This window comes from Xanthomonas sp. WCS2018Noco2-27 (assembly GCF_031843525.1).
Classification (GTDB): Bacteria; Pseudomonadota; Gammaproteobacteria; order Xanthomonadales; family Xanthomonadaceae; genus Xanthomonas.
Window position 1 is genome coordinate 115,343 of sequence record NZ_JAVTIK010000008.1, and the last position, 89,812, is coordinate 205,154.

Below are 89,812 nucleotides of genomic sequence, written 5' to 3' on the forward strand. Positions count from 1 at the left end.
TATCGCAGTGACCGGCTTCGACGAAAACGGCTGGCGCGATGCCTCCGAAGGACGTCTGGGCACGGTGTTCGGCAAGCTCGGTCGGCAAGGCGATGACACCGACTGGAGTCTGTCGCTGCTGCACGGGCGCAGCCGCCTGATCGGCAATGGACTGTTGCCCGATACCAGCTACACCGACGAAGGACCCGAGCCAGGCCTGTACCGTGCCGACCGCCGTGCGGTGTATACCTCGCCCGATCTCACCCGCAATCGCAATACGCTGCTGACAGCGCAGTTAGACCACCGGTTCGATGCGGATACCGCGCTGCATGCGCTGGCGTATTCGCGCGTTGGCCGGCGCGACACCGTCAATGGCGATATCGGCGAGGACTACGAAGAATTCGTCGAAGAATGCGCCTCCGGTTACGCCGCCGACGGCAGCGCGCTGGATGCCGATTGCGAGGTGGCGCGCGCCGATGCCGATGCGCTGCATACCGGCGCCCTCAACACCACCCAGATGCGTCAGGAAGCGCAGGGGCTTGCGATCAATCTGAGCAAGCAATGGGGAGCGCATGCGCTCAGTGCCGGTGTCACCTTCGACCGCGGCCATGTGCGTTACCGGCAATTCGCCCGCGATGGTTGGGTGCAGCCGGACCGGTCGGTGCTGGCAGATCCCGATGTCGAGCGTGCATTCTTCTCTGGCGTGCGCGGCAGCACCAAAACGTTGGGCGCCTTTGTCGCAGACACCTGGGAGCTGGACGCGGCCACCCATCTCACCGCCGCAGTGCGCTGGAACCGGGTGGTGGTCGACAATATCCTGTCCACCGCCGAGGACGGCGACCGCCCGCGCGAGCGCTTTGTCTACGCCAAGGCCAACCCATCGCTGGGGCTCACCCATCGGCTCGACTCCGGCCTCACCGTGTACGGCTCGGTGGCGCAGAACACGCGCGCACCGACCGCGATCGAGTTGGGGTGCGCCGACCCCACCCAGCCGTGCCGGCTGCCGACCGGCCTGCAGGCCGATCCGCGCCTGGAGCAGATCGTGTCGCGAACCTATGAGCTGGGCGCACGCTGGTCGCCGTGGGCCGACAGCAACGCCACCGTGTCGGTGTACCGCGCCGACAATCGCGACGACATTTTGTTTTTGCGTGCGCCGGACACGCAGCTGGGCTACTTCGATAATGTGGGACGCACCCGCTATCAAGGCCTCGACGCTGCGCTGCATCTGCGCAGCGGCGATTGGCAATGGTCTGCCGGGTACAGCTATCTGGACGCGACCTATCGCAGCGACGGCGAATTGCTGTCTGGCGAGCGCGTAATCACGTTGCGGCCCGGTTTGCGGATCGCCGCGCTACCCCGGCATAACCTCAAGCTCGGGGTGGAGTGGCAGCGCGATGCGCTGACGTTGGGCGCCGGCGTGCGCGCGGTGTCCGGGCGCGTGGCCAGCGGCAACGAAGATGGCCAGGTCGACAATGCCGAAGCGGGCGAGCCCGCACCGCAGCGCATCGATATCGGCACCGCCGGCTATGCGCTGGTCGACCTGCAGGCACGTTGGGCCATCAGCACGCGCGTGTCAGTCTTTGCGCGTATCGACAACCTGTTCGATCGCCAGTACGCCACCTATGCCGCGGTGGCCGAAGATGTGTTTCCCGACGGCGAACTTGCCCGCCCGCAGGACGCGCCCGTCGAAACAGGTCCGGCACGCTTTCTGGCGCCGGGCGTGACTAGGCAGTATTTGATCGGGCTGCGCTGGGCGTTGTGACTGGGGGGCTGGGAGTTGGGGTTGGTGATTAGGGATTCGTAAGGCGTAAGCCTTAGCCGCTCTTAGCGTCACCTGGATGGTCGCAAGCAGCGCTGGTCGGGGGCGCGGTGCCCTCACCGCTCGCGGGACACGCCGTGAACCCGTCCCTGGGGGCTCGGTGGCGGCATCCATGCCGCCACACGGTCCCGCAAGCGGCGAGGACACCGCACCAGAACGTTGGTCGGTGGTCGCGTGAAAGCTGCTTGTAGCGCGTTGCATATCAAACGTTGCGCCGGCACGTGATGACCAGACAACGCGCATCAAGCACTGCTCCTACCGTGCACACCGACCATCTCCACTGGTCCTTGCCCGCCCACTGTCGCGGGACCTTACGCGGCATGGATGCCGCGTAAGAGCTTACAAGGACGTACTTGCAGCATGTCCCGCGAGGGTCGGCGGGCAAGGACCCTGCAGCCAAGCCACAGATCATCCGCTCCGCAATCGCGGCACGTAGCGTGCCACATGGCGCACCAAGCCACAGCGGTGCCGCCTGATGGCGAAAAAATAATCGTGTTAATCGCTCTAAATAGCAGCGCCAAGCCACCGCTTTGGCTTTGACGTATCCCCAATCCCAAATCCCCGCCCCTCCATCAGCCCGTATCCAACCCATGTTTGCGCAGCTTGCGATACAGCGTATTGCGGCTGATCCCCAGTGCGTCGGCGGTGCGGCTGACATTCCAGCGATGGCGTTCGAGTTGTTGCTGCAATACCAGGCGTTCGGCCTGATCCAGCGCCACCCGGCCAGGCATGTCGTCGGCGGCCACGGCACGGCCATCGACCAGGCATGGCGCGCTGCCGGCATCGACGATTTCCTGCGGCAGGTTCGGCAGGCGGATGACGCCGTCGCTGCATAACACCGCTGCGGTGCGCAGCACATTGCGCAGTTGGCGTAGATTGCCTGGCCAGACGTAGCTGAGCAATTTGTGCATCGCCTCTTCGCTGATGCGTACGCTGCGCTCTGCGTTTTCTTCGCGCAGCAAGGTACGGATCAACTCCGCTTTATCGCTGCGCTCGCGCAGTGGGGGCAGATGCAACACCACGCCGTTTAGTCGGTAATACAAGTCCTCGCGAAACTCGCCTGCGGCCACGCGTTGCGCCAGGTCGCGATGGCTTGCACTGATGACATGCAGTTCCAGCGGCACCGCACGTTCGCTGCCCAGCGGGGTCACGCATTGTTCTTCCAGCACGCGCAGCAGGCGGCTTTGTAATGGCAATGGCATATCGCCGATTTCGTCCAGAAACAGCGTGCCGCCGCTGGCCTGCAGTAATTTGCCGTGCCGTCCTTCGCGCGCCGCGTCGGTGAAGGCACCGCGTGCGTAACCGAACAACTCGCTTTCGATCAGCGCCTCGGGAATGGCGGCGCAATTGATCGCGACAAACGCGCCGCTGGCCCAGGGCGAGCCACGGTGCACCGCCTTGGCGAATTCTTCCTTGCCGGTGCCGGTGTCGCCACGCAACAGGATCGAGACGCGGTGCGCGGCGAGTTTCAACGCATTGGCCAAGTTGTGGCGCATGCGCGGATCCGAACCGACGTGCTCGCTTGGTTGCAATTCGGAATCCGGTGCGGCCTGCGCCGGCCCACCCACCGCCGGTAGCGCCGGGCGGGCGCGTGGCGGGCGCACCAGCGCATAGAAGCGCCGCCCGTGGCAGGCGCAGCGGATCGACCACAGGGTGCCCGCGTCGCTGCCGGCCCGGTGTTCGATGGTGTCGAAGTCCAGCTGCATCACCTGCGAGATATCGCGACCCACCAACTGGCTGCGATCGATCTTGCCCAGTTGCTCCAGCACTGCTTCGTTGACCGCCAGCACGCGGCCATCGGCACCGATGGCGATCAATGCCTCGTGCAACAAGCCGGCAAATTCGGGGCGGCTGTGAAAGCGCAGGATGAACGCATGACCAAACTGATTGAGGAAATGCGAGCGCGAAATCTGTGCGGCCGACATGCTCACCAAGGCCACGGTATGGCGCTGGATCTGCTTGCTGTCCTGCGCATTGGGGGTGGAGGCATCCAGCACCGCCAGTAGCCCGCCGTGCGGGTCCAGGATCGGCGCGCCGCTGCACGACAGCGGTAAATGCCGGGTCAGATAGTGTTCGCCGCGATGCACGCTGACCGCCGTGCGCTCGGCCGCGCAGGTGCCCAGACCGTTGGTGCCCTGATGGCATTCGGCCCAGCTGGCGCCACAGAACAGCCCCGCCTGACGGAACTCGCGCAGCAGGGTGGAGTCGTGCACGCTGTGCAGCACGGTGGCGTCGGCATCGCCAAAGATCACCGCATAGCCGCTGCCGGCGATCTGCTCGTACAGGTTTTCCATTTCCACCTTGGCGATGCGCAGCACCTCGCCAAGCCGCTGCTGGCGCTCACGCACGTGCAGGGCGTCGTGCACCAACGGTTCGGGCGTTGCCTCGGGCAGCAGCGCGTAGTCGTCCAGGCAACGCCGCCACGACCGCGACAGCGGTGGCGCCAGCGGCGCGATATCGCGCAGCCTTCTGATCTGCCGGAGTACATCCGGTTCGATCTCCGGCAGCGTGATGGAAGGAGCGGCGACAACGCTTGGCTCGGACATGGGCCAGCGTTCCTCAGTGGGCGCGAAACGTCAGTAGATGCACAAACCGCTCCTATGCTCAAACCGCATTGCAGCAAACTGCGTCGCGCTGCTCGCAATACGTGCATCTATGAGGGGCCGACGATGCCTGAGTCCGCGACGGCGTCTTGGGCGGTAAGGGTCGAGCTCGGTCGACGCGCAGCTTGCTCGGCGGGTCGAGGGAACGTGCGCGTTTAGCGCTGAGAGCGGCTGACAAAGCGCAGCGAGCGGTCGTCAGGCGGGTGTGGAGGGCGTGCTCAGAACCGGACTCTACCGATGGTATAGCCGCACCGAGCGCTGGCCGCGGCACGCGCGGCGGCAGTCTTTAGGGGCGCCCGCGTCGCAAAGGCAGCCTTGGGGCGGAGTACGGGCCGGGGCGGTGACGCTGTTCGAAGCGAGTGTGTCGTTCGAGCTGCGCGCGGCATCGCGCAGACCGGCATCTGCCGCTGCGAGGTCCCTTCTCCCGAGGAGAGAAGGGGGGGGGCTAGCCGGCGCCAGCGCCGGCATCGCAGATGCGGGCCGGGCGCCGAGCAAGCGCTGGAGTGGGAGCTGACGGTGCGCAGCCGAGGTGTCGCACCGATGCCGCTCCGGGCATTTCTACAGCGCGTAACCGAACTGCTGTTTGAACTGATCGTTGAATTCGGCGAAGTCGAAGCGCTGGTTCTGGGTGCCGGGGTGTTCCACCTTCAATGCGCCCATCAGATTGCCCATGCGCCCGATCGTCAGCCAGTCGTAGTTGTGCTGGATGCCGTAGATCAGGCCAGCGCGGAACGCATCGCCGCAGCCGGTGGGGTCGACCACGCGGCGCTCATGCGCCGGCGGGATGTCGTAGGTCTTCTCGGGCGTGTGCACCAGCGCGCCCTTCGGGCCCTGCGTGGTGATGTAGGCCTGCACGCGCGACACGATGTCCTTCTCGTTCCAGCCGGTGCGTTCCTGCAGCAGGTTGGACTCGTAGTCGTTGACCACCACGTAGTCGGCCTGCTCGATGAATTCACGCAGTTCCGGACCGTTGAACAACGGCATCGCCTGGCCAGGATCGAAGATGAAAGGGATGCTGCCGGCAGCGAACTCTTCCGCGTTCTGGATCATGCCTTCGCGCCCGTCCGGGCCGACCAGGCCCAGGGTCACGCCCGGCACGTCGCGCACATGGTTCTCGTAACTGCGCATCATCGCGCCCGGATGGAAGGCGGTGATCTGGTTGTTGTCGTGATCGGTGGTGATGAAGGCCTGCGGGGTGAACAGGTCATCGATGATCTTCACGCGCGACAGATCGATGCCCAGCGTTTCGAAATGTTCGCGGTACGGGCCGAAATCCTGGCCTACGGTGCCCATCGGAATCGGCGCGCCGCCGAGCAGATGCAGGTTGTAGGCGATGTTGCCGGCGCAGCCGCCGAACTCGCGGCGCATGCGCGGCACCAGGAACGACACATTCAGGATGTGCACCTTGTCCGGCAGGATGTGATTCTTGAACTGGTCCGGGAACACCATGATGGTGTCGTAGGCGAGGGAACCACAGATCAGTGCGGACATCGAGTCAGGCCTTTGCGTAAGGAAATACCCGCCAGTTGCCGGCATGGCGGCGGGACGGCGCCAACGCCGCGGCGCAAAGGGTAACGGCTGCGACCGATCAGAGCCACAACCGCGTGCCATGCCCGGCGTGACCGCCACATGAAAACCGGGCCGGAAACACCGATTTTTCCTTGCCCGCACCGGGGGGGATTGCTAGGCTAGTGGACTTCGTTTTCTGCCCAAAATTTCGCCAGTCTGGCGGCGGGCACGCGACTTACCCAGGAACAACTCCCTCGATGTTCAAGAAACTGCGCGGCATGTTCTCCAACGACCTGTCCATCGATCTGGGCACGGCCAATACGCTGATCTACGTGCGCGGACAGGGCATCGTGCTGAACGAGCCATCGGTGGTTGCGGTGCGTCAGGACCGTGCAATCGGCGGGACGCGCTCGGTGGCTGCCGTCGGCGCGGAGGCCAAGCAGATGCTCGGTCGTACCCCCGGCCACATCACCACCATCCGCCCGATGAAAGACGGCGTCATCGCCGATTTCACCTACACCGAAGCAATGCTGAAGCACTTCATCAAGAAGGTGCACAAATCGCGCTTCCTGCGCCCCAGCCCACGCGTGCTGGTGTGCGTGCCGGCTGGTTCCACCCAGGTGGAGCGCCGCGCGATCAAGGAATCTGCGGAAGAGGCCGGTGCGCGCGATGTCTACCTGATCGAAGAACCCATGGCCGCTGCCATCGGTGCCGGCATGCCGGTGACCGAAGCGCGCGGCTCGATGGTCATCGACATCGGCGGCGGCACCACCGAAGTGGCGGTGATCTCGCTCAACGGCATCGTCTACTCGCAGTCGGTGCGCGTGGGCGGCGACCGCTTCGATGAGTCGATCACCAACTACGTGCGTCGCAACCACGGCATGTTGATCGGTGAAGCCACGGCCGAGCGCATCAAGTTGCAGATCGGCTGCGCTTACCCGCAGGACGAGGTGCAGGAGATGGAAATCTCCGGCCGTAACCTCGCCGAAGGCGTGCCGAAGATGATCAAGATCAACTCCAACGAAGTGCTCGAAGCGCTGCATGAGCCGTTGTCGGGCATCATCTCCGCAGTGAAGCTGGCGCTGGAGCAGACCCCGCCGGAACTGTGCGCCGACGTCGCCGAGCGCGGCATCGTGCTCACTGGTGGCGGCGCGCTGCTGCGCGACCTGGACCGTCTGATCTCCGAAGAAACCGGCCTGCACGTGCAGGTGGCCGATGACCCGCTGACCTGCGTTGCCCGCGGCGGCGGCCGCGCGCTGGAGCTGGTGGACATGCACGGCAACGAGTTCTTCGCGCCGGAATAATGGAGCTGGGAATGGGGAATCGGGAATGGGGAATCGTCGTGCGGCTCCCCGCCTCCGGCCTTGCGTGGTTACTGCGCATTCCCGTCCGCATATCCCTTAGCCCTTCCGTGGGCAGCACATTGCCCACCGATTCCCCATTCCCGATTCCCCATTCCCGGCCCTGAAAGTGCCCTCCTACGCCGGTCCTCCCGTCGCCTCCCGTCCGGGCGAAGTCACCTCCACGCTGCGGCTGCTGGTCTATCTGGTGCTGGCGATCACGTTGATCGCGCTCGATAGCCGCGGCAGCTGGCTGAGCCAGGTGCGAATGCAGGCCAATCTGCTGATCCAGCCGATCTGGGCGGTGGCCGGGTTGCCGGGGCGCATCGGGTCGCAGGTGCGCGACAACGCCGCAACGCACGCGCAACTGGTGGAAGAAACCCGCGACCTGCGCAATCAGCTGCTGGTCGCCAACGCCCGCCTCACCCGGTTGCAGACCGCTGCGCTGGATAACGCCCAGTTGCGCGAGCTGCTCAACGTGGCCGAGCGCCGTGGCCTGGACGTGCAGCTGGCGCCGATCCTGGATATCGACCTGGACCCGACCCGCCAGCGCTTGCTGCTGGACGCCGGCAGTCGCGATGGCGTGCTGATGGGCCAGGCGGTGATCGATGCCGGCGGCCTGATGGGCCAGGTGATCGAAGTGACCCCGCTACATTCGACCGTCTTGCTGCTGACCGACCCCGACCACGCGGTGCCGGTCAGCGTGGCGCGCAACGGCGTGCGCCTGATTGTCTACGGCCGCGGCGACCGGCTCGAATTGCGCGACATCCCGCTGAGCGCCGGCGTGCAGGTGGGCGACGAGATCGTCACCTCCGGCCTGGGCGGCCGCTTCCCGGCCGGCTTCCCGGTGGGCAAGGTCTCCGAGCTGCATCCCGACGACACCCACGCCTTCCTGGTCGGCGAGCTGACCCCGGCCGCCAAACTCGACCGCGGCCGCGACGTGCTGTTGTTGCGTGCCGGCAAGCCGCTGCGGGTGGTGCCGGGAATGGGGAATGGGGAGTCGGGAATGGGGAATGGCAACGTCAATGGCAACGGCGCTGCGGCAGCTGCCGCTGCGGCGCCAGCAAACGCGCCGGTGATCGCAACGCCACGCACGCCAGCGAGCGGAGTGTCCGACGCGGCGATGGATACCGCACGCCCGACGGCGGGCGCAGCATCGGGCACCGGCACCGGCACCGGCACCGGCACCGGCAGCGCTCAGGGCACCCAGTCCGCGCCGACACCTGCCGCGCCCGGCACGCAGCCGTCCAGTGCGCCAGCGTCCGGCCGCCCGGCCAGCACGCCCGCGCGCGCGACGGCGTCGAATGCATCCAACATGCCGATGCCTGATTCGCGTCCTGCTTCGCCGCAGGGCTTGCGGGCAGCCGGAACGAGGAATGGCAACGGCACGCAGTCGCCAGCTGGCCGTGCGAGCGATGCGCCGCCGCAAGGCATCGCTCCTGCCGATTCCCGACTCCCGATTCCCGATTCCCGTGCGGCTCCACCGGAGACGGACCAATGACCCGCATGAGCAACACCTGGATCCTGCCGGTGAGCCTGCTCATTGCGCTGGTGCTGGGTCTGCTGCCGTTGCCGGAGGTGGTGCAGCCGCTGCGCCCGTACTGGGTGGCGCTGGTGCTGGCTTACTGGGTGATCGAGGAGCCGGATCGGGTGGGGCTGGGTGTGGCCTTCGTGGCCGGCGTGCTGGCCGATCTGCTGTACGGCGGGCTGCTGGGCGAGCAGGCGCTGCGGCTGGTGATCATGACCTTCATCCTGCAGCGCTTCCGCGCGCGGATGCGGTTTTTCCCGGTGTCGCAGCAGGCGCTGGCGATCGGCGGGCTGCTGCTCAACGACCGCATCGTGTCTTCGGCCGTGCATCTGGCGATCGGCGAGCCGACCCTGCCTTGGAGTTACTGGTGGGCGCCGCTGCTGGGCATGGCGCTGTGGCCGCCGTTGTTCGTGTTGCTGGATGCGGTGCGCTTGGGCAAGCGGGGCAAGAAGTAGCCCATGCACGGTCGGCGCCAACCCAAGAACCCGCATGCCGAGGCCGAGCAGTTCCGCCGCCGGGCGGTGCTGGGGTTTGTGATGGTGGTGATCTGCCTGGTCGGCCTGGGCGGGTGGTATTTCAAGCTGCAGGTGCTCGACCACGAGGTCTACGCCACCCGCTCGGAAGCCAACCGCATCAAGCCCAAACCGGTGGTGCCCGGGCGCGGCATGATCTACGACCGCACCGGTCGGTTGCTGGCCGAAAACGTGCCGGCGTTCCGTCTGGACGTGACCCCGGACAAGGTCGCCGACATGGGCGCCATGCTGGCCGCGCTGGGCAAGGTAATCCCGATCGCGCCGGAAGATCTGGAGCGCTTCAACCGTGAGCGCAAGGCGCGCCGCAGCTTCCTGCCGGTCACCCTCAAGCTGCGCATGAGCGATGAAGAGATGGCGCGCTTTGCGGTGGAGCGCTGGCGCTTCCCCGGCGTGGAGCTGGAGCCGTATCTGACCCGGCGCTACCCGTACGGGCCGTTGTTCGCGCACATCATCGGCTACGTCGGCCGCATCGACGAAAAAGACCTCGCGGTGCTGGGCGAGGGCAATGCCGCGCTCACCCATATGGGCAAGTCCGGCCTGGAGCGCTATTACGAACAGGACCTGCGCGGGCAGGTCGGTTACGAGCAGGTCGAGACCAACGTGCAGGGGCGGGCGATCCGCACCGTCGGCCGCGTCGCGCCGCAGTCGGGTGCGGATCTGCGGCTGTCGGTGGATGCCGATCTGCAGCGCGCGATGGTGGCGGCGTTCGGCGAACATGAAGGTGCAGCCATTGCGATGGACCCGCGCACCGGCGAGATCCTGGGCATGGTCAGCCTGCCCAGCTACGACCCCAATCTGTTCGTCAACGGCATCTCGCATACCGACTTCAAGATGCTCAACGACAACCCGTCGCGGCCGCAGTTCAACCGGCTGGTGCTCGGTGGCGTGGCGCCGGGCTCCACGCTCAAGCCGCTGATCGCCCTGGCCGGCCTGGATAGCGGCCTGCGCCGGCCGGAAGACCGCGTGTTGTCCACCGGCATGTTCTATCTGCCCGGCGTCAGCCGCGGCTGGGGCGACTCGCACCGTGGCGGCCACGGCTGGACCGATCTGCGCAAATCCATCGCCCAGTCGGTCAATACCTACTACTACCGCCTGGCGGTGGACATGGGGGTCGAGCGCTTCGACCATTACATGGGCGGATACGGCTTCGGCGCGCCCACCGGAGTGGATCTGCTGGGCGAAATCGGCGGCATCCTGCCGTCGCCGGCCTACAAGTACAAGAGCCGCAAGGAGCGTTGGTACCCCGGCGACACCGTCAACATCGCCATTGGCCAGGGCGACTGGAAGGTGACTCCGTTGCAGTTGGTCCGCGGCGTCTCGGCGATCGCCAGCGGCCTGCTGCTGCGCCCGCATCTGGTGCTGGAAGAACGCACCGGCTTCGATCACCCCTGGCAGCCGATGATCCAGCCGCCAGGCAAGCCGGTCAGCCCGAATCCGGCGCATCTGCAGGTGGTGCGCGAGGGCATGATGGACACCATGCGCCCTGGCGGTACCGGCTACGCCATCACGCCCGGCGCGCCCTACCAGATGGCCGGCAAGACCGGCACCGCGCAGGTGGTCAGCCGCAAGGGCGTGGCCGCCGTGGACCCGCGCAGCCTGCCGATGCACCTGCGCCATCGTGGTCTGTTCGTCGGCTTTGCGCCGGCCGACAACCCGGTCATTGCGGTGGCGGTGGCGGTGGAGGGTGGTGGTTTCGGTACCAGCTCGGCAGCGCCGATTGCGCGCAAGATCTTCGACGCCTGGCTGCTGGGCAAGATGCCCGCGGGCATCCTGCCGCTGGACAGCGAACTCGGCATGACCGCCGTGGGCGTCAACCAGTTTGAAGCCGGCGCCACCGATGCACGTGCGGCCGGCGATGCGGCCGCCGCCACGCTGGAAGAATTGCCGGTGGTGATCGGCCAGGCCGCCGTTGCGCTGGATCCCAGCACGCCCGCGCAGCCGGTGATACCGGATGTGCCGGACGCGGTGCAGGAGACCGATCATTGAGTGACATCCTGCGCTGGTTGGCGGACATGGCCGCGCGCTTTACGCGCAGCCTGGACTGGGTGCTGTGCCTGGCGCTGGGCGCGTTGATGGTGATCGGCCTGTCGGTGCTCAAGAGCGCTGGCGGCACGGCCAACGGCGATCATCTGGTGATGGCGCAAGGCATCCGCTTCGTCATCGGCGTGGCCGCGATGTGGGGCATCTCGCGCATGTCGGTGCTGCGCCTGCGCGCCTGGACCCCGTGGGTGTATGGCTTGTCGATGCTGCCGTTGCTGGCGGTGTTCGCGCTAGGGACCGGCAAATACGGCCGGCAATGGCTGGATCTGAAAGTGTTCTATCTGCAGCCGGCCGAGCTGCTCAAGATCAGCCTGCCGATGATGGCGGCCTGGTATCTGCACCGCATGCCGTTGCCGCCGCGCATCTCCACCGTGCTGGTCACCTGCATGATCATCGGCGTGCCCACCGCGTTGATCATGTTGCAGCCGGACTTCGGCACCGGCGTGCTGATCGCCGCCAGCGGCGTGTTCGTGCTGCTGCTGGCTGGTCTGCCGTGGTGGTGGGTGGCCGTGGGTCTGGGCGGCGTGGCGGCGGCGGCGCCGATCGCCTGGTTCTGGCTGCTGCGGCCGTACCAGAAGGACCGCATCATGATGTTCCTCAACCCCGAGAACGACGCGCTCGGCGCCGGCTGGAACATCATCCAGTCCAAGATCGCGATTGGCTCTGGCGGGTTGGATGGCAAGGGCTGGGGGTTGGGCTCGCAATCGCATCTGAACTTCATTCCCGAACAGACCACCGACTTTGCGTTCTCGGTGCTCAGCGAAGAGTTCGGCTGGATCGGCGTGGCCACCGTACTGACGCTGTATCTCATCGTCATCGGCCGCTGCCTGTGGATCGCCTCGCAGGCACGCGACACCTATTCGCGCCTGGTCGCTGGCGCCACCGGTCTGGCGTTCTTCGTCTACGTGCTGGTCAACGGCGGCATGATCTCCGGCCTGCTGCCGGTGGTCGGCGTGCCCATGCCCTTGATGAGTTACGGCGGCACCTCGGCGGTGTCGTTGCTGGCCGGATTGGGCCTGGTGATGGCAGTGAAGGCGCACCGGCCGGTGCATGGGTACTGACGCATAGCGTCATGCCGTTGGCGCGTTGCATCGCGTCAACCCACGCGCAAGCTGCATGCTCCGCATTGCAACGTCGGCTGATGCGACACGCATGTGTCACCGCGCCGGCAATGTAGCGATGGAATCGCGTTTTTGCGCGCTGCGTTGCAATGACGACACCTCGACGTAGGGTGGCTTCGCTCGGGCGGCATCCGGTTCGCTCGCGTTCTGCATGTGCGATGTGTGCTCCGTAGAGTCCGCTATGCCGCTGCAGTGATGGCGGCCGCGTCGCGTTGCCTATGCAGGCGCGCGCCATTTCTCTTTCGGGTGCCTGTTTCCATGAAATTGCTAACCGCCGCCATCGGCGGTGTTTGTCTGATGCTTGCCACGCAGGCCAGCGCTGTCACCTTCGCCACGGGCGATGCCCGCGCTGTCGCGCAACCGGCAATTCCGCCCACGTGTCCGCCCTCCTTGAAGGCCGGCCTGACGCCGAGCGGGCGTCAATTCGATGATGCATTGGAGCGCTCGCCGCCCGACACCAAGACCATCCAGGCCGCGCTCAATGCCTGTAAAAACGGCAGCGTGCTGCTGACCAGCGGCAGCGGCAACGCGTTTCTGACCGGCCCGCTGACCATTCCCAGTGGCGTCACGCTGGTGGTCGACCAGGGCGTCACCTTGTACGGCTCACGCAATCCGGCCGACTACGGCAGCGGCTGCGGCGTGGCCGGTTCCAAGAGCGGCGGCTGTGCGCCGCTGATCAGCGTCAAGGGCGCCAAGTCGGGCGTCATGGGCATCCGCATCGGCGGGCGTCAGGGCACCATCGATGGCCGCGGCGATCTGACCATGCTGGGCAAGAGCACCACCTGGTGGCAATTGGGCGAAGACGCCAAGGCGGCCGGCCTGGTGCAGAACAGCCCGGACCTGATCAAGGTGCAGAATTCAACGGCGTTTACGCTGTACGACATCAACCTGATCAACGCGGCGTACTTCCATTTCTTCGCGCATATCGTCGATGGCCTGACCATCTGGGGCGTGCGGGTGAAGTCGCCGGCCACCAGTCCCAACACTGATGGCCTGGATCTGGACAGCGTGGTCAATGCCACTCTCCACGACAACGATGTGATGGGCGGCGACGATTGCGTGGCGATCAAGACCATCGCCTCCAAGTCGGCCAACATCACCGTGCGCAATACGCGTTGCTACGGCACGCATGGCATCTCCATCGGCAGCGAAGTGATGTCCGGCGTCAGCAATGTGCTGGTCGACAACAACGCGCTGGTGTCCACCGACGATGCAGGCAATCGCAGCACCGACAACAACGGGTTGCGCATCAAGACCAGCATCGTCAAGGGTGGGCCAGTCAGCCTGGTCACGTATCGCAACACCTGCCTCTACGGCGTGACCAGCCCACTGGTGATCAACCCGTTCTATGCCGGCGGGAGCAGCGGCACCAAGCCGACCTTCCACGACATCGTCGTCGACGGGCTGCGCAGTGCGAACGATGCCGGCGGCAAGGGTTGGATTCTGCGCGGCTACGATGCGCAGACGCGGCTTGATCTGGTGCTGGCCAACGTGGCGACCAGCAACACATCGGTCAATGCGAGCAACGCGCAGATCGGGCTGAGCAACAGCGCGCTGACTCCGACCGGGAGCGGTGTCACCACTGCGCCGGTGCAAGTCGGCGGCGGCATACCGACCTGCTCGAGCGCGCCGCGCTTCCCGGCGCTGTGATGCGCCAGGCGCGGCCGATCGTAGCGGCCGCGCCTGATTTTCTGCCAAGGCTACTCAGCCGATGCAGCTGCCTAGCAGTGGGCTTTGATGTCCCATGAGCTGCCAAGCCGGCTAGCTGTCTTCGGTTCTTTCCAAGGGGGCAACGGCCGCCTTCGCGTCACTGACATCAGCGCGGCGATCTCGCCCGCGATCAGCTGATCGCAATCACCGTCGAGCACCCAGTTGTTAGCGCGGCACCCACATGCCAGTGGTGCACATCGGGCTAGCGCGCCGCGTGGCCGGACTCCCGCTCCTGCCAGCCGCCGCTCCCAATCCCAATTCCCCAGCCACCAAACTGCCCCACCTGCTGCGGCAGACCTTGACTTTGGCTAAAGTCTTTTCGTTTCATGGTCTTATTGCCAGAAGTTCATCTGATGTCTGTTACCCTCGGCCGATGATTCGACGCACTCTGACCTGCCTGCTCACCCTCGGCCTTGTCGCCTGCGCGACCCAGCCCAGCCCTCCGTCCCCGCCGCCGGCTGCCAGTGCGCCTCCGGCCAAGCCGCCCGTGGCTCCGGTCGCGCCTGCAAGTGCCGCCGCCGAAGCGCCTGCACTACCGCCGGTCGATCTGACTCCGGTGCCGTTCGAGATCGCACGTGCCAACTTCGTGCGCGACACCGCCGCCAAGTACGGCATCGACGCTGCACAGATCGAAGCGGTGCTGGCGCAGGCGCAATTCAAGGACGCCATCGTCACCGCCATGTCGCGCCCGGCCGAGCGGGTCAAGCCGTGGAACGAATACCGGCCGATGTTCATCACCCAGGCGCGCATCGATGGGGGGCGCAAATTCCTGGCCGAGCACCGCGCCGAGCTGAGCAAGGTTGAAGCCGCCACCGGCGTGCCGGCGCAGGTGATCGTGGCCATCATCGGGGTGGAAACCAGTTACGGCAGCAATGCCGGCAAATACCGCGTGCTGGATGCGCTGTACACGCTGGCGTTCCGCTACCCGCGCAGCGGCGACCCGGCCAAGCTCGAGCGCGAAGTGCGCCGCGAGCTGTTTTTCCGCGATGAACTCGGCCAATTGTTCGCGCTCGGCAAGGAAGAGCAGCTCGACGTCACCAGCCTGATCGGCAGCTACGCCGGCGCGATGGGCATGGGCCAGTTCATGCCTTCCAGCTACCGCCAGTTCGGTGTCGATGGCGATGCGGATGGCAAGCGCAATCTGTTCACCGATTACAACGACGTGTTCGCCTCGATCGCCAATTACTTCGTCAAGAAGGGCGGCTGGGTGCGCGGCGGTGAAGTCGCCGTGCCGGCCACGCTGGCTGCCGGCCACGAAGAATTCAATCCCACCGACTGGTCGCCGGTGTACACGCTGGCCGATCTGTCTGCGCGCGGGTATCACCCTGGTGCGCCGGTGGTGGCGGGCAGCACCGCCACGCCGATCAGCCTGGATGACGCCAATGGCAAGCAGTACTGGCTGGGCTTCCAGAACTTCTACGCGATCACCCGATACAACATTTCCAAGATGTATGCGATGGCCGTGTTCCAGTTGTCCGAGGCCATCGCCGGCAAGGAGTTACCCCCGGCATGAACAGCATGACAGGCCCCAAGTGGCTGATCCCGATGGCGCTGATGCTCGGCCTGGCGGCTTGTAGTAGCGCACCGAAGAAAAGCGTCGCTGCCAAGGGCGGCGGCGCCATCAAGGGCGTCAAGGTCGACGGCAAGGGGCCGGCGTACGTCGCCACCGGATGCCCGTCGACCTCGCCGTATGCGGCCGCCAAAGAAGACCCGTCCACGCGCGGCGACTACACTGCCGGCGGCCTGTACAAACCCGGCGTCAAGGACACCACGCCCGACCACGTGCCCAACGTGGCCTGCATCCCCGAACCGCTGGTCACCGACGAGCCGCGCTCGGCAGTCGGCAATCGCTCGCCCTATGAAGTGTTGGGCAAGCGTTACGTGGTGATGGACGACCCGGGCGACTATGTCGAACGCGGCACCGCCTCGTATTACGGCAGCAAATTCCATGGCCGGCTCACCTCCAATAAGGAGGTCTACGACATGTACGCCTTCACCGCTGCGCACAAGACGCTGCCGCTGCCCAGTTTCGCGCTGGTGACCAATACCGACACCGGCGATTCGGTGGTGGTGCGCGTCAACGACCGCGGCCCGTTTCACGATGGCCGCGTGATCGATCTGAGCTACGCCGCCGCGGTCAAGCTGGGCATCACCGGCAGAGGCACCGGCAATGTCGAAGTGCGCGGGCTGACCGAAGCCGATAACGGCAACCTGCTGGCCAAGCGCAATCGTGGCCAGGTGCCGGTCACGACGGCGGTTGCCACCGCGCGGCCGGCGTCGGGCAGCAGCCAGATCGATGGTCTGGTGCAGCGTCTGCCCACGCGCACGGTTCCGCCGCGCACGCTGACGACAGGCGCGGGCGCAGCGGTTGCCACCTCTGCAGTAGCGATTGCTGCAGCACCGGTCACTGCGGCCGGCGAGCGTTGGCGCTATCGCGTGGCCGATTCGCGCCAGCCCGGCAATGCCGATAACTTCGATGCCTGGATGAAGACGCAGGGCGTGCGTGTGGCCACCGGCAAGCCTGCCGCTGCCGTGCAGCGACCGACAGGCGCGACAACCACAGCTGCCGCCGCACCGGTCGCCGTTGCCGTGGTCAAGGCATCGGAAAGCGTGGCTGCGCGCCCGCTCAAGCCCGATCCGATGCCGGCCAAGGCACCGAGCGTGGCCGAGGCTGCGCTGGGTGACATCCTGTTGCAGGTCGCCAGCTTTGCCAGCCGCGAAAATGCCAACCGCGCGCTGTCGCAGCTGGCCTCGGCCGGTATCGCCGGTGCCAGCGTCAGCGACATCGTCAGCGGTGGCCGCACCCTGTGGCGCTTGCGCGTCAACGCGCGCGACCACGCCAACGCATCGGAGATTTCCCAGCGGATTGCCGGCCTGGGGTTTGGACGTCCGCAGATCGTCGCCAACTGAGCACAGACCGTTACGCCGTGATTAGCCGCCATCGAGCGAGCGCGTCTGATCACGGCGCTTGCGCCCAACCGCGCGACAGCGTGGTTCCGGTAGGCGCGCTGCAGCATCGGTGCGGCGCGCGTCCCGCGCGGTACGCCAGCAGTCACGCTGAACTGTGGAGGCGCGCCGGTCCCTGCGCGCGTCGCCTGAATCTTCATCGCACCTTACAATTTCGTATTACCCAGCCTTCGGGCCCGTCAGGAGTCGTTCTTCAATGAAATTCCGCTTCGCCGCCGCTGCCGTGGCCACGTTCGCCTTCGGCCTGGTCTGCGCCCAGACACCTGCGCCGCAGCCGACTCCCGCTGTGGCTGCCGCGCCGGCTGCACTGCCGGTTCCGCCCGCACCCGCGCCGGCCGTGTCCAAATCCTGGATCCTGATGGACTACGCCACCGGGCAGGTGCTCGCCGGCGACAACATCCATCAGCAGTTGGCACCGGCCAGCATCACCAAGGTGATGACCTCCTACGTGGTGGCCGCGGAAATCAAGAACGGCAAGGTCAAGCGCGACGACCAGGTCATGATGAGCGAGCGCGCCTGGCGCAAGGGCGGCGCCGGCACCGATGGCAGCTATAGCGGCTTCCCGGTCAACCAGACCGCGCGTCTGGAAGACATGGAAAAGGGTATGGCGATCCAGTCCGGCAACGATGCCGCGATTGCGCTGGCCGAGCATGTGGCCGGGAGCGAAGAAGCCTTCGCCTCGCTGATGAACAGCTACGCCGCCAAGATCGGCATGAAGAATTCGTACTTCGTCAACGCGCATGGGTTGAGTGCCGAAGGCCATCATTCCACCGCCTACGACCTGGCGATGCTGGGCCGCGCGATGGTGCGCGATTACCCGGAAACCTACGCCTACAACAAGATCAAGGAATTCCAGGTCGGCACCATCAAGCAGAGCAACCGTAACCGGCTGCTGTGGCGCGACCCCGCGGTGGACGGCATCAAGACCGGCCACACCTCCGAGGCCGGCTACTGCCTGCTGAGTTCGGCCAAACGCGGCGACCAGCGCCTGATCGCGGTGGTCATGGGCGACACCTCTGAAGAGCAACGCGCCACTGACAGCCTGGCTCTGCTCAACTGGGGGTTCCGCTTCTTCGAAACCCACAGCCTGTACGCGCCCGGCAAGGTCGTGATCAAGCAGAAGGTCTGGAAGGGCGAGCAGGACGAAGTGCAGTTGGGCGTGGCGCAGCCATTGCTGGTCAGCCTGCAACGCGGCCGCTACAACGACCTCAAGCCCAGCATGGACGTGGCCAAGAATCTCGAAGCGCCCATCAAGAAGGGCCAGCAGGTCGGCACCGTGAAGGTCAGCCTCGACGGCAAGATCATCGCCCAGGCCCCGCTGGTCGCCATCAACGCGGTGGAGGAGGGCGGCTTCTTCAAGCGCCTCTGGGATTCGTTCTGGATGTGGTGGGAATCGGAATAAGTGCAGCAAAAAGCCGGCGAAAGCCGGCTTTTTGTTTGTGGGATTGGGGATTGGGGATTGGGGATTTGGCATTCGGGATTCGCAACAGCCAGAGCAGATGCAACGCAACCGCAGCCGCTCGGACTAATCCCAATCCCGACTCCCTAATCCCTGACCAGACGCATCTGCTTAAACGAGAAGCTGGCTATGTGGACGCGGCAGCAAGTTCGAATGGTCAAACCAAAAAAAAACCGGCTTTCGCCGGCTTTTTTGGTTGCGGGATTAGAGAGTTGGCATTCGAGACTGGCAACAGCCAGAGCAGGTTCAAATCCCCAGAGGCTCGCTTTAACGAATCCCAACTCCCCAATCCCCGCTCTCGATCAGGCTGCCGACCATCGCAAAGCCCCAGCAGCCCGCTCTAACGAATCCCCAATCCCAACTCCCCAATCCCAGCCCTCAAAGCATCCGACTGATCGTGAAGCTGCCGTACACCGGGGTTTCGCGTTGGGTCTCGAATTCGCGCGTGCGGTGGTAGCGGGCGAGGGCGAACTTCCAGCGGCCGTACATCACGGCCAGGCCGTAGCCGACATCGCCCACGAACGGGCGCTTGTCCACGCTGTGGCTGTTGCGGAAGGTGTTGCCATCCAGGGTGATATCGCGGATCACCCAGCGCGCGTCGGTGGTCACGAACAGATGGCTCGACCAGCCACTGGAACGTCCCAGCCGGCTCGGCGCAGTGTTTTCGCCCGCCGGGCGGGTGGGGGTGCTGCCGAAGTCGTCCGGCAGTTTCCAGCCAAAACGCGCTTCGCCACCGGCGTTCAGATGCGTGGCCATGTTGCCGACCGCCCCGCCCCAGTGCGAGATGAAATCCCAACCGAATCCATCGGCATTGCCGCTGGCATCGGCCGGCCACCGGCGCATACGTTCGTGCACCAGATTGATCAGCGGCTCGTTATGCAGCTGATTGTCCCAACCCTGGAATTTCTCGTCGCCCAGCGCATCGTGGATCGCATCCTGCGCTTCCTCTGCAAAGGCCCACGGGCCGACCACGCCAATCTGCAGCTGCGTGGTCCGCAGGTGCGCATCGTTGCGCGCGTTGTAGCCGAAGCTCGCCAACAGGATGCCCGCATACGGGCGGTCCTCCGGGATCACGTCGCGACGGGTGTAATCGGTCGGCGTAAAGATTGCCTGGCCGATCGAAAACACCATGTTCTGCTGATCGAACTCGCCTGGGTGCAGCCGCTCCAGATAGCTGTTGACCCAGCGCGCGGTGCGCGGCAGGCACGGGTCGCCGGTGTAGTCGACCAGGTTGGGCGAGACCAGCGTCAGCACCGCACCGTTGGAATACCCCTGGTCCTGGTCCTCCCCACCGAACAAATCGTTGTCGACCCGGAAATTGACCGCTGGCGGCGTGCGCCCCAGTCGGCTGGAATCGCACTGATCCGCAGCGATGGCCGGCATCGACAGCCCGGTGAGAGAGAGCAGCAAGGCAGCAGACAACGCGCGCGGTCGGAGCATGGAAGGCCTGGGGGATTAGGAGGGACGGGATGGTGCAAAGGTGCCTGCGCCAGCGGCTGCGCCGCGTGAACGTACCGGTCATGATGCCCCGAGGGCTGCACTTGGGCGACGCTATCCCAGGCAGCGGTCCGTTCTGTCTGACACATGCCGACACTGCGACCTAGTAGCGATGAAAAGCGCGCGCGAATAGCATATGATCCGCCCCCGGGGAAAGAAGCCCCAAGGAACGGCGGCCCTCACAGGCCATTTCATCACCAACGGATCGCGTTCGCCGACGGCAGCGCAGGTGTCAGGGGGAATAAACATGAGCAAGACGATTTCTGTGAGCGCAGCTGTACTGTCCGGCGTGCTGGGCATTGCATTGGCTAGCGTCAGCGCGCCGGCATCGGCCGGCTTCAAGGATGCCTTCAAGGGCAAGGGCACCGCGCAGGACCAACGCAAACAAGGCGTTGCGGAGATCCCGGTGTGCACCAAGCCGCTGGGCAGCCTGTCGGTCATCGAGCCGGAAGACGCAGTCAACTGGTGGACGGGGCAGCAGCTGCCGGCGCCATCCAAGTTGATCAAGGTGTTTGTGAACAAGTCACGCTGCTTCACCCTGGTGGACCGCGGCGCGGGCATGGCTGCATCGCAGCGCGAGCGCGAGATGGCGGCCAGTGGCGATCTGCGTGCGCGTTCCAACATCGGTAAAGGTCAGATCCGCGCGGCCGACTATGTGATGACGCCAGACCTCATTTCGCAGAACAGCAATGCTGGCGGCAGTGCGGTTGCAGGTTTGCTGGGCGGCCTGGTGGGCGGTAATGCAGGCGCTCTGGTGGGAGGGTTGAATTTCACCAAGAAGACTGCTGACGTAGCGCTAACCGTCACTGATGTGCGCTCCTCCGAACAGGTCGCCATGGCCGAAGGTAACGCCAAGAAGACCGACATGGGCTGGGGCGGGGCGGGCGGCCTGTTCACTGGCGGCGGTTTAGGCGCGGCTGGCGTTGGCGGTTATGCCAATACCGAAATTGGCCAGGTCATCACGCTGGCGTATCTGCAGGCCTATACCGACATCGTCACCCAGCTAGGCGGGCTGTCCGGCAATGCGGCGGCGTCCAACACCCAGCAGGCGGTCACCGTGACCCGCGCAGGGCGTTTGCTGGCTAACGCCAAGGGCTCCGGCGCAGCAGTGCGTACGTTGGAGCCGGGCATGATGCTGTACCCCACCGGCACCAAGGAAGGCGTCATGTGGGAAGTCGAAGACGAGATGGGGAACCGTGGCTGGGTGTCGTCGGCCATGCTGGAGCTGTCCAAGTAAGCACAGGCCTCGGCCGGATGTGTTCGGCTGTGTCAGAAAGTCAGGCGAGCGTTAAAAATCCAGGTGCGCCGCGCGCGCATCTGGCCTTCCGGCGCAGTCTGATTTAGCGGATGTATCGCTTCGCTGTCGAACGCCATCGTTGAACAACCCCGCCAGTCGCTCACTGTCTGGCGGGACGAGCGGAGCCCGTGCCATGCACGTGGCTCCGCTTATCGTTTCGGGGAACGCACACTTGGGTTTGCCCTCCACCGGCCCGATAATGGGGCGATGGATATCAGCACCGACAACCCCGATCACGGCTTCCAGTTTCCCGGTACCTTTGAGCTCAGCGCCATGGGCGCAGCCGAGCGCGGTCTGGAAACCGAATTGCCACGTCTGCTCGCTGCCACCGGCGTGGAGCTGCTGCAGGAAAGCATCAGCTGGAAGCACTCTTCCAGCGGCAAATACGTCTCGGTCAAGATCGGCTTCCGTGCCGAGAGCCGGGAGCAGTTCGACGCGGCGCATCAGGCACTGCGCGACCACCCGGAAGTGAAGTGGACGCTGTAGCGGCCGAACCTGCGGTGATCGCTGCTTCGATCCCGCCCGCACCGTTGCGCGACCTCGGGCAGCAGGACTATGCGCCGGTGTGGCGTGCAATGCAGCGTTTCACCGATGCGCGCGACGCGCATACCGCAGACGAGGTGTGGGTGGTCGAACATGCGCCAGTGTTCACGCTGGGCCAGGCCGGCAAGCCGGAGCATGTGCTGGCGCCCGGCGACATTCCAGTGCTGCAGGTGGATCGTGGCGGTCAGGTGACCTATCACGGCCCAGGCCAGCTGGTGGTCTACCCGCTGCTGGATCTGCGCCGGCTCAAGATTGGCGTGCGCGATTACGTGTGCAAGATCGAGCAGGCACTGATCGACACGCTGGACGAGTGGAATATCGTGGCCGAACGCCGCGATGGCGCGCCGGGCGTGTACGTCGGTGGCGCCAAGATTGCCGCGCTTGGTATCCGGGTGCGGCGCGGCTGCACCTTCCATGGGTTGTCGTTCAACGTGGCCATGGACCTGGAGCCGTTCCACCGCATCAACCCGTGCGGGTACGAGGGCCTGCAGGTGACCTCGGTGCTAGACTTGGGCGGCCCCTCCGGGATGAACGCCGTCAAGGCAGTGCTGCTCGATCAGCTGGCCCGCCAGTTCGGCCTGACGCTGCACCCCGCCTCCGCAATGCCCGACCTTTCGCTTCCGGCCTGAGCGCCCGTACCGTCATGACCCAGCCTATCGCCCGTTCCATCCCCTTGCAGGTCGTCTCCGGCGACACCGCCGCGCCTGCGCCGCTGCAGACCGGCGTCAAGCAGATCGGTGGCGACAAGATCAACCGCTCGCCGGTGCAGTTTGTGGATGCGCCGGTACTGCGCAAACCGTCGTGGATCCGCGTGCGGATTCCGTCCGGCAACGCGGTGCAGAACCTCAAGGCCAAGTTGCGCGAAAATCGTCTGGTCACGGTGTGCGAAGAGGCCAGCTGCCCGAACATCCACGAGTGCTTCAGTCATGGCACCGCGACCTTCATGATTCTGGGCGAGGTGTGCACGCGGCGGTGCTCGTTCTGCGACGTGGCGCACGGCCGGCCCAAGCCGCCGGACGCCAGCGAGCCGGCAAGCCTGGCCACCACGGTGGCCGATATGGGCCTGAAGTATGTGGTGGTGACCAGCGTTGACCGCGACGATCTGCGCGACGGCGGTGCCCAGCATTTTGTGGACTGCATCACGGCCATCCGGGCCAGTTCGCCCAAGACCCGTATCGAGATCCTGACCCCGGATTTCCGCGGCAAGGGCCGCATGGACCGTGCGCTGGAAATTCTGGCGCTGAGCCCGCCGGACGTGTTCAACCACAACATCGAAACCGTGCCGGACCTGTATCCGAACGTGCGCCCCGGCGCGGATTACCAGTGGTCGCTGACGCTGCTGCAGCGCTTCAAGGCGCAGCATCCGTCCATCGCCACCAAGTCCGGCATCATGCTCGGCCTGGGCGAAACGATGGAGCAGGTGCAGGCCACCTTGCGCGATCTGCGTGCGCACGATGTGGACATGATCACGATCGGTCAGTATCTACAGCCGACCCCGCACCATCACCCGGTAATGCGCTACTGGACGCCGGAGGAATACAAGGCGCTGGAAGAGTACGGCAACGCACTGGGCTTCAGCCACGTGGCCTCCGGCCCGATGGTGCGCTCGTCGTATCACGCCGATCGGCAGGCTGCCGGCGCCGGCGTCGCTGCCTGAGCGACACCGGGCGCTCGACGCGCGCCCGGACAGCGCAGCAGGTGACCGCAGTAGCACCCGAAGCTGCGAAGTCATCAGGGCGCTCGCTTGCGCGGGTGTTGCCTTAGCGGCCCCAGACAACTATTTCATCGCCGGCCCTGTGCATTGCACGGGGCCGTGTCGTTTCCGACTGCGGGGCTGCCAGCGCAAGGTACGGCCGCGTTCACAATCCGATACAGGCCCGGCGCTAGGCTGATTCAGCCAGCGGATGACAACGCCAGCAACTTTGGGCACTGTCATGCTGTCTGATCCGTTCACCGCCTTTCTTTCGTCGGCCTTGTGCCGAGAGCCATTCGATGACCTACAACGTTTCTGCGTCCATGAAGGCCGGCCTGCTGGCGCTGGTGTTGACCACTCCGATGGCCTTGCTCGCACGCGCCGATACAGCGCTGCCGGCCGCCGCCACGCCCGATCAGGCGACGGCGACCAAACTTGTCTACGGCCTGCTGTCCGACAGTCGCTATGCCTACCGTCCGCGGACGCTGGACGAGGGCATGTCCAAGGACGTCTTCAAGCGCTATCTGGAATCGCTGGATGGCGGCAAACAGTTCTTTACCCAGGCCGACATCGACGGCTTCGCGCCGCTGCAGGCCGGCGTGGGCGACGCGCTACGCGGCGGCAACCTGGAGCCGGCGTTCCAGGTGTTTGCGGTCTACAAAAAGCGCGTCGATCAGCGCGTCAAATACGCGCGCGACCTGCTCAAGCAGGACTTCGATTTCAACGGTAGCGACAAGTTCGAGTACGACCGCAAGGACGTGCCTTGGGCGTCGGACGACAAACAGCTGGATGTGCTGTGGCGGCAGTCGGTGATGAACGACTGGCTGCGCCTGAAGCTGGCCGGCAAGAAGCCTGATGAGATCCGAAAGACCCTGGACAAGCGCTACGCCGCGCTCGCCGACTCGGTGAAGCAGCTGACCGGCGAGAATGTGTTCCAGTCCTTCGTCAACGCATACACCAACGCAGTCGACCCGCACACCGATTACTTCACCCCGCGCACTGCCGAGACGTTTAACCAGCAGATGTCGCTGTCGCTGGAAGGCATCGGCGCGCAACTGCAGAAGCAGGACGACATGGTGGTGATCCGCGAGGTGATCCCGGGTGGTCCGGCGGCGGTGGATGGCACGCTCAAGCCGGGCGATCGCATCGTCGGCGTGGGGCAGGCCAAGTCCGGCGCGATCGAAGATGTGATCGGCTGGCGCATCGACGATGTGGTGGCCAAGATCCGCGGCAGCAAGGATACCCAGGTGCGCCTGGAGTACATTCCGGCCGAGTCGGGCATCGACGGCAAGCACCGCATGGTGACCCTGACCCGTCAGAAGGTGCGTCTGGCCGAACAGGCGGCCAAGGGTGAGACGATCACCCTGCCGGCCAAGGGCAGCGAACCGGAACGCCGCATCGGCATCATCAAGCTGCCGGGCTTCTATCAGGATTTCGAAGGCCGCCGCCGTAACGCGACCGATTACGCGTCCGCAACGCGCGACGTCGCCAAGCTGCTGGCTGGCTTCAAGACCGACAAGGTCGACGGCGTGGTGCTGGACCTGCGCAACAACGGTGGCGGTTCGCTGGACGAAGCGATCGAACTCACTGGCCTGTTCATCGAGCAGGGGCCGGTGGTGCAGGTGCGCGAATCCGGTGGCCGCGTCACCGTCAATGGCGACAGCAATCCCAAGGTCGCCTGGGATGGTCCGCTGGGCGTGTTGATCAACCGTGGCTCGGCCTCGGCATCGGAAATCTTTGCCGGTGCGATTCAGGATTACGGTCGCGGCCTGGTGATCGGTGAAACCAGCTTCGGCAAGGGCACCGTGCAGAACATCGTCGATCTGGACCGTTGGCCGGCTGCCGAAGGGCAGCGCTATGGACAGGTCAAGCTGACGATTGCGCAGTTCTTCCGTGTCAGCGGCTCCAGCACGCAGCACAAGGGCGTGGTGCCGGATATCGCGTTCCCGGCCAGCGTGGATGCCACCGAGTTCGGCGAAAGCACCTACGACAACGCCCTGCCCTGGACACGTATCGCTGCCGCACCGCACACCCAGTACGGCAACTTCGCACCGCTGCTGCCCAAGTTGCAGACGCTGCACACTGCGCGCATCGCTACCGACAAGGAGTTCCAGTGGTGGGAAGAGGACGTCAAGCAGTTCCGCGACGAAAAAGCCAAGAAGTACATCTCGTTGAACGAAGCCGAGCGTGTTGCCGAGCGTCAGAAGCAGGACCAGCAGCGCAAGGATCGCCAGCAGGTGCGCAAGCAGCTGGGCTTGCCGCTCGATCCGCTTGCCGATGACAGCGATGACGGCCTGACCGGCAACGAGCGTGACATCGTCAAGGACACGGCACGCGAGAAGGCGGCGGAAAAGCGTCCCGATCCGCTGCTGCACGAATCTGCAGCGATTCTCGCCGATGCGCTGGGCCTGCTCGTGCAGGATCAGCCGCTGTCGGCGCAGGTGCTGCCGCAGTCGACAGCGCCGGGCCGTTGGGCTGACTGATCGTTCGCTGAGCACCTGGCGACAGCATTGGGTTGAAGTAAAAAACGCCACCGCACTGCGGTGGCGTTTTTGTTGGCCGCCCCTTGCATATCGGGCACGGCACCGCAGGCGGGTTTGACAGCTGATCGATTGGCTGGCTGCCGTGCCGGTGTGTCGTGCAACGCGTCATTGCCTCTGACGTAGCTTTACGCCAATGCCTGCCAAACGCCTTGCAGGCCGAGCACCAGCAACGTGGCGAAAAAAAAGCGCCGAAACGTATCGGTGGAAATGCGATTACGCACCCAGGCGCCCAGCCACATGCCGATGGCGGTGGGCAGCAGCGCCAACACCGATGGACCGATCGCCGTGCCGGGAAGCGCGCCGTGCCAGGCAAGGGCACTGGCCAGCGCCAGCGTCGCCACTCCGAAGCACCAGCCAAGAGACCGGATCAACAGCTCGCGCGGCAGTTGCAGTGCGGTGAGGTAGGGCAGCGATGGCAGCACGAACACCCCGGTGGCGCCACTCAACAAACCGGTGGATAGTCCGGCCAACGGTCCTGCCCAGCGCTCGTGATGCGCCTGCATCGTCCAGTGTCGGCGCGCCAGCCCAAGCAAGGCATACAGTGCCAGCAGCACGCCCAACCCGGCGCGGACTAGAGTGGGATCAGCGCCTGTCAGCACTCCCGCGCTCAGCCAGGTGCCGAGTGTCACGGTTGCCAGCAATGGCCACAGACGTCGCAGCAGGGTTGGCGTGTCTGGCCCCCAGGCTTGCTGCACATTCGTCACAAGCGAAGGCAGTGCGAGTAATGCCGCTGCCTCGGCAGGCGTCAGCCAAAGACCCAGCAGCCCCATTGCAACAGTCGGCAAGCCCATCCCGGCCACGCCCTTGACCCAGCCAGCCAGCAAAAAAATGCCTGCGATCAGATACCAGTGGGTGTGCAAGGTCTGCATGCAGGCAAGGATCCGGGTGTGTTTTGCGCCACGCAATGCGTGATTGTTTGATGCAGGCTTCGGTTGAGACGAAGGCTGAGGCATAAGATGCCCACCGTGGAAGGATCAATGGGCTGACCGGCTTCGTCGGCGGCGAGTGCACTTCGATTGACGTACACGTGCTTGGGGAGCGGTCATGCATCTGGAATTTGTGGATTTACGGTTGTTCATTGCGGTGGTCGAGGCGGGCAGCATCACTGCCGGTGCGCAGCGCGCGGCATTGTCGTTGGCGGCTGCCAGCGCACGGATTCGCGCGCTGGAGGTGCAAGTGGGCGCCGCCCTGCTGGAACGCGGGCGCCGCGGTGTCAGCCTGACCCCGGCCGGTGGCGTGTTGCTGCGGCACGCACGGCAATTGCAGCGCCAGACCGAGGCGTTGCAGCTGGAGCTGGGCGGCTACGGGGGCGGCGGGCAGGTGACGCTGCGGCTGGCGGCCAATACTGCGGCGCTGTCGGCATGGCTGCCCGAACGGCTGGCGGAGTTTCTCATCGCACATCCACAGCTGGATCTGGCGCTGACCGAGCAGGGGAGCGACGAGGCGGCCGATGCGGTGCGCGAGGAGCGCGCCGACATCGCCGTGGTCGCAGGCCATGCCGACGTCAGTGGGCTGCAGGTGCTGCCGTTCCGTGAGGATCGGCTGGTGCTGGTGATGGCTGCCACTCATCCACTGGCCGGCGCCTCGACGTTGCGATTAAGCGAACTCGCGGGAATGGACATGCTGGGGCTGGCTGGCGACAGCGCCTTGCAACGGCATCTGCGCGTGCAAATGAACCGGGCCGGCGCGCAGGTGCGCATGCGTGCAAAGGTACAAGGGATCGACGCGTTGTGCCGCATGCTCGCGCAAGGCATGGGCATGGCAATTCTTCCGAACGCCGCAGTGCAGCGCTCATGCGTGCGCGATCAGCTGGGCACGGTGCCCTTGGATGAAGCGTGGGCACCTCGGCAACTTTCGATCGTACTGCCTCACGCGTCTGCGTCGTCGCCCATCCTGCAAGCGCTGGTCGACTGTCTGCAACGCGACTGACCTGCGTACCGTCAGACAGGCCGGCATCGTGACAGTGTCACTTTGCCGGCGCGATCAACGCGGCCAGGCGAATTCGGCCAACACCGGGTAGTGGTCCGACGGCAGGACACCGCCAGGACGCGCGTCCAGCGTGGTGAAGCGTGTCGGTGTCAGACCGCGAAACAGGATCCAGTCGATGCGCCGGGTCGGGCGGGTGCTGAAGTCCTGGAACGTTTTTTCGGGGCCTTGCGGCGTCGCCACGTTGGCGCGTGCGTCCTTAAGCGTTGCGGTGAGCGTGCGGTAGGTGCCCTGATCGGGATCGCTGTTGAAATCGCCGGTCAGTACCACCGGAACATCTGCCGGCAAGCTTGCGATACGCGACAGGATCATGCGCGCACCTTGTTCGCGCGCTGCCTCATCCTGGTCGCGGTGCGGCAGATGGGTGTTCAACAGATAAAAACGGTGCTTGTCGCTGCGGCGCTCGAACAAGGCCCAGGTGACCATGCGCGGCAGGTCGGTGTTCCAGCTGCTGCTGCCGGGCACGTCGGGGGTGTCGGACAGCCAGAAATCGCCCGATTCCACGACCGACAGCGCATGGCTATCGTAGAACACGCCCATATGCTCATCGCTGCCATCGGCGCGGCGGCCCTTGCCGAACCAGCGGTAAGCAGGCAACTGCGACGCCAGATACTGCGCCTGATCCTGCACCAACTCCTGGGTGCCGAAGACATCGGGATGGGTGTGCTTGATCAGCTCGACCATGGCCGTGCGTCGCACCGACCAGCGCTTGTCGCCGTCGGTGTCTACCGGCACACGCACGTTGAACGACATCACCCGCAATGGCGCAGGTGCAGGTGCAGCCCATGCAGATAGCGTCATGCACAGCACGGCGATGACAGCGAGCAATGGCCGAGAGACAGCGCGAAGGGACTGCTGTGGCATGCGATGGATTCCGGAATGGCCAGCAGCCAAGTCTAGTCCGCGTGCATGACATAGTGTGTCGGCGCGCGATTGAACAAACACGCTTGACGTGGCCACCTATCGGCGTAGCATTTGCAGCAAGCCAGCGGAGAGACCGCTGACTGACCACTCAACCGTGAGGGATTCTCATGGCAGCACAGTACGACTATCTTGTGTTTATCGGGCGTTTCGAGCCCTTTCATAACGGCCACGCTGCCGTCGCCCGCCACGCGCTGGGCAAAGCGAACAAGCTCATTGTGTTGATCGGCTCGGCCGACACACCACGCACCATCCGCAACCCCTGGACCGTTGCCGAACGCGCAGTGATGATCGAGTCCGCATTGCCGGGCGAGAGCGAGCGTTTGATCCTGCGTCCGTTGCGCGACCATCTGTACAACGAAAGCCTGTGGATTGCAGAAGTGCAGCGCCAGGTTGCCGAAGTGGTGAAAGCCGATGGTGGCACGCTCGATGCGCGCATCGGCCTGATCGGCATGGACAAGGACGCCAGCAGTTATTACCTGCGCGAGTTTCCGCAGTGGCCGCTGGAAGACGTGCAACATACCGCCACGTTGTCGGCAACCGAGTTACGCCGTTATCTGTTCGAGGCTGGCGACATCGGTTTTCATGGCGGGTTGCTGATGCTGCGCGGCAATGTGCCGGCGCCGGTGTACGAGATGCTGGAAGCGTTCCGGCGCAATTCGCCCAGCTACGCGCAACTGGTGGCGGAATACCGCTTCATCGAGCAGTACCGCGCGGCCTGGAAGGATGCGCCGTATGCACCGACTTTCGTAACCACCGATGCGGTGGTGGTGCATTCCGGGCACGTGCTGCTGGTGCGGCGGCGCGCCGAGCCGGGCAAGGGGTTGTGGGCACTGCCGGGCGGTTTCGTTGCCCAGGAAGAGGGGCTGCTGGACAGCTGCTTGCGCGAGCTGCGCGAGGAAACACGGCTCAAGGTCCCGGTGCCGGTGCTCAAGGGTTCGTTGCGCGGACGCCAGGTCTTCGATCATCCCGAGCGCAGCCTGCGCGGTCGCACCATCACCCATGCATTCCATTTCGAATTTCCGGCCGGTGAGCTGCCCGCGGTGCGCGGTGGCGACGATGCCGACAAGGCGCGCTGGATTCCGATTGCCGAAGTCATGGCGATGGGCCCGCGGCTGTACGAAGACCACCTGCATATTCTTGAATTCTTCCTGGGTCGTGGCTGAGCGCGACGTCATCGCCTGCGTGCCGCTGCCGACCGGCGTCGGTCACGTCGATGCGTCTTGCTTGAATCACGACCTCCCACCGGCGGACAGACCGCTGGTTTTCCCGACGCGAAGGAGCTTCCGTCATGCATTACCTCGATAACCTGCTACTCAATACCGACAGCTACAAGGCTAGCCACTGGCTGCAGTATCCGCCCGGTACCGATGCCTCGTTTTTCTATGTCGAATCGCGCGGCGGCGTGTACGACCAGACCGTGTTCTTCGGTCTGCAGTCGATACTGAAAGAAGCCATCAACCGTCCGGTGACCCACGCCGACATCGACGATGCCAAGGCCTTGCTGGCCGCGCATGGCGAGCCGTTCAACGAAGCGGGCTGGCGCGATATCGTCGACCGCCTTGGCGGGCAGTTGCCGATCCGTATCCGTGCGGTGCCCGAAGGTGCGGTGGTGCCCACGCACAACGTGTTGATGACGATCGAATCCACCGACGCCAAGGCGTTCTGGGTGCCGTCGTATCTGGAAACCTTGTTGCTGCGCGTGTGGTACCCGGTGACGGTGGCCACGGTGAGCTGGCAGGTGAAGCAGATCGTGCGCGATTACCTGGAGCGCACCAGCGACGATCCGGAAGGCCAGTTGCCCTTCAAGCTGCACGACTTTGGCGCGCGCGGTGTGTCCAGTCTTGGCTCGGCAGCCCTCGGTGGCGCCGCGCATCTGGTGAACTTCCTCGGCACCGATACGTTGTCGGCCTTGCTGCTGGCACGCGCGCATTACCACACGCCGGTGGCGGGGTTTTCGATTCCCGCCGCCGAGCACAGCACCATCACCAGTTGGGGCCGCGAGCGCGAGGTGGATGCGTACCGCAACATGCTCAAGCAATTCGCGCACCCGGGTTCCATCGTGGCCGTGGTGTCCGATAGCTACGACATCTATCGCGCCATTCGCGAGCATTGGGGCACCACTTTGCGCGAGGAGATCGTTGCCTCCGGCGCGACGGTGGTGATCCGCCCCGATTCCGGCGACCCGGTGGATGTGGTCGAACAGTGCCTGCTATTGCTGGACGAGGCCTTCGGGCATCAGGTCAATAGCAAGGGCTACAAGGTGCTCAACCATGTGCGCGTGATTCAGGGCGACGGCATCAATCCGCAGTCGTTGCGCGCCATTCTGGAGCGCATCACTGCAGCCGGTTATGCCGCCGACAACGTCGCCTTCGGTATGGGTGGTGCATTGCTGCAGAAGGTGGACCGCGACACGCAGAAGTTTGCGTTGAAGTGCTCGGCAGTGCGTGTAGATGGTCAGTGGATCGACGTCTATAAGGACCCGATCACCGACCAGGGCAAGCAGAGCAAGCGCGGCCGGCTGACTCTGCTGCGCGACCGTCGCGATGGCAGTTACCGCAGTGCGTTGCTCGACGAGGTAGCCGCCAGCACCGACAGCGACGATGCGTTGGTGACGGTGTGGGAAAACGGCGCGATGCAGCAGGAATGGACGTTGCAGCAGGTACGCGAGCGTGCCGATGCCGCCCGGCGCTGACGGGTTGCACGCAGGCATGCCCATGCCCGCTTCCATCGACGCTGTGCCGCTGTTGCCTGCCTCACCACTGTTGGCGCAGTTGCGCGCCACGGCACCCAACCTGCAGCGGCGCGTGCCGCTGCAGGACGACAGCAATCGATGGCATGCGTTGCAGATCGGCGCACGCCGCTATCGGGTTGCATTGCCGATTACGTTGACGCCGTACGCCTCGGTGCGGCCCTGTTCGGCGCGTTGCGGGTTTTGTTCGGAGAATCTGCGGCAGCACGCGGGCGGTCTGGCGGGGTCGATGCTGCGTCCGGGCCCGGACTATTTCGCACAGTTGCGCAGCGCACTGCAGTTGCTGCATGCGGTGCCGTTGTCGTATTCGCTGTCGGGCCTGGAAATGACCGACGACGCGCAGTGGCTGCTGACCTTGCTGCACACCTTGTCGACCACGCCCAATGGCCCGCGCGTCGAGCAGCGCGTGCTGTATAGCAATGGTGCAGGCCTGGCGCGTGCGCACGCTGAGCGTCTGCTCGATGCGCTGGTCGATTTCGGCGTGTCCTGGATCGAGCTGTCGCGTCACCACCCGTTGCAGGCGCATAACAACGCGATCATGCGCTTCCGCGCGGACGAGCCCATCGCCGATGCCACGACGTTCGTGCAGACCGCACGTCGCATTGCTGCACGTCTGCCGGTGCGGCTGGTGTGCATCGTGCAACGGGGCGGGGTGTGTAGCGCCGAGGAGATCGCGCGGTATATCGCGTGGGCGCGCAGCTGCGGCGCAGGTCAGGTGATCTTCCGCGAGTTGTCGCGGTTGGATGATGCGTATCGCAACAACGGCACACTGCGTTACATCGAGCAGCACCGCATTGGTGTGGAGCACCTGCTGGCCGAGTGCATGCAGCAGCCGTGGTGGTCGCGTTGGCAGTTGGACGGCATGACGGAAGGGTATTACTTCTGGAATGTGCGGATGCGCAGCGACGATGGCATGCAAGTGGTGTTCGAAAGCGCCGATTACGCGGCGATGCACGCGCGCCATGCCACCGGCGATGTGTACAAACTGGTGTTCTTCGCCAACGGCCGGCTGTGTGCGGGATGGGACCCGGACGCCGATGTGCTGTGGGACGCAGCAGATGGATGAGTTCGATCAGCGCAGCTGGTGGACGCCGGCACCCGATGATGCGGCCTGGGCATTGCCCGACGATCTGCGTGCGCGCGACCCGCTCAACGGGCGCGACTGTGGTTGGGTCAATCAGATGCGGCCGTTCGTGCGCCACTTCAGCCAGCCGGGCGAGCAGGTGTTCGACCCGTTCTGCGGGTTCGGCAGTACGTTGCTGGCTGCGGCCCTCGAAGGCCGCAACGCACACGGCATGGAGATCGACGATGCGCGTGCGCAGCTGGCACGCACGCGGCTGCAACGGCACGGCGTGGATGCGCCGATCGTGGTCGGCAGCCTGGTGCAGACCGCGCCGGCTGCGCCGATCGATCTGTGCCTGACCAACGTGCCGTATTTCGGTTGCCAGTGGCGCGGTGCGAGGGTGGCTGGGCAGCTATATGCCAGCGCCGACTACGCGGGGTATCTCGCCGGCATGCGCGCGGTGTTTCACGCGTTGCGGCGGCAGTTGCGTCCGGGCGCATTTGGCGTGGCCATGGTCGAGAATGTGCGTGTGGGCGGGCACATGATCCCGCAGGCCTGGGAGTTGGGCCGGATCCTCGGCAGCCTGTTCACCCTGCATGACGAGCGGGTGCTGTGTTACCCGCGTGCTGCCGCTGGATTGGAACATGCAGGCACCGCCAGCAATCGTAGCCACGAATATGCGCTGATCTTTCAGCACTGCCGCGCCCGCTTGGATGTACAGCAGGCGGCGCAGCTGCTGCAGGCCGTGCAGGCGCTTGGCGTGCCGGTGGTGGTGCACGGCAGTTATGCGCGTTGGCTGCAATCGCCTGCGCTGGTGCCGCAAGGCCCGGCGGATCTGGACTTGATGCTGCGCGCCGAGCAGCCGCTGTGGGACCGTCTGACCAGCTGGCTGCAGGTGCAGGGCTTCAGCCTGAGCCTGTGGGGCGAACCCTGTCGCGCGCCAGTGGCGCTGGCGACGGTACGTGCGCATCACTACCTGCGCGCCGAGCGGATCGGTGCCGATGGCAGCCGCCTGCAGGTCGACCTGCAACTGCCAGCGGATGAACCGCCGATGCCCTGAGCCGGCAACACGACGCCGCGCGCACATCGGTTGCAGCTATGCTTTGCCCGGTTTTGGATGCCGGAGTCTTCCCATGTCGTGTACTTCCCTGATCGCGCGCGGCGCGTTGCTTGGCGCGTTGGCAACCTTGGTGGGCTGCGGCGGCAGCAAGGGCGACACCATGCTGATGCGCGAGTCGTTCAATTCCGACGATACGTATTCGCGCAGCGTGGCGGCCAGCTCGCCACAGGCCTGCGAAGCCGCACGGCGCGTGCTGTTGAGTCAGGGCTACGCCGTGACGCGTGCCGATGCCGCGGCGGTGGAAGGCAGTAAGAACTTCCAGCTGAAGGAAGCCGACCAGAGCGAGCAGCTCAATCTACGGATTTCCTGCGCCACGCAGGACGGTGGCAAGGCGCAGATCTTCGTCAGCGCGCTGCAGGATCGATACGCATTGAAGAAGAGCTCCACCTCGGCCAGCGTGGGTGTTGGCGTGCTCGGCTCGTTGTCGTTGCCGGTGGGCAGCAGCGGCGACTCGCTGGTGCGCGTGTCCAGCACCACGGTGCAGGACGCGGCCTTCTACAAGCGCTTTTTCGAACGACTGAACTCCTATCTGCCCAAGGTGACCGAAGCGGCGCCTGCCGCCGCCGCCGCGATGCCTGCGCCGGTACCGGCAGCCCCGCACCCGCCGGCGGCACCAGCCACACTGCCCGCCGCGGCGCCGACACCGGCGGTCAGCGCGCCTGGTGCGCCAACCGCTGCAGCACCGAGCCCAACCACGGTCGAGCAGCCGCCCGTCGCACCGTTGCCGGTCGAAGCGCAGGACCCGCCACCAGCGCCGGCCAACGTGCCGCAGAGTGGACCCGCCACTCAACCGTGACGCGCGATTCACGCACCGCTCCAAAGCCTGAATAGAGGGTTTTGCGCTTCACGTTGTGTTCTCGACCCAGTGGCCAGAGTGCAGCCATGGCTCGCCGAATGGGCGAGAACGATGGAGACGTACGATGAAAATGCGCAATTCCCTGATGGGTATGTCCCTGATCGCTCTGATGGCGACGAGCACCTTCGCGCAAGCGCAGAACTACTCGCAGCACCGTTACACCACGGCAGACGAAGGCCGCAGGTTCAATGACGGTACGCGCGTGCGCTGCAAGAACGTCGAGGTGCAGAAGAATTCCACCGACCCGAATCGCATCGGCGGCACGCTTGCCGGCGCAGCCATCGGCGGTCTGCTTGGTAACCAGGTTGGCGGCGGTAACGGCAAGAAGCTCGCCACCGTGGCAGGCGCGGTTGCCGGTGGCGCGGCAGGCCGCACCATCCAGGGCAACCGCCAGCAAGCTAACGGCAATCGCCAGGTCGAGCGCGTCTGCGAACGTCGCTGAGCGTGATGCAGTGAATGTCATGAGCCCCGGTCCTGCCGGGGCTTTGTTTTGGTCCAGGAGCAGCGCTGTGCTGCCAATCCACTTCTCCGCTCGATGAGTGCATTCCAGGTGCAGAGCAGACGCTGGGCGGTGCGATCCACGCCTGCAGCGCACACACGCGTGCGGCACGTCGCGTGGCGCCGCGTGGCTACGCTGTTCTGTGCAGTGGCGCTGTGCGGTCTGCAGCTGCTGCACGTGGCCGCTGCTGCACCAAGTCAAACGGCCAGCACGGCCGCACCCGATTGCGTGGAAGCGTTATTACGGCGATTGGGTTGGAGCATCAACAGTGCGTCGATCAGTGCGCCAATCATCCAGCGCGGCGCGCCCTGTACGCGGGCCTCGCTTGCGCAGGCGCGCGCAGCGGGCGATCTGCAGATCACATTGCCGGCGGGCTGGGACGCGCAGCAACGCGGCGTAGCGCTGACAGCACTGTTGGACGATTCCGCTACCCAATGCGCCTACGGATTCGACATTGGCGCCGCCACACGGCGCGCCGTCACCCAACTGCAAGACAATCCGCATTACCGGTTTTCTGCGTTGCAACTGGGCTGGATCGGCTTCGGCTGGCGTGGCGCCGCTGCGCAGGGCTGGAGTGGATTCAAGAGCTTTGGCCGCGGCTATCAGCCACGCGGCAGCAATGCGCAGGCGCTGGACGCGTTCTATCGCGGACAGGTGCGTTCCGAATGCGGCGTTGGGCGGCAGGTGGCCCAGCTCGCCACGCAGCGCGAACTGTATGGCGATGCCGGATTCGATCAGGTATTTACGCCGGGCGAACTGTCGATCGGTACATTTTTGACCTTGCACGACACCGACAGCATTCTGCTTGGCGCACACGCCGGCGAATTTTTTGCCGACGGTAAAGCGGTGAAGACCGCGCAACTGGGGCGCCAGGCGTTTGTCGGTGCGCCAGGCTTCATCGCGCATGTGTTCGACAAGGCGTATCTGGACGATATCCATAACCAGGCCGAAAACTTCGTGGTGGTGGATGTCAGCGATGCGGCGGCGCAGGCGTTGGCGCGGCACGGCGGCTTTGCGCATTACGACACGATCAACCGGCAGATTTGGGAACTCTCCAGGCAGCTGCATGGGCCCGGCAAGCGACGGTTCGAGCGGTTGCTGTACGAGCGCGACGCGGCGTTGCGGGCAACGCTTGATCCGCAGCAGCAGGCGCGGCTGCAGGAACTGCAGACGTTGCTGGACGATCCGTTCTACCAAGGCTTTCTGGTGTATGTGCATCCCAAAGGCACCAAGCCGATCGGCTATCACGTCGCGCGCCTGCTCGATCGCAACCCGCGCACCCCATATGCGATCGACCTGACCTTGCACAATCTGCGCACCACCTTGTACTGGCGATGGATCGATTGGCAGCTGCAACAGTGCGGCGCCAGCACCGTCACGGAACAATCCATTGAAAATTCCGCCACGCCGGCGTACGCCCGGCGTGGCACCCTGCACTGATCAGATCATTGAGGAGTGGTTATGGAACTGGGTATGGTGGGTTTGGGCCGCATGGGCGCCAACATGGCCGAGCGTCTGGTGCACGGCGGGCATCGTGTGCACGGCTACGATCCCGGCGATAGCGCGCGTAGCAGCGCACAGGCCAAGGGCATTGTCACTGCCGATGCGTTGGCAGCGCTGGTGTCTGCGCTGCCGAGCCCGCGCGTGGTGTGGCTGATGGTGCCGGCAGGCAAGATCGTCGACGACACGCTGGCACAACTGCTGCCGTTGTTGCAGGCCGGCGACATCGTCATTGATGGCGGCAATTCGTATTACAAGGATTCGCAGCGTCGCGCGGCGCAACTGCAGGAAAGCGGTATTGCATTCGTCGACTGCGGCACCAGCGGTGGCGTCTGGGGCCTGAAAGAAGGCTATAGCCTGATGGTTGGCGGCGAAGAGTCTGCAGTGACCACGCTGCATCCGATCCTGGCCACGCTGGCGCCTGCGGCGGACAAGGGCTGGGGGCGGGTGGGCCCGAGCGGTGCCGGCCACTTCACCAAGATGGTCCACAACGGCATCGAGTACGGAATGATGCAGGCCTACGCCGAAGGCTTCGCCCTGATGCAGCACAAGACCGATTTTGCGCTGGATTTGCACCAGGTCTCGGAGATCTGGCGCGACGGGAGCGTGGTGCGTTCGTGGTTGCTGGACCTGACTGCCGATGCGCTGCAACACAATCCGACCATGTCCGGTATCGCGCCGTTCGTAGCCGACTCGGGCGAAGGCCGCTGGACGGTGGCCGAGGCAATCGACCTGGAAGTGTCTGCACCCATCATCACGTTGTCGCTGATGGAGCGGTTGCGTTCGCGCGACAAGGATTCGTTCACCGACAAATTACTGGCGGCAATGCGCAACCAGTTCGGTGGGCATGCAGTGAAAACCACCGCCGCTGCAGCCCCGGCGATCGGCAGCAAGGACGCGTAAGCGCGTCGCTGACACGGCCGCGGTTGCCGAACGGCGTCGCGGTCGTTGCTCGATTGGAATGCGCTCGATCCGCCTGCGCGTTCTACGCGTGGGCGATGCTGCTCACGATGTGTGTCGCTCGACTCTCAGCGGCCACGGTTTTATTTCGGTCTGCGTGCCTGATGTAGCGCGTGTTCGGCAGCTAAAAGCCATGGCGCGGTGCGCCAACGCGATGCAGCGACGCTGCGCATGCATGCATCATGCGCATGGCACGCCTTTAAGTCGGCAGCGCAAGATGACCAAACGTTGTCATGCATCGGCTGCACGCCTTACGTGCGCAAGCAGCCGATGCCTGCGTCATCAAAGCGTGCGCTTACCATCCAGCCATTGCACCTGTCCGGTTGCAGCGCTGTGCTGTGCCAGTTCCAGCAAGCGCATGAGTTGCACCGCGTCTTCGCCATCGACCGGTGCCGGGCCGGTGCCTGCCAACGCATCGCGGAAGGCGGCATAGCACTGCCGATAATCGCCGGGCAGGTTGTCGGGTTGATGGGTGTGTACGCGGCCCTCTTCGTCCACGCGGGTGAGCGTGCCAGGTAATGGGTCCACGCCCCAGCCAACCGTGCCAGGACGACGCCCGGCCCGCAGCTGGTCTTCCTGCGTGTCCAGGCCGTGCTTGAGATAACTGCCGCGCGTGCCGTGCACGGCAAACCTCAGGCGGTTGTCAGCGACCAACGAGCCAGCATGCAGGATCACGCGCAGCCGCGGGTAATGCAGGGTGACGTGAAAATAATCGTCGCTGCGCGCCTGGCTGCGCTGGCGCTGCAAATCCGCAGCGATCGCCTGCGGTGCGCCGAACAGTTGCAATGCCTGGTCGAGCAGGTGCGGGCCGAGGTCGTACCACAGGCCTGCGCCCGCGATATCGCTTTCGCGCCAGCGGTCGCGGACCTGCGGCCGATAACGGTCGAAGTGCGAATGAAACTCCACCACCTCGCCCAGTTGGCCTTCGTCGATCAGGCGGCGCACGGTCAGAAAGTCTGCGTCCCATCGTCGATTCTGGAACACGCTGATGACGCGGCCGGCTGCCGCGGCAGCGTCGACCATGGCACGCGCCTGCGCGGCATCCAGCGCAAAGGGTTTATCGACCAATACGTGCTTGCCCGCAGCCAGTGCCTGCAATGCGAATGGCGCGTGGGTCTGATTGGGTGTGGCAAGCACGACGGCGTCGAGTGCCGGGTCGGCCAGGGCGCTGTCGAGGTCGGCAACGACGCTGATCTCCGGGAAATCGGCTTGCGCCTGTTGCGGCTTGGACGACACCACGCTGTGCAAGCGCAGGCCCGGCGTGCTGGCGATCAGCGGCGCATGGAAGGTGTGGCCGACATAGCCGTAGCCGACGACGGCCAGATTGAACGGTTTAGCCATTGAAAACGGTTCATCGCAACGAACGAGGGAATCTGCATGGTATTGCACTCACCCGTGTGCGCGGGGTTCACAACCTCTGCATGCAACGGTCACGTGTACGCGACGACTGCCGCCGCAAGCTGCAGCCACATTCAACGGGAGTGATTCGAATGAAGAACATGATGCATGCACGCAAGCTGTTGGCGCTGTCGTTGTCGCTCGGTCTGACCCTGGGTGCTTCGCAGGCATTCGCTGCGCCGCAGGACATGGGCGCGCACAAGGACCACGCCGCCGGCATGAATGAATCCAAGAAGCCGGTCACCGATACCTGGATCACCACCAAGGTCAAGGCCGATCTGCTCGCCACCGATAACGTGTCTGGCACCGACGTCAAGGTCGAGACCAAGAACGGTATCGTGATGTTGACCGGTTCGGTTGCAACCCAGGCCGAGCACGACAAGGCCGTGGCTGTTGCCAAGGGCATCGAAGGCGTCAAGAGCGTCAAGTCGACCGGCCTGAAGGTCGTCGCTGCGAAGATGTAATTGCAGCGGTAGCGAATGCTGGGCCAGCTGCGGCGAGGCAGTTGAACCGAGCACGAGGCGCACTCTACGGAGTGCGCTTTTTTTTGTGCGTGGTTAGGGAGGCCACTTATCGGCGTGCTCGCGTGATCAGTGCTGGAACGGTGGCTTGCTGTGCGGTGCTGGCAGGCGCTGATTCGCTTTACTGCCCAGCATCTGCTCGCTACGTTTTGTTGGCTACTTTGTTGGCGTAGCTTGTCGTCGTTAGATGCTCTGTGTGCCGGTGACGGACATCGACGCTTCGGTCACTGTCAACGGCGACGCATTGATTGGTATCCGATCATGCCGTCGACTTGGGATCATTGCAGCGGACCTTGCCGTCTTCTGATGTGGATGGCGATGCCTTCGGTACTGGCGGGGATCCGTACCTATCGACGCGCGATCGCATCAGGTGAGCGTCTATGCGTGGCAGCGCGCAGGATCGAACGTAGGCATGCAGCTGCTCAGTAGTGGTGTGGTGCGCCCCGTTGGGCTCGCCCAGGGCTCATCGGTCACCACGGCGCCGACAAACGGCGGCCTTCTCGCGCCATTTTCACCTTTGCTGCACTTATGATATGCCCATTCAGCTATGTCACGATGGCGGTGTCATGGGCTGAATCATTCATCTCGCTTGGGGTGTGATCGGAGACAATACCGACGCGTCTTTAGGCACGTGCAGCGAACGGATACAGACCTAGCAATGCAGACAACGGTCCAAGCAGACAGATGGGATCGCTGGCGCCTGCCCTTATTGGCGGTTGCCGTGTGCCTCATTGTGGTGGTGCCGTCGTTGCTGCTGCAGCAGATGGCGCGCAACGCCAATCAGGCGGCGGTGTGGGTGTCGCATAGCCAGGAAGTGCAGGAAACCGCGCAGCGGTTGGAAGCGGCAATGCGCGATACCGAATCGGCCGCGCTGATGCGCTCGCACGGCGTGGAGCGCCCGGCGTTGCTGGAACGCATGCGGCGTGGCCGGCGCGAGTCGCTGGCTGCGGTCGAGCGATTGATCGAACTGACCAAAGACAACCCGGCGCAGCAGGTGCGCATGGGGCGTATCCAGAGCACCATCGAGCGTCGGCTGTTGCTGGCCGAGCGGATTGCGGTGACCACCGGGCAGGCACAGATTCGCGCGCTGATCGACGATATGACCTTGAACAACCCGATCCGCGTGTTGATCGATGAGTTGCAGGGTGCCGAGGGCCGGTTGCTGACCCTGCGCAACGCGCGCGCGGACACCGAGCGCCTGCACTACGCGGTGCTGAGCTGGGCCGCGCTTGCCGTGCAGCTGCTCTTGCTGGCGACAGTGATTTGGCTGCTGCAGCGGCAGATCCGCCGCCGTCTCGCCGCCGAGCAGGAATATCTGCGCGCCAGCGGCCGTGCCAGCTCGGTGCTGCAGACTGTGCGCGAGCCGATCGTGTTGCTGGATACCAATCAACGCATCGTGCTGCACAACCCCGCCTTCGCCGAGTTGTACGGCCTGGAGGAGCGCGGCAACGAATTGATGGCGCTGGAAGATGTGGGCGAGGGGGTCTGGCGCGATCCGCTGTTCCATCAGCGCCTGGCAGACGTGTTGCTGCGCGGCCGCGAGCTGTGGGACTTCGAGCATGAGCAGCGCGCCGCCGATGGCGTGTTGCGCACCATGCTGATCAACGCCCGCCGCATGCCGCTGCCGGACACCGTCGACGAAGACGTGGTACTGATGACGGTCAGCGACATCAGCCTGCAAAAGGCCTCGCAACTGCGCATCCAGGAGCTCAACCGGCAGATGGAGGGCAAGGTGGAGCAGGTGTCGGAGGTCAACCGCGAACTGGAAGCCTTCAGCTATTCGGTATCGCACGACCTGCGCGCGCCGTTGCGGCATGTGGCCGGTTTTTCGGACAAGCTGGCGCGCCATCTTGGCGATGCGGCGGACGAAAAATCGCGTCACTACATGGAAGTGATCAGCTCCTCGGCGCGGCGCATGGCGTCGCTGATCGACGACCTGCTGGTGTATTCGCGCCTGGGTCGCAGCGCGTTGCGGCTGCAGGCGGTGGATATGCAATCGCTGGTGGCCGAGACGCGTGCGATCCTGGATTCCAACGTGCAGAGCGAAAATACCGGCCACCGTGTGGACTGGCATGTCGCGCCGTTGCCGGTGCTGGTGGCCGACGAAAACATGATGCGCCAGCTGTGGATGAATCTGCTGGGCAACGCGGTCAAGTACAGCGCCAAGCGCGAGGTGGCCAGGATCGAGGTCAGCTACACGCCGATGGCCGACGGCGGCCATCAGTTCAGCGTGCGCGACAATGGCGCGGGCTTCGACATGGAGTACAGCGGCAAGTTGTTCGGCGTGTTCCAGCGCTTGCACAAGGCGAGCGAATACGCTGGTACCGGCATCGGTCTGGCCAGCGTGCGGCGCGTGTTGACGCGTCACGGTGGCCGCATTTGGGCTGAAGGCGTCGTCGATGAAGGCGCCACGTTTTATTTCGAGCTTCCTCCCGCGCTTGAAGCGCCCAATCAAGAGTTCAGTGTATGACCGCCATCCGTACCATTCTTCTGGCAGAAGACAGCCCGGCCGATGCCGAGATGGCAGTCGACGCTCTGCGCGACGCCCGTCTTGCCAACCCCATCGTGCACGTCGAAGACGGCGTGGAAGCCATGGATTACCTGCTGCGCCGCGGCGCCTATGCCAACCGCGAGGAAGGCCTGCCGGCGGTGCTGCTGCTGGACATCAAGATGCCGCGCCTGGATGGGCTGGAAGTGCTCAAGCAGGTGCGCAACGATGAGGCACTCAAGCGCCTTCCGGTGGTGATCCTGTCGTCCTCGCGCGAAGAGAGCGATCTTGCCCGCAGCTGGGACCTGGGCGTCAATGCCTACGTGGTCAAGCCGGTGGATGTCGATCAATTCTTTACTGCGGTCAAGACGCTCGGCACGTTCTGGGCGGTGATCAATCAGGCACCGGAGCTGGACTGACCCATGCCGCATGAGGGTGGCAAACTGGAGCAGCTGAAGATCCTTCTGGTGGAAGATTCACCGGAAGATGCCGAGCTGTTGTCCGATCAGTTGCTCGATGCCGGCATCGATGCGGCGTTCGAGCGCGTGGACAGCGAGCCATCGCTGCGCAGCGCGCTGGAGGCGTTTCAGCCGGACATCGTGTTGTCGGATCTGAGCATGCCCGGATTTTCCGGCTATCAGGCACTGCGCCTGGTGCGTCAGAACGGTGCCACCCCCTTCATCTTCGTCTCCGGCACCATGGGGGAGGAGACGGCGGTCAAGGCGCTGCAGGACGGTGCCAACGACTACATCATCAAGCACAACCCCACGCGGCTGCCGAGCGCGGTAATGCGCGCCATCCGCGAAGCGCGTGCGGAGCTCGAGCGCCAGCGTGTGGAAAGCGAGCTGATGCGTGCGCAGCGACTGGAAAGCCTGGCGATGCTGGCGGCCGGCCTGAGCCACGATCTGCGCAACATCCTGCAGCCGCTGCTGATCGTGCCCGACCTGCTGGCCGGGCGGACCGACGACCCGCAGCTGCGTCAGCTGGCCAATGTGGTGGCCGAATGCGGCCGGCGCGGGCATGACATGGCCGAGTCGATGCTGTCGTTTGTGCGTGGCTCCAACAAGCCGCGCGAGCAGGTGTCCATTGCCAAACTGTTCCAGGCGGTGCAGATGCTGCTGCGGAGCAGCCTGCCCGATGGCGTGCGGCTGCAGATGGACATGATCGCCTCGGATCTGACCATCGAAGCCAACTACACCGAATTGCAGCAGTGCTTGCTCAACCTGGGCTTGAACGCGATCCAGGCGATGCCTGGCGGCGGCACCCTGGTGCTGTCGGCCGATCGCTTTGATGCCACGCGCGTGCGTATGAGCGTGGCCGACACCGGCGTGGGCATGACCGATGAAACGCGCGCTCGCCTGTTCAGTCCTTTTTTCACGACCAAGGCCGATGGCACCGGGTTGGGATTGATTTCGTGCAAGCGCATCGTGGAAAGCTACGGTGGCAACATCCAGGTCGACAGCCGGCTGGGCGAAGGCACGCGCTTCGACATGATCGTGCCGATGCGCGCGGCCTCGGTGACCATTGCCGATACAGAACCGCCGCTGGCGCTGGGCCAGGGGCAGCGCATTCTGCTGGTGGATGGCGAAGCCACGCGGCTGTCGTTGCTGGGTAATGCGCTGTCCAGCCAGGGCTATCAGCCGCAGCTGGCTACCGATGGCGCCGCTGCGCTGCAACTGGTGCAGCAGCACGCGATGCCGGATCTGGTGATCATCGACAGCGACATCATCTTGCTATCGGCGGTGAGCGTGCTGCTGAGCATGCAGGAGCTGGGCTACCAGGGTCCGGCGATCGTGCTGGAAGACGTCGGCGCGCCGCTGCAGCGTGTGCATTTTCCGCCCGACATCCCGGTGCACGTGTTGCGCAAACCGCTGGAAATGCGCCGTGTATTTCGCGCGGTAGCGCACGCGCTGGAAATGGCCTGAGCCCACGCACGCACGCGCGCTGTGCGTGCGCCGATGGGCCCGCATCGCGCAGCAACAGTTGACGCTGACGCCGGCCGCATGCGCGAATACCGCATGACCACCGTGCTCCTCAGCCTCGGCAGCAATGTCCAGCCGACTCACTACCTGCGCTTGGCCGTCGCTGCCTTGCGCGCGCGCTTCGGCCAGCTCGACGTCTCCCCGGCGTATCGCACGCCGGCGGTGGGCTTCGATGGGCCGGACTTCGTCAACAACGCCGTTGCCTTGCAGACCGATCTGGACCTGCACGCGCTCGACCAGTGGCTGCATGCGCTGGAAGACGCGCATGGTCGCGATCGCAGCGGGCCGCGTTTCAGCGACCGTACGCTGGACGTGGACGTGGTTTTTTTCGGCGATTGCATTGTCAAAGGCCCCGGGCATCTACGCATCCCGCGTCCCGAGCTCAAGCATGCCTTTGTGCTCAAGCCGCTGGCCGATATCGCGCCGGACTTTGTCGACCCGCTGAGCGGACGCACGCTCGCCGCGCTGTGGCAGGCGCATCCGCAGTACGGCAGCGCATTTGCGACAGTGCAGCTGGATGCGTCTGCGCTGAGTGCCGCGCAGTAGCGCAGGTGTGCAGTGCGGCGGGTTGTGCTGCAATGTGGTGGTGAAGGGATGTCAATTCGGCGCGGATCGGCCTATGCGCTTTCGCACGCCGATCGCTGACGATGCACCTCACGTAGCGCGTGCGTTCGTGCGACGTCCGCTCTAGAGCGGACGAAAAAACGTGGTGAGCAGTCGTCAGGCAGCTGTGGGCATCGCACTCAGAGCCGCAATGTACGAGTGGCACTACCGCACCGAGCATCGGCCGCGCGCGCCTGGTGGTGAGCGCAGTCGTGTTGCTAGACGCTCTCAGCTGAGCTGACGGCCGCCATCCACATGCAAGGTCTGGCCAGTGATGAAGCTGGCATCGTCCAGCAACCAACGCACCGCCTCGGCGATTTCTTCCGGCGTGCCGATGCGCGCCAGCGGCGTGCGGGCGAGCAGCGCCTGCTTGGCGTCGGATGATTTGCCTTCTTCCGGCCACAGAATGGCGCCGGGCGCGACGGCGTTGACGCGGACCTGCGGTGCCAGCTCCAGCGCCAGCGAGCGGGTCAGCATCTCCAGCGCGCTCTTGGAGGCACCGTATAGCGGGTGGTTGCGCATCGGCTGCTGTGCATGCAGGTCGGTAAGGTTGACGATGGCGCCGCGGTGCTGGCGCAGCTGCGCAGCAGCGGCCTGGGCAATGAAGAACGGCGCGCGTGCATTGACCGCGAATAGCTCGTCCCACTGCGCCGGCGTGGCTTCGCCCACTGCGGTGGGATAAAACGCCGAGGCGTTGTTGACCACGCCATCCAGGCGGCCGAACGCGTCGATGCACGCGGCCACCAGTTGCGCCGGTGCGTGCGGCAGGCGCAGATCCGCGTGCAAGGCCTGCGCGCTGCCTGCGCGCTGCGCGCACAGCTCGGCCACGCGTGCGCGTAGCGCGTCGGCGGACTGATGCGCATGCAGGGCAACGCGGTAGCCGGCGGCGTGCAGCGTGGTGGCGATCTGCGCGCCGATGCGGCGGCCTGCGCCGGTGATCAACACCACCTTGGAACTGTCTGTCATGACGTACTCGCTCGGCGTTGCAAAGGGCTCGGCTATCCTGTGCATTGTCCCCGCAACCGGTGCCCGCATGCACGCCGACCTCCCCACCCCCGATTCGGACGCGCTGGCGCACAGCGACCGACTGGCTGCGCATGTGCGCGCCGAAATTCAGGCCGCCGGCGGTGCGATCCCGTTTTCGCATTTCATGGAGCTGGCGTTGTATGCGCCGGGCCTTGGCTATTACAGCGCCGGGTCGAGCAAGTTTGGCGAGGCCGGCGACTTCGTCACCGCGCCCGAGCTCGGCCCGTTGTTTGCGGCCACCGTGTCCGGTGCGCTGGCACCGGTGCTGCAGCAGCTGGGGCCGCAGGCGCGCATGCTGGAAGTGGGTGGCGGCAGCGGCGCATTTGCCGAAGTCATGCTCAAGCGGCTGCTGGAGCTGGATGCATTGCCCGAGCGGTACGCGATTCTCGAACCCAGTGCGGACTTGCGCGAGCGTCAGCGCGAGCGCCTGGGACGCAGCCTGATCCCGCCGGTGTTCGATCTGGTCGAATGGCTGGATGGCCCGTTCCCGGACGATTGGGACGGCGTGCTGTTCGCCAACGAGGTGATCGATGCGCTGCCCACGCCGCGCTTTGCGATCCGTGAGGGCGAGGTCTACGAAGAAACCGTGGTGCTCGATGCGCAGCAGCAATTTGCGCGTGGCGAGCAGCCGGCCGATGCGTTGTTGAGCGCGGCGGTGCGGCATCTGGAGCGCTATCTCGATCAGCCCTTCGCCGATGGCTATCGCTCCGAGTTATTGCCGCAGCTGCCGTACTGGATCCAGGCGGTGGCCGGCGGCCTGAAGCGCGGTGCGATGGTGTTCGTCGACTACGGTTATCCGCGCGGCGAGTTCTATCGCGCGCAGCGCGAGGACGGCACCTTGCGTGCGTTCTATCGCCATCGCATGCATGAGGACCTGTATCGCTGGCCCGGCCTGCAGGATCTGACCGCGTCGGTGGATTTCACCGCGCTGGCGGAGGCCGGTACCGGTGCCGGTTTTGAGCTGGCGGGTTACTGCACGCAGGCCAGTTTCCTGCTGGGCAATGGCCTGGACGCGTTGCTGACGCAGGCCGATACGCGCACCGATGAAGTGGGGCGCATGCGTCTGCGTGAGCAGATCAAGCGGCTGACCTTGCCCAGCGAGATGGGCGAGCGTTTCCAGGTGATGGGCTTCGCGCGCGATGTGGATATTGCGCCCGCATTTCTGGCCGGCGATCTCACATGGCGGCTGTAACGCAGACGCTGCGCCCGTTTCATCGGCCGCGATTGTGGGTGGCGTTGTGGATCGCTGCGATCGTGGTGGTGATTGCGGTCTGTCTTGGGCCGCCGCCGGAGATTCCGGAGCTGCCGGATAACAGCGACAAGGCCGAGCATTTTTTGACCTTCGCATTGTTGTGCTGGGGCGCGGTGCAGTTGTTTGCCACCCGTCGCGCGCAGGTCGTTGCAGCCATCGGATTGGTGGCCTTGGGAATCGGCATCGAGATCGCGCAGGGCGCACTGACGACCAATCGAAGCGCCGACCCATACGATGCGCTGGCCGACACGCTGGGTATCGTTGCCGGCCTGTGCCTGGCATGGACGCCGCTGCGCTTTGTGATGTTGCGGATCGATCAGCGGCTGTTTGCGCGGCGTTGAGTTGCGTGCGCGTGTTGGGCATGCGAATGCAAACGCAGTCACGCGTGCAGCGTTGTTGCCAACGGAACGGCGTTGCTTCCGACCGCGTATTGATGCGCTGGCATGGCCGCAAGCACTGAATCGCTGCAGGAGCCGACTGCAGTGCCTGACATCGCAGATCCGTGGCATGGCTGCTGCGTTGTGCAGCAGCCATGCCGTCATCGCCCAATGAGGTACTGGTCCCGGCTTGCGGATGCCGGAGTTACAGCTTCATGTTCAAGCCGAGATAGAGCTGGCGCCCTGCCGCTGGCGAAAACATCGGCTGCGCTTGAGTCCAGAAGAAACTGTCGTACCACACGTAGGCATACTCGCGACCGGTGGCATTGCGGACCTGCAGATCCACGCTCCAGGCAGGATTGATGGTGTATCTGGCGGTGAGATCCAGGGTGGCAAAGCCACCGTATTTGCCGGCTACATTGCGTTCTTCCAGATAATAATCGCCTTGCGCACGGCCCTGCATCCCCAAGCGCAGCGCATCGGTTGGCCGGTACTCGACGCCGATGTTGCTGATGTAACGCGGCGTTGCCGCCACCTCGCGGCCGACCAGCGACACGCTGGCATCGCGGTCGTCGCGTTCGATCTTCGCTTCCTGATACGCGTGCGATGCCCATAGCGTCCACTTGTCGCCCAGCTGCGCGTTGATCTGCGCGTCCACGCCACGTCGGCGTGTCTTGCCCAGGGTGACCGTGGTGCCGGTGGCGGGCATGTTGGAAACTTCGTTGGCCGCGTCCTGCTGCCACACCGCGATGCGCGCCTGGCTTCCGTGGAACGGGCTGAATTTCATGCCCAGCTCCATTCCGGTATTGGTGGACGGGCGCACGTCCGGTTGCCCGGCGGTGAGGTAGGCCGGTGCGGTGGACCCGGTCAGTACTTGGAAAGTACGGCCCCAGTTGGCATAGACGTTGGTGGTCGGGGTGAAGGCGTAGACCAGGCTCAGTTTGGGCTGCTCGATGGTGCCGTAGCGCTGCAGCGGTGCACGCACCCCGCCCGGCAGTTGGGTGTCGCCATCAAAGCGATCCACGCGGTAGGCCGGCACGATCTTCAGCGCTTCGATGGGCTGATAGATTGCCTGCACGTACGCGCCCCAGTTGTCGAAGGTATGGCGGTCGTCGTTCTGGATGCGCGCCGGCGTGGCATTGAAGTTGGTGGGCTCGGCATAGCGGAAGCGTTCGCGTCGGTAGGCGTTGTCCTGATGCTCATAGTTGACGCCGCCTTCCAGGGTGAGTGTGTCGCTGCTGCGCCAGGTCAGCGTGTTGAGCATGCCGATCTGCGTCTCGTCCCAGCTGCGGCGCTGGCGTGGTGCGTTGCCGGTGGGCAGGTCGCTGAAAGTCACCTGGCGGTCGTCCAGATAACGGTTGTAGTAAAGCTTGGTGCCCAGAAACAGGTTCTCGGCCAGCTTCAAATCCATGTGGATGCCGACCTGACGCATGTCGCGGTCGTCGCCATCGTTGCGGTTGCGCAGGTCCGAGCTGCGACGGTCGGCCCGCATTTCCGCTGCGGTCATGAAGCCGGGTTCGTCGGCTTCGTTGTGATAGACGCGGGCGGTCAGGCCGATGCGCATGCCGTCATCGAGAGTGCCGTAGAACCATTTGCCGCCCAACGAATACTTGCTGGAGGTATCGTGGTCGCGGTAGCCATCGGAGGCCTGCACGCCGATGAAATAGTTCTGCGCGAACCCGTCGCGCTCGCGGCCCACGGCCAGCTGCGCATCGCGGGTATTGAAGCTGCCGTAGGTCAGACGCGCATCGGTGTAATTGCCGCCCTGACGCGTGCCGAAATTGATGTTGCCACCGATATTGTGCAAGCCGTAGCGCGGATCGTTGGTGCCGCGCACCACCTCGATGTAGCTGATTTCCAGCGGGAACAGCATGTCGATGAAGCGCTGGTTGCCGCTGTTGACGTTGCTGGGGATGCCATCGATCAGCGTCTTGATGGCATTGAGGTAGCCCTCGCCATTGAACGCGCGAAAGCTGACCTTGCCCGATTCGGCGCCTTGCCGGGTTTCGGTGAGCTGGATGCCCGGCATCTGCCCGAGCAGCTCCCAGCTGTAGGACACGTTCTTGTCTTCGATCTGGTCGGCGCCCAGCACGTCCACCGAGGTCAGCACCTGATGTGCGGTGAGTTGGCCTTCGCCATGCTGGTGAACATCGACCTTGCCGAGCGTCAGTGCCGAATCCGACGACTGCGCACGCGACTCGGCGACAAACAGGACGGCAGCCACTGCCGCCACGAGAATATGGATCTTCATGGATCGAACGACACCGATGCGGGAGGAGCTGATCACCCCATGTGTCAGCTGATGCAATATTATAACATATGTGACGCGCGTCTCTAGCGGCGTGCTGGAGCGGATGGCATGACGGGACGCGGTGCGCGCCGCAATGGGCGCGCCGGGCGCTGTGTTGTGCGACGAAGCTGGGTGTTGGGCGCGTTGCGCGATCAGTCCGGCAGGCACGCCGCGCGCTCGCGCAGCCACTTGGTCGCCACCCACTTTTCGCCGGCCAGGACTGGGGCGCCGGCATGCAGGCTGCGTGTCATCGGGTGCGGGCGGTCGTAGCTGAAGAACACCGCGTTGCCCTTGATCGCGGCGATGTCCAGCTGCACATCGGGAAAGCGCGTGGCCCCGCCGCGGTCGGGCGTGTTGAGGTACATCACCAACGAGGCGACGCGTTGCCCGCCGGCTTGCAGCAACACCGGCGTGCCGGCTGCGTCGGGGTCGAAGTAATCGTAGTGCGGCTGATATTCGGCGCCGGTGGTGTAGCGCAAGACCTGCAAGCCTTCGCCGTGATCCACCGGCCAGTCGAGCAAACGGGCGATACGCGCTTCGATACGTTGGCAGAGTGCATCCTGCCCGAGTTGCAAACACATGCTGTCGCTGGTGCGTGCGGCATGCACCACATGTGCGCCGTTGGCGTTGTCTACGGTGCGCGAGCGCGCAAGGCGCGGCTGCGCAAGGGCGATCACTGCATCGCATTCGGCATCGGATAAAAAGCCACCCAGCACCATCACGCGCGGCAACTGCATGCGCATCAACACGCGCACCTGGCGATCGCCCAGATCCAATAGCGACGCATCGCTGTCCTGCAGCAGCGCCGGCACGCGCACCGGCATCGGCAATCCATGTGTCTGCGCGTGCTGCTGGATGTGCGCACGCACCAGCGCTTCGACTGCATCGATGGCGTCCTGCATGTTCCAGCCACGATCCAGCAGCGGTTGCAGCGCGTGCTCGGGCGGTTGGCCGGCCAAGGCCTGCGCCACGATCCAGTCGGCCAGGGCGCTGGGGATATCGGTGAATGTCATCCCGCTACAGTGCATGCCAACGTGTGGCAACTATGTGTCAAATGTGTCGTGGTAAGACAAATGCAACAGACGGCCCCTATAAAGGTGACGGGGATCTTGAACGTGCTCGCCACTGCAGTGAGCGGAACGCAACCAATTCTTGACGACTCCTCTTCATACCGGACCCTTTGACCTGGAGATCAGCCGCATGTCCGTTCGCAACAGCAGCAAGACACTTCTCATGACCTTTAGCACCGCACTGGCGTTGTCTGCCTGCGGTGGCGGTGCCGACCGTGTCGCTTCGCCTGGCGAGGGCGCGTTTCCGCCCGCACCGGCACCGACCCCGGCGCCCACGCCTGCACCAACCCCGGCTCCGACACCGACCGGCCCGGCTGCGGATTGCCCCACCGGTTTTTCCAACGTCGGCACCATTGCCAGTAACACGCTGCGCGCCTGCCAGTTGCCGGAGACCATTACCGGCAATCTGGTGGTGCCCGCGCGCGCCGGCACCGCGTATTCGATCAGCGGCCGCGTCAACGTCGGCACCGATCGCGGCGGCAACGCCATCGCGCCGGCGGCCGGCAGCACGCAGGGCGTGTTGACCATCGAGCCGGGCGTCACCTTGTATGGCTCGGCGGGTAGCGACTACATCGTGGTCAATCGTGGTTCGCAGATTTTTGCCGAAGGCAGCGCGACTGCGCCGATCGTCTTCACTGCACGTCAGGCGCTGGATGGCACGGTCAGCGCCAACACCATCGGCCTGTGGGGCGGCATCGTGGTGCTGGGCCGTGCAGCGATCAACAACTGCCCAGGCGCCACCGTGTCGGGTACACCCGAATGTCAGGCGCAGGTCGAAGGCACTAACGCGTTCTACGGCGGCAATAGCGCCACCGATAACAGCGGGTCGATGCGCTACCTGCGCGTGATGTATTCGGGTTTCGAAATCTCGCCCAACAACGAGCTGCAGGGCATCACCCTGGCCGGCGTGGGCAGCGGCACGCGTCTGGACTACGTGCAGATCCACAACAGCTCCGACGACGGGATCGAATGGTTTGGCGGTACGGTCAACGGTAGCCACGTGGTCATCACCGGTGCCGACGACGATTCGCTGGATACCGATGCCGGTTGGAGCGGCGCATTGCAGTTCGGCATCGTGGTCCAGCGTGCTGGCGGCGGCGACCGCATGAACGAGTGGAGCAGCCTGCGTCGTCAGCCGTATTCGCGCCCGAAGGTGGCCAACTTCACTTACGTGGGCAATGCCCGCACGGGTGCGGCGATCATGCTCAACCAGGGCACGCAGGCCGCGTTCTACAACTCGGTGTTCACCCGTCCGGCCGGTGGCACCGGCGATGGTCTGGTGTGCTTCAACCTGGCCGATACCGATACCTTGGGGACGTTCAACTCGGTGTTCTTTGCCTGCCCGACCGCGTTCGGCAGCGACCCGCGTGCGGCCAGCCAGTTCGCTGCCGGCACCAACAATGTGGCCAACGGCGTGTCCACGCTGCAGAACACCTTCATCAATGGCGCCAACGAAACTGCAGTGCCGGCGTTCCAGGGCTTGAACGGCGTGAGCAGCTTCTTCCAGCAGGTGAACTACATCGGTGGCGTGCGTGATGCCAACGACACCTGGTGGCAGGGCTGGACCTGCGGGCTGACCGCCGATCGCCCCTGCTGAGGCACTGCATCGCACGGCGGCCATCGCGTCGCCGTGTAATGCGTCCAGCTTCATCTTTCTGTTGTCAGGGCTCCCACGATGCGAACCTTCGCTGTTGCCCGTCTTTCGCGGACGGGCCTGTCTCTTTCCATTTCCACCTTGCTGCTGTCCGGCGCCGCCATGGCGCAGTCGACCAGCAGCGATGCCGCTGGCGGTAGCAGCAGTTCCAGCGCTGCTGCCATTGCGCCCAAGCAACTCGATCAGGTCGTGGTGCGCGGCGAATACATTCCCGAACCGATGCTGCAAACCTCCGAAGTGGCCTCGTTCATCACCCGCGAGGACATGGAGCGCACCGGCGACAGCAGCGCTGCGGTAGCGCTGACGCGTGTCACCGGGCTGAGCCTGTCGCGCGGCAAATACGTGTACGTACGCGGCCTGGGCGAGCGCTATTCGTCGGCCTTGTTCAACGGCTCGCCACTGCCCAGCCCGGAGCCGATGCAGCGCGTGGTGCCGCTGGATCTGTTTCCCAGCGATGTGCTGCAAAGCGTGACCGTGCAAAAGACGTATTCGGCCGACTATCCGGGCGAATTCGGCGGCGGCGTGATCGATCTGCAATCGATGACGGTGCCGGACAAACCGTTTCTGTCGCTCACCGTGGGCGGCGGCGCCAATAGCGTCAGTACCGGCGAGAAGGGCCTGACGTACTACGGTTCGGGCGATGACGAGTGGGGCTATGACGATGGCACGCGCAAGCAACCTGCCGCGTTGCGCGATGCGATCCGCACCGGGCGGCGCGTGGACCTGGGCAGTTTTTCGCGCGAGGACATCCGCCGCATCGGCCGCAGCATGAACAACGCCAACCTGTATGTACTGCAGGAGAAGGACAGCATTGACCCGGACGTCAATGTCGGCGGCAGCGCCGGCTACAGCATGGACATCGGCGAGGCCAAGCTGGGCATTCTGGCCGTGGCCAGCTACGACAACGAATGGCGCACGCGTACCGGCAAGCAGCAGGACGGCATCTTTGTCGGCGACAGCGTGGAGTTCAATTCCAACTACGACTTTGCGACCACACGCAACAACGTGCGCACCAACGGCATGCTCGGCCTGGGCTGGGAATATGGCCGCCACAAGATCGGCTGGACCACCTTGTATGTGCACGACACCCTGAAGGTGGCGCGCAGCCGCGCCGGCCGCGATGAACTGGCCGGGTTCGATGTGCGCGACGACAACACCGAGTGGTATGCACGCCAGTTGATCAACAACCAGCTGCTTGGCTCGCATGCGTTTGGCGAATACGACGATCTCAAGATCGAGTGGCGTGCCGCGGTGGCCAACGCCAGCCGCGATGTGCCGTACGAAACCGGCATACGTTACGAGTTGCTCGATGGCTACTGGGCGCACGACGCCTCGCGCGTGCAGAACTACACACGCTTCAGCAAGGTCGATGACAAAGTCGCCAGTGGCGGGGTGGATGTGACCTGGCGGCTGCCGATCGAACACGACCTCACCGTCAAGGGCGGCTTGGCCTATCTGGATAACGACCGCACTGCATGGAGCCGCGAGTTCCGCTTTCTGGCGCTGGACGGCCCGTTGCCGTTCTTGAACCAGTATCAGCGCGTGGATTATCTGATCTCCGACTACAACCTCAGTAACGATCTGCTGCGGCTACGCGAAACCACCGGCAGTTTCGGTGCGGCCGCGTACGACGCGACGTTGAAGGTCAAGGCGGCGTATCTGCAGGCCGAAGGCGAAATCGTGCCGACCCTGCGTGCCACCGTTGGCGTGCGTTACGAGGACGCCACCCAGGCGGTGCATCCGTACGACATCTTCAGCGGCGCACGCCAGGACAGCGTGGCACCGTTGCAGAACAGCTATGCGTTGCCATCGGCCACGGTGACCTGGAACTTTGCCGACAACCAGCAGCTGCGCTTCGGTGCGTCCAAGACGATTGCGCGGCCGCAATTCCGCGAAATGGCACCGCAGCAGTATCTGGACCCGGATATCGACCGCCAGTTCTTCGGCAACCCGTTCCTGATCGACAGCGAACTGGTCAATCTGGATGCGCGCTACGAATGGTTCTTCGAGCCGGGCCAGTACGTCACCGTCGGTGCGTTCTACAAGGACATCGACAAGCCGATCGAAGCCATCGTCAACGATGCACCCGGCGGCGGCATCGTGCAGAGTTTCATCAATGCGCCCAAGGCCACGCTGTACGGCATCGAGCTGGAAGCCAAGAAGTATCTGGACGTGCCGGTCGCAGCCGATTGGTGGGGCGACAAGCGCCTGTTCGTGTCCGGCAACTACACGCGCACCAAGTCCGAGGTGAGCGCCAGTGCCGGCGACACCGTGCAGCCGTTCGGCTTCAGTGCACCGGTGCAGGCCAACCTGTTCATTCGCGACGGGTCCGCACTGCAGGGGCAATCGGACGATATCGCCAACCTGCAGATCGGTGTGGAAAGCGAGAGCACGCATAGCCAGGCGACCTTGATCGCCAACTACGTGGGCGAGCGTATTTCTGCGCGCGGTCGTCCGGGTCAGCCGGACTACATCGACAAGCCGGGTACATCGCTGGATCTGGTGATCAAGAAAGGCCTGGTGTGGTCGGGCGATACGCTGTCGGTGAACTTTGCTGCACGCAATCTGCTCAAGACCAAATACCAGGAGTTCCAGCGCGTGGGCAGCAACCGGGTGGATCTGTACACCTACCAGCCCGGCATCAGCTATGACATCAGTGTGACAGCGCGTTTCTGATCTCTCAGACGCCTGCAGAAACGCAAACGCCCGCTGTGCTTCGCATGGCGGGCGTTTGCGTTTTGCCGCATGTCGGAGTGTGTCGGCTTGTGTCATCGATTTCTTCGAACTGACACATTGCTGCCGCATTCTGTCATCCGATCGCAATCCTGAGACGGATGTCCGCTTTGCACCCCGCCTTGCCCCCGTTGACCACCGTCATGTCGTCGCATGCCGCACGCACGGCACTGGTCTGTGCGCTGGTCGCGTTGCTGGCACTGCAAGGGCTGCGATTGCTGTGGTTGGTGATGACGCCGGTCGGTCCGGTGGGTCATGCACCGCCGAGCGCTGCCACGACATCCGACCTGTCTGCATTACGCCGCGACGTGTTCTATCGCAGCGTTGGCGACAGCAATAGCAATAGCAATAGCGACGGTGTGGAGCTGCACGGTGTGCGCGCGGGTGCTGCGCAGGCAGCGGCCTACCTGAGTCTTGGCGATGGCCGGCAAGGCGCCTACCGCATTGGCGATACGGTGATGCCCGGCGTGGTGTTGCAAGCGGTCGCTGCTGACCATGTGCTGTTGCGCACCGGCAGCGGCGTGCGCCGCCTGGCACTGCGCGATGCGGCAGCGCCGGCGCTTGCGACAACGCCATCGTCAGCGAACACAGCGGCAGCAGGTATCGCATCCGGCGTGATGTCCAACGTAGGCAATGCGACGGCAGCAGCAGGCGCAACCGCGGTCGACCCGCAACAGCTGTTGAGCAGCGCCGGGCTGCGCGCAAGCGCGGATGGCAGCGGCTTCACCATCATGCCGCGTGGCGATGGTGCGCTGTTGCGCCAGGCCGGGTTGGAAGCAGGCGATGTGCTGACCCAGATCAACGGCCGCACGCTCGATGCAGAACACCTGCGCGAGTTGCAGGACGAACTACGCGATGGCCAGGCGGCCACGCTGACCTATCGCCGCGACGGCCAGACCCACACCATGACCTTGAAGCGCCCGCAATGACCGCTGTTCGCCCCTTATGGCTGTTGTCGGCCACGTTGCTGTGCATGTGTGCCGTCGCACCGGTGGTGTCGTTGCAGGCCGCCGATGCGCCTGCCGTGCGCCTGCAGGACGTGGACCTGCGTGCCTTCATCCAGGATGTCTCGCGCGCTACCGGCATCACCTTCATCGTGGACACCCGCGTGCAGGGCACGGTGAACGTGGCGCGCGCGCAGGTGATGAGCGAAGCCGATCTGCTCGGCATGCTGCTGGCGGTATTGCGTGCCAATGGTTTGATTGCGGTGTCCAGTGGTCCGTCGACGTATCGCATCATTCCCGACGACACCGCTGCACAACAGCCGGGCAGTGCCGCCAGCGGCAATCTGGGGTTTGCCACGCAGGTCTTCACGCTGCAGCGCGTGGATGCGCGCAGCGCCGCAGAAATCCTCAAGCCGCTGATCGGGCGTGGCGGCGTGATCATGGCGCTGCCGCAGGGCAATAGCTTGTTGATTGCCGATTACGCGGACAATCTGCGGCGCATTCGCGGGCTGGTGGCGCAGATCGATACCGACCGTGCGGCCATCGACACGGTGACCTTGCGCAATAGTTCTGCGCAGGAGCTGGCACGCACATTGACCTCGCTGTTCGGCCAGGCAGGCGAACGCAGCGCGGTGTTGTCGGTGTTGCCGGTGGACAGCAGCAACTCGTTGATCGTGCGTGGTGACCCGGCGCTGGTGCAGCGCGTGGTGCGCACCGCGATGGATCTGGATGGGCGCGCTGAGCGTCGCGGCGATGTCAGCGTGGTGCGGTTGCAACACGCCAGCGCCGAGCAATTGCTGCCGGTGCTGCAACAGTTGGTCGGGCAGACGCCGGGCAATGAGGCGCAAGCCGGGCAGGACGCGCGCTCCACTGCCGTGGATGTGGCAGCCGCCGGCACCGCACAGACCCAGGTGATTGCGCCTGCCGCCGGCAAGCGCCCGGTAATCGTGCGCTACCCCGGCTCCAATGCCTTGATCATCAATGCCGATCCGGAAACCCAGCGCGCCTTGATGGATGTCATCCGCCAGCTGGACGTGCATCGCGAGCAGGTGCTGGTGGAGGCGATCGTGGTGGAGATTTCCGACACCGCGGCCAAGCGCTTGGGCGTGCAGCTGCTGCTGGCCGGTCGCAATGGCACCGTGCCGTTGATCGCCACACAGTACAGCGGTGCACAGCCGGGCATCGTGCCGCTTGCCGCCGCAGCGGCCGGTACGCGCAGCGGCAATGACGATGACGATTCGGTGCTGGAGCAGGCGCGCAATGTGGCCGCGCAATCGCTGCTGGGGTTGAGTGGCGGCTTGATCGGCCTGGCCGGGCAAAGCAACGATGCGGTGTTCGGCATGATCATCGATGCGGTCAAGAGCGATACCGGCTCCAATCTGTTGTCCACGCCGTCGATCATGACGTTGGACAACGAACAGGCACGCATTTTGGTGGGCCAGGAAGTGCCGATCACCACCGGCGAAGTGCTGGGCGCGGCCAACGACAACCCGTTCCGCACCATCCAGCGCCAGGACGTGGGCGTGGAGCTGGAAGTGCGCCCGCAGATCAATACCGCCGGCGGCATTACGCTGGCGATCAAGCAGGAAGTCTCGGCGATTGCCGGGCCGGTGAGCGCGCAGTCGTCGGAACTGGTCTTCAACAAACGCCAGATCGAAACACGGGTGGTGGTGGAAAACGGCGCCATCGTCGCGCTCGGTGGACTGCTGGATCAAAACGACCGCCAGACCGTGGAAAAGGTGCCGCTGCTGGGCGACGTGCCGGGCCTGGGCGCACTGTTCCGGCACAAGTCGCGCAACCGCGACAAGACCAACCTGATGGTCTTCATCCGCCCTACCATCATCCGCGATGCCGCCGATGCGCAGCGCATGACCGCACCACGCTACAGCTATCTACGCGACCGCCAACTGGCCGACGGCGACCCGGAAGCGGCGCTCGATGCCCTGGTACGCGACTATCTACGCGCGCAGCCGCCGCAGTTGCCGGCCGGGCCATCGCCGGTGGCGCCGGCACCTGCAGCCACGCCTGCACCCAGTGCACGCCCCGTGCAGCGCTGATGCCATGAGCACTGCGCACGCCAGCATTTCCTATGCGTTCGCCAAGCGCCATGGCGTGGTGCTGCTCGGTGCCGACGACATTGCACAGATCGGGCTGCGTGATGGTGCCGACGTGCACGCCTTGATCGAGTTGCGTCGTGCGCTGGGCATGCCGTTGCAGGTGCGCACGCTGGCACCGGCGGTGTTCGACCGGCATGTGTCGGAGATCTATGCCGATGCTGGCATGGAGCAGGGCGTGCAGGTCGAAGCGCTGGATCTGCATGGCAGCCTGGATGCATTGATCGACGATATTCCCACCGCCGATTTGCTCGACAGCCAGGACGATGCGCCGATCATCCGCCTGATCAACGGCATCATTGCCGAAGCCGCACGCCTGGGCGCGTCCGACGTGCATCTGGAATCCTACGAATCGCGACTGCGCGTGCGCCTGCGCGTGGATGGAGTGATGCGCGAAGCGGCTACGTTGCCCGGACGCATCGCACCGCTGCTGGTGTCGCGCGTCAAGGTGATGGCCCGCCTGGATATCGCCGAAAAACGTGTTCCGCAGGACGGCCGGGTGTCGCTGGTGATGGGCGCAAAGGCGTTGGACGTGCGCGTGTCCACCTTGCCCACGCGCAATAGCGAGCGCGTGGTGCTGCGCATCCTGGACAAGGAGCAGGGCAGCTTGTCGTTGACCCAGTTGGGCATGCCCGCGGCAGTGATGCATACCGTGCAGCGTGCATTGCAGGTGCCCAACGGCATCGTGCTGGTGACCGGCCCCACCGGCTCGGGTAAGACCACCACCTTGTACGCCGCGTTGAGCCTGCTCAACGATGGCTCACGCAATATCCTCACCGTCGAAGACCCGGTGGAATACGCCATCGACGGGGTCGGCCAGACCCAGGTCAACGCGCGTGTGGGTATGACCTTCGCCGCCGGCTTGCGCGCCATCCTGCGGCAGGACCCGGACGTGGTGATGATCGGCGAGATCCGCGATGCCGAAACCGCGCAGATCGCGGTGCAGGCCAGCCTCACCGGCCACCTGGTGCTGTCCACCGTGCACACCAACGATGCGGTGGGCGCGGTCACGCGTCTGCGCGACATGGGGATCGAACCGTTTCTGCTGGCATCGAGCCTGCGCCTGATTCTGGCGCAGCGGCTGGTGCGGCGGCTGTGTCCGCAATGCTGCACGCCGCGGCCACTGGATGCAGCCGCGCGGCAGCTGCTTGCGGTCGACGACGATGGCAGTGCAACCGTCTATGCAGCGGTGGGCTGCGCGGTGTGCCATCACAGCGGCTATGCAGGGCGCGTGGGCATTTACGAAGCCATTGCGGTGGACGATGCGCTGCGCCGCCTGATCGGCGACAACGCCGACGAAGATGCGCTGGCGGCAGTCGCGTTCGCACGCGCGCCGCGGTTGGGCGATGCCGCACGCGCAGCGGTGCTGCAGGGGCTCACCACGCTGGAAGAAGCCTTGCGCGTCACCCGCCAGCAGGACGATGCGCATGCCGCGGTTTGATTACACCGTGCTCGATCTGCAGGGGCGCAGCCGCCAGGGCGTGATCAGCGCCGACAGCGTGCACAGTGCGCGCGCCCAGCTGGAGCAGCGCCAATGGGTGCCGGTGCGCATCGCTGCCGCAGCAGCTGCATCGACCGCCGTGCATGCGGCACGCTTCAGCGGCAAGGATCTGGTGTTGTTCACGCGCCAGCTGTCGACGCTGGTGGAAACCGCGCCGTTGGAAGAAGCCTTGCGCACCATCGGCACGCAATCCGAACGTCGTGGCGTACGCCGCGTCACCAGCCAGACGCATGGCTTGGTGGTCGAAGGCTTTCGCCTATCCGATGCGATGGCACGCCAGGGCAAGGCATTTCCGCCGCTTTATCGCGCCATGGTGGCCGCAGGCGAAAGCGCTGGCGCGTTGCCGCAGGTGCTTGAACGGTTGGCCGATCTGCTCGAGCGACAGGCGCAGGTGCGCAGCAAGCTGCAGTCCGCCTTGGTCTACCCGGCCGCGTTGGCGTTGACGGCCGGTGCGGTGGTGATCGTGTTGATGACCTTTGTCGTGCCCAAGGTGGTGGACCAGTTCGATTCGATGGGCCGCGCCTTGCCATGGCTCACGCGCGCGGTGATCGCGGTGTCGAACTTCCTGCTGCATGCCGGCATTCCGTTACTGGTTGCGCTGGTGATTGCGGTCATCGCCGCGTTGCGGTTGCTCAAACGCCCGGCGTTGCGGCTGGCTGCGGATCGCGCACTCTTGCGCGCGCCTTTGCTTGGCCGGCTGATCCGCGACCTGCACGCCGCGCGCATGGCGCGCACTTTGGCGATCATGGTCAACAGCGGCCTGCCGCTGATGGAAGGCCTGATGATCGCCGCACGCACGGTCGACAACCGCGCATTGCGGCTGGCCACCGACAGCATGGTCACCGCCATCCGCGAGGGTGGCAGCCTGGCCGCGGCGATGAAGCGCGCCGGCGTGTTTCCGCCCACGCTGCTGTACATGGCGTCCAGCGGCGAAAACAGCGGACGCCTGGCGCCGATGCTGGAACGCGCTGCCGATTATCTGGAGCGCGAGTTCGAATCCTTCACCACCGCGGCGATGAGTCTGCTGGAGCCGGCCATCATTGTGCTGCTCGGCGGCGTAGTGGCGGTGATCGTGCTGTCGATCCTGTTGCCCATCCTGCAATTCAACACCCTCGCGCTTGGCTGAGCGCGGCCGCTTTCTTCGGAGATCCACATGCAGTCCTCCCAATGTCGTGCACTCGCCGGCTCGCCTGTCTCTCGCAGTGGCGTGCGCGGTTTTACCCTGGTCGAGTTGATGGTGGTGATCGTCATCATCGGCCTGCTGGCCACCGTGGTGATGATCAACGTGATGCCCAGCCAGGACCGCGCCATGGTCGAAAAGGCGCGCGCCGATGTCGCGGTGCTGGAGCAGGCGCTGGAAACCTACCGCCTGGACAACCTGACCTATCCGACCACCGAGCAGGGCTTGCAGGCCTTGCTCAACCCGCCGAGCGGCCTGACCCGGCCGGAGCGCTATCGGCAGGGCGGTTACATCCGTCGGTTGCCTGAAGACCCATGGGGCCACGCGTATCAGTTCCGTCGCCCGGGCCGAAACGGCGGCTTCGACGTCTACTCGTTCGGTGCCGACGGCGCCGAAGGTGGCGATGCCGACAATGCCGACATCGGCAACTGGCGCTGAGGTGCCGCTGTGTTGACTGCGTCACCCAGCGAGCAATGCGCGTCGTTACGCAGCGGGCGCGCACGCATGCGCGGCTTCACCCTGCTAGAGCTGCTGGCGGTGCTGGTGATCACTGCGCTTGCTAGCACGCTGGTGGTGATGACCTTGCCGGACACGCGTCAGGATCTGCACGATCAGGCGGACATGCTGGCCAGCGCTCTAGCCAATGCCCGCGACGAAGCGATCCTGAGCCTGCGCATGGTCGAGGTGACTATCGATGCGGGCGGTTATGCATTCCGTCGTCAGGCGCAGCAACGTTGGGTGGCACTGGACGACACGCCGTTTGCCGCCACGCGCTGGCCTGCCGACGTACAGGCGCAGTTTCCGGCCGGCGGCACCCAGCTGAGCGTTCGCTTCGACCCGACCGGTGCGGCCACGCCGCAACGCATCGCGCTGGCCGATGGGCAGCAACAGGTACAGGTGACGGTGGATGCCGCCGGTGTGGTGCAGGTCGATGCGCCGCATCGATAATCACCGCGCCTGTGCCGGATTTTCGCTGCTTGAGTTGATGGTCGCCTTGGCCATCTTCGGCATGGCCGTGGTCGGCTTGTTGAATCTGTCGGGCGAGAGCACGCGCACCGCGGTGGTGCTGGAAGAACGCATGCTGGCCGCGTTGGTTGCAGAGAATCAGGCGATCGAGGCGATGCTGGCGCCGGCCAACGCCGCAGTGGCGCCTGCGCAAGGCCAGGACACACTGGGCGGCCGTGGTTGGGACTGGCAACGCCAGGCGGTGCCGGCAAGCGCTGGCATGGTGCGTATCGAGGTGCGCGTGCGCGCCGCAGGACAAGCGCAGCAGATTGCCAGCCTGAGCATGTTGCGGAGCGTGCAATGAGCCGTACGCGCCGCATGCAGGGCTTCACCTTGATCGAACTGCTGGTGGCGCTGGCGGTCTTCGCGCTGGTGGCCAGCGCGGCAGTGGTGGTGATGCGGCAAAGCATCGATCAGCGCGATGCGGTGCGCGCGCGCCTGCAGCAGGTGCGCGATCTTCAACTGGCCCATGGCCTGCTGCGCAGCGATCTGCAACAGGCTGCGGTACGCCGCACCCGCAACAGCGATGGCAGCGCCGCGCGCACCGCGTTCGTTGCGCGTGCGCCCGGAACGCAAGGGCCGTTGTTCGGCTTTGTTCGGCGCGGCTGGAGCAACCCGGATCAGGCGCCGCGTGCGTCGCTGCAATATGTCGAATACCGCATCGTCGATGGACGCCTGGAGCGCAGTGCGCGGCCGGCGCTGGATGGTGCGGTGGCCGGGGCGCCGCAGGTGCTGCTGCGCGGGGTGCGTTCGGCCGAGGTGGCGTTTCACTATCGCGCGCAGTGGAGCGATGGCTGGAGCGGCGGGCTGGAAGCACTGCCGGATGCGCTGTCGCTGGAACTGGACCTGGAACAATGGGGACGCGTGCGTCAGCTGTTCCTACTGCCGGAGGGACGCGCATGAAAACGCTGCAGGCGCCTGCGCAACAGCGCGGCGTCGCGTTACTGACGGTGTTGTTGCTGGTGGCGATGATGACGTTGCTGATGGTGGCGGTCTTGAACGACCTGCGCTTTGGCCTGCGCCGCAGCGGTAACGCAGAGGCGATGACGCAGGCGCAGTGGTATGCGCTGGGCAGCGAAACCGTCGCGCGGCAACGCTTGCAGGCGTTGGCCAAGCGCGACCCGTTGCGCACCACGCTGGAGGGCGGCTGGAACGACCAGCCGATCACCTTCCCGTTGGACGATGGGATGGTGAGCGTGCGGCTGCGCGATCGCGGCGGCTGCTTCAACCTCAATAGCGTGGTGATGGGCGCACCCGAGCAATGGCAACGCAGCGACGATGGCGCCAACCAGTACCTGGCCTTGCTGGAAGCGTTGGACATCGCGCCGCAACAGGCACAGGCGCTGACCGATGCGCTGGTGGACTGGATCGATAGCGATGCACAGCCGGGCGCGCAAGGTGCCGAAGACGACCGCTATCTGCAAGCGGCGCTGCCGCTGCGCACCGGCGCGACCTTGTTGGCGGGCGTCAGCGAGCTGCGCGCCATCGCCGGTTACACGCCGGCGCTCGTCGCGCAGCTGCAGCCCTATGTGTGTGCACTGCCCGAAGGGCGGTTGTCGCCGATCAACATCAACACGCTGCGCGCCGCCGATGCACCGGTGCTGGTGGCCCTGACCGAAGGCGCCGTGGAGTTGCCGGCGGCACGCCGCATCATCGCCGCACGGCCGGTCGGCGGTTGGAGCGATGCAGCGGCGTTCTGGAAGCAACCTGCACTGATGCAAGCGCAGTTGCCCGACGCGGTGTTTCAGCAGATCGCATTACGCACGTCCTATTTTTCCCTCTACAGCCAGGTGGACCATGCCGGTGCGCAGATCCTGCTGGAGGCATTGCTGCAACAGGACCCTGCCGGCCGTGTGCGGCTGGTGGCACGCCAATGGAGCCCCGACGAATGAGTAGCACCCTGGTGTTGTTGCCGGCCGATGCCACAACGCAGCCCATCACCGTGCGCGTGGATGCACACGGCCATGTGCTGGCGCAGGACGCGTTGAATGAGCGCCCCGCGCAAACAACGCAGACGGTGCTGGTGGTGCCAGGCGTGGATGTGCATCTGCGCTGGATGGCCTTGCCTGGGCGCAGCGTCGCGCAATCGCTGGCTGCGGCGCGGCTGCAGCTGGCCGAGCATCTGGCGGGCGATGCGCAGGCGCTGCATGTGGTGATCGCCGACCATGCAGAGAGCGATGGCATGCGCTTGGTCGCCGCAGTGGATGCGTCGGTGATGCGACAGTGGCTAGACCGTGCAGCAGCCCTGGGCATCGTGCCCGATGCGGTGGTGCCCGACTGTCTGCTGCTGCCCGACGCGGCGGCGGATCAACCGCCGACGCTGCTGCACTGGGATGGCCGCTGGGTGGTGCGTGGCACACGCATCGCCTGCAGCCTGGAGCCGCAGCTTGCGCAGGTGCTGATCACAAAACTCCCGGTCGCACCGGCACTGCCGCCGGATCCGGACCCAACGCACGCCATCGCGCAGTTTGCGCGGCATGCCGCCACCGCGCCGATCAATCTGCGCCAGCAAAGTTTCGCCGCGCCAACGCGCCAGCGTGCACAGCTGAGCGCACGCACGCTTGCGTGGTTGCTTGCGCTGCTGGTGCTGTCGCCGGTGTTTCTGCTGGTGGCGCAGAGCCTGCGTTACGAGATCGGCGCGCAGCTGCTGAGCAAGAAGGTGATGACGCCCGACGCAGACACAGCCCGGCAGACCGCCGCCTCGCAGAACGCATTCGCACCGCAACTGGCCGCACTGTTCGCCGCAGTCGAAGCAGTACCAGGCGCAGAACTGGACGCGCTCGCTTACCAGCAACAGGGTCCGCTGCATGTCACCTTGCTACACAACGACGCCGCACAACTGGAACACTTCTCCGCCCAGCTCAGTCGCGCCGGTTGGCAGGTGCGCGCAGGCGCAGGCCAGCCCCGCGACGACAGACTCGCCACCGCATTGGAACTGGAGCCGCCGCAATGAGTACGCTGCAACGCATGCCGGTGTGGTGGCAGACCCGCGCACCACGCGAGCGCCTCATGCTGTCGGTCATGATGGTCGCCATCGCTGCATTCATCGGCTGGTACGCGCTGCTGGTGCCGCTGCGGCACTGGCGCAGCAGCGCGCAGGCACGCTATGACCATGCTGCGGAGGCGCTGCTCAGTGCGCGTGCATCGCAAGCCGGCAGTACAGTGGCCGCCATTCCGCTGGCGCGCATTGCGCAAGGCGCGCGCGATGCGACTATCACCATCACCCACCAACAGCGCAGTCCTACGGGAACACTTGCCTTGCAGATCGACACCGTCACCAGCCCCGTCTTGTTCGCCTGGTTGGAACAGCTGCGCCAGCGCCACGGTCTGACGCCTTCGGCGCTTGAAATCAGCCGCCGCGACGGGCAACTGCAGGTGCGCTGCACGTTCTCGGGTATCGCGCTATGAGGGTAGTGCGTTGGTTGCTGCTGGGCAGCGTGTTGCTGGTCATCGGCGTCATCGCCACCTTGCCGCTGCGGTGGGTGCTGCCGATCGACACGCTGCCGTTTGCCGCGCTGGAAGCGCAGGGCTCGATCTGGAATGGCACCCTGCGTGGCGTGACCTGGACCAGCATGGACGTGGGCGATGTCGGCGTGCGTCTGCGTCCGCTGCCCTTGTTGCGCGGGCAACGCCAGGTGCAGCTGCGCTCGGCCACCGCGCAGCTGGTGGCGTTGCAAGGCGCGCAGCAGGGTGTGCAGCAGGCCAACGGTCGCCTGTTGCTGCGCAAGCCGGGTGGGGTGGCTTTGCTGGACCTGTCGGTCGACCTGCGCGAGGTACATGCGGTTTTCGACGCCACACGCTGCACGCAGGCCGGTGGCGATGTGGCCGTGCAGGTGCTGCCTAACGCCGGTGGCGAAGCCGCCGGGCTGCTGCCGCTGCGTCTGCGTGGCAGCCCGCGATGCATGGACGATGCGGTGGTGCTGGCACTGGCGCCCGATGGCGGCCTGCCCGAAGGCGTCAACCTCAGCGCCGAGCTGCGCGTGCAGCGCGATGGCCGCTGGCAGTGGCGCACCCAGGTCGAGCCCGGCAACGACAGCGCGCTGCAGTTGGGCCTGCAACTGCTCGGCTTCGTCCAGACGCCGGAGCGTTGGCTGGTGCGTGTCGATCAGGGGCAGCTGTAGCGCAGACCGCTGACGCCTTTGCCGTTGGGCCGGGTTACTGCAGTTGGGCATGGCCCAATGCTTCGAGCTGCGCAACGGAACTGGTCGGCTGCCGACCTCGGCACCGACGAAATTGGTCTGATCTACCCGGCCACAGATCGGCCGGTCGCCACCGCGCCTTGCCAGGGCCGCTGCCGATAGGACGCCCCGTCCGATGCGGACCAGTCCGCGCCGCGCCGACATTCATCGGCCAATCCGCAGATACACCGGCAGGCCACCCCAACGCCCGCCAGACCAGTCCACTCGCGCCGACACAGCACAGGGCTGGTGCGTCGCCGTCGATTGGTACTATATTGGACCTATCGAATTCGGGCGGGCGGGACTAACGATGGTCAAGGCCAAGGCGGACGCCGACAAGCGACTGGACGACCTGCACCTGGACGCGTCCGCGCCAACCCCGCTGTATCTGCAGCTGGCCGGCAAGCTCACCGATGCGATCCGTGGCGGTCAGTGGAAGGCCGGCGAAGCGCTGCCGGCCGAGCGCCAGCTGTGCGAGCGCCTGCAGATCTCGCGGGTCACCCTGCGGCAGGCGGTCGATGTGCTGGTCGAACAAGGCCTGGTCTCGCGTCGCCAGGGGGCCGGCACCTTTGTCACCACCCAGATCCAGCACCAACTCAGTGGTCTGACCAGTTTCAGCGAAACGCTGCGCATCAAGGGCTATGAGCCCGGCACGCGCTGGCTGGAGCGGCGTCTGCGCCCGGCGCATGGCGAAGAAATCCTGCGGCTGGGCTTGTCGCCGGATGCGGCGGTGGCCTCGCTGACGCGCTTGCGCAGCGCCGACGACCGCGTCATGGCCTACGAGCATGCGGTGTTGCCGCAGCGTATCGTCGCCGACCCGCAGCAGGTGGGCGATTCGCTCTACAGCTATCTGGATGCGCAGGGCACCCCGGTGGTGCGGGCATTGCAGTACTTCCGCGCGATCAATCTGCCGGCGCGTCTGGCCGAACATCTGCGCATGAAAACCGGCGAGGCGATTCTGCACGTGGTGCGCGTGGGCTACACCCGCGACGGCAGCGCAATCGAATTGACCGATACCTATTGCCATAACGACTTCTACGACTTCGTCGCCGAACTGCGCCGCTGACGCTAACGGCATTCCTTACGACAACCTCAGAGCCAGCCGATCCATGACTACCGCCAGGCCCGCAAATCCCGTTGTCTCGATCGCCATCGTCGGCGTGCTGTTTTTCATCATCGGCTTTTTCACCTGGATCAACGGGCCGCTGATCACCTTCGTGCGGCTGGCGTTCGACCTCAACGAGGTCAACGCGTTCCTGGTGCTGATGGTGTTCTACCTGTCGTACTTTTTTCTGGCGCTGCCGTCGTCGTGGATTCTCAAGCGCACCGGCATGAAGAAAGGCCTGGCCTTGAGCCTGGTGGTGATGGCAGTGGGCGCGGCCGCATTCGGCCAGTTCGCCACTCAGCGTTGGTATCCGGGCGCACTGGGCGGGCTGTTCGTGATCGGTAGCGGCCTGGCCTTGCTACAGACTGCGATCAACCCCTACATCAGCATCCTGGGGCCGATCGAAAGCGCCGCACGCCGCATCGCGCTGATGGGCATCTGCAACAAGATCGCCGGCATCCTGGCGCCGATCCTGATCGGCTCGCTGGTGCTGCACGGGATCGGCGATCTGTCCGCACAGGTGGCCAGCGCCGATGCCGCGACCAAGGAAACCTTGCTCACTGCGTTTGCCGCCAAGATCCACGCACCGTATCTGGTGATGTCCGGCGTGCTGTTGGTGCTGGCCATCGGCGTGCTGTTCTCGCCGTTGCCGGAACTCAAGGCCTCCGAAGCCAACGCAACGCCCGGCGCTGCCGGCGTGCAGAAATCCAGCATCTTCCAGTTCCCGCATCTGTGGCTGGGCGTGCTGTGCCTGTTCGTTTATGTGGGCGTGGAAGTGATGGCCGGCGATGCCATCGGCACCTACGGGCATGGCTTCAACCTGCCGCTGGACAGCACCAAGCTGTTCACCTCCTACACGCTGGGCGCGATGCTGCTGGGCTACATCGCTGGCCTGGTATTGATCCCGGCAGTCATTTCGCAGGCGCGTTACCTGAGCATCTCGGCGGTGCTGGGTGTGGTGTTCTCGCTGGGTGCGTTGTTCACCCATGGCTATGTGTCGGTGGCCTTCGTGGCTGCACTCGGATTCGCCAACGCCATGATGTGGCCGGCGATCTTTCCGCTGGCCATTCGCGGGCTCGGCCGCTTTACCGAGATCGGCTCGGCGCTGCTGGTGATGGGCATTGCCGGCGGCGCGATCATTCCGCAGCTGTTCGCCATTCTCAAGCAGCATTACGACTTCCAGGGCGTGTTCGCTGCGCTGATGGTGCCGTGCTATCTGTACATCCTGTTTTATTCGCTGCGCGGTCATCGCGTGGGCCTGCCGGCCCAGGCTAAGTGAGCGACGCGGCATGATGCGTTCCGACGAACAAGGCACTTTCATGCGCAGGCCCACTATCAAAGACGTCGCCGAGCGCGCCAAGGTCTCGTTGAAGACCGTGTCGCGGGTGATCAACAACGAGCCATCGGTGATGCAGGCCACGCGTGCGCGCGTGCTGCGCGCCATCGCTGATCTCGATTACGAACCCGATCCGTCCGCACGCAATCTGCGTAGCGGCACGCCGTTCGTGATCGGCCTGGTCTACGACAACCCCAACCCGTACCACATCATCGGCATCCAGAACGGCGTGCTGGCCGCCTGCCGCGAAACCGGCTTCGGCCTGCAGATCCATCCCTGCGATTCCACTTCGCCGTTGCTGGCCGAAGAACTGGCCGAATGGGTGCAGCGCTCGCGTCTGGCCGGGGTGGTGTTGACTGCGCCGATGTCCGAACGTCCCGAACTGCTCGCCGGCCTGGCCGCGCGCGGCATCAAGAGCGTGCGCATCATCGCGTCCACCGAAGATCCCGGCGACGGCCCGTGCGTGTATATCGACGACCGCGATGCCGCATATGAAATCACCGAGCATCTGATCCAGCTTGGTCATCAACGCATCGGCTTTTTGTGGGGTGGCCCGCAGCATCGCTCCAGCGGCGAGCGCTACGCCGGCTACGAAGCGGCGTTGAAGGACTACGGCATCCCGCTGGACAAGCACCTGGTGATTCCCGGCGATTACACCTTCGACGATGGCTTCCGTGGTGCGCGCCGGTTGCTGTCGCTGCGCGAGCCGCCGACTGCGATCTTCGGCAGCAATGACGAAATCGCCGCCGGCGTGCTGGCCGCGGCCAAGTCCACCGGCATGAATGTGCCGTATCAGTTGTCGATCGCCGGCTTCGAAGACAGCCCGTTCTCGCGGCAGTCCTGGCCGGCGTTGACCACCGCAAAGCAGGCCACCGAAGACATCGCGCGGCACGCCGCACGCTTGTTGATCAGCCAGCTGCGCAGCGATGCCTATGACGACCAGCCGGCGCAATTGCAGAACCGCGGCTTCGTGCCACAGCTGGTGGTGCGCGGTTCCACCGCACCGGCGCAGACACCGGCCGCCAAATCCCTTCCCCCCGAATCCGCCTGAGTACCGATGACTCTCCCCCAGGAAACCGACACCCTGATGTTCCGCGAGGCGGCGCAAACCGCCGACGTGGTCGCCGCACAGTTCGCGCGTAACGCCGACACCATCGCTGCGCTTGCGCAGTCGTTGCGCGACAACCCGCCGCCGTTCGTGGTGACCTGCGCGCGCGGCAGCTCCGATCACGCCGCGACGTATGCCAAGTATCTGTTCGAGACGCAGCTGGGCATCGTCACTGCCTCGGCATCGCCATCGGTGGGCTCGGTGTACGCCGCGCCGCTGCAACTGCGTGGCGCGCTGTATATCGTGATTTCGCAATCGGGAAAAAGCCCCGACCTGCTGCGCAATGCCGAAGCCGCCAAGGCCGCCGGTGCGCGCGTGGTGGCCCTGGTCAATGTGGAAGATTCGCCGCTGGCGCAGCTGGCCGATGTGGTGATTCCGCTCGGTGCCGGCCCGGAAAAAAGTGTCGCCGCCACCAAGAGCTACCTCGCCTCGCTCGCTGCAGTGCTGCACCTGGGCGCAGTGTGGAAGAACGACCCGGCCTTGCTCGCCGCAGTGGACGCGTTGCCGCAACAACTGCGCAGCGCCTGGCAGGCCGATTGGTCTGCACTGACTACCGGTTTGACGCCTGCACACAACCTGTTCGTGCTCGGCCGCGGCCTGGGCCTGGGCGCGGCACAGGAAGCGGCATTGAAGTTCAAGGAAACCTGCGGCCTGCATGCCGAAGCCTATAGCTCGGCCGAGGTCAAACACGGGCCGATGGCCTTGGTCGGCCCGGGCTTTCCGGTGCTGGTCTTTGCGCAGCCCGACGAAACCGGTGCCGGTACGCGTGCACTGGCCGAAGAATTCCGTGCGCGTGGCGCGCAGGTGTGGCTGGCTGCGCCCGATGGCGATCTGCCGCTTGCCGATGCCGCACACCCGGCGTGCGCGCCGCTGCTGACCGTGCAGAGCTTCTATCGCGCCATCAATGCGCTGGCGCTGCAGCGTGGCCACAATCCCGATTTACCGCCGCATTTGAACAAGGTTACGGAAACCGTTTGAACATGGATGCTTCCCGCACTCAGGCATTGTGCAACGCACGCGTACTCACCGATGACGGCCTGCAAGAGGGCCTGGTCGTGCTGCTGGATGGTGCGCAGATCCAGGCGGTCGTGCCGGCCGACGACGTGCGCGTTGCACAGGCGCACACGCGCGTGGAGTTGGGCGGCGCCACCTTGTTGCCGGGCTTCATCGACATCCAGGTCAATGGCGGCGGCGGGGTGTTGTTCAACAACGCACGCGACCCGCAGGCACTGGCCAAGATTGCCGCGGCGCATCGCCGCTTCGGCACCACCGGCATGCTGCCGACGCTGATCAGCGATACCGCGCAGGTGATGGCCGAAGCGATTGACGCCACCCGTGCGGCCATCGCACAAGGCGTGCCCGGCGTGCTCGGCATCCATCTGGAAGGCCCGTACCTGAGCCCCGCGCGCAAGGGCACCCACGACGCGCACAAATTTCGTCTGCCGGACGCGCACGAAATTGCTGTCGACACCTCGCTGGACAATGGCGTCACCCTGATCACGCTCGCGCCCGAGCGCGTGCCGCTGGATGACATCCGCGCGTTCGTGACCGGTGGTGCGATCGTATTCGCCGGCCACACTGCGGCCAACTACGAGCAGGCGCGCGATGGCATTGCTGCCGGCGTGAGCGGCTTTACGCACGTCTACAACGCCATGTCGCAACTGGCCGGTCGCGAGCCCAACGCCGTCGGTGCCGCACTGGAAGACCCGCAGGTGTGGTGCGGCGTCATCGTCGATGGCGTGCACGTGCACCCGGCCAGCCTGCGCGTGGTGCTGGCAGCCAAACCGCGTGGCAAGGTGCTGCTGGTCACCGACGCCATGCCGATGGTCGGCGCCGACAGCCCCAGCTTCGATCTGTACGGCGAAACCATCACCGCCGTGGATGGCGTTGTGCGCAACGCCGACGGCGCACTCGCCGGCTCCGCCCTGGACATGGCCACCGCCGTGCGCAACAGCGTGCAGTGGCTGGGCGTGGATCTGGCCGAAGCCGCGCGCATGGCTTCGACCTATCCCGCGCAATGCATCGGCCTGGGCGACCGCCTGGGACGCATCGCACCCGGCTACCAGGCCGACCTGGTGCTGGTGGATGCGAACGTGCAAGTGCTGGGCACCTGGGTTGGCGGGCAGCGCGACTGAGGGAGCCGGAGCACGCGCTACAGCGCGTCGATCACGCGCCGTTGTGGCAAAGAAAGCGGCTGCGCTCGCAGTCGTGCGAGCGCAGCCGAAGTTTTCAGTCTCAGTCTAAGAGCGGCTAACAGACTAAGAGCGGCTAACAGAACGTAGCGAGCAGCGGTCAGCTGGGTGTGGACGACGCGCTCAGAATCGGAGTGGATGCGTGATACATGCCGCACCGGGCACCGTCCACGCCGCCTAGCGGTGAGCCTGGTAGGTTTGTCAGCTGCTCTAAAGGTGAGTGTCTGTGCGCTGCGGTTCAAAGCGCAGTGCCGTTCGCAGGGTCGCAACGGACAGCGCGTTGTAGGCTTTGCAGCCGGACGGAGTGCTGGGCGCGCAGATACGCCAGTGACGCCGCACGCGCTGGCATCGCATACAGCGATACACACAGACGCTATGAAGTGCGCAGAGGCAACGGCGCTGCTGATCCCAATCCACATGCGATGCATTGATTGAGATGTCATATGCAAGGTCAAACGGCGCATCGCGTTACACCATGCGGAGCTCGCGTGCGTTCGGCAGCGTCGCACTGACGCAGCAATCCACCGGCAGTTCAATCGCGCGCAAGCCTTGCATGTTGGATGCAAGGCCCATCGCATCGCACCGCACCGCATCGCGTTTTGCATGACGGCCGTACGCCTACACCACACCGCAGAGACATCACACTCTGCGTCGCAACATTTCGCTGCGCAGCCTTGCAGCATCTGAGTGCAAGGCGCAGTGGTCTGCATGCGCATCAGCAAGAGTGAGATTGCGGTCACGCAGTCATTCCATTATCTGCGTCAGTCGTAATGCATTCCGCATAAAAGCAGACGCAGTTCGCAGCAAGTTGACAGTGCAACTTGCGGAAGGCACCTTCGCTGATAACGTTGTCAGCGAACAGGAGCCTGTTTCACTCGATCACATCACTGTGGCCAGCCGTGCATCGGCCTGGCCTTTCGATCCGTGCGCTGTATAAAGCCGCGCGGATCGCCGCTCGCGATCCGGCACAGGGGACGGACCGCAGCATGGCGCGCGCAGCGCGCTTTAGTGCGGCTAAAAAACGTAGCGAGCAGTCGTCAGGTGGTTGCGGACGGCGCGCAGGAACCGGAGTGTACGAGTGGTACATGAGGATTCCGAGCACGGCCATGCCCGCCTGGCGGTGAGCGCAGTAGTTTTGGTAATTGCTCTTAGTGCAACCCATCGGTTGCGACCTGATGTATCTGCCACGAGGTCAATGTAATGCTGTTTCCCCGTCTGTTCCCGTTGTCTGTTTCCGCAACAAGCCAACCCGCCGCGCAGTCAATCCACGTGCGCCATCATCTCTGCGCAGCGTCGCAGGCCCCTTCCAACTCGCGTTTTTTGAAAGCTGTTGAAGCCAATTCAGCGCAGTCGCATAGTGCTTCCTTGAGTGCTGCTGCAGCCAGGCATTGGCCGCAACGCGCGCGATTGAGCGCGGCGGTGCGCGGCTTGCTGATTGGTGGCGCCGCAATGAGTGGCGTACTGGCGCTTCCCGCTTTCGCGCAGCAACAATCCGAACCTGCGCCCGCACAACAACAGCCCGTCGCTGCGCCATCGCAAGAACAGGCGCCAACCAATCCTTCGGTTTCCACCCTGGACGAAATCAAGGTGGTGGGCTACCAGGCCAGCCTGGGCAAGGCGCTCAACGTCAAGCGCAATGCCGATGCGATCGTCGATGCGATCAGCGCCGAAGACATCGGCAAGTTCCCGGACACCAACGTCGCCGAGTCGCTGTCGCGGTTGTCTGGCATCACCGTGGACCGCCAGTTCGGCGAAGGCGAAAAGGTCAGCATCCTTGGTACCGACCCGGCACTCAATCGTGTGCTGCTCAATGGCCAGACCATCGCATCGACAAGCTGGGGCGGCGACCCCAACGACCCGGACAGCCGCTCGTTCAACTACAGCACGCTCGCGCCAGAAGTGGTCGGCCTGATGGAGGTCTACAAGACGCCGGAAGCGCGTATCGACGAAGGGTCCATTGGCGGCACGGTGATCGTACATACGCGCAAACCGCTGGATCTGGAGCGCAATACGCTGACCGGCACGGTGAGCTACGGTTACAACGACCGGTCCGAGGAAGGCAAGCCCAACGCATCGGCGCTGTACAGCTGGAAGAACCAGGACGAAACCCTGGGTGTGCTCACCTCGGTGATGCATTCCCAGCGCGTGCTGCGCCGCGATGGTGTGGAAATCTTCGGTTACGACAATGTCGCCGGCGCGGCATTTCCGCCTGCAGTCGTCGGCAACAACACCGGCGTGTTTCCCACCTCGATCAACACTGCGTTGTTTCAGCAGACGCGCAAACGCGATGGCATCAGTGCAGCGCTGCAGTGGAAACCCGACGCCGACTTCGAGCTCAATCTGACCGGTCTGTACGTCAAGGAAAGTTTCGACAACTACAACCAGAGCCGTTACGGCTATTGGGGTTCCAATCCTGGCGACGCGCAGGCATTGGGCTTCGAAAACGGCGTGGCCACCTCGGGTACCTTCGGCGATCAGTCCACCACGTTCCTCGACGGTTATCTGCGTAACAGCGACGTCACCACCGGCAGCATCCACTTGCGTGCCGACTGGCATGGCGATGGCTGGAATGCATCGAGCCAGGTTGGCTACACCAGCTCGCAAGGCGGTGCCGAGCGCATCTACGGCATCCAGTTCCGCAATCTTGCCGGCTACAGCTACAACATCGACGGGCGTCGCACCGCGATGGACTACAGCACCGACCCCACCAATGCGGCGGCGATGCAGCTCAATAACGCCTCGGCCAGCCATAGCCCGCAGTACGACAAGGAGCGTTACCTGCAGCTGGACTTCGACCATGCGGTGGAGTGGGGCCCGTTTACGCAGATCATGACCGGCATCAAGCTCACCAATCATGCTACCGGGCAGTCGTCCTACAGCCGCACCTGGGCTCCGAACGATGGCAGCACACTGGCGGATTTCTCGCCGGGCACCACGCCCTCCGGTTATCTGGACGGACTGTCGACCAGCGCCGACATGCAGCGCTGGTCCACCATCAATCGCGGTGCCATCGGTCAGTACATCGGTGGCCTGGAGGGCGATGACGGTTTGCCGATCAGCTACGCCGGCAACTACAGCATCGAAGAACAGAATCGCGCCTGGTTCCTGCAGGCCAACTTCTCGGGCGAGCGCTATCGCGGCAACATCGGCGTGCGCTATGTGCATACGCGCGATTCCACCGATGGTTTCAGCTATGCGCCGGGCGGCAGCTACACGCCGGTGAATTTCCTCAGCAGTTATGGCAAGTGGTTGCCGGCCTTCAATATCGCCTACGACCTGCGCGATGATTTGATGCTGCGCTTTGCCGCCTCCAAGGTCATCGCACGGCCGCGCTACACCAACATGACGCCGTACGTTGCCACCGACGACACCACGTTGACCGCGTCCACCGGCAACCCCGGATTGAGTCCTTACGAGTCGACCAATCTCGGTGCGTCGGTGGAGTGGTACTTCTCCGACAGCAGCTTGCTCAGCGGCGAGTTCTTCTCGCGCGATATCTCCAACTACATCCTGACCACGGTGCAGGACCGCGTGTTCTTCAATAACGCCACCGGCGGGTCGGGTACGTATCAGACCTCGGTGCCGACCAATGCCGGCGACGCCAAGGTGCAGGGCGTGGCGCTCAATCTGCAGCACAACTTCGGCAATGGTTTCGGTCTGGTCGCCAATTACACGTACTCCGATTCCAACACCGACGGCGATTACAGCCTGCCGTACAACTCGCGCAACGCCTACAACATCAGCCCGTACTACGAGCAGGGCAAGTGGAGTGCGCGCGTCAATCTGGGCTGGCGCTCGGAGTACTTCACCCAGATTGGTCGCCTCAACGGTCAGCAGATGACCGATGCGTTTACCCAGGTGGATGCCTCGTTGGGCTACCAGGCCACCGAGCGGCTGCGCGTGGCGCTGGAAGCCACCAACCTGCTGGACGAAACCTACTTCAGCTACATCGGCAACAAAAACCAGCCTTACTACATCTACAAAAACGGCCGCTCCTTCATGCTGAGCCTGAATTTCAAGATGTAATGGATGCCGAGCGGCTGCGCGATGCAGCCGCTCGTTGTTGGGAAGGCTTTGGCCGACATAGACGACTACGACTGGGTAGCAAGCCACAGTGCAGCCGCCAGATTGGCCAGGTCGGTACTCGGAGTTGGCATGTTCGCGTCCTGCCTTACGCTTCCGCCGCGCAGTCCAGCTGACGACCGCTTGCGACAGGATGTCCGTCGCTCTAGGGCGTTCCGTTGCTTTTGGTGGTCAGGGCGCCACGATTCGGCACGCTCGGGTATCTATGACGTGTAGGTCGGTGACGACGGGCAGCGCAGCAACGTAAACGACACCGCGCACAATCTTGCTCGATAGAGATGGCCACGTGTGGACGCACTGCTGCGATGCCACAGCTGCATGCTAGTGCCCTTGAGTGGCATGGCTATCGCGTTGCACGCTACAGCCGCTTATCAAGAGCGTGCAGAAGACTCTTCGCTGCCGCTGTGCTTGTCGCGGTTGCGTGCGTTCGCAATCGCGGCGATGCGCGCCTTCGTCAGGGCCTCGCCGATTTGCGGGCCTTGCAAGCCTTCGGCTGCCAGGTCGCGTGCGTTGATCGCCAGGGCGGCGGCATGCAGGCGTTGGAGTTCGGCGCCTTGCGGGTATGCGGCGTCTTCGCTGCCCTGCCTGCCGCGCTTGTCGGCCTCGCAGACCAGCGCCAGTTGCGCGATACGCTCCGGCCGACGAAATGCATCACAGCGCACCAGCAGCTCGTGCAGCGTGCGGTCGCGCAGTTCCGCCAGACGATGCACGTTGAGGTGCTCGCGGCACGCGATGACGGCGAGCTGGCGATAGTCTTGCGGCACCTTGAGCCGTTCGCACAGCGCCTGCAGCGGCGCAACGCCGCGCTGTTCGTGCATCACATGGCGTGGCCATTCGTCCGGCGGTGTCAGCGCCTTGCCCAGGTCGTGGGTCAACGCGGCAAAGCCGATCAGCGCATCGCCAGGTGCCAGCCGCGCAGCCATGTCGCTGACCATTTCCTGATGGATGCCGGTATCCACTTCCGGATGAAATTCGGCACGTTGAGGGACGCCATACAGCGCATCGATTTCCGGCAGGATGACGCGCAGCGCATCGGTGTCGTGCAACGTGCGCAAAAACGCAGAGGGCTGCGCGCACGTCAGCGCGCGGCGCAGTTCCTGCCACACACGTTCGGGCACCAGGCTGTCCAGCTCTCCGCTGGCCGCCATCTCGCGCATCAGTGCGGCTGTGTCCGGTGCGATGCTGAAACCCTGCGGTGCCAGCCGTGCCATGAAGCGTGCCGCACGCAAGACGCGCACGGGGTCTTCGACAAAGGCCGGGCCTACGTGGCGCAGCACGCGCGCTTGCAGATCGCGGGCACCGCCGTACGGGTCGACCAATGTGCCAGTGTCTTCGTCGCGCGCCATCGCGTTGATGGTGAAGTCGCGGCGCAGCAGATCTTCTTCCAGCGTCACCGACGGATCGGCATCCACCACAAACCCGTGGTAGCCGCGCCCGGATTTGCGCTCGGTGCGAGCCAATGCATATTCCTCGCCGCTGCGTGGATGCAGAAACACCGGGAAGTCCTTGCCCACCGGTTTGAAACCCTGTGCCTGCATCTGCGCCTGGTCGGCGCCAACCACCACCCAGTCACGGTCGCCGGCGGGTTGGCCAAGCAAGGCATCGCGGACTGCGCCGCCAACGAGATAGATCTTCATCGCTCCATGATGCCCGATGCGGTGCTTGCGTCGAAACAACTTGCGGCGAGTCCTTGGGGGAGTCTGCTTGCGTGTGGTACCAGGCAGGGTGCCGTTACGTAGTTCCTGGCGTCTGCAAGCGATTGCTGCAGATGGATGATGCGCAAGGCGTCTGGTCTGCGGGTTCGCTGCAGGGCCCTTGCCTGCGCACCATCGCGGGACACGCTGCAAGTACGTCCATGTAAGCTCTTACGCGGCATCCATGCCGCGTAAGGTCCCGCGACGGTGAGCGGGCAAAGGCCAGCCGTGCAGGTCGGTGTGCATGAGTGAGCGCTGCAGAACGTCGCTCTGCGGACCATTGGGGCGTTTTAGCTCTATCTCGCCAGTTCTGCGGCCACACTTGTCGAACGTGATAACGCAGCAAACCGCAGCAGCCCCTGGCACGACCTCGCAGCAACTGCTCCTCGTGCAAGCGCCGACCAACGTCATGGTGCGATGTCCTCGCCGCTTGCGGGACCCTGTGGCGGCATGGATGCCGCTACGGAGCCTCCATGGACGGATTCACGGCGTGTCCCGTAAGCGGTGAGGGCATCGTGCCCTCGACTAGCTGGAGCATGCCGTGCCGACACTGTGAGCCGCGCTCATGTCAGCTGGAGGATGCGAGTGAGCCAAGGCTACGACGATTGAGCTGCGGGTTCGCTGCAGGGCCCTTGCCCGCCCACCATCGCGGGACACGCTGCAAGTACGTCCATGTAAGCTCTTTGGCGGCATCCATGCCGCCAAAGGTCCCGCGACGGTGAGCGGGCAAGGGCCGGTCACGATGGTCGGTGTGCACCGTTAAAGCAGTTCGTGCTTCATCGAGCTGAGCGATACGTGCCAGCTCAATTGCTGCCGTCGAATCGGTGGCTGTTTGCACGGCACGTGACCGTGCAGCTGCAGCGCATCTGGACGTTCCACTGCGTCAGATCTTGGCGCGTTGTTCCCGCAGACCCGTCAATTGCACAGTCCAATCGTTCAAGCGCGCACGCTCTTGCTCAACGACCGCCGCCGGTGCGTTCTGCACGAAGGTGGCATTGCCGAGTTTGCCGTTGCACTTGCCGATCTCGCTTTCCACGCGCTTGATCTCCTTGTCCAGACGGGTGCGCTCGGCCTCCATGTCGACCAGGCCTTCCAGCGGTACCAGCAGGGTCAGTTCGCCCACGATGGCAGCAGCGGCCGGCGGGGTGTCCTGGCCGGCGTCCAGCCAGTCGATGGCTTCGAGCTTGAGCAAGAACGCCAGCTGCGATGCGAAGCGCGATACGCGCGTGCGGTCGTCGGCGGTGCCGGCCTGCAGCAGCAGCTGCACCTGCTTTGAGGGCGGCACGTTCAACTCGCTGCGTACGCGCCGCAAGGCCGACACCATCGACTTCAACCATTCGACATCGGCGTCTGCGCTGGCGTAGCTGCTTGTGTCCACGTCGCCGACTTGCGGGAACGCCTGCAGGGAGATCGTCGCGGTGGTGATGCCCAGGCGCGGAGCGACCTGTTGCCACAGCTCTTCGGTGACGAACGGGGTGAGCGGGTGCAGCAGGCGCAGCAGCGATTCGAGCACGTACAGCAGGGTGTGGCGCGTGCTGGCGGCAGCGTCGTTGTCCTGCACGGCCCCGTTGAGCGCAGGCTTTGCCAGCTCGACGAACCAATCGCAGAACGCATTCCAGGCGAATTCGTACAACGACTGCGTCAGCAGGTCGAAGCGGTAGTTGGCGTAATGCGAATGCGTTTCCGCAGTGACCTTGTCCAGCCGCGCCAGAATCCACTTCTCCGCTTCGGTATGCGGTTGCGGCACACCCGCAAAGCGCGCGCCTTCGGTGTTCATCAGGACAAAGCGCGTGGCGTTCCACAGCTTGTTGCAGAAATTCTTGTAACCCTCGGCGCGGCCCAGGTCGAACTTGATGTCACGGCCGTGGGTGGCGAGTGCGGCGATGGTGAAGCGCAGTGCGTCGGCGCCGTGGGCGATGATGCCGTCCGGAAATTCGCGACGCGTTGCTTTTTCGATCTTCGGCGCATCCTTGGGCTTCATCAGCCCGGTGGTGCGCTTGGCGACCAGGTCCTCGATGCTGATGCCGTCGATGATGTCCAGCGGGTCGAGCACATTGCCCTTGGACTTGGACATCTTCTGGCCCTGCGCATCGCGGATCAGGCCGGTAATGTAGACATCGCGGAACGGCACCTGCCCGGTGAAGCTGTCGGTGGCCATGATCATGCGCGCCACCCAGAAGAAGATGATGTCGAAACCGGTGACCAGCACGCTGGAGGGCAGATAGCGCTCGAAACCGCGCTCGGCCATCGCATCGGCATCCGGCCAGCCCAGCGTGGAGAATGGCCACAGCTGCGAAGAGAACCAGGTTTCCAGCACATCGCTGTCCTGATGCAACGCGATCTCTGCGCCCAGGCCGTGTTTCGCACGCACCTCGGCTTCGTCGTGGCCGACATAGCACTTGCCTGCGTCGTCGAACCACGCCGGAATGCGATGCCCCCACCACAGCTGACGGCTGATGCACCAATCCTGGATGTTCTCCATCCAGTGGCGATAGGTGTTGATCCAGTTCGGCGGCACGAATTTGATCTGGCCGCTTTCGACAAGCTCCAGGCCACGCTTGGCCAGCGCGTCCATCTTCACGAACCATTGGTCGGTGAGATACGGCTCGATCACCTGACCGGTGCGGTCGCCGCGGGGTACCTGCAGTTTGTGCGGCTTGGTTTCGACCAACAGGCCCAACTCTTCCAGCTCCGACAACACCAGCTTGCGTGCGTCGTAGCGATCCAGGCCGCGGTAGCGCTCCGGTGCGTTGTCGTTGATGGTGGCGGTGACGGTGAACAGATTGATCAACGGCAAGTCGTGCCGCACACCCACCTGGTAATCGTTGAAATCATGCGCAGGCGTGACCTTGACCACGCCGGTACCGAAGGCGCGGTCGACATAATCGTCGGTGATCACCGGCACTTGCCGGCCGGTCAGCGGCAGCACGATGCGTGCGTTGTGCAGCGTGGCATAGCGCGTATCGTCCGGGTGCACCATCGCCGCGGTGTCGCCCAGCATGGTTTCCGGGCGCGTGGTGGCCACCACCAAGTAATCGCGGGTTTCGCGCAGGGTCTCATTGCCGTCGGCGTCGTGCTCGACGTGTTCGTAGGTCACGCCATCGGCCAGCGGGTAGCGAATCGACCACAAAAAACCGTCTTCTTCGACGTTTTCCACTTCCAGGTCGGAGATGGCGGTCTTCAGCACCGGGTCCCAGTTGACCAGCCGCTGGCCGCGATAGATCAGGCCCTGCTCGTACCAGCGCACGAAGGCTTCGTTGACCGCTGCCGACGGTTGCGGGTCCATGGTGAAGGTGCTGCGCGACCAATCGCTGGAGGTGCCCAGGCGACGCATCTGGCGCTCGATGATGTCGCCGGATTCGGCCTTCCATTCCCACACCTTGGCGATGAAACCGTCACGCCCGAGCGAGTCGCGCGTTTCGCCGTTGCCTTCCAGCGCCAGATTGCGCGACACCACCATCTCGGTCGCGATGCCGGCGTGGTCGGTGCCCACCTGCCACAGCGTGTCGAAGCCGCGCATGCGGTGATAGCGCACCAGCGCGTCCATCAGCGTCTGCTGAAACGCGTGGCCCATGTGCAGCGTGCCGGTGACATTGGGCGGCGGCAGCAACACGGTGTACGGCTCGCCCTTGCCGGACGGCACGAAGTAACCGGCCGCCTCCCATTGCGCGTACAGGCGCGATTCGAAGGAAGAGGGTTCGTAGCTGGAGGCGAGGGTGGTCATAGTGGGGCGAGGATTCGTTGATTCGGGATTCGGGATTGGTTGCGTCATGGGGCCGGCGAGAATCACTGGCAATCCACTCATCAACGTCGGCGGTGGTGTTGTGGAGCGAAGATCGGCGATTCGGGATTTGTCGTTGGGTGCAACATTGGGATGCGCAAAAAATCCGCTTTTACCAATCCCCACTCTCCAATCCCCGCCCCACTCACATATCGTATTTGGTCAGTTCCAGGCCCAGGGCCTTGTACTGTTTCCAGCGTTCGCGCAGCGGTTCGCGGGCGGCGGGGTCGGCGGGCACCACTTCCAGTACGCGGTCGCAGGCGCCCAGGTACGGGTCGTCGCGCAGGTTGATCACCAGCGGGCGCGAGGGCGCGGCGAACTCCGGCGTGGCGATCAGCACCGGCGCCAGTTCGTCTTCCTCATCGGTGCCGGCGATCTGGTGCGGCACATAGGCTTCGTCGTCGAACGCCCACAACAGGTCATCCAGCGCCTCGGCTTGCGCGGCATCGCGCGCCAGGATCAGCGTGGACAGGTTGGCGTCGTTGGCCTTGCGCGCCAGCTCGCAGACCAGCCGCAGCGGTTCGTCGAGGAAGCGCGGTTTGGCGATCAGGTAGAAATCGGCACGGGGCATGGGAAGGTCACGAAACGTAAGGAAAAACGGATTCAGCGATAAACACGCCGAGCATGAACAGCAGGCCGGAGGCCAGTATCGCCAGGACGAACCCGCCCATTGCGCGCAGGCGCCGGCCCACCGGCCGCGAGCGATACAGATAGATGGGGATGAACACCAGCCAGGCCAGCACCATCCCGATGTTGATCCACATCGGGCGGTGAAAGCCCTGCCGGCGGCTATCGGCCGCCAGCCAGACAAAGATCAGCGCCAGCAATAGCGCAAACCGCAGCAGATCGCTGCCAGTGCCGGTCCAGCCAGGCAGCGCGCAGGTGGCCCCGTCCGCCAGGGTGAACCCGGCGATCAGGGCCAGCGCGGCGCGCGGCGACATCAGGCCGCGCGATCCAGCAACCACTGCGTCAACAGACCGACCGGGCGACCGGTGGCCATGCCGCGCTTGCCTTCGTCGCTGGCCACGCCGGCGATGTCCAGATGCGCCCAGCGCTGGTTTTCGGTGAAGCGCGACAGGAAGCAGCCCGCGGTGATCGCGCCGCCCCAGCGACCGCCGATGTTGTAGACGTCGGCAAAGGTGGAATCCAGCAGGCCCTGGTATTCGTCCCACAAGGGCAGGCGCCAGGCGCGGTCGAACACATGCTCGCCGGCGGCCAGCAGTTCGTTGGCCAGGTCGTCGTGCTTGCTCATCAGGCCGGCGGTCTGGTGGCCCAGGGCCACCATGCAGGCGCCGGTCAGCGTGGCCACGTCCACCAGTGCTTCGGGGTTGAAGCGCTCGGCGTAGGTCAGCGCATCGCACAGGATCAGGCGGCCTTCGGCATCGGTATTGCCCACTTCGATGGTCTTGCCGGACATGCTGGTGATCACGTCCGACGGACGATAGGCATTGCCGTCGATGGCGTTTTCCACCGCCGGCACCACCACCACCAGATTGATCGGCAGCTCGGCCTTGACCGTGGCCACGAAGGTGCCGATGACGTTGGCGCCACCGCACATGTCGTACTTCATTTCCTCGATGCCGCCCTGCGTCTTGAGATTGACGCCGCCGGTATCGAAGGTGATGCCCTTGCCGACCAGCACATACGGGCGCGCGTCGCCGCCGCCATTCCACTTCAGCACGATCAGGCGCGGGCGGTTGGCCGAGCCGCGCGCCACCGACAGCAGCGAGCCCATGCCCAGCGCTTCCATCTGCGCCTCGTCCAGGATCTCGGCTTCGGCACCGGCGTACTTGCCGGCAAATGCGGCCGCGGTGTCGGCCAGGTAGGCCGGGGTGCAGTAGTTGGGCGGCAGATTGCCCAGCTCGCGGGCGAACTCCACGCCCTCGGCGGTCGCAATGCCCACCGCCAGCGCGCGGGCGTCGTCGCCGGCGATCGCCAGGGTGGTCATGCCGGTCTCGTCGACTTTCTTCTTGCCCAGCGTGGCGGTGTAGCGATACGCCGCATGGTCGCTGACGATGACTGCCTGGCGGACATTCCAGGCCGCGTCGCGGGCCTTGACCGGCAGTTCGGTGAGGGTGAGCAGGGCGGTGCCGACGGCGCCGGTCTTCAGCGCGCGGGTCGCATCGCCGATGGCCTTGAGGTAGGGCGCCACGCCGAACTTGGCGGTCTCGCCCAGCCCGACCACCAACACGCGCGGTGCGGTCACGCCGGGCAGGTCGTGGACCAGGGTGGTGCTGCCGGTCTTGGCAACCACGTCGCCGCGTGTCACCAGGGCCGTCAGGCGGCCCTGGCTGGCGCTGTCCAGCGCCTGCGCAGCGGGCGACAGGGTCTTGTCGGCGAACACGCCAACCACGATGCAGTCGACGGCGGCGCTTGCCGGCGCGTCTTGGTTCAGGGTGAATTGCAGGGCCATTGATCAGATTCCGTAGGCAAATCCGTACAATCGCGGACTGTTTACGCCAACCTGATTAGGCTGGCGGCGCCGCGAACGAATCCGAGAGTTTAAAACAAGCCCACCCTATGCCGAAGCTCGATCGATATCTGCTTAGCGATTTCACCCAGAGCTTCCTGGCCACCTTGATCGTGCTGCTGGTCGTCAGCGTCGGCGGTGTGCTGGTGGATATCCTCGGCAATATCGCCGATGGCCGCATCCCAGCGCGCTTGCTGCTGTCTCAGGTGGGCCTGCAATTCGTGGCCTATCTGCCGATCATCCTGCCGCTAGCGCTGATGCTGGGCCTGTTATTGGCGCTGGCGCGGCTGTACCGCGATTCAGAAATGGCGGTGATTACCGCCATTGGCGTCGGCCCCAAGCGCATGTTGCGGCCCATGCTGATGCTGGTGGTGCCGGTGGTGATCATCATCGGGCTGTGCTCGCTGTGGCTGGGCCCGTGGGCCAGCCGCACTGCCGAAACCATGCTGGAAGACGCCAACCGCAGCGTGCTGATGGCTGGCCTGGAGTCGGGCAAGTTCACCCCGCTGTCCGGCGGTGGCGTGGTCTACCTGACCACCATCTCCGCCGATGGCAAGGGCCTGGGCAAGGTCTTCATGCAGCGCCAGAAGGACGACCGCATCGATGTAGTCACTGCCCAGCGCGGCGCGATGTTCTTCGAAGGCAAGACCGACCGTTACCTGCGTCTGGAGGACGGCTATCGCATCGAAGGCCCGGCCGCCGGCGACACCCTGGACTACCGCTTGATGAAGTTCGCCAGCAACGACGTGGCCTTGCCTGATCGCACCCGGACCCACGACGCCAACGACCCGGAAGTGATGTGGACCACGCAGCTGCTGTCCGATGAGCGTCCGGCTGCGCGTGCGCAGTTGCACGAGCGCCTGGCGCCGCCCTTGCTGGCGCTGGCCTTCGCGCTGCTGACCCTGCCGCTGTCGCGCAGCGCGCCACGCCAGCAGCGCTACGGCCGGATCATGCTGGCGTTCCTGGCCTACATGGTGGGCACCAATCTGATGATCGTCGGCACCCAGTGGATCGCCAACGGCAAGACCCCGGCTGCGCTGGGCTTGTGGTGGCTGACGCTGCCGCTGCTGGCGGTGGCGGTCTGGGCGTATGCACGCGATGGCCGCGTGCGTCGGCCGAGGGCGACCGCATGAGGCTGACCCCGCGAGTCCATGATTGGTACGTCGGTCGCGTGGTGTTGTTCACCGTGCTGCTGACCTGGGCGGTGCTGCTGGGTCTGGACCTGGTCAATGCCTTCGCCAGCGAGGCCAAGAACATCGGCCAGGGCAGCTACAGCTTCGGTCACGCGGTGGCCTTTGTGGCCTACACCGTGCCGCGTCGCGCTTACACCTTGTTCCCCACCGCCGCAGTGATCGGCGCGCTGATGGGCCTGGGGCAGCTGGCGGCCACATCCGAATTGACCGCCTTGCGCGCGCTGGGCGTTTCGCGCAAGCGCATGTCCGCCTCGGTGGTGGCAGCGATGGCGCTGTTGACCGCGAGCATGGTGATCAGCGGCGAAACCGTTGGGCCATGGGCGCAGAACCAGGCCGACAGCCTCAAGGCCAGTGCCCGCTACAACAACAGCATGGCGTCCTCGCGCTATTCGGGCCTGTGGGCACGCGAAGGCGACACCTTCCTCAACGCGCTCAGCGGCGAAGAAAAGCTGCTCGACGGCGGCGGCACCGCGCTCGATCTGCACGATGTGCGGCTGTATCACCTGGATGCCAACGGCAGGCTGCAACAGCTGACCTACGCCTCCGTGGCCGAGCACCGCGATGGCCGCTGGACCTTGCGCCAGGTGCGTCGCGATACCTTCCAGGAACGTTCGGTGCAGCGCGAAACCTTCCCCGAGCTGCCATGGCAATCGCAACTGAGTCCTGCGGCGCTGGCGGCTGGATTGGCCAAGCCGCGCAATCTCTCGGCGCACGAGCTGGAGCAAAGCATCGAATACCGTCGCCGCAACGGACTGGATGCGCGCGATTACGAAGATCAGTACTGGAGCCGCTGGTTCTACCCGCTCAACGTGTTGGCGTTGTGCATGGCGGCGATTCCGTTCTCGTTTGGCTCGCTGCGCAGCGGCGGCCTGGGCAAGCGCCTGTTTTTGGGCATCTTGTTCGCCCTCGGCTTCTGGCTGCTGCAGCTGTTCTTCGGCCGTATGGCGGGCGCGCTCAAGCTCGATTACCGCATCGCCTACGCACTGCCCCCGATGGTGATGCTGGGCGTGTCGGCGTGGTTGTTCCGGCGGCGCAGTAGTTGACCGGGCCCGAAGTGGCTCTTATGTCAGGCTTGGAGCAATTGGAGCTTCAACGCGTGGTCAGCGAGGTGCTGCATTACCTGTGGGATCCGATCGGCATCGCAGGGGTTGTGGAAGCACGTGATGAGTACGACGGTTATGTGCTCGGCATCTGTACCTTGCTGTGGCAAGGCGCCGATCATGTGCTGATCGGCAAAACCTTGATCGACATTGCCGATGAGCAGCTGGGTCTGCCCGGTTCCGAAGCGCAGGCCGAGCGGGCTGCGCTCAAGCTGATCCTTTGGCGGGATGCGATTACTCGATAGGTTTTGCCGTTAAATCCTGTCCAATGACCAGAGCGTTGGCCAGAACGAAGTTGGATCGGTCAGCATCGATCTCCAATTCGGGAACTAGCATCAGCGCGCTGGTTGGCGCTCCAGCCGCGTCCCACTTGCGCGGTCATGCCAGGTCAGCCGATCGCGATCGACCAACGCCCACCAGAATCCGAGTCCGCCCAGGGCCAGCGATAGTGTGCCCACCGCATAGCGGATCCACAGTGCGCGCCAGGAGGCTTGCGGGCCGACCAACCGTAGCCGCCACGGACGCATGCCCAGAGTCTGGCCGCCGCGTCGCCAGCTCACCGTGGCGTACCCGCCGGCGGCGGCCCAGCAGCACAGCCAAAGCAGCCACTGCCAGGCACTGAACGGTGCGATGTTTTCGCGTGCGGGATGCCCGGCCAGGGTGAAGCCGAGCGTGAAGCCTGAGGAAATCAGCATCCACAGCGCCAGCACCGGCCAGGCGTCGTAGCACATGGACAGCAGCCGCCAGTGCAACAAGGCGGCTGGGCGTGGGGAATCGGATGCGGCGATCGACGTCATGGCGCGAGCATAGCTGGCGCCAGCGATCCGGCAACGCCGCGGTGCAGTAACACTTCCAGCCCATCCAGTCGTGGCATCTTGATGTCCAGCAGCACGGCGTATCGAACACGCGGCGGCCGATGCTGGCTGTGGTAACGGCAGAGCCGCTGCGGCCGGGGTTTGGAGTTGGCTTTGATGCTGTTGCCGGTGCGGTGGAGGTTCTTCGGCAGATGTGGGGATTGGCACGTCTCGCGTTACCAAGTCGCGCCTTGGTTTCGGGGCGCCCTTGGGTGCGAGGGGTTTCTCGGCTACGGCGTCGCGCCCGGGTGCGCTCCTACGTGTGTGATGTGTGCGGATGGATGTGTCGTGGGCGCGCGCGATGGGTCTGCCGGCAACGTTCGCTAACCGCGCGGGTGATGCGTGGCGTGCAGCTTCTGCAGGTGCTGCCTGGCCACCAACGTGTAGATCTGGGTGGTCGACAGCGAGCTGTGGCCCAGCAGCATCTGCAGCGCGCGCAGGTCTGCGCCGTGGTTGAGCAGGTGGGTCGCAAAACTGTGCCGCAGGCCGTGCGGGCTGACCGTTGCCGGGTCGATGCCGGCCACCGCCGCATAGCGTTTGACCAAGGCCCAGAAGTGCTGACGGCTGGGCGGCTGGCGTGCCGCATCGATGAACAGCGGCACCTGGCCGTCCACCGCCGCCACGGCCTTGTGATCGGCTAGCAACGGGCGTGCTTCGTGCAGATAGCGCTCCAGCCAATGCTGCGACTCTTCGCCCAGCGGCACCAAGCGTTCCTTGCTGCCCTTGCCGGTCACGCGCAGCACGCCCTGGCGCAGATTGACGCCCACCGCCGGCAGATTGACCAACTCGCTAACGCGCAGCCCGGCGGCGTACATCAACTCGAGCATGGCGCGGTCGCGCAGGCCGAGCGGTGTCTGGATATCCGGCGCCGCCAGCAACGCCTCGATCTGGGTTTCGGTCAGCGCCTTGGGCAGCGAGCGCGGCAATCGGGGTGGATCCAGCAGGGCGGTGGGGTCATCGCTGCGCACGCCATCGCGCAGGCACAGGCCGTAGAAGGCCCGCAAGGTCGACAACAGCCGGGCATTGCTGCGCGGCGAATATCTGGCCTCGGTCCGCCAGCGCAGGTAATCGAACAACACCGAACGATCGATACCCAGCAAGCCGCCGCCGGCACCATCGCGCCAGCGCGCCAAGCCCTCCAGATCGCGTCGGTAACTGTCCAGCGTCTGCCGCGCCACACCTTGCTCGGCCCACAAGCGATCCAGAAAGCGCTCGATGGCGGCGGCATCGGCCGCCTGCACCGGCGGCAGCTGTTGGGTGAGTTGGCGACGTTCGGCGGGACTGCTGGCTGACATCGCCACAGCATAGAGCGTGCCGCGCATATTGCGATGCGCCACGTTGGTGATCGGCCACGTATCGCCAGCGCGTGCCTTGCCGTATCGCGACCATGGGTTTGGCGCCCCCAGGAGCAGTCGCACGCCGCCCCTGATGCTGCTCGCCAGCGTGGCGGCCAGCTCACGGATTGTGGCAAACCACACGTAGGACAACACGCAAAGGCACACCCGGATCACACACGTAGGAGCGCACCTGGGCGCGACGGCCTTCACCGGAAATCCCGCCGCACCCAATCCCGCTTCAATGCGCCAAACGCTGACGTGGCAGTGCCAAGCGCAACAATCCGCTCGTCTGCACTGGAGGCGCCACGAACCCACCGGCCGGCGAACGAACAAACTGTCGCGGCCGCTGCCTGGCTTCATCCGCCCTGTGCGAGAATCCAGTCACCCCGATTCCACTGGATGCGTGAATGTATCGTCTTGCTATCGCCGCGCTGCTGGGCGCGCTCAGCCTTACCGCCTGCGCACAATCGTCGCAGCCTGCGGCAAGCGCCGCCGGCGCCAAGCCAGCCGCCGCTGCCCCCGCCGCCGCGACTGGCAATGTGGATCAGCGCGTCGGCGCCGCCCTCAAGGCACTGGATCCGGACTTCAAGCCGGATTACATCGGCGCCGCGCCGTTCCCCGGGTTCCGCGAGGTGGTGGTCGGTGGGCAGGTGTTGTACGTCAGCGATGACGGCCGTTATCTGATCCAGGCGCAGCCGTTCGACATCCAGAACAAGCAGTTTGCCGCTAGCCCGGGCTTGCTTGCGTACCGCCGCAAGCAGCTGGACACCGTGCCCAAGGCCGACCGCATCGTGTTCGCACCGGCCAACCCCAAGTACACCGTGACCGTGTTCACCGACGTGGAATGCGGCTACTGCCGCAAGCTGCACAGCGAGATCGGCGAGCTCAACAAGCAGGGCATCGCGGTCGAATATCTGGCCTTCCCGCGCATGGGCCTGGGCAGCCAGGACCACAAGGAAATGATCGCCGTGTGGTGCGCGGCCGACCGCAAGCAGGCCTTGACGGCGGCCAAGTCGGGCCAGCCGGTCAATTCCAAGGACTGCAAGAACCCGGTGTCGATGGAATACACACTGGGGCAGCGTCTTGGCGTCAACGGCACCCCGGCGATCTTTGCGCCGGACGGCACCCAGCTGGGTGGCTACCTGCCGCCGGCGCAGCTGCGCGAGGCGTTGGAAAAGCGCGCCGTCACCACCGCCGGTGGCAGCCGCTAAGCTGGAATATGTGAGTCTGGCAGTGGTGGCGCGCCGGTAAGGCGTGTCGCAACGACAGGACACGCTTGAGGAAGGGCTGGATGCGAAGGCATCCGGCCCTTCGTCGTTTTAGGGACATTGCCGTGCGGAAAAAGGCAGTGGTCAGTGGCTGACTGGAGCGATGCCAGGCAAGCATCCAGCCTGGAAGCCGACTC

Annotated in this window: 71 protein-coding genes and 3 other RNA genes (1 of these 74 only partly in view); 55 read left to right on the top strand and 19 right to left on the bottom strand. The window is 64.8% G+C overall.

Annotated features, from left to right (window positions below):
• Nucleotides 1-1,741, top strand: partial view of a TonB-dependent receptor gene (locus RQH86_RS14405; protein WP_311238986.1) — the 3' portion only. The gene continues 692 nt to the left of window position 1, outside the view; the window shows 1,741 of its 2,433 coding nt (coding positions 693-2,433); the start codon falls outside the window, past its left edge; its stop codon occupies nucleotides 1,739-1,741.
• A gap of 629 nt (nucleotides 1,742-2,370) precedes the next feature.
• Here RQH86_RS14405 and RQH86_RS14410 read toward each other — a convergent pair.
• From RQH86_RS14410 to RQH86_RS14420, 3 genes are all read right to left on the bottom strand, one after another.
• Nucleotides 2,371-4,344 (bottom strand): sigma-54-dependent Fis family transcriptional regulator, encoded by a 1,974-nt coding sequence (locus RQH86_RS14410; protein WP_311238985.1) that lies wholly within the window; start codon nucleotides 4,342-4,344, stop codon nucleotides 2,371-2,373.
• 226 nt (nucleotides 4,345-4,570) lie between these two features.
• A non-coding RNA gene (locus tag RQH86_RS14415) (sX9 sRNA) lies at nucleotides 4,571-4,647 on the bottom strand.
• 312 nt (nucleotides 4,648-4,959) lie between these two features.
• Nucleotides 4,960-5,892 carry a carbohydrate kinase family protein gene (locus tag RQH86_RS14420; RefSeq protein ID WP_115512613.1) on the bottom strand — a complete coding sequence of 311 codons (933 nt, stop codon included), beginning with the start codon at nucleotides 5,890-5,892 and terminating at the stop codon, nucleotides 4,960-4,962.
• A 275-nt stretch (nucleotides 5,893-6,167) separates the two neighbouring features.
• On the opposite strand from RQH86_RS14420, the gene RQH86_RS14425 reads away from it, so the two are divergent.
• The 9 genes from RQH86_RS14425 to RQH86_RS14465 all read left to right on the top strand — a co-directional run bounded on the left by RQH86_RS14425 (nucleotide 6,168) and on the right by RQH86_RS14465 (nucleotide 18,551).
• A complete protein-coding gene (locus tag RQH86_RS14425; RefSeq protein WP_006452025.1) occupies nucleotides 6,168-7,214 on the top strand; it encodes a rod shape-determining protein in 1,047 nt (348 codons plus the stop codon).
• Nucleotides 7,215-7,380: 166 nt separating this feature from the next.
• Nucleotides 7,381-8,751, top strand: a complete 1,371-nt coding sequence (mreC, locus tag RQH86_RS14430; protein ID WP_311238984.1) for a rod shape-determining protein MreC — start codon at nucleotides 7,381-7,383, stop codon at nucleotides 8,749-8,751.
• Nucleotides 8,748-9,233 carry a rod shape-determining protein MreD gene (mreD, locus tag RQH86_RS14435; RefSeq protein ID WP_311238983.1) on the top strand — a complete coding sequence of 162 codons (486 nt, stop codon included), beginning with the start codon at nucleotides 8,748-8,750 and terminating at the stop codon, nucleotides 9,231-9,233. Before mreC ends, mreD begins: the two co-directional genes overlap by 4 nt.
• 3 nt (nucleotides 9,234-9,236) lie before the next feature.
• The gene (gene mrdA / locus RQH86_RS14440; protein WP_311238982.1) at nucleotides 9,237-11,297 is read left to right on the top strand and encodes a penicillin-binding protein 2; all 2,061 of its coding nucleotides are present in this window, start codon (nucleotides 9,237-9,239) and stop codon (nucleotides 11,295-11,297) included.
• Nucleotides 11,294-12,412 carry a rod shape-determining protein RodA gene (gene rodA / locus RQH86_RS14445; RefSeq protein ID WP_055850614.1) on the top strand — a complete coding sequence of 373 codons (1,119 nt, stop codon included), beginning with the start codon at nucleotides 11,294-11,296 and terminating at the stop codon, nucleotides 12,410-12,412. Before mrdA ends, rodA begins: the two co-directional genes overlap by 4 nt.
• Before the next feature lie 318 nt (nucleotides 12,413-12,730).
• The gene (locus RQH86_RS14450; protein ID WP_311238981.1) at nucleotides 12,731-14,122 is read left to right on the top strand and encodes a glycosyl hydrolase family 28 protein; all 1,392 of its coding nucleotides are present in this window, start codon (nucleotides 12,731-12,733) and stop codon (nucleotides 14,120-14,122) included.
• A gap of 433 nt (nucleotides 14,123-14,555) precedes the next feature.
• Nucleotides 14,556-15,695: a lytic murein transglycosylase B gene (mltB, locus tag RQH86_RS14455; protein ID WP_115512607.1), complete on the top strand. Its 1,140-nt coding sequence runs from the start codon at nucleotides 14,556-14,558 to the stop codon at nucleotides 15,693-15,695.
• Nucleotides 15,692-17,092 (top strand): septal ring lytic transglycosylase RlpA family protein, encoded by a 1,401-nt coding sequence (locus RQH86_RS14460; RefSeq protein ID WP_311238980.1) that lies wholly within the window; start codon nucleotides 15,692-15,694, stop codon nucleotides 17,090-17,092. Before mltB ends, RQH86_RS14460 begins: the two co-directional genes overlap by 4 nt.
• A gap of 253 nt (nucleotides 17,093-17,345) precedes the next feature.
• Nucleotides 17,346-18,551, top strand: a complete 1,206-nt coding sequence (locus RQH86_RS14465; protein WP_311238979.1) for a D-alanyl-D-alanine carboxypeptidase family protein — start codon at nucleotides 17,346-17,348, stop codon at nucleotides 18,549-18,551.
• A gap of 435 nt (nucleotides 18,552-18,986) precedes the next feature.
• On the opposite strand, the gene RQH86_RS14470 is transcribed toward RQH86_RS14465, so the two are convergent.
• Nucleotides 18,987-20,048 (bottom strand): lipid A deacylase LpxR family protein, encoded by a 1,062-nt coding sequence (locus RQH86_RS14470; RefSeq protein WP_311238978.1) that lies wholly within the window; start codon nucleotides 20,046-20,048, stop codon nucleotides 18,987-18,989.
• Nucleotides 20,049-20,352: 304 nt separating this feature from the next.
• On the opposite strand from RQH86_RS14470, the gene RQH86_RS14475 reads away from it, so the two are divergent.
• The 5 genes from RQH86_RS14475 to RQH86_RS14495 all read left to right on the top strand — a co-directional run bounded on the left by RQH86_RS14475 (nucleotide 20,353) and on the right by RQH86_RS14495 (nucleotide 26,121).
• The gene (locus tag RQH86_RS14475) at nucleotides 20,353-21,342 is read left to right on the top strand and encodes a CsgG/HfaB family protein (protein ID WP_311238977.1); all 990 of its coding nucleotides are present in this window, start codon (nucleotides 20,353-20,355) and stop codon (nucleotides 21,340-21,342) included.
• A gap of 267 nt (nucleotides 21,343-21,609) precedes the next feature.
• The gene (locus RQH86_RS14480; protein WP_055850635.1) at nucleotides 21,610-21,888 is read left to right on the top strand and encodes a YbeD family protein; all 279 of its coding nucleotides are present in this window, start codon (nucleotides 21,610-21,612) and stop codon (nucleotides 21,886-21,888) included.
• Nucleotides 21,876-22,574 (top strand): lipoyl(octanoyl) transferase LipB, encoded by a 699-nt coding sequence (lipB, locus tag RQH86_RS14485; protein ID WP_311238976.1) that lies wholly within the window; start codon nucleotides 21,876-21,878, stop codon nucleotides 22,572-22,574. Before RQH86_RS14480 ends, lipB begins: the two co-directional genes overlap by 13 nt.
• Before the next feature lie 14 nt (nucleotides 22,575-22,588).
• Nucleotides 22,589-23,602 (top strand): lipoyl synthase, encoded by a 1,014-nt coding sequence (lipA, locus tag RQH86_RS14490; protein ID WP_311238975.1) that lies wholly within the window; start codon nucleotides 22,589-22,591, stop codon nucleotides 23,600-23,602.
• Nucleotides 23,603-23,961: 359 nt separating this feature from the next.
• Complete coding sequence (locus RQH86_RS14495) at nucleotides 23,962-26,121, top strand: carboxy terminal-processing peptidase (RefSeq protein WP_193552426.1); 2,160 nt, start codon at nucleotides 23,962-23,964, stop codon at nucleotides 26,119-26,121.
• Between the two features lie 185 nt (nucleotides 26,122-26,306).
• On the opposite strand, the gene RQH86_RS14500 is transcribed toward RQH86_RS14495, so the two are convergent.
• Nucleotides 26,307-27,050 carry a sulfite exporter TauE/SafE family protein gene (locus tag RQH86_RS14500; RefSeq protein ID WP_311238974.1) on the bottom strand — a complete coding sequence of 248 codons (744 nt, stop codon included), beginning with the start codon at nucleotides 27,048-27,050 and terminating at the stop codon, nucleotides 26,307-26,309.
• Between the two features lie 175 nt (nucleotides 27,051-27,225).
• Here RQH86_RS14500 and RQH86_RS14505 point away from each other — a divergent pair, with 175 nt between their 5' ends.
• Nucleotides 27,226-28,110, top strand: coding sequence for a LysR substrate-binding domain-containing protein (locus RQH86_RS14505; protein WP_115512601.1), 885 nt, complete (start codon nucleotides 27,226-27,228; stop codon nucleotides 28,108-28,110).
• A gap of 54 nt (nucleotides 28,111-28,164) precedes the next feature.
• Here RQH86_RS14505 and RQH86_RS14510 read toward each other — a convergent pair whose 3' ends face one another.
• Nucleotides 28,165-29,031: an endonuclease/exonuclease/phosphatase family protein gene (locus RQH86_RS14510; protein WP_311238973.1), complete on the bottom strand. Its 867-nt coding sequence runs from the start codon at nucleotides 29,029-29,031 to the stop codon at nucleotides 28,165-28,167.
• A 167-nt stretch (nucleotides 29,032-29,198) separates the two neighbouring features.
• Between RQH86_RS14510 and RQH86_RS14515 the strand changes: the two genes are divergently transcribed.
• The 8 genes from RQH86_RS14515 (at nucleotide 29,199) to gnd (ending at nucleotide 37,781) form a co-directional block, all read left to right on the top strand.
• Nucleotides 29,199-30,254, top strand: a complete 1,056-nt coding sequence (locus RQH86_RS14515; RefSeq protein ID WP_115512599.1) for a bifunctional nicotinamide-nucleotide adenylyltransferase/Nudix hydroxylase — start codon at nucleotides 29,199-29,201, stop codon at nucleotides 30,252-30,254.
• A 125-nt stretch (nucleotides 30,255-30,379) separates the two neighbouring features.
• Nucleotides 30,380-31,783, top strand: coding sequence for a nicotinate phosphoribosyltransferase (locus RQH86_RS14520; protein ID WP_311238972.1), 1,404 nt, complete (start codon nucleotides 30,380-30,382; stop codon nucleotides 31,781-31,783).
• A gap of 22 nt (nucleotides 31,784-31,805) precedes the next feature.
• Nucleotides 31,806-32,906, top strand: coding sequence for a hypothetical protein (locus RQH86_RS14525; RefSeq protein ID WP_311238971.1), 1,101 nt, complete (start codon nucleotides 31,806-31,808; stop codon nucleotides 32,904-32,906).
• Nucleotides 32,899-33,963 carry a DNA methyltransferase gene (locus RQH86_RS14530; protein ID WP_311238970.1) on the top strand — a complete coding sequence of 355 codons (1,065 nt, stop codon included), beginning with the start codon at nucleotides 32,899-32,901 and terminating at the stop codon, nucleotides 33,961-33,963. Before RQH86_RS14525 ends, RQH86_RS14530 begins: the two co-directional genes overlap by 8 nt.
• 73 nt (nucleotides 33,964-34,036) lie before the next feature.
• Nucleotides 34,037-34,819 carry a DUF2242 domain-containing protein gene (locus tag RQH86_RS14535; RefSeq protein WP_311238969.1) on the top strand — a complete coding sequence of 261 codons (783 nt, stop codon included), beginning with the start codon at nucleotides 34,037-34,039 and terminating at the stop codon, nucleotides 34,817-34,819.
• A 124-nt stretch (nucleotides 34,820-34,943) separates the two neighbouring features.
• Nucleotides 34,944-35,321: a glycine zipper 2TM domain-containing protein gene (locus RQH86_RS14540; protein WP_055850660.1), complete on the top strand. Its 378-nt coding sequence runs from the start codon at nucleotides 34,944-34,946 to the stop codon at nucleotides 35,319-35,321.
• 93 nt (nucleotides 35,322-35,414) lie between these two features.
• Entirely contained in the window at nucleotides 35,415-36,818 is a 1,404-nt protein-coding gene (locus RQH86_RS14545) for a hypothetical protein (RefSeq protein ID WP_236699268.1), read from the top strand.
• 21 nt (nucleotides 36,819-36,839) lie between these two features.
• On the top strand, nucleotides 36,840-37,781 hold the full coding sequence (gnd, locus tag RQH86_RS14550) for a phosphogluconate dehydrogenase (NAD(+)-dependent, decarboxylating) (RefSeq protein ID WP_115527038.1): 942 nt from the start codon (nucleotides 36,840-36,842) through the stop codon (nucleotides 37,779-37,781).
• Between the two features lie 339 nt (nucleotides 37,782-38,120).
• Here the strand turns inward: gnd and RQH86_RS14555 are convergent, their stop codons facing one another.
• A complete protein-coding gene (locus RQH86_RS14555) occupies nucleotides 38,121-39,179 on the bottom strand; it encodes an oxidoreductase (RefSeq protein WP_311238968.1) in 1,059 nt (352 codons plus the stop codon).
• Nucleotides 39,180-39,328: 149 nt separating this feature from the next.
• On the opposite strand from RQH86_RS14555, the gene RQH86_RS14560 reads away from it, so the two are divergent.
• From RQH86_RS14560 to folK, 5 genes are all read left to right on the top strand, one after another.
• Nucleotides 39,329-39,700, top strand: coding sequence for a BON domain-containing protein (locus RQH86_RS14560; protein ID WP_055850667.1), 372 nt, complete (start codon nucleotides 39,329-39,331; stop codon nucleotides 39,698-39,700).
• A gap of 715 nt (nucleotides 39,701-40,415) precedes the next feature.
• Nucleotides 40,416-42,227 (top strand): ATP-binding protein, encoded by a 1,812-nt coding sequence (locus RQH86_RS14565; protein WP_311238967.1) that lies wholly within the window; start codon nucleotides 40,416-40,418, stop codon nucleotides 42,225-42,227.
• Nucleotides 42,224-42,664 (top strand): response regulator, encoded by a 441-nt coding sequence (locus RQH86_RS14570; protein WP_055850673.1) that lies wholly within the window; start codon nucleotides 42,224-42,226, stop codon nucleotides 42,662-42,664. The genes RQH86_RS14565 and RQH86_RS14570 overlap by 4 nt, the downstream gene beginning before the upstream one ends.
• A gap of 3 nt (nucleotides 42,665-42,667) precedes the next feature.
• Nucleotides 42,668-44,170: a response regulator gene (locus RQH86_RS14575; RefSeq protein WP_311238966.1), complete on the top strand. Its 1,503-nt coding sequence runs from the start codon at nucleotides 42,668-42,670 to the stop codon at nucleotides 44,168-44,170.
• Between the two features lie 93 nt (nucleotides 44,171-44,263).
• Complete coding sequence (folK, locus tag RQH86_RS14580) at nucleotides 44,264-44,773, top strand: 2-amino-4-hydroxy-6-hydroxymethyldihydropteridine diphosphokinase (protein ID WP_311238965.1); 510 nt, start codon at nucleotides 44,264-44,266, stop codon at nucleotides 44,771-44,773.
• Between the two features lie 285 nt (nucleotides 44,774-45,058).
• Here the strand turns inward: folK and RQH86_RS14585 are convergent, their stop codons facing one another.
• Nucleotides 45,059-45,796 (bottom strand): pteridine reductase, encoded by a 738-nt coding sequence (locus RQH86_RS14585; protein WP_055850677.1) that lies wholly within the window; start codon nucleotides 45,794-45,796, stop codon nucleotides 45,059-45,061.
• Here RQH86_RS14585 and RQH86_RS14590 point away from each other — a divergent pair.
• On the top strand, nucleotides 45,795-47,048 hold the full coding sequence (locus tag RQH86_RS14590; protein WP_311238964.1) for a class I SAM-dependent methyltransferase: 1,254 nt from the start codon (nucleotides 45,795-45,797) through the stop codon (nucleotides 47,046-47,048). The two genes, RQH86_RS14585 and RQH86_RS14590, sit on opposite strands and share 2 nt — an antisense overlap.
• On the top strand, nucleotides 47,036-47,449 hold the full coding sequence (locus tag RQH86_RS14595) for a VanZ family protein (RefSeq protein ID WP_311238963.1): 414 nt from the start codon (nucleotides 47,036-47,038) through the stop codon (nucleotides 47,447-47,449). The genes RQH86_RS14590 and RQH86_RS14595 overlap by 13 nt, the downstream gene beginning before the upstream one ends.
• 241 nt (nucleotides 47,450-47,690) lie before the next feature.
• Here RQH86_RS14595 and RQH86_RS14600 read toward each other — a convergent pair whose 3' ends face one another.
• Together RQH86_RS14600 and RQH86_RS14605 are read right to left on the bottom strand one after the other, a co-directional pair.
• Complete coding sequence (locus tag RQH86_RS14600) at nucleotides 47,691-49,736, bottom strand: TonB-dependent receptor (protein ID WP_311238962.1); 2,046 nt, start codon at nucleotides 49,734-49,736, stop codon at nucleotides 47,691-47,693.
• A 191-nt stretch (nucleotides 49,737-49,927) separates the two neighbouring features.
• Nucleotides 49,928-50,788, bottom strand: a complete 861-nt coding sequence (locus tag RQH86_RS14605; RefSeq protein ID WP_311238961.1) for a 2OG-Fe(II) oxygenase — start codon at nucleotides 50,786-50,788, stop codon at nucleotides 49,928-49,930.
• A gap of 187 nt (nucleotides 50,789-50,975) precedes the next feature.
• Here RQH86_RS14605 and RQH86_RS14610 point away from each other — a divergent pair, with 187 nt between their 5' ends.
• The 19 genes from RQH86_RS14610 to nagA all read left to right on the top strand — a co-directional run bounded on the left by RQH86_RS14610 (nucleotide 50,976) and on the right by nagA (nucleotide 71,838).
• Nucleotides 50,976-52,442, top strand: coding sequence for a hypothetical protein (locus tag RQH86_RS14610; protein ID WP_311238960.1), 1,467 nt, complete (start codon nucleotides 50,976-50,978; stop codon nucleotides 52,440-52,442).
• Nucleotides 52,443-52,520: 78 nt separating this feature from the next.
• Complete coding sequence (locus tag RQH86_RS14615; protein WP_115527043.1) at nucleotides 52,521-55,175, top strand: TonB-dependent receptor; 2,655 nt, start codon at nucleotides 52,521-52,523, stop codon at nucleotides 55,173-55,175.
• Nucleotides 55,176-55,333: 158 nt separating this feature from the next.
• Nucleotides 55,334-56,161, top strand: coding sequence for a type II secretion system protein N (locus RQH86_RS14620; RefSeq protein WP_311238959.1), 828 nt, complete (start codon nucleotides 55,334-55,336; stop codon nucleotides 56,159-56,161).
• A complete protein-coding gene (gene gspD / locus RQH86_RS14625; RefSeq protein ID WP_311238958.1) occupies nucleotides 56,158-58,233 on the top strand; it encodes a type II secretion system secretin GspD in 2,076 nt (691 codons plus the stop codon). The genes RQH86_RS14620 and gspD overlap by 4 nt, the downstream gene beginning before the upstream one ends.
• Before the next feature lie 4 nt (nucleotides 58,234-58,237).
• Nucleotides 58,238-59,731, top strand: a complete 1,494-nt coding sequence (gene gspE, locus RQH86_RS14630; protein WP_311238957.1) for a type II secretion system ATPase GspE — start codon at nucleotides 58,238-58,240, stop codon at nucleotides 59,729-59,731.
• Nucleotides 59,718-60,917 (top strand): type II secretion system inner membrane protein GspF, encoded by a 1,200-nt coding sequence (gene gspF / locus RQH86_RS14635; RefSeq protein ID WP_311238956.1) that lies wholly within the window; start codon nucleotides 59,718-59,720, stop codon nucleotides 60,915-60,917. Before gspE ends, gspF begins: the two co-directional genes overlap by 14 nt.
• Before the next feature lie 27 nt (nucleotides 60,918-60,944).
• Nucleotides 60,945-61,409, top strand: a complete 465-nt coding sequence (gene gspG / locus RQH86_RS14640) for a type II secretion system major pseudopilin GspG (RefSeq protein ID WP_055850704.1) — start codon at nucleotides 60,945-60,947, stop codon at nucleotides 61,407-61,409.
• Between the two features lie 66 nt (nucleotides 61,410-61,475).
• Nucleotides 61,476-61,919, top strand: coding sequence for a GspH/FimT family pseudopilin (locus RQH86_RS14645; protein WP_311238992.1), 444 nt, complete (start codon nucleotides 61,476-61,478; stop codon nucleotides 61,917-61,919).
• Nucleotides 61,903-62,280, top strand: coding sequence for a type II secretion system minor pseudopilin GspI (gene gspI, locus RQH86_RS14650; RefSeq protein WP_311238955.1), 378 nt, complete (start codon nucleotides 61,903-61,905; stop codon nucleotides 62,278-62,280). Before RQH86_RS14645 ends, gspI begins: the two co-directional genes overlap by 17 nt.
• Nucleotides 62,277-62,879 (top strand): type II secretion system minor pseudopilin GspJ, encoded by a 603-nt coding sequence (gene gspJ / locus RQH86_RS14655; protein ID WP_311238954.1) that lies wholly within the window; start codon nucleotides 62,277-62,279, stop codon nucleotides 62,877-62,879. The genes gspI and gspJ overlap by 4 nt, the downstream gene beginning before the upstream one ends.
• Nucleotides 62,876-63,868 (top strand): type II secretion system minor pseudopilin GspK, encoded by a 993-nt coding sequence (gspK, locus tag RQH86_RS14660; protein WP_311238953.1) that lies wholly within the window; start codon nucleotides 62,876-62,878, stop codon nucleotides 63,866-63,868. The genes gspJ and gspK overlap by 4 nt, the downstream gene beginning before the upstream one ends.
• Nucleotides 63,865-64,929: a type II secretion system protein GspL gene (gspL, locus tag RQH86_RS14665; RefSeq protein WP_311238952.1), complete on the top strand. Its 1,065-nt coding sequence runs from the start codon at nucleotides 63,865-63,867 to the stop codon at nucleotides 64,927-64,929. The genes gspK and gspL overlap by 4 nt, the downstream gene beginning before the upstream one ends.
• Nucleotides 64,926-65,384 (top strand): type II secretion system protein GspM, encoded by a 459-nt coding sequence (gene gspM / locus RQH86_RS14670; RefSeq protein ID WP_311238951.1) that lies wholly within the window; start codon nucleotides 64,926-64,928, stop codon nucleotides 65,382-65,384. The genes gspL and gspM overlap by 4 nt, the downstream gene beginning before the upstream one ends.
• Entirely contained in the window at nucleotides 65,381-66,097 is a 717-nt protein-coding gene (gspN, locus tag RQH86_RS14675; RefSeq protein ID WP_311238950.1) for a type II secretion system protein N, read from the top strand. Before gspM ends, gspN begins: the two co-directional genes overlap by 4 nt.
• A 400-nt stretch (nucleotides 66,098-66,497) precedes the next feature.
• Nucleotides 66,498-67,220 (top strand): GntR family transcriptional regulator, encoded by a 723-nt coding sequence (locus RQH86_RS14680; protein ID WP_181113212.1) that lies wholly within the window; start codon nucleotides 66,498-66,500, stop codon nucleotides 67,218-67,220.
• A gap of 43 nt (nucleotides 67,221-67,263) precedes the next feature.
• Nucleotides 67,264-68,538, top strand: coding sequence for a sugar MFS transporter (locus tag RQH86_RS14685; RefSeq protein ID WP_055850720.1), 1,275 nt, complete (start codon nucleotides 67,264-67,266; stop codon nucleotides 68,536-68,538).
• Nucleotides 68,539-68,578: 40 nt separating this feature from the next.
• On the top strand, nucleotides 68,579-69,646 hold the full coding sequence (locus RQH86_RS14690) for a LacI family DNA-binding transcriptional regulator (RefSeq protein ID WP_055851407.1): 1,068 nt from the start codon (nucleotides 68,579-68,581) through the stop codon (nucleotides 69,644-69,646).
• Nucleotides 69,647-69,652: 6 nt separating this feature from the next.
• Entirely contained in the window at nucleotides 69,653-70,681 is a 1,029-nt protein-coding gene (locus RQH86_RS14695) for an SIS domain-containing protein (protein ID WP_055850722.1), read from the top strand.
• Nucleotides 70,682-70,683: 2 nt separating this feature from the next.
• Complete coding sequence (nagA, locus tag RQH86_RS14700; RefSeq protein ID WP_311238949.1) at nucleotides 70,684-71,838, top strand: N-acetylglucosamine-6-phosphate deacetylase; 1,155 nt, start codon at nucleotides 70,684-70,686, stop codon at nucleotides 71,836-71,838.
• A gap of 131 nt (nucleotides 71,839-71,969) precedes the next feature.
• Here nagA and RQH86_RS14705 read toward each other — a convergent pair.
• Both RQH86_RS14705 and RQH86_RS14710 read right to left on the bottom strand, forming a co-directional pair.
• Nucleotides 71,970-72,046, bottom strand: a non-coding RNA gene (locus RQH86_RS14705) — sX9 sRNA.
• An 861-nt stretch (nucleotides 72,047-72,907) separates the two neighbouring features.
• Nucleotides 72,908-72,982, bottom strand: a non-coding RNA gene (locus RQH86_RS14710) — sX9 sRNA.
• A gap of 362 nt (nucleotides 72,983-73,344) precedes the next feature.
• On the opposite strand from RQH86_RS14710, the gene RQH86_RS14715 reads away from it, so the two are divergent.
• On the top strand, nucleotides 73,345-75,921 hold the full coding sequence (locus RQH86_RS14715) for a TonB-dependent receptor (protein ID WP_311238991.1): 2,577 nt from the start codon (nucleotides 73,345-73,347) through the stop codon (nucleotides 75,919-75,921).
• A 428-nt stretch (nucleotides 75,922-76,349) separates the two neighbouring features.
• Here RQH86_RS14715 and RQH86_RS14720 read toward each other — a convergent pair whose 3' ends face one another.
• The 5 genes from RQH86_RS14720 to RQH86_RS14740 form a co-directional block, all read right to left on the bottom strand.
• Nucleotides 76,350-77,615 (bottom strand): multifunctional CCA addition/repair protein, encoded by a 1,266-nt coding sequence (locus RQH86_RS14720; RefSeq protein WP_311238948.1) that lies wholly within the window; start codon nucleotides 77,613-77,615, stop codon nucleotides 76,350-76,352.
• Nucleotides 77,616-78,555: 940 nt separating this feature from the next.
• Entirely contained in the window at nucleotides 78,556-81,396 is a 2,841-nt protein-coding gene (locus RQH86_RS14725) for a valine--tRNA ligase (RefSeq protein WP_311238947.1), read from the bottom strand.
• Nucleotides 81,397-81,598: 202 nt separating this feature from the next.
• Nucleotides 81,599-82,024 carry a DNA polymerase III subunit chi gene (locus RQH86_RS14730; protein WP_005995970.1) on the bottom strand — a complete coding sequence of 142 codons (426 nt, stop codon included), beginning with the start codon at nucleotides 82,022-82,024 and terminating at the stop codon, nucleotides 81,599-81,601.
• A gap of 7 nt (nucleotides 82,025-82,031) precedes the next feature.
• Entirely contained in the window at nucleotides 82,032-82,394 is a 363-nt protein-coding gene (locus tag RQH86_RS14735; protein WP_115527059.1) for a hypothetical protein, read from the bottom strand.
• Nucleotides 82,394-83,866, bottom strand: coding sequence for a leucyl aminopeptidase (locus tag RQH86_RS14740; RefSeq protein WP_311238946.1), 1,473 nt, complete (start codon nucleotides 83,864-83,866; stop codon nucleotides 82,394-82,396). The genes RQH86_RS14735 and RQH86_RS14740 overlap by 1 nt, the downstream gene beginning before the upstream one ends.
• A gap of 107 nt (nucleotides 83,867-83,973) precedes the next feature.
• Here RQH86_RS14740 and lptF point away from each other — a divergent pair, with 107 nt between their 5' ends.
• From lptF to RQH86_RS14755, 3 genes are read left to right on the top strand one after another with little or no spacing between them, the layout of a single operon-like run.
• On the top strand, nucleotides 83,974-85,056 hold the full coding sequence (gene lptF / locus RQH86_RS14745) for an LPS export ABC transporter permease LptF (protein WP_311238945.1): 1,083 nt from the start codon (nucleotides 83,974-83,976) through the stop codon (nucleotides 85,054-85,056).
• On the top strand, nucleotides 85,053-86,159 hold the full coding sequence (lptG, locus tag RQH86_RS14750) for an LPS export ABC transporter permease LptG (RefSeq protein ID WP_115561269.1): 1,107 nt from the start codon (nucleotides 85,053-85,055) through the stop codon (nucleotides 86,157-86,159). Before lptF ends, lptG begins: the two co-directional genes overlap by 4 nt.
• Nucleotides 86,156-86,461 (top strand): hypothetical protein, encoded by a 306-nt coding sequence (locus RQH86_RS14755; protein WP_311238944.1) that lies wholly within the window; start codon nucleotides 86,156-86,158, stop codon nucleotides 86,459-86,461. The genes lptG and RQH86_RS14755 overlap by 4 nt, the downstream gene beginning before the upstream one ends.
• Before the next feature lie 90 nt (nucleotides 86,462-86,551).
• Here the strand turns inward: RQH86_RS14755 and RQH86_RS14760 are convergent, their stop codons facing one another.
• Nucleotides 86,552-87,013, bottom strand: a complete 462-nt coding sequence (locus RQH86_RS14760) for an RDD family protein (protein ID WP_311238943.1) — start codon at nucleotides 87,011-87,013, stop codon at nucleotides 86,552-86,554.
• A gap of 380 nt (nucleotides 87,014-87,393) precedes the next feature.
• Nucleotides 87,394-88,365 carry a site-specific tyrosine recombinase XerD gene (gene xerD / locus RQH86_RS14765; RefSeq protein ID WP_055851414.1) on the bottom strand — a complete coding sequence of 324 codons (972 nt, stop codon included), beginning with the start codon at nucleotides 88,363-88,365 and terminating at the stop codon, nucleotides 87,394-87,396.
• Nucleotides 88,366-88,814: 449 nt separating this feature from the next.
• Between xerD and RQH86_RS14770 the strand changes: the two genes are divergently transcribed.
• The gene (locus tag RQH86_RS14770; protein WP_311238942.1) at nucleotides 88,815-89,618 is read left to right on the top strand and encodes a DsbC family protein; all 804 of its coding nucleotides are present in this window, start codon (nucleotides 88,815-88,817) and stop codon (nucleotides 89,616-89,618) included.
• Nucleotides 89,619-89,812: the final 194 nt, after the last annotated feature.

What these genes read in the sequence shown, in the direction of transcription:
- RQH86_RS14685 (WP_055850720.1), top strand. Translation starts at nt 67,264, where the DNA reads ATGACTACCGCCAGGCCCGCAAATCCCGTTGTCTCGATCGCCATCGTC.
- gspD (WP_311238958.1), top strand. Translation starts at nt 56,158, where the DNA reads ATGACCGCTGTTCGCCCCTTATGGCTGTTGTCGGCCACGTTGCTGTGC.
- RQH86_RS14725 (WP_311238947.1), bottom strand. Translation starts at nt 81,396, where the DNA reads ATGACCACCCTCGCCTCCAGCTACGAACCCTCTTCCTTCGAATCGCGC.
- RQH86_RS14545 (WP_236699268.1), top strand. Translation starts at nt 35,415, where the DNA reads ATGAGTGCATTCCAGGTGCAGAGCAGACGCTGGGCGGTGCGATCCACG.
- nagA (WP_311238949.1), top strand. Translation starts at nt 70,684, where the DNA reads ATGGATGCTTCCCGCACTCAGGCATTGTGCAACGCACGCGTACTCACC.
- RQH86_RS14475 (WP_311238977.1), top strand. Translation starts at nt 20,353, where the DNA reads ATGAGCAAGACGATTTCTGTGAGCGCAGCTGTACTGTCCGGCGTGCTG.
- RQH86_RS14565 (WP_311238967.1), top strand. Translation starts at nt 40,416, where the DNA reads ATGCAGACAACGGTCCAAGCAGACAGATGGGATCGCTGGCGCCTGCCC.
- folK (WP_311238965.1), top strand. Translation starts at nt 44,264, where the DNA reads ATGACCACCGTGCTCCTCAGCCTCGGCAGCAATGTCCAGCCGACTCAC.
- RQH86_RS14540 (WP_055850660.1), top strand. Translation starts at nt 34,944, where the DNA reads ATGAAAATGCGCAATTCCCTGATGGGTATGTCCCTGATCGCTCTGATG.
- RQH86_RS14720 (WP_311238948.1), bottom strand. Translation starts at nt 77,615, where the DNA reads ATGAAGATCTATCTCGTTGGCGGCGCAGTCCGCGATGCCTTGCTTGGC.
- lptF (WP_311238945.1), top strand. Translation starts at nt 83,974, where the DNA reads ATGCCGAAGCTCGATCGATATCTGCTTAGCGATTTCACCCAGAGCTTC.
- RQH86_RS14465 (WP_311238979.1), top strand. Translation starts at nt 17,346, where the DNA reads ATGAAATTCCGCTTCGCCGCCGCTGCCGTGGCCACGTTCGCCTTCGGC.
- RQH86_RS14555 (WP_311238968.1), bottom strand. Translation starts at nt 39,179, where the DNA reads ATGGCTAAACCGTTCAATCTGGCCGTCGTCGGCTACGGCTATGTCGGC.
- RQH86_RS14520 (WP_311238972.1), top strand. Translation starts at nt 30,380, where the DNA reads ATGCATTACCTCGATAACCTGCTACTCAATACCGACAGCTACAAGGCT.
- RQH86_RS14695 (WP_055850722.1), top strand. Translation starts at nt 69,653, where the DNA reads ATGACTCTCCCCCAGGAAACCGACACCCTGATGTTCCGCGAGGCGGCG.
- RQH86_RS14615 (WP_115527043.1), top strand. Translation starts at nt 52,521, where the DNA reads ATGCGAACCTTCGCTGTTGCCCGTCTTTCGCGGACGGGCCTGTCTCTT.
- RQH86_RS14735 (WP_115527059.1), bottom strand. Translation starts at nt 82,394, where the DNA reads ATGTCGCCGCGCGCCGCGCTGGCCCTGATCGCCGGGTTCACCCTGGCG.
- gspN (WP_311238950.1), top strand. Translation starts at nt 65,381, where the DNA reads ATGAGGGTAGTGCGTTGGTTGCTGCTGGGCAGCGTGTTGCTGGTCATC.
- lipA (WP_311238975.1), top strand. Translation starts at nt 22,589, where the DNA reads ATGACCCAGCCTATCGCCCGTTCCATCCCCTTGCAGGTCGTCTCCGGC.
- RQH86_RS14575 (WP_311238966.1), top strand. Translation starts at nt 42,668, where the DNA reads ATGCCGCATGAGGGTGGCAAACTGGAGCAGCTGAAGATCCTTCTGGTG.
- RQH86_RS14600 (WP_311238962.1), bottom strand. Translation starts at nt 49,736, where the DNA reads ATGAAGATCCATATTCTCGTGGCGGCAGTGGCTGCCGTCCTGTTTGTC.
- RQH86_RS14585 (WP_055850677.1), bottom strand. Translation starts at nt 45,796, where the DNA reads ATGACAGACAGTTCCAAGGTGGTGTTGATCACCGGCGCAGGCCGCCGC.
- RQH86_RS14500 (WP_311238974.1), bottom strand. Translation starts at nt 27,050, where the DNA reads ATGCAGACCTTGCACACCCACTGGTATCTGATCGCAGGCATTTTTTTG.
- RQH86_RS14525 (WP_311238971.1), top strand. Translation starts at nt 31,806, where the DNA reads ATGCCCGCTTCCATCGACGCTGTGCCGCTGTTGCCTGCCTCACCACTG.
- gspK (WP_311238953.1), top strand. Translation starts at nt 62,876, where the DNA reads ATGAAAACGCTGCAGGCGCCTGCGCAACAGCGCGGCGTCGCGTTACTG.
- RQH86_RS14410 (WP_311238985.1), bottom strand. Translation starts at nt 4,344, where the DNA reads ATGTCCGAGCCAAGCGTTGTCGCCGCTCCTTCCATCACGCTGCCGGAG.
- RQH86_RS14515 (WP_115512599.1), top strand. Translation starts at nt 29,199, where the DNA reads ATGGCAGCACAGTACGACTATCTTGTGTTTATCGGGCGTTTCGAGCCC.
- RQH86_RS14605 (WP_311238961.1), bottom strand. Translation starts at nt 50,788, where the DNA reads ATGACATTCACCGATATCCCCAGCGCCCTGGCCGACTGGATCGTGGCG.
- RQH86_RS14590 (WP_311238964.1), top strand. Translation starts at nt 45,795, where the DNA reads ATGACGTACTCGCTCGGCGTTGCAAAGGGCTCGGCTATCCTGTGCATT.
- RQH86_RS14425 (WP_006452025.1), top strand. Translation starts at nt 6,168, where the DNA reads ATGTTCAAGAAACTGCGCGGCATGTTCTCCAACGACCTGTCCATCGAT.
- RQH86_RS14460 (WP_311238980.1), top strand. Translation starts at nt 15,692, where the DNA reads ATGAACAGCATGACAGGCCCCAAGTGGCTGATCCCGATGGCGCTGATG.
- RQH86_RS14595 (WP_311238963.1), top strand. Translation starts at nt 47,036, where the DNA reads ATGGCGGCTGTAACGCAGACGCTGCGCCCGTTTCATCGGCCGCGATTG.
- mreD (WP_311238983.1), top strand. Translation starts at nt 8,748, where the DNA reads ATGACCCGCATGAGCAACACCTGGATCCTGCCGGTGAGCCTGCTCATT.
- RQH86_RS14535 (WP_311238969.1), top strand. Translation starts at nt 34,037, where the DNA reads ATGTCGTGTACTTCCCTGATCGCGCGCGGCGCGTTGCTTGGCGCGTTG.
- RQH86_RS14645 (WP_311238992.1), top strand. Translation starts at nt 61,476, where the DNA reads ATGCGCGGCTTCACCCTGCTAGAGCTGCTGGCGGTGCTGGTGATCACT.
- RQH86_RS14470 (WP_311238978.1), bottom strand. Translation starts at nt 20,048, where the DNA reads ATGCTCCGACCGCGCGCGTTGTCTGCTGCCTTGCTGCTCTCTCTCACC.
- RQH86_RS14570 (WP_055850673.1), top strand. Translation starts at nt 42,224, where the DNA reads ATGACCGCCATCCGTACCATTCTTCTGGCAGAAGACAGCCCGGCCGAT.
- gspG (WP_055850704.1), top strand. Translation starts at nt 60,945, where the DNA reads ATGCAGTCCTCCCAATGTCGTGCACTCGCCGGCTCGCCTGTCTCTCGC.
- gspI (WP_311238955.1), top strand. Translation starts at nt 61,903, where the DNA reads ATGCGCCGCATCGATAATCACCGCGCCTGTGCCGGATTTTCGCTGCTT.
- RQH86_RS14730 (WP_005995970.1), bottom strand. Translation starts at nt 82,024, where the DNA reads ATGCCCCGTGCCGATTTCTACCTGATCGCCAAACCGCGCTTCCTCGAC.
- RQH86_RS14620 (WP_311238959.1), top strand. Translation starts at nt 55,334, where the DNA reads ATGTCCGCTTTGCACCCCGCCTTGCCCCCGTTGACCACCGTCATGTCG.
- lptG (WP_115561269.1), top strand. Translation starts at nt 85,053, where the DNA reads ATGAGGCTGACCCCGCGAGTCCATGATTGGTACGTCGGTCGCGTGGTG.
- gnd (WP_115527038.1), top strand. Translation starts at nt 36,840, where the DNA reads ATGGAACTGGGTATGGTGGGTTTGGGCCGCATGGGCGCCAACATGGCC.
- gspL (WP_311238952.1), top strand. Translation starts at nt 63,865, where the DNA reads ATGAGTAGCACCCTGGTGTTGTTGCCGGCCGATGCCACAACGCAGCCC.
- RQH86_RS14560 (WP_055850667.1), top strand. Translation starts at nt 39,329, where the DNA reads ATGAAGAACATGATGCATGCACGCAAGCTGTTGGCGCTGTCGTTGTCG.
- mrdA (WP_311238982.1), top strand. Translation starts at nt 9,237, where the DNA reads ATGCACGGTCGGCGCCAACCCAAGAACCCGCATGCCGAGGCCGAGCAG.
- RQH86_RS14530 (WP_311238970.1), top strand. Translation starts at nt 32,899, where the DNA reads ATGGATGAGTTCGATCAGCGCAGCTGGTGGACGCCGGCACCCGATGAT.
- gspJ (WP_311238954.1), top strand. Translation starts at nt 62,277, where the DNA reads ATGAGCCGTACGCGCCGCATGCAGGGCTTCACCTTGATCGAACTGCTG.
- RQH86_RS14740 (WP_311238946.1), bottom strand. Translation starts at nt 83,866, where the DNA reads ATGGCCCTGCAATTCACCCTGAACCAAGACGCGCCGGCAAGCGCCGCC.
- RQH86_RS14715 (WP_311238991.1), top strand. Translation starts at nt 73,345, where the DNA reads ATGAGTGGCGTACTGGCGCTTCCCGCTTTCGCGCAGCAACAATCCGAA.
- RQH86_RS14505 (WP_115512601.1), top strand. Translation starts at nt 27,226, where the DNA reads ATGCATCTGGAATTTGTGGATTTACGGTTGTTCATTGCGGTGGTCGAG.
- xerD (WP_055851414.1), bottom strand. Translation starts at nt 88,365, where the DNA reads ATGTCAGCCAGCAGTCCCGCCGAACGTCGCCAACTCACCCAACAGCTG.
- RQH86_RS14480 (WP_055850635.1), top strand. Translation starts at nt 21,610, where the DNA reads ATGGATATCAGCACCGACAACCCCGATCACGGCTTCCAGTTTCCCGGT.
- gspE (WP_311238957.1), top strand. Translation starts at nt 58,238, where the DNA reads ATGAGCACTGCGCACGCCAGCATTTCCTATGCGTTCGCCAAGCGCCAT.
- RQH86_RS14610 (WP_311238960.1), top strand. Translation starts at nt 50,976, where the DNA reads ATGTCCGTTCGCAACAGCAGCAAGACACTTCTCATGACCTTTAGCACC.
- mltB (WP_115512607.1), top strand. Translation starts at nt 14,556, where the DNA reads ATGATTCGACGCACTCTGACCTGCCTGCTCACCCTCGGCCTTGTCGCC.
- RQH86_RS14495 (WP_193552426.1), top strand. Translation starts at nt 23,962, where the DNA reads ATGAAGGCCGGCCTGCTGGCGCTGGTGTTGACCACTCCGATGGCCTTG.
- gspF (WP_311238956.1), top strand. Translation starts at nt 59,718, where the DNA reads ATGCCGCGGTTTGATTACACCGTGCTCGATCTGCAGGGGCGCAGCCGC.
- RQH86_RS14760 (WP_311238943.1), bottom strand. Translation starts at nt 87,013, where the DNA reads ATGACGTCGATCGCCGCATCCGATTCCCCACGCCCAGCCGCCTTGTTG.
- RQH86_RS14420 (WP_115512613.1), bottom strand. Translation starts at nt 5,892, where the DNA reads ATGTCCGCACTGATCTGTGGTTCCCTCGCCTACGACACCATCATGGTG.
- RQH86_RS14690 (WP_055851407.1), top strand. Translation starts at nt 68,579, where the DNA reads ATGCGCAGGCCCACTATCAAAGACGTCGCCGAGCGCGCCAAGGTCTCG.
- RQH86_RS14770 (WP_311238942.1), top strand. Translation starts at nt 88,815, where the DNA reads ATGTATCGTCTTGCTATCGCCGCGCTGCTGGGCGCGCTCAGCCTTACC.
- RQH86_RS14450 (WP_311238981.1), top strand. Translation starts at nt 12,731, where the DNA reads ATGAAATTGCTAACCGCCGCCATCGGCGGTGTTTGTCTGATGCTTGCC.
- gspM (WP_311238951.1), top strand. Translation starts at nt 64,926, where the DNA reads ATGAGTACGCTGCAACGCATGCCGGTGTGGTGGCAGACCCGCGCACCA.
- RQH86_RS14510 (WP_311238973.1), bottom strand. Translation starts at nt 29,031, where the DNA reads ATGCCACAGCAGTCCCTTCGCGCTGTCTCTCGGCCATTGCTCGCTGTC.